The 111,763-nt window shown below is 67.2% G+C and carries 108 protein-coding genes, 2 tRNA genes and 1 pseudogene (2 of these 111 only partly in view); 54 read left to right on the top strand and 57 right to left on the bottom strand.

Features of this window, described 5'->3' with window-relative positions; all coding sequences use genetic code 11:
• The 4 genes from dnaN to WG901_RS17465 form a co-directional block, all read right to left on the bottom strand.
• Nucleotides 1-879 carry the 5' portion of a DNA polymerase III subunit beta gene (gene dnaN / locus WG901_RS17480; RefSeq protein WP_339588367.1) on the bottom strand. The gene continues 240 nt to the left of window position 1, outside the view, so the window shows 879 of its 1,119 coding nt (coding positions 1-879); its start codon is at nt 877-879; its stop codon lies off the left edge, out of view.
• 151 nt (nt 880-1,030) lie between these two features.
• The gene (fabG, locus tag WG901_RS17475) at nt 1,031-1,798 is read right to left on the bottom strand and encodes a 3-oxoacyl-[acyl-carrier-protein] reductase (protein ID WP_339588366.1); all 768 of its coding nucleotides are present in this window, start codon (nt 1,796-1,798) and stop codon (nt 1,031-1,033) included.
• 14 nt (nt 1,799-1,812) lie between these two features.
• Nucleotides 1,813-2,748: an ACP S-malonyltransferase gene (gene fabD, locus WG901_RS17470; protein ID WP_339588365.1), complete on the bottom strand. Its 936-nt coding sequence runs from the start codon at nt 2,746-2,748 to the stop codon at nt 1,813-1,815.
• A gap of 60 nt (nt 2,749-2,808) precedes the next feature.
• Nucleotides 2,809-3,636, bottom strand: coding sequence for an LD-carboxypeptidase (locus WG901_RS17465; RefSeq protein ID WP_339588364.1), 828 nt, complete (start codon nt 3,634-3,636; stop codon nt 2,809-2,811).
• A 257-nt stretch (nt 3,637-3,893) separates the two neighbouring features.
• Between WG901_RS17465 and WG901_RS17460 the strand changes: the two genes are divergently transcribed.
• On the top strand, nt 3,894-5,315 hold the full coding sequence (locus WG901_RS17460) for a glutamate ligase domain-containing protein (RefSeq protein WP_339588363.1): 1,422 nt from the start codon (nt 3,894-3,896) through the stop codon (nt 5,313-5,315).
• On the opposite strand, the gene WG901_RS17455 is transcribed toward WG901_RS17460, so the two are convergent.
• Nucleotides 5,307-5,951 (bottom strand): hypothetical protein, encoded by a 645-nt coding sequence (locus tag WG901_RS17455; protein ID WP_339588362.1) that lies wholly within the window; start codon nt 5,949-5,951, stop codon nt 5,307-5,309. The genes WG901_RS17460 and WG901_RS17455 overlap by 9 nt on opposite strands.
• An 83-nt stretch (nt 5,952-6,034) precedes the next feature.
• Between WG901_RS17455 and WG901_RS17450 the strand changes: the two genes are divergently transcribed.
• Complete coding sequence (locus WG901_RS17450) at nt 6,035-7,123, top strand: alpha/beta hydrolase fold domain-containing protein (protein WP_339588361.1); 1,089 nt, start codon at nt 6,035-6,037, stop codon at nt 7,121-7,123.
• 3 nt (nt 7,124-7,126) lie between these two features.
• Here the strand turns inward: WG901_RS17450 and WG901_RS17445 are convergent, their stop codons facing one another.
• Together WG901_RS17445 and WG901_RS17440 are read right to left on the bottom strand one after the other, a co-directional pair.
• Nucleotides 7,127-7,465, bottom strand: coding sequence for a hypothetical protein (locus WG901_RS17445; protein WP_339588360.1), 339 nt, complete (start codon nt 7,463-7,465; stop codon nt 7,127-7,129).
• Nucleotides 7,466-7,492: 27 nt separating this feature from the next.
• Entirely contained in the window at nt 7,493-8,446 is a 954-nt protein-coding gene (locus WG901_RS17440) for a DUF808 domain-containing protein (protein WP_339588359.1), read from the bottom strand.
• Nucleotides 8,447-8,620: 174 nt separating this feature from the next.
• On the opposite strand from WG901_RS17440, the gene WG901_RS17435 reads away from it, so the two are divergent.
• From WG901_RS17435 to WG901_RS17410, 6 genes are all read left to right on the top strand, one after another.
• A complete protein-coding gene (locus tag WG901_RS17435; protein ID WP_339588358.1) occupies nt 8,621-9,346 on the top strand; it encodes a Crp/Fnr family transcriptional regulator in 726 nt (241 codons plus the stop codon).
• Nucleotides 9,347-9,625: 279 nt separating this feature from the next.
• On the top strand, nt 9,626-9,988 hold the full coding sequence (rpsF, locus tag WG901_RS17430) for a 30S ribosomal protein S6 (RefSeq protein WP_339588357.1): 363 nt from the start codon (nt 9,626-9,628) through the stop codon (nt 9,986-9,988).
• Nucleotides 9,989-9,991: 3 nt separating this feature from the next.
• Nucleotides 9,992-10,216, top strand: a complete 225-nt coding sequence (gene rpsR / locus WG901_RS17425) for a 30S ribosomal protein S18 (RefSeq protein ID WP_264445519.1) — start codon at nt 9,992-9,994, stop codon at nt 10,214-10,216.
• A 13-nt stretch (nt 10,217-10,229) separates the two neighbouring features.
• Nucleotides 10,230-10,823: a 50S ribosomal protein L9 gene (rplI, locus tag WG901_RS17420; protein WP_339588356.1), complete on the top strand. Its 594-nt coding sequence runs from the start codon at nt 10,230-10,232 to the stop codon at nt 10,821-10,823.
• A gap of 110 nt (nt 10,824-10,933) precedes the next feature.
• The gene (locus WG901_RS17415; RefSeq protein WP_339588355.1) at nt 10,934-12,367 is read left to right on the top strand and encodes an AMP nucleosidase; all 1,434 of its coding nucleotides are present in this window, start codon (nt 10,934-10,936) and stop codon (nt 12,365-12,367) included.
• A 77-nt stretch (nt 12,368-12,444) separates the two neighbouring features.
• Entirely contained in the window at nt 12,445-12,921 is a 477-nt protein-coding gene (locus tag WG901_RS17410; protein ID WP_339588354.1) for a nuclear transport factor 2 family protein, read from the top strand.
• Between the two features lie 81 nt (nt 12,922-13,002).
• Here WG901_RS17410 and WG901_RS17405 read toward each other — a convergent pair whose 3' ends face one another.
• The 3 genes from WG901_RS17405 to WG901_RS17395 all read right to left on the bottom strand — a co-directional run bounded on the left by WG901_RS17405 (nt 13,003) and on the right by WG901_RS17395 (nt 17,970).
• A complete protein-coding gene (locus WG901_RS17405; RefSeq protein WP_339588353.1) occupies nt 13,003-13,752 on the bottom strand; it encodes an enoyl-CoA hydratase/isomerase family protein in 750 nt (249 codons plus the stop codon).
• 19 nt (nt 13,753-13,771) lie between these two features.
• On the bottom strand, nt 13,772-17,314 hold the full coding sequence (gene car, locus WG901_RS17400) for a carboxylic acid reductase (protein WP_339588352.1): 3,543 nt from the start codon (nt 17,312-17,314) through the stop codon (nt 13,772-13,774).
• Nucleotides 17,315-17,634: 320 nt separating this feature from the next.
• On the bottom strand, nt 17,635-17,970 hold the full coding sequence (locus WG901_RS17395; RefSeq protein ID WP_339588351.1) for a hypothetical protein: 336 nt from the start codon (nt 17,968-17,970) through the stop codon (nt 17,635-17,637).
• 228 nt (nt 17,971-18,198) lie between these two features.
• On the opposite strand from WG901_RS17395, the gene WG901_RS17390 reads away from it, so the two are divergent.
• Nucleotides 18,199-19,761: an acetolactate synthase large subunit gene (locus WG901_RS17390; protein ID WP_339588350.1), complete on the top strand. Its 1,563-nt coding sequence runs from the start codon at nt 18,199-18,201 to the stop codon at nt 19,759-19,761.
• A 63-nt stretch (nt 19,762-19,824) separates the two neighbouring features.
• Here WG901_RS17390 and WG901_RS17385 read toward each other — a convergent pair whose 3' ends face one another.
• The 3 genes from WG901_RS17385 to WG901_RS17375 are packed head-to-tail and all read right to left on the bottom strand — an operon-like array spanning nt 19,825 to nt 22,919.
• Complete coding sequence (locus tag WG901_RS17385) at nt 19,825-21,657, bottom strand: M2 family metallopeptidase (RefSeq protein ID WP_339588349.1); 1,833 nt, start codon at nt 21,655-21,657, stop codon at nt 19,825-19,827.
• A 51-nt stretch (nt 21,658-21,708) separates the two neighbouring features.
• Nucleotides 21,709-22,476, bottom strand: coding sequence for an alpha/beta fold hydrolase (locus WG901_RS17380; RefSeq protein WP_339588348.1), 768 nt, complete (start codon nt 22,474-22,476; stop codon nt 21,709-21,711).
• Nucleotides 22,473-22,919 (bottom strand): GFA family protein, encoded by a 447-nt coding sequence (locus tag WG901_RS17375; protein WP_339588347.1) that lies wholly within the window; start codon nt 22,917-22,919, stop codon nt 22,473-22,475. The genes WG901_RS17380 and WG901_RS17375 overlap by 4 nt, the downstream gene beginning before the upstream one ends.
• A gap of 189 nt (nt 22,920-23,108) precedes the next feature.
• Between WG901_RS17375 and WG901_RS17370 the strand changes: the two genes are divergently transcribed.
• Nucleotides 23,109-23,759, top strand: a complete 651-nt coding sequence (locus WG901_RS17370) for a hypothetical protein (protein WP_339588346.1) — start codon at nt 23,109-23,111, stop codon at nt 23,757-23,759.
• A gap of 88 nt (nt 23,760-23,847) precedes the next feature.
• On the opposite strand, the gene WG901_RS17365 is transcribed toward WG901_RS17370, so the two are convergent.
• The 8 genes from WG901_RS17365 to WG901_RS17330 all read right to left on the bottom strand — a co-directional run bounded on the left by WG901_RS17365 (nt 23,848) and on the right by WG901_RS17330 (nt 29,568).
• On the bottom strand, nt 23,848-24,873 hold the full coding sequence (locus WG901_RS17365; RefSeq protein WP_339588345.1) for an aspartate-semialdehyde dehydrogenase: 1,026 nt from the start codon (nt 24,871-24,873) through the stop codon (nt 23,848-23,850).
• Nucleotides 24,874-24,966: 93 nt separating this feature from the next.
• Nucleotides 24,967-25,335 (bottom strand): 50S ribosomal protein L19, encoded by a 369-nt coding sequence (rplS, locus tag WG901_RS17360; RefSeq protein ID WP_339588344.1) that lies wholly within the window; start codon nt 25,333-25,335, stop codon nt 24,967-24,969.
• Nucleotides 25,332-26,078, bottom strand: a complete 747-nt coding sequence (trmD, locus tag WG901_RS17355) for a tRNA (guanosine(37)-N1)-methyltransferase TrmD (RefSeq protein WP_339588343.1) — start codon at nt 26,076-26,078, stop codon at nt 25,332-25,334. Before trmD ends, rplS begins: the two co-directional genes overlap by 4 nt.
• A 341-nt stretch (nt 26,079-26,419) precedes the next feature.
• Complete coding sequence (gene rimM, locus WG901_RS17350) at nt 26,420-26,941, bottom strand: ribosome maturation factor RimM (protein ID WP_339588342.1); 522 nt, start codon at nt 26,939-26,941, stop codon at nt 26,420-26,422.
• Nucleotides 26,942-26,946: 5 nt separating this feature from the next.
• On the bottom strand, nt 26,947-27,414 hold the full coding sequence (gene rpsP / locus WG901_RS17345; protein WP_339588341.1) for a 30S ribosomal protein S16: 468 nt from the start codon (nt 27,412-27,414) through the stop codon (nt 26,947-26,949).
• Between the two features lie 30 nt (nt 27,415-27,444).
• Entirely contained in the window at nt 27,445-28,887 is a 1,443-nt protein-coding gene (ffh, locus tag WG901_RS17340; protein ID WP_339588340.1) for a signal recognition particle protein, read from the bottom strand.
• 175 nt (nt 28,888-29,062) lie between these two features.
• A tRNA-Ala gene (locus tag WG901_RS17335) sits at nt 29,063-29,138 on the bottom strand.
• A 109-nt stretch (nt 29,139-29,247) separates the two neighbouring features.
• Nucleotides 29,248-29,568, bottom strand: a complete 321-nt coding sequence (locus WG901_RS17330; protein WP_339588339.1) for a TIGR02300 family protein — start codon at nt 29,566-29,568, stop codon at nt 29,248-29,250.
• 200 nt (nt 29,569-29,768) lie between these two features.
• On the opposite strand from WG901_RS17330, the gene aroA reads away from it, so the two are divergent.
• The 4 genes from aroA to WG901_RS17310 all read left to right on the top strand — a co-directional run bounded on the left by aroA (nt 29,769) and on the right by WG901_RS17310 (nt 33,294).
• On the top strand, nt 29,769-31,088 hold the full coding sequence (gene aroA / locus WG901_RS17325) for a 3-phosphoshikimate 1-carboxyvinyltransferase (protein WP_339588338.1): 1,320 nt from the start codon (nt 29,769-29,771) through the stop codon (nt 31,086-31,088).
• Entirely contained in the window at nt 31,085-31,348 is a 264-nt protein-coding gene (locus tag WG901_RS17320; protein ID WP_417603436.1) for a CBU_0592 family membrane protein, read from the top strand. The genes aroA and WG901_RS17320 overlap by 4 nt, the downstream gene beginning before the upstream one ends.
• Nucleotides 31,345-31,992, top strand: a complete 648-nt coding sequence (locus WG901_RS17315; RefSeq protein WP_339588337.1) for a (d)CMP kinase — start codon at nt 31,345-31,347, stop codon at nt 31,990-31,992. Before WG901_RS17320 ends, WG901_RS17315 begins: the two co-directional genes overlap by 4 nt.
• 84 nt (nt 31,993-32,076) lie before the next feature.
• A complete protein-coding gene (locus WG901_RS17310; protein ID WP_339588336.1) occupies nt 32,077-33,294 on the top strand; it encodes a sensor histidine kinase in 1,218 nt (405 codons plus the stop codon).
• On the opposite strand, the gene WG901_RS17305 is transcribed toward WG901_RS17310, so the two are convergent.
• Nucleotides 33,291-34,568: an adenylate/guanylate cyclase domain-containing protein gene (locus WG901_RS17305; RefSeq protein ID WP_339588335.1), complete on the bottom strand. Its 1,278-nt coding sequence runs from the start codon at nt 34,566-34,568 to the stop codon at nt 33,291-33,293. The two genes, WG901_RS17310 and WG901_RS17305, sit on opposite strands and share 4 nt — an antisense overlap.
• Nucleotides 34,569-34,928: 360 nt before the next feature.
• On the opposite strand from WG901_RS17305, the gene rpsA reads away from it, so the two are divergent.
• The 3 genes from rpsA to WG901_RS17290 all read left to right on the top strand — a co-directional run bounded on the left by rpsA (nt 34,929) and on the right by WG901_RS17290 (nt 38,566).
• Entirely contained in the window at nt 34,929-36,635 is a 1,707-nt protein-coding gene (gene rpsA, locus WG901_RS17300) for a 30S ribosomal protein S1 (protein WP_339588334.1), read from the top strand.
• 101 nt (nt 36,636-36,736) lie between these two features.
• On the top strand, nt 36,737-37,513 hold the full coding sequence (gloB, locus tag WG901_RS17295; RefSeq protein ID WP_339588333.1) for a hydroxyacylglutathione hydrolase: 777 nt from the start codon (nt 36,737-36,739) through the stop codon (nt 37,511-37,513).
• A gap of 90 nt (nt 37,514-37,603) precedes the next feature.
• Complete coding sequence (locus WG901_RS17290) at nt 37,604-38,566, top strand: hypothetical protein (protein WP_339588332.1); 963 nt, start codon at nt 37,604-37,606, stop codon at nt 38,564-38,566.
• Between the two features lie 226 nt (nt 38,567-38,792).
• On the opposite strand, the gene WG901_RS17285 is transcribed toward WG901_RS17290, so the two are convergent.
• The 5 genes from WG901_RS17285 to WG901_RS17265 all read right to left on the bottom strand — a co-directional run bounded on the left by WG901_RS17285 (nt 38,793) and on the right by WG901_RS17265 (nt 41,337).
• On the bottom strand, nt 38,793-39,347 hold the full coding sequence (locus WG901_RS17285; RefSeq protein ID WP_339588331.1) for a F0F1 ATP synthase subunit B family protein: 555 nt from the start codon (nt 39,345-39,347) through the stop codon (nt 38,793-38,795).
• Nucleotides 39,340-39,831, bottom strand: coding sequence for a F0F1 ATP synthase subunit B family protein (locus tag WG901_RS17280; protein WP_339588330.1), 492 nt, complete (start codon nt 39,829-39,831; stop codon nt 39,340-39,342). Before WG901_RS17280 ends, WG901_RS17285 begins: the two co-directional genes overlap by 8 nt.
• A gap of 72 nt (nt 39,832-39,903) precedes the next feature.
• Entirely contained in the window at nt 39,904-40,131 is a 228-nt protein-coding gene (locus tag WG901_RS17275) for a F0F1 ATP synthase subunit C (protein ID WP_054122335.1), read from the bottom strand.
• A 45-nt stretch (nt 40,132-40,176) separates the two neighbouring features.
• Complete coding sequence (locus tag WG901_RS17270) at nt 40,177-40,962, bottom strand: F0F1 ATP synthase subunit A (protein ID WP_339588329.1); 786 nt, start codon at nt 40,960-40,962, stop codon at nt 40,177-40,179.
• Between the two features lie 54 nt (nt 40,963-41,016).
• Entirely contained in the window at nt 41,017-41,337 is a 321-nt protein-coding gene (locus WG901_RS17265) for an AtpZ/AtpI family protein (protein ID WP_339588328.1), read from the bottom strand.
• A gap of 342 nt (nt 41,338-41,679) precedes the next feature.
• Between WG901_RS17265 and WG901_RS17260 the strand changes: the two genes are divergently transcribed.
• A complete protein-coding gene (locus WG901_RS17260; protein ID WP_339588327.1) occupies nt 41,680-42,264 on the top strand; it encodes a PilZ domain-containing protein in 585 nt (194 codons plus the stop codon).
• 47 nt (nt 42,265-42,311) lie between these two features.
• Here the strand turns inward: WG901_RS17260 and WG901_RS17255 are convergent, their stop codons facing one another.
• From WG901_RS17255 to WG901_RS17245, 3 genes are read right to left on the bottom strand one after another with little or no spacing between them, the layout of a single operon-like run.
• Nucleotides 42,312-42,698, bottom strand: coding sequence for a YdbL family probable chaperone protein (locus tag WG901_RS17255; protein ID WP_417603426.1), 387 nt, complete (start codon nt 42,696-42,698; stop codon nt 42,312-42,314).
• The gene (locus WG901_RS17250) at nt 42,698-42,976 is read right to left on the bottom strand and encodes a YnbE family lipoprotein (protein ID WP_339588326.1); all 279 of its coding nucleotides are present in this window, start codon (nt 42,974-42,976) and stop codon (nt 42,698-42,700) included. The genes WG901_RS17255 and WG901_RS17250 overlap by 1 nt, the downstream gene beginning before the upstream one ends.
• Nucleotides 42,973-46,134: an intermembrane phospholipid transport YdbH family protein gene (locus WG901_RS17245; RefSeq protein ID WP_339588325.1), complete on the bottom strand. Its 3,162-nt coding sequence runs from the start codon at nt 46,132-46,134 to the stop codon at nt 42,973-42,975. The genes WG901_RS17250 and WG901_RS17245 overlap by 4 nt, the downstream gene beginning before the upstream one ends.
• Before the next feature lie 50 nt (nt 46,135-46,184).
• On the opposite strand from WG901_RS17245, the gene radC reads away from it, so the two are divergent.
• The 8 genes from radC to WG901_RS17205 all read left to right on the top strand — a co-directional run bounded on the left by radC (nt 46,185) and on the right by WG901_RS17205 (nt 52,976).
• Nucleotides 46,185-46,916, top strand: a complete 732-nt coding sequence (radC, locus tag WG901_RS17240) for a RadC family protein (RefSeq protein ID WP_339588324.1) — start codon at nt 46,185-46,187, stop codon at nt 46,914-46,916.
• Between the two features lies 1 nt (nt 46,917).
• The gene (locus tag WG901_RS17235) at nt 46,918-47,667 is read left to right on the top strand and encodes an NRDE family protein (protein ID WP_339588323.1); all 750 of its coding nucleotides are present in this window, start codon (nt 46,918-46,920) and stop codon (nt 47,665-47,667) included.
• A gap of 33 nt (nt 47,668-47,700) precedes the next feature.
• The gene (locus WG901_RS17230; protein WP_339588322.1) at nt 47,701-48,678 is read left to right on the top strand and encodes an LLM class flavin-dependent oxidoreductase; all 978 of its coding nucleotides are present in this window, start codon (nt 47,701-47,703) and stop codon (nt 48,676-48,678) included.
• Between the two features lie 279 nt (nt 48,679-48,957).
• On the top strand, nt 48,958-50,271 hold the full coding sequence (gene purB / locus WG901_RS17225; protein ID WP_339588321.1) for an adenylosuccinate lyase: 1,314 nt from the start codon (nt 48,958-48,960) through the stop codon (nt 50,269-50,271).
• Nucleotides 50,272-50,385: 114 nt separating this feature from the next.
• Nucleotides 50,386-50,715, top strand: a complete 330-nt coding sequence (locus WG901_RS17220; RefSeq protein WP_339588320.1) for a LapA family protein — start codon at nt 50,386-50,388, stop codon at nt 50,713-50,715.
• Between the two features lies 1 nt (nt 50,716).
• Nucleotides 50,717-51,394 (top strand): orotidine-5'-phosphate decarboxylase, encoded by a 678-nt coding sequence (gene pyrF / locus WG901_RS17215; protein ID WP_339588319.1) that lies wholly within the window; start codon nt 50,717-50,719, stop codon nt 51,392-51,394.
• A 113-nt stretch (nt 51,395-51,507) separates the two neighbouring features.
• On the top strand, nt 51,508-52,269 hold the full coding sequence (locus WG901_RS17210) for an SIMPL domain-containing protein (protein WP_339588318.1): 762 nt from the start codon (nt 51,508-51,510) through the stop codon (nt 52,267-52,269).
• A 65-nt stretch (nt 52,270-52,334) separates the two neighbouring features.
• Nucleotides 52,335-52,976: a phosphoribosylanthranilate isomerase gene (locus WG901_RS17205; protein WP_339588317.1), complete on the top strand. Its 642-nt coding sequence runs from the start codon at nt 52,335-52,337 to the stop codon at nt 52,974-52,976.
• A 125-nt stretch (nt 52,977-53,101) separates the two neighbouring features.
• Here the strand turns inward: WG901_RS17205 and WG901_RS17200 are convergent, their stop codons facing one another.
• The gene (locus WG901_RS17200) at nt 53,102-53,677 is read right to left on the bottom strand and encodes an outer membrane protein (RefSeq protein WP_339588316.1); all 576 of its coding nucleotides are present in this window, start codon (nt 53,675-53,677) and stop codon (nt 53,102-53,104) included.
• 253 nt (nt 53,678-53,930) lie between these two features.
• Between WG901_RS17200 and trpB the strand changes: the two genes are divergently transcribed.
• The 3 genes from trpB to WG901_RS17185 all read left to right on the top strand — a co-directional run bounded on the left by trpB (nt 53,931) and on the right by WG901_RS17185 (nt 57,658).
• The gene (trpB, locus tag WG901_RS17195; protein WP_339588315.1) at nt 53,931-55,175 is read left to right on the top strand and encodes a tryptophan synthase subunit beta; all 1,245 of its coding nucleotides are present in this window, start codon (nt 53,931-53,933) and stop codon (nt 55,173-55,175) included.
• A gap of 235 nt (nt 55,176-55,410) precedes the next feature.
• The gene (gene trpA / locus WG901_RS17190; RefSeq protein ID WP_339588314.1) at nt 55,411-56,205 is read left to right on the top strand and encodes a tryptophan synthase subunit alpha; all 795 of its coding nucleotides are present in this window, start codon (nt 55,411-55,413) and stop codon (nt 56,203-56,205) included.
• A gap of 148 nt (nt 56,206-56,353) precedes the next feature.
• Nucleotides 56,354-57,658 carry a bifunctional folylpolyglutamate synthase/dihydrofolate synthase gene (locus WG901_RS17185; RefSeq protein ID WP_339588313.1) on the top strand — a complete coding sequence of 435 codons (1,305 nt, stop codon included), beginning with the start codon at nt 56,354-56,356 and terminating at the stop codon, nt 57,656-57,658.
• Here the strand turns inward: WG901_RS17185 and WG901_RS17180 are convergent.
• Both WG901_RS17180 and WG901_RS17175 read right to left on the bottom strand, forming a co-directional pair.
• Nucleotides 57,636-58,961 carry an AmpG family muropeptide MFS transporter gene (locus WG901_RS17180; RefSeq protein WP_339588312.1) on the bottom strand — a complete coding sequence of 442 codons (1,326 nt, stop codon included), beginning with the start codon at nt 58,959-58,961 and terminating at the stop codon, nt 57,636-57,638. The two genes, WG901_RS17185 and WG901_RS17180, sit on opposite strands and share 23 nt — an antisense overlap.
• A gap of 77 nt (nt 58,962-59,038) precedes the next feature.
• Nucleotides 59,039-59,962, bottom strand: coding sequence for a cupin-like domain-containing protein (locus tag WG901_RS17175; protein ID WP_339588311.1), 924 nt, complete (start codon nt 59,960-59,962; stop codon nt 59,039-59,041).
• A gap of 118 nt (nt 59,963-60,080) precedes the next feature.
• Here WG901_RS17175 and WG901_RS17170 point away from each other — a divergent pair.
• Nucleotides 60,081-60,845, top strand: a pseudogene (locus tag WG901_RS17170) (pseudouridine synthase); the annotation flags it as partial.
• 329 nt (nt 60,846-61,174) lie between these two features.
• Nucleotides 61,175-61,729: a 16S rRNA (guanine(966)-N(2))-methyltransferase RsmD gene (rsmD, locus tag WG901_RS17165; protein WP_339588309.1), complete on the top strand. Its 555-nt coding sequence runs from the start codon at nt 61,175-61,177 to the stop codon at nt 61,727-61,729.
• Here the strand turns inward: rsmD and WG901_RS17160 are convergent.
• Nucleotides 61,695-62,969 carry an MFS transporter gene (locus WG901_RS17160; protein ID WP_339588308.1) on the bottom strand — a complete coding sequence of 425 codons (1,275 nt, stop codon included), beginning with the start codon at nt 62,967-62,969 and terminating at the stop codon, nt 61,695-61,697. The two genes, rsmD and WG901_RS17160, sit on opposite strands and share 35 nt — an antisense overlap.
• Before the next feature lie 103 nt (nt 62,970-63,072).
• Nucleotides 63,073-63,744, bottom strand: coding sequence for a hypothetical protein (locus tag WG901_RS17155; protein ID WP_339588307.1), 672 nt, complete (start codon nt 63,742-63,744; stop codon nt 63,073-63,075).
• Between the two features lie 113 nt (nt 63,745-63,857).
• Between WG901_RS17155 and WG901_RS17150 the strand changes: the two genes are divergently transcribed.
• Nucleotides 63,858-66,167: an ATP-dependent helicase gene (locus WG901_RS17150; RefSeq protein WP_417603412.1), complete on the top strand. Its 2,310-nt coding sequence runs from the start codon at nt 63,858-63,860 to the stop codon at nt 66,165-66,167.
• A 1-nt stretch (nt 66,168) separates the two neighbouring features.
• Here WG901_RS17150 and WG901_RS17145 read toward each other — a convergent pair whose 3' ends face one another.
• The 3 genes from WG901_RS17145 to WG901_RS17135 form a co-directional block, all read right to left on the bottom strand.
• The gene (locus tag WG901_RS17145) at nt 66,169-67,020 is read right to left on the bottom strand and encodes an MlaA family lipoprotein (protein WP_339588306.1); all 852 of its coding nucleotides are present in this window, start codon (nt 67,018-67,020) and stop codon (nt 66,169-66,171) included.
• Nucleotides 67,021-67,231: 211 nt separating this feature from the next.
• Nucleotides 67,232-68,728 (bottom strand): DEAD/DEAH box helicase, encoded by a 1,497-nt coding sequence (locus WG901_RS17140; protein ID WP_339588305.1) that lies wholly within the window; start codon nt 68,726-68,728, stop codon nt 67,232-67,234.
• A 177-nt stretch (nt 68,729-68,905) separates the two neighbouring features.
• Nucleotides 68,906-69,505, bottom strand: coding sequence for a hypothetical protein (locus WG901_RS17135; RefSeq protein ID WP_339588304.1), 600 nt, complete (start codon nt 69,503-69,505; stop codon nt 68,906-68,908).
• A 161-nt stretch (nt 69,506-69,666) separates the two neighbouring features.
• Here WG901_RS17135 and WG901_RS17130 point away from each other — a divergent pair, with 161 nt between their 5' ends.
• Nucleotides 69,667-71,112 (top strand): FAD-binding oxidoreductase, encoded by a 1,446-nt coding sequence (locus WG901_RS17130; protein WP_339588303.1) that lies wholly within the window; start codon nt 69,667-69,669, stop codon nt 71,110-71,112.
• Between the two features lie 39 nt (nt 71,113-71,151).
• Complete coding sequence (locus WG901_RS17125; protein WP_339588302.1) at nt 71,152-71,943, top strand: SapC family protein; 792 nt, start codon at nt 71,152-71,154, stop codon at nt 71,941-71,943.
• A gap of 285 nt (nt 71,944-72,228) precedes the next feature.
• Here WG901_RS17125 and WG901_RS17120 read toward each other — a convergent pair whose 3' ends face one another.
• Nucleotides 72,229-73,182 carry an N-formylglutamate amidohydrolase gene (locus tag WG901_RS17120; RefSeq protein WP_339588301.1) on the bottom strand — a complete coding sequence of 318 codons (954 nt, stop codon included), beginning with the start codon at nt 73,180-73,182 and terminating at the stop codon, nt 72,229-72,231.
• A 141-nt stretch (nt 73,183-73,323) separates the two neighbouring features.
• Here WG901_RS17120 and cpdR point away from each other — a divergent pair, with 141 nt between their 5' ends.
• Nucleotides 73,324-73,698: a cell cycle two-component system response regulator CpdR gene (gene cpdR, locus WG901_RS17115; protein WP_339588434.1), complete on the top strand. Its 375-nt coding sequence runs from the start codon at nt 73,324-73,326 to the stop codon at nt 73,696-73,698.
• 118 nt (nt 73,699-73,816) lie between these two features.
• A tRNA-Val gene (locus WG901_RS17110) sits at nt 73,817-73,891 on the top strand.
• A gap of 47 nt (nt 73,892-73,938) precedes the next feature.
• Here the strand turns inward: WG901_RS17110 and WG901_RS17105 are convergent.
• Nucleotides 73,939-74,700, bottom strand: coding sequence for a crotonase/enoyl-CoA hydratase family protein (locus WG901_RS17105; RefSeq protein ID WP_339588300.1), 762 nt, complete (start codon nt 74,698-74,700; stop codon nt 73,939-73,941).
• 158 nt (nt 74,701-74,858) lie between these two features.
• Between WG901_RS17105 and WG901_RS17100 the strand changes: the two genes are divergently transcribed.
• A complete protein-coding gene (locus WG901_RS17100) occupies nt 74,859-76,076 on the top strand; it encodes an NADP-dependent isocitrate dehydrogenase (RefSeq protein WP_339588433.1) in 1,218 nt (405 codons plus the stop codon).
• A 160-nt stretch (nt 76,077-76,236) separates the two neighbouring features.
• Here WG901_RS17100 and WG901_RS17095 read toward each other — a convergent pair whose 3' ends face one another.
• Nucleotides 76,237-77,454 (bottom strand): FAD-dependent oxidoreductase, encoded by a 1,218-nt coding sequence (locus WG901_RS17095; RefSeq protein WP_339588299.1) that lies wholly within the window; start codon nt 77,452-77,454, stop codon nt 76,237-76,239.
• Nucleotides 77,455-77,501: 47 nt separating this feature from the next.
• On the opposite strand from WG901_RS17095, the gene WG901_RS17090 reads away from it, so the two are divergent.
• Together WG901_RS17090 and WG901_RS17085 are read left to right on the top strand one after the other, a co-directional pair.
• A complete protein-coding gene (locus tag WG901_RS17090) occupies nt 77,502-79,268 on the top strand; it encodes a cation:proton antiporter domain-containing protein (protein ID WP_339588298.1) in 1,767 nt (588 codons plus the stop codon).
• 66 nt (nt 79,269-79,334) lie between these two features.
• A complete protein-coding gene (locus WG901_RS17085) occupies nt 79,335-79,499 on the top strand; it encodes a hypothetical protein (protein ID WP_339588297.1) in 165 nt (54 codons plus the stop codon).
• A 7-nt stretch (nt 79,500-79,506) separates the two neighbouring features.
• Here WG901_RS17085 and WG901_RS17080 read toward each other — a convergent pair whose 3' ends face one another.
• The 3 genes from WG901_RS17080 to WG901_RS17070 are packed head-to-tail and all read right to left on the bottom strand — an operon-like array spanning nt 79,507 to nt 83,599.
• On the bottom strand, nt 79,507-79,962 hold the full coding sequence (locus WG901_RS17080; RefSeq protein ID WP_339588296.1) for a hypothetical protein: 456 nt from the start codon (nt 79,960-79,962) through the stop codon (nt 79,507-79,509).
• Nucleotides 79,959-82,616 (bottom strand): alanine--tRNA ligase, encoded by a 2,658-nt coding sequence (alaS, locus tag WG901_RS17075; RefSeq protein ID WP_339588295.1) that lies wholly within the window; start codon nt 82,614-82,616, stop codon nt 79,959-79,961. The genes WG901_RS17080 and alaS overlap by 4 nt, the downstream gene beginning before the upstream one ends.
• Nucleotides 82,617-82,666: 50 nt before the next feature.
• On the bottom strand, nt 82,667-83,599 hold the full coding sequence (locus WG901_RS17070) for a diacylglycerol/lipid kinase family protein (protein WP_339588294.1): 933 nt from the start codon (nt 83,597-83,599) through the stop codon (nt 82,667-82,669).
• Between the two features lie 193 nt (nt 83,600-83,792).
• Here WG901_RS17070 and WG901_RS17065 point away from each other — a divergent pair, with 193 nt between their 5' ends.
• Complete coding sequence (locus WG901_RS17065; RefSeq protein WP_339588293.1) at nt 83,793-85,889, top strand: elongation factor G; 2,097 nt, start codon at nt 83,793-83,795, stop codon at nt 85,887-85,889.
• Between the two features lie 66 nt (nt 85,890-85,955).
• Here WG901_RS17065 and WG901_RS17060 read toward each other — a convergent pair whose 3' ends face one another.
• The 3 genes from WG901_RS17060 to recA form a co-directional block, all read right to left on the bottom strand.
• Complete coding sequence (locus tag WG901_RS17060) at nt 85,956-86,270, bottom strand: hypothetical protein (protein WP_339588292.1); 315 nt, start codon at nt 86,268-86,270, stop codon at nt 85,956-85,958.
• Nucleotides 86,271-86,371: 101 nt separating this feature from the next.
• On the bottom strand, nt 86,372-87,367 hold the full coding sequence (locus WG901_RS17055; protein WP_339588432.1) for a sensor domain-containing diguanylate cyclase: 996 nt from the start codon (nt 87,365-87,367) through the stop codon (nt 86,372-86,374).
• 299 nt (nt 87,368-87,666) lie between these two features.
• A complete protein-coding gene (recA, locus tag WG901_RS17050; RefSeq protein ID WP_339588291.1) occupies nt 87,667-88,740 on the bottom strand; it encodes a recombinase RecA in 1,074 nt (357 codons plus the stop codon).
• A gap of 379 nt (nt 88,741-89,119) precedes the next feature.
• On the opposite strand from recA, the gene WG901_RS17045 reads away from it, so the two are divergent.
• Complete coding sequence (locus tag WG901_RS17045; protein WP_339588290.1) at nt 89,120-89,326, top strand: hypothetical protein; 207 nt, start codon at nt 89,120-89,122, stop codon at nt 89,324-89,326.
• Between the two features lie 15 nt (nt 89,327-89,341).
• Here the strand turns inward: WG901_RS17045 and WG901_RS17040 are convergent, their stop codons facing one another.
• The 4 genes from WG901_RS17040 to WG901_RS17025 form a co-directional block, all read right to left on the bottom strand.
• Nucleotides 89,342-91,750, bottom strand: coding sequence for a PAS domain-containing sensor histidine kinase (locus WG901_RS17040; RefSeq protein WP_339588289.1), 2,409 nt, complete (start codon nt 91,748-91,750; stop codon nt 89,342-89,344).
• On the bottom strand, nt 91,747-92,313 hold the full coding sequence (locus WG901_RS17035) for a DUF2062 domain-containing protein (RefSeq protein ID WP_339588288.1): 567 nt from the start codon (nt 92,311-92,313) through the stop codon (nt 91,747-91,749). The genes WG901_RS17040 and WG901_RS17035 overlap by 4 nt, the downstream gene beginning before the upstream one ends.
• A 52-nt stretch (nt 92,314-92,365) precedes the next feature.
• Entirely contained in the window at nt 92,366-92,848 is a 483-nt protein-coding gene (gene smpB / locus WG901_RS17030) for an SsrA-binding protein SmpB (RefSeq protein WP_339588287.1), read from the bottom strand.
• 73 nt (nt 92,849-92,921) lie between these two features.
• The gene (locus WG901_RS17025) at nt 92,922-93,338 is read right to left on the bottom strand and encodes a hypothetical protein (RefSeq protein WP_339588286.1); all 417 of its coding nucleotides are present in this window, start codon (nt 93,336-93,338) and stop codon (nt 92,922-92,924) included.
• A gap of 270 nt (nt 93,339-93,608) precedes the next feature.
• On the opposite strand from WG901_RS17025, the gene WG901_RS17020 reads away from it, so the two are divergent.
• Nucleotides 93,609-95,504 carry an alpha/beta hydrolase family protein gene (locus tag WG901_RS17020; protein WP_339588285.1) on the top strand — a complete coding sequence of 632 codons (1,896 nt, stop codon included), beginning with the start codon at nt 93,609-93,611 and terminating at the stop codon, nt 95,502-95,504.
• A gap of 25 nt (nt 95,505-95,529) precedes the next feature.
• On the opposite strand, the gene dapA is transcribed toward WG901_RS17020, so the two are convergent.
• Nucleotides 95,530-96,411: a 4-hydroxy-tetrahydrodipicolinate synthase gene (gene dapA / locus WG901_RS17015; RefSeq protein ID WP_339588284.1), complete on the bottom strand. Its 882-nt coding sequence runs from the start codon at nt 96,409-96,411 to the stop codon at nt 95,530-95,532.
• 111 nt (nt 96,412-96,522) lie between these two features.
• On the opposite strand from dapA, the gene WG901_RS17010 reads away from it, so the two are divergent.
• From WG901_RS17010 to WG901_RS16960, 11 genes are all read left to right on the top strand, one after another.
• Entirely contained in the window at nt 96,523-98,508 is a 1,986-nt protein-coding gene (locus WG901_RS17010) for a lytic transglycosylase domain-containing protein (protein WP_339588283.1), read from the top strand.
• 4 nt (nt 98,509-98,512) lie between these two features.
• Complete coding sequence (locus WG901_RS17005) at nt 98,513-98,992, top strand: GreA/GreB family elongation factor (protein ID WP_339588282.1); 480 nt, start codon at nt 98,513-98,515, stop codon at nt 98,990-98,992.
• 52 nt (nt 98,993-99,044) lie between these two features.
• Nucleotides 99,045-99,467: a VOC family protein gene (locus WG901_RS17000; protein ID WP_339588281.1), complete on the top strand. Its 423-nt coding sequence runs from the start codon at nt 99,045-99,047 to the stop codon at nt 99,465-99,467.
• Nucleotides 99,468-99,589: 122 nt separating this feature from the next.
• A complete protein-coding gene (locus WG901_RS16995) occupies nt 99,590-100,573 on the top strand; it encodes a TauD/TfdA dioxygenase family protein (protein WP_339588280.1) in 984 nt (327 codons plus the stop codon).
• 261 nt (nt 100,574-100,834) lie between these two features.
• On the top strand, nt 100,835-101,359 hold the full coding sequence (locus WG901_RS16990) for an invasion associated locus B family protein (RefSeq protein WP_339588279.1): 525 nt from the start codon (nt 100,835-100,837) through the stop codon (nt 101,357-101,359).
• 36 nt (nt 101,360-101,395) lie between these two features.
• On the top strand, nt 101,396-102,679 hold the full coding sequence (rlmN, locus tag WG901_RS16985) for a 23S rRNA (adenine(2503)-C(2))-methyltransferase RlmN (protein ID WP_339588278.1): 1,284 nt from the start codon (nt 101,396-101,398) through the stop codon (nt 102,677-102,679).
• A 125-nt stretch (nt 102,680-102,804) separates the two neighbouring features.
• Complete coding sequence (locus tag WG901_RS16980) at nt 102,805-103,173, top strand: glycine zipper 2TM domain-containing protein (protein WP_339588277.1); 369 nt, start codon at nt 102,805-102,807, stop codon at nt 103,171-103,173.
• An 84-nt stretch (nt 103,174-103,257) separates the two neighbouring features.
• Nucleotides 103,258-104,019, top strand: coding sequence for an SDR family oxidoreductase (locus WG901_RS16975; RefSeq protein ID WP_339588276.1), 762 nt, complete (start codon nt 103,258-103,260; stop codon nt 104,017-104,019).
• A gap of 43 nt (nt 104,020-104,062) precedes the next feature.
• A complete protein-coding gene (locus WG901_RS16970; protein WP_339588275.1) occupies nt 104,063-105,352 on the top strand; it encodes a cyclopropane-fatty-acyl-phospholipid synthase family protein in 1,290 nt (429 codons plus the stop codon).
• Between the two features lie 38 nt (nt 105,353-105,390).
• Nucleotides 105,391-106,692, top strand: coding sequence for a cyclopropane-fatty-acyl-phospholipid synthase family protein (locus WG901_RS16965; protein WP_339588274.1), 1,302 nt, complete (start codon nt 105,391-105,393; stop codon nt 106,690-106,692).
• A gap of 62 nt (nt 106,693-106,754) precedes the next feature.
• On the top strand, nt 106,755-107,969 hold the full coding sequence (locus tag WG901_RS16960; protein ID WP_339588273.1) for an argininosuccinate synthase: 1,215 nt from the start codon (nt 106,755-106,757) through the stop codon (nt 107,967-107,969).
• A 902-nt stretch (nt 107,970-108,871) separates the two neighbouring features.
• Here the strand turns inward: WG901_RS16960 and WG901_RS16955 are convergent.
• Genes WG901_RS16955 through WG901_RS16945 form a run of 3 tightly spaced genes read right to left on the bottom strand, consistent with a single transcriptional unit; the run spans nt 108,872 to nt 110,113 of the window.
• Nucleotides 108,872-109,288, bottom strand: a complete 417-nt coding sequence (locus tag WG901_RS16955; protein WP_339588272.1) for a CHRD domain-containing protein — start codon at nt 109,286-109,288, stop codon at nt 108,872-108,874.
• Nucleotides 109,289-109,328: 40 nt separating this feature from the next.
• Nucleotides 109,329-109,712 (bottom strand): limonene-1,2-epoxide hydrolase family protein, encoded by a 384-nt coding sequence (locus WG901_RS16950; protein ID WP_339588271.1) that lies wholly within the window; start codon nt 109,710-109,712, stop codon nt 109,329-109,331.
• A complete protein-coding gene (locus WG901_RS16945) occupies nt 109,712-110,113 on the bottom strand; it encodes a limonene-1,2-epoxide hydrolase family protein (RefSeq protein ID WP_339588270.1) in 402 nt (133 codons plus the stop codon). The genes WG901_RS16950 and WG901_RS16945 overlap by 1 nt, the downstream gene beginning before the upstream one ends.
• 228 nt (nt 110,114-110,341) lie before the next feature.
• Here WG901_RS16945 and WG901_RS16940 point away from each other — a divergent pair, with 228 nt between their 5' ends.
• Complete coding sequence (locus WG901_RS16940; protein ID WP_339588269.1) at nt 110,342-110,761, top strand: nuclear transport factor 2 family protein; 420 nt, start codon at nt 110,342-110,344, stop codon at nt 110,759-110,761.
• A 221-nt stretch (nt 110,762-110,982) separates the two neighbouring features.
• Here WG901_RS16940 and WG901_RS16935 read toward each other — a convergent pair whose 3' ends face one another.
• Both WG901_RS16935 and WG901_RS16930 read right to left on the bottom strand, forming a co-directional pair.
• Complete coding sequence (locus WG901_RS16935) at nt 110,983-111,426, bottom strand: CHRD domain-containing protein (RefSeq protein WP_339588268.1); 444 nt, start codon at nt 111,424-111,426, stop codon at nt 110,983-110,985.
• Between the two features lie 307 nt (nt 111,427-111,733).
• Nucleotides 111,734-111,763 carry the final stretch of a hypothetical protein gene (locus WG901_RS16930; RefSeq protein ID WP_339588267.1) on the bottom strand. 1,380 nt of this gene lie beyond the right edge of the window, so 30 of the gene's 1,410 nt are visible here — the last part of the coding sequence; the start codon falls outside the window, past its right edge; the stop codon is at nt 111,734-111,736.

The raw sequence follows: 111,763 nt of genomic DNA, 5'->3' as shown, positions 1-111,763 counted from the left end.
GTTGTCGAGCGCCATCTTGACCGCGCGGGTCTTCTCGGTGGCGATCGTCGCGACGCGATCGACGCCTTCGTAGAAACTCTTGGGATCGAGCCGCAGCAGCTTGTCGTTCCCGGTCGGGATGACGCGCGTGTAATCGGGGAAGGTGCCGTCGATCAGTTTGCTGGTCAGCACCACACCGTTCTCGCCGCCCAGGGTGAAGCGCACCTTCGAGGCCGACAGGTCGACCTGGACATTGGTGTCGAGCGCTTCCTCGAGCAGCTTGCGCAGTTCGGCCACGCACTTACGCGGCACGATCACGTCGGGCATGCCGTCGGCGCCGTCCGGCTTGGGCAGGGTGAAGCGCGCGAGGCGGTGGCCGTCGGTCGCCGCGGCCTTGAGCTCGTCGTCCGAGACGTGGATGAAGATGCCGTTGAGATAGTAGCGCGTCTCTTCGGTCGAGATCGCGAAGCGCGTGCGGTCGATCAGCTCGGCCAGGGTCTTGGCCGGCATCTCGAAAGTGGTGGGCAGTTCGCCCTCGACGATCACCGGGAAGTCGTCGCGCGGCAGGGTCGGCAGCGAGAAACGGCTGCGCCCGGCCTTGACCGTCATGCGGTTGTCCGCGGTCTCGAGGCTGACCTGGCTGCCGTCGGGCAGCTTGCGCGCGATGTCGAACAGCAGGTGCGCCGACACGGTGATCGCGCCCGGCGCATCGACCGAGACCGCACCCATCGTCTCGACCACCTGGAGGTCGAGGTCGGTCGCCATCAGTCGCAGCGTGCCGCCCGGTGCGGCCTCGATCAGCACGTTCGACAGGATCGGGATCGTGTTGCGGCGTTCGACCACCGACTGCACGTGGGACAGACAGCGCAGCAGTGTCGCGCGTTCGATAGTGGCCTTCATGACGGTCTCATGTCCCCCTTCGACCGGCGGCCGGAGTCGGCAGCCGACGATGAATTCGGACCATATTCCTTAGCGCCAGCCCCGAATGCGGCAAGCGCGAAGGCGACTGGATGGCGTGATTCTGGGGATAATTGCCGATTCTGCCAATCGTTTAGCTGAACATCGCCATGCCGCCGTTCACGTGCAGCGTCTGGCCGGTGATGTAACCGGCCTCGCGGCTCGCGAGATAGGCCACGGCGGCGCCGATCTCGTCGCCCTCGCCCATGCGGCCCATCGGGATGCGGCCGTTGAGCGCATCCTTCTGCGCGTCGGGAAGAACGTCGGTCATCGCCGTGCGGATGAAGCCCGGGGCGACGCAGTTCACGGTCACGCCGCGGCTGGCGATCTCCTGCGCGAGGCTCTTCGACATGGCGGTGAGACCGCCTTTGGCGGCCGCGTAGTTCATCTGGCCGGGATTGCCCGTCGCGCCGACCACCGAAGTGATCGTGATGATGCGGCCGAAGCGCGCCTTCATCATCGGCTTGGTCGCGGCGCGCATCAGGCGGAACGCGGCCTCGAGGTTGATGCGGATCACCGCGTCCCACTCCTCGTCCTTCATCCGCATGGCCAGATTGTCGCGCGTGATGCCCGCGTTGTTGACCAGGATGTCGATCTTGCCGAGCGAATCGAGCGCGGCCGGGATGAGCTTCTCGACATCCTCGGGGTTCGACAGGTCGCACGTGATGGCGACGTGATCGACTTCCTGCAGATGCTGCGGGGTATGCTCGTCGAGTTCGTCGCGGAAGGCGCGCAGCTTGGTCGCGTTCGACCCCGAAACGGCGAGCCGCGCTCCCTGCTTGGCGAGCGCGCGGGCAATCGCGGAACCGATGCCGCCGCTGGCGCCGGTGACGAGGGCGGTCATGCCGTGGAGGTCGAACATGCGGTTTTCCATCCTTAAAGGTCCTTAGCCAGCGCTTCGATGTCGGCCATAGTCACAACGCTCGTCACCGTCACGTCCTGCACCGTGCGCGAGATCATGGGCGAAAGGACCTTGCCGCCGAGTTCGACGAAGCGCTCGACGCCGGCGGCCTGCATGGCGATCGCGCTTTCGCGCCAGCGGACGCGGCCGGTGACCTGTTCGACCAGGAGCCGGCGCACCTCGGCGGGGTCGGTGACGATGGCGGCGGTGACGTTGGCGAAGAGCGGCAGGCGCAGCGTGCCCGGCGGGGTCTTGGCGAGCGCCTCGGCCATGGCGTCGGCGGCGGGCTGCATCAGCGGGCAGTGGAACGGGGCCGAGACGGGCAGCGCCATGCCGCGCTTGATGCCGTGTTCCTTGACCAGCGCGATGGCGCGCTCGATCGCGCCCTTGTGGCCCGAGAGCACGACCTGGCCCGGATCGTTGTCGTTGGCGACGGTGCAGACTTCGCCCTCTGCAGCGGCATCGGCGAGCGCCTGGGCCTTGTCGATGTCGGCGCCGAGCAGGGCCGCCATGGCGCCCACGCCGACGGGCACGGCCGCCTGCATCGCCTGGCCGCGCAGCTTGAGCAGTCGCGCCGTGTCGGCCAGGCTGAAGGCGCCCGCGGCGCAGAGCGCGGTATATTCGCCGAGGCTGTGGCCGGCGACGAAATCGGCCTTGGCGGCGAGGTCGAGGCCGCCCTCCTTTTCCAGCACGCGCAACACCGCGATGGCATTGGCCATGATCGCCGGCTGGGCGTTCTCGGTCAGCGTCAGTTGGTCCTCGGGGCCTTCGCGCATGATCGCGAACAGCTTCTGGCCGAGCGCGTCGTCGACCTCTTCGAAGACCTCGCGCGCGGCGGCGCTGGCTTCGGCGAGTTCGGCGCCCATGCCGACTTTCTGGCTGCCCTGACCGGGAAATACGAAGGCGCGCATGGCAGGCCTCTCCTAGAGTGTGACAGAACCGCGAAACACCGCGATTCGTGGCGCGGCGGACTATTGCCCTTGTTCGCGTCCCGCAAGCCCGAACGGTACAATCTTGTTATCAGCGTCATGGCCGATGTCGGCGTCGCCGAGATAGGCAATCGCATGACGGGCACACCAGTCGCGCGCGATCGCCTCGGCATCGCTGCCGAAAGGGCGGTCGTTCTCCGGCACGTCGCTGACCCGGCCGAGCCGAAGGCCGGCGATGCCGCCGAGGTGCGCGGTCAGGTGGAAGAACAGCCGGTCGATCGCATAGAGATGCTCGCTGACCTCCTCGACCAGAACCACGTGATTGGCGAGCCTGGGCATCAGCCGCGTGCCGCAGAGCATGGCCAGGGTGATCAGGTTGAAGGCCACCGTGGGGTGGCGATCGAGCGAGGGTTCGAGTCCCTCCCGCGCGCCGTTGAGATAGCCGAGCGCGCGACGCACCGCCGCCTCGCCGCCGACGCGGCGAATGTCGTTGGGCATCGGTGCGTGAACCGGCCGACCGATCTTCTCGCGATAGAGCGCGCCGAGCAGATAGCCGGCATCGGAATAGCCGAGGTATTGCTTGTCTTGCGCGGCGTGGTCGAGCTTGGCGACGGCCTCTTCGGCGATGCGGCAGGCGCCATAGCCGCCGCGGGCGAACCAGACCGCGTCGAAGGCCGGGTCGTTCGCGCACTCGAGAAAGGCGGCCAGCCGGACCTCGTCAGAGCCGGCGAAGTGGCCTTCGGATTCGAAGCACTGCGGGTGGAAGTGGAGCTCGACCGCGGGAAACTCGGCCTCGGCCAGCGCGGCAACGATCGCCGCATCGGCGCGGGTCATCGGGGTCGAGGGAGCGCATATGGCGACGCGGGGCATCGGGGGGGTGTAATCGGGTTGTCTCGCGAGGGGTAGGGTTGATTGGATCTACCGCGGAAGAAGGAAAGAGGGTTGGCGCGGAGGCGCGGAGAGAGAACGATAACGAGAAGCCGCCAGACACGCCGCAGGCCCTACGGATCGAAAACGGCTAGCCCGCTGGTTCCCAGGGCCGCTCCCATCTTTCCCACCCTCCGCGCCGCCGCGCCTCCGCGCAAAACCTCTTTTCTTGTCCGCCGCCCCCGCATACCCACGCGGACATGACAGACCTCACCTCGCACCCTTGGTTCTTCTGCGGCATCGGCGGCTCGGGCATGCTGCCGCTTGCGCTGATCCTGCGCGGCCAGGGCGCCGAGGTCGCGGGATCCGACCGCAGCCGCGACCAGGGGCGCACGCCCGAGAAGTTCGCCTGGCTCGAGAGCCTGGGCTTCACGCTGAATCCGCAGGACGGCAGCGGCATCGTCTCGGCCGGGCAAACGCTGGTCGCCTCGGCCGCGGTCGAGGACACCGTGCCCGAAGTCGTGCGCGCCCGAGCGCTCGGCTGCCCACGGATGAGCCGGGCCGAACTGCTCGCGACGCTGTTCAACGCCGCCGACACGGGAATCGCGATCGGTGGCACCAGCGGCAAGTCGACCGTCACCGGCATGGCCGGCTGGATCCTGACCGAGACGGGCCGCGACCCGACGATCATGAACGGCGCGGTGATGAAGAACTTCGTGCGCCCCGACGCGCCTTTCGCGAGCGCACGGGTCGGGCAGGGCCAAGTCTTCGTCTCCGAGGTCGATGAGAGCGACGGCTCGATCGCGCTCTATCGGCCCAAGGTCGCGGTGCTCGGCAATGTCAGCCTCGACCACAAGAGCCTCGAGGAATTGCGCGAACTGTTCGGCGATTTCCTCGCGCGCGCCGATGTCGCCGCGATCAATCTCGACGACGCCGAAACCGCCGCCCTCGCCCACCGCGCCAAGGCGCTCGTCACCTTCGGCATCGATAGCACCGACGCGCAGATCGGCGTCGAGCCGGGCAGCGTGGTCGAAGGCCCGACCAGCCTGACCGCAACCTTGCTCGACCGTCGCGACGGTTCGGCCCACGCGCTGGCGCTCAAGGTGCCCGGCCGCCACAACCTGTTCAACGCGCTCGCCGCGCTGGCCGCCGCCAACGCCGCGGGCGTGCCGGTGGCCCAGGCGGTCGCCGCGCTCGGCTCCTTCGTCGGCCTCGCGCGGCGCTTCGACATCGTCGGCACCTCGCCCGCGGGCGTGACCGTGATCGACGACTTCGGCCACAACCCCGACAAGGTCTCGGCCACCTTGAACACGCTCAAGGCGCATCCGGGCCGGATCATCGCCTTCTTCCAGCCGCACGGCTACGGCCCGCTGCGCCAGATGGGGCACGAACTCGCGGGCGTCTTCGCGCGCAAGCTAGGCCACGAGGACCTGACGATCCTCTGCGACCCGGTCTACTTCGGCGGCACGGTCGATCGCAGCGAGGGCAGCGAGCGCATCGTCCGGCTGATCCGCGAGGCCGGCGGGCCCAATGGTTCTCAGGCCGAATACGTGCCCGAACGCGAGGCCTGCGCGGATCGCATCGTCGCGATCGCCCGGCCCGGCGACCGGATCGTCGTGATGGGCGCGCGCGATGACACTTTGACGGTCTTCGCCAAGGACCTGCTCGCGCGGCTAGCCTAGCGCATTCGCCAGCGCGGGTCCTACCGGCGCCGCGAAGGCTGCCGCAGCCATGGCCAGCGCGTTTTCGATTGCCGCCGCATCGTTCGCCGGAGCGTCGTAAGGCGGGCGTCGGTTGAACACGCTGGTCAGGACCAGGATCGCGATCAGCCGCTGGCGCTCGTGGATCAGCGACATCGGCCAGTCCGGCCACAGCGCCTGGAAGAGCCCGATCACCTCGGAGCCCACGGGCATCGCCTCGACCAGCCCTGCCCCGAACCGTTCGACATGGGACGAACTCAGCATGGCCAGCACGAACCGCGCGAAGCGGCGCTCGCCGTCGGCACTGCGCAGATCGATCAGCGGCCGGTAGAGCACCTCGGTCAGCGCGCGAACGTCGCGCTCGCGGCCTTGCGCGCGCACCTGCGCCAGCATCTCGGCGCGGTGCCGTTCGAGCTCGGGCAGCCGCCTCGCGCGGATCGCCTGGATCAGGCCCGCATAGTCGCCGAAATGGTATTGCACCGCATAGTTGTTCTTCTGCCCGGCCGCGCGGCTGATCTCGCGCGCCGAGGCGCGATCGAGCCCCAGATCTCCGATCAGCCTTTCGGCGGTCTCGACCAGCCGCTCTGCCGCGGCCGCGCTGCGTTCATTCTTTGCCATCGCGGCCATTTTAAGTCATGTGACTTGACTCTGTAAACCACCGATGCGAGCCTCCGCGGCGAAGATAAAAACAGGAGGGGATCATGAAGACACGCCATGCGATTCTGGCGCTGACCTCAGCGCTCGCGCTGACCGGTGCGGCCGCCGCCGATGAGGCAAAGCCGCCGGTGGCGGCACGCCCTACCTTCGACGCGGACGGCACGGTCAATGTCCCTGCCTTCAAGCTGCCCCCCTCGCCTTTCCTCAGCCCCGAGGCCTTGGCGCTGCAGAAGATGCGCGCGCAGATGCCACCGCCGCCGATTGGGCCCGAGCTCGACATCACCAAGGCGCGCGCCGGGGTCGAGGCGATGATGGGCCGCGGGGTGAGCGCGATGCGCCAGCGCTATCCGGTCGACGTGGCCGACCAGACGATCGCCGGCGTGCCGACGCGCGTGGTCACCCCCAAGGACAAGCCGTTCGATCGTGAGCGCGTGCTGATCAACGTCCACGGAGGCGGCTTCACCATGTGTGCCGACGCCTGCGCCATGCTCGAATCGATCCCGATCTCGTCGCTCGGTGCCTGGAAGGTCGTGACGGTCAACTACCGCATGGCGCCCGAGGCCAGGCATCCTGCCGCGGTCGAAGACGTCGAGAAGGTCTATCGCGAACTGCTCAAGACCTACAAGCCACAGCACATCGGGCTCTATGGGTGCTCGGCCGGTGGCGCGCTGACGGCCCAGGCAGCCGCCTGGATGCCGCAGCACGGCCTGCCGCAGTTCGCCGCGGTCGGCATTTTCGGCGCGGGCGCGGTGCGCTTCGGCGCCGGCGATTCGGCCTATGTCACGGGCTATACCGACGGCTCTTTCCCCGCCCCGCCGTTACCGCCGGCGCAGCCGATGGACATCACCCGCGGCTATTTCGGCAGCGCGGACATGCGCGATCCCGTGATCTCGCCGGCGCTGCATCCCGACGTGCTCGCCAAGTTCCCGCCGACCTTGCTGATCACCGGCGGTCGGTCGATGGACATGACCCCGGCAATCTACACCAATAGCCAACTGCTCAAGGCCAAGGTGCGCTCGACCTTGATCGTCGGCGAGGGCATGGGCCACTGCTACATCTACCAGTCGAACCTGCCCGAAGCGCGCGATGCCTACGATGTCATCGTCCGGTTCTTCCAGGAGAACCTCAAGTAGGCGTCAGACGCCGTCCGTATAGCCGAGTTCGGCGAACCGCGCCTTGAAGTACCAGAAGGCCAGGCCGCTCACGCCCGCAGCGATCGCGAACAGAATCCAACCCGCCAGGGTCAGGTTCTGCTTCTCGACGTTGCGGTAGGGCACCGAGTTTCCGAAAAGCACAAAGAACAGACCGAATACCGCGGCGAAGGGCACGAGCACGAAGGCTTTGAGACTGTATTCGACCGTGGGCACGTGCGCTTGTGCCTGTTGCAGCGGCTGCCAGATCAGGAACCAGCCGAAGCCCGAGGCGATCGCGAGGCACAGCAGCCCACCTAGGCGATGAACGATGTTCGCACCCATCTCTCTCCCCTTCGTTGAGGCGCCCCGTCAGGCGCTGACCGACTTGAGCACGCCCAGTTTTTGCAACAGGTGGACGCCGACCGCGACGATCGAGCCGAGCACCAGACCGACCACGGCCGAGAGCCCGGCGTTGACCAGCCAGCCGAACAGACCGCCCAGCGCGCCCGTCGCCTGGGCCACGGCATGTTCGGCGCCGTGGATCACGTCCGAGGGACCGTGGAGACCGAGCACGTGCAGGCCGTGGACGACGATCTGCCCGCCGACCCAGAGCATCGCCACGGTGCCGACCGACGACAGCAGCGACATGACGTGCGGCATCGACCAGAGCAGGAAGCGGCCGACCTGCTGCGACAGGGCATCGCCACGCTTCGACAGGTGAAGGCCGATGTCGTCCATCTTCACGATGAAGGCGACAACGCCATAGACCGCAACGGTGATGACCACGCCGACCAGCGCGAGCACGATGGCGCGCTCGAAAAGCGGCGTCTCGGCGACTTCGCCCAGCGCGATCGCCATGATCTCGGCCGACAGGATCAGGTCGGTGCGGATCGCGCCGGCGGTGCGCTGGCGCTCGAATTCGGCGACGTCCTCGATCGGATCCTCGAGCGTCTCGCCATGCTTGGCGCCGCCGAACTTCTCCATCACCTTCTCGGCGCCTTCGAAGCTGAGGAACAGGCCGCCGAGCATCAGGATCGGGGTAATTGCAGATGGCAGGAATTCGCTGAGCAGCAGCGCCGCGGGCAGGAGGATCACCAGCTTGTTGAACAGCGATCCGCGCGCGATCTTCCAGATGATCGGCAGTTCGCGGTCTGGGGTGAAATTGGTCACGTAGGACGGAGTCACCGCGGCGTCGTCGATCACCACGCCCGCGGCCTTGGTGCCCGCCTTGGTCGCGGCGATGCCGACGTCGTCGAGCGACGCCGCCGCGGCCTTGGCGATAACCGAAACGTCGTCGAGCAGGGCGACAAGGCCAGAGGGCATGCGGATCGGGCTTTCGCTAAGGACGGGAAGCGCGGTGTGCCGGGCCGGGCCGACTTGCGCAAGTCCGAGCGCTAGAACGCCCAATGCGACGGTTGGTGCCCGGCCGTCCGCCTCACCGCTGGACGCCGTCGCCGCGACGACCTAAGCCTTCACGCGATCGCTTTGGGGGGCATGATGGTCAAACCGAACAGCCAATTGCAGGCGCTTTCGAAGCTTCTACCCGAAACGCTCGGCGCCGAGCTCGAGCCGCATGCGCGGCTGGTGACCCTTCGCTCCGGCCAGATCGTCATCGGCCACCAGGATCGCACGACCGACGTCTTCGTCGTGCTCGAGGGCACGCTGCGGGTGGAGCTCTATTCGCTCAACGGCCGCGAGATCAGCCTGGCCGACCTCGGTCCCGGCGAGCTGTTCGGCGAATTCGCCGCGATCGACGAGCAGCCACGCTCGGCCACGGTCACGGCCACCGGCGCCTGCGCGCTGGCCTGTATCTCGGCTGAAACCTTCCGCCGCGTGGCGCTCGGCACCCCGGTCCATGCCGACTGGCTGGCCCGCCGTCTGGTCGGCCGCATCCGCCTGCAGACCGAGCGCATCTTCGAACTCAACGCACTCGCCGTGCGCAGCCGTCTCCACTGCGAACTGCTACGCCTGAGCCTCGACGCCGGTGTCGCGAACAACGAAGCGATCGTGACCTCGGCCCCCACCCACGCCCAGCTAGCCGCGCGCATCGGCACCCACCGCGAGGCGGTGACGCGCGAGCTGCAATACCTGCAGAAGGCCGGCATCGCCGTGCAGCAGGGCCGCGAGTTGCGGATCAACGACGTGAACGAATTGGCCGAAATCGTCCGCGCGGCGGCGGGCGACGTCGGCGTGGCGCACCGCATGGCGCAGCCGAGCGAATAGCGGCATGCACAGTCCCCCTCACCGCTGCGACCAACCTCACTACGTTCGGTAAGTCTCGCGCCTCTCCCGCTGACGGGAGAAGGATAGCCTAGCTTGCTCGCGCGGCGGACTAGCGTAGCTTGGATGAGGGTGGCCGGCGCCAATCCGCTTGCTTTTCCCCCCAGACTCGCTAAGGGCCGCCGCTTCCCCGCGCATGCAGGGAAAACGAAGAAAGCCGGAGGGGCCCCGCAATCCCGCGGATCAGCCAGCGATCGGTTAGACAGATATAAGGAAGCCGCCGTGCCGCTATACGAGCACGTTTTCCTGGCACGCCAGGATCTGAGCCAGGCGCAGGTCGATGCGCTGGCCGCCACCGCTACCGAGATTATCGAGAACAACCAGGGCAAGGTCGTCAAGACCGAGACCTGGGGCCTCAAGAATCTCGCTTACAAGATCAAGCGTAACCGCAAGGCGCATTTCGTGCTCCTGAACATCGAGGCTCCGGCCGGCGTCATCGCCGAGCTCGAGCGCCAGACCCAGATCAACGAAGACGTGATCCGCTACATGTCGGTCCGTGTCGATGCTCTCGAGGAAGGCCCCTCGGTTCAGATGCGCAAGAGCGACCGCGAACGCAGCCGTCGCCGCGACCGCGAGGAGGGATAATCCATGGCACGTGCATTCTTCCGCCGCCGCAAGTCCTGCCCGTTCTCGGGCAAGAACGCACCCGCGATCGACTACAAGGACGTGCGCCTGCTCCAGGGCTTCATGTCCGAGCGTGGCAAGATCGTTCCGAGCCGCATCACCGCGGTGTCCGCCAAGAAGCAGCGCGAGCTGGGCCAGGCTATCAAGCGTGCGCGCCAGATCGGCCTTCTGCCGTATCTCGTGAAGTAAGGGAGGCAAGACCATGCAGATCATCCTCCTCGAACGCATCGAGAAGCTGGGCTCCATCGGCGACGTCGTGACCGTCAAGGACGGCTACGCGCGCAACTACCTGCTGCCGAACAAGAAGGCGCTCCGCTCCAACGCGGCGAACCTCAAGGTGTTCGAAGCCAACCGCGCCAAGATCGAGTCGGACAACGCCGCTCGTCGTGGCGAAGCCCAGAAGGCCGGCGAAAACGTCGAGGGCATGAGCATCGTGCTCATTCGCGCCTCGTCGAACTCGGGCCAGCTCTACGGTTCGGTTTCGGTCCGCGACATCGTCGAGGGCCTCAACGAACAGGGCGCCAACGTCTCCAAGGCGATGGTCATCCTCGAACGCCCGATCAAGACGATCGGCGTGGTCGACGTGCGCGTCCAGCTGCACCCCGAAGTCTCGGTCCAGGTCAAGGTCAACGTCGCGCGTTCGCCCGACGAAGCCGACCTCCAGGCCCAGGGCGTCGACGTCATGGCCGCCATGTTCGAACAGGACGTGGCCGGCTTCACCGAAGCCTTCAACCCGAACGCCGAACCCGGCGAAATCGCGGTCGAGGAATCGGACGAAGACACGACCGAAGCCTAAGCTTCGCGACGTTTCGTCAGCAAAAAAGGCCGTCGTCCTCCGGGACGGCGGCTTTTTTGTTGGCCCAAAACCATCTTTGCTTTGCCACAGTCGCGCGGTACTAGGGGGCGATGACATCACCCGCAGAGATCATCGCCGAACTTACCCAAATCTATGAAACCGCCGTCGAGACGCTGCGCGCCGACGTCGCCGCCTACGCCGGCCAGGGCACCCTGCCCCCGCCCGAGCGCCGCCGCGACAATGCCTGGTGCTATCCCGAGCTGCGCGTCCACTATGCCGGCCGCGAGCATCGCCCCGATGTGACGCGCGCCTTCGGCCGGCTCGGCCACGGCGGCACCTATGCCGCCACGGTCACCCGCCCGGCGCTGTTTGCCGACTATCTTACCGAACAGCTGAGCCTGCTTTCCACCGATTACGACATTCGCGTCGAGGTCGGCCGCTCGAACCAGGAAATCCCCTTCCCTTACGTGATCGACGCCAGTTCGGGCCTTGGCAGCGTCAGCCCCAACGAGCTCGCGCTTCACTTCCCCTCGACCGACCTCGCGCACATCGGCGACGAGCTGGCCGACGGGATCGAGGTCAACATGCCCGGCGCGCCGATCCCGCTGTCGCTGTTCGACGGGCTGCGCACCGATTTCAGCCTCGCCCGCCTCGCGCACTACACGGGCACCCCGGCCGAGCATTTCCAGCGCTACATCCTGTTTACCAACTACCACCGCTACGTCGATGAGTTCGTCGACTGGGCTGGCCAGCAGCTCGGTCAGGACGAGTTCACCGCGCTCTCGGGCGCCGGCGGGCTCTATCTCGACAGCGAAACCGAAAACGCGCGCGAGCGGATGAGCGACACCGCCTGGCGGCGCCACCAGATGCCCGCCTATCACCTGATCGCGCCGGGCCGCGAGGGCATCAGCCTGGTCAACATCGGCGTCGGTCCCTCGAACGCCAAGACGATCTGCGACCACCTGGCCGTGCTGCGCCCCGAGGCCTGGCTGATGATCGGCCACTGCGGCGGCCTACGCGACACCCAGCGCATCGGCGACTATGTGCTGGCCCACGCCTATCTGCGCGACGACCACGTGCTCGATCCGGTGCTGCCACCCGAAATCCCGCTACCTGCGATCGCCGAAGTCCAGGTCGCGCTGCAGAAGGCCGCCGAGATCGTCAGCGGCACCGGCGGCGCCGATCTCAAGAAGCGCATGCGCACGGGCACCGTCGTCACCACCGACGATCGCAACTGGGAGCTGCGCTACACCCATTCGGCCCATCGCTTCAGCCAGTCGCGCGCCGTCGCGATCGACATGGAGAGCGCGACGATAGCCGCCCAGGGCTATCGCTTCCGCGTGCCCTACGGCACGCTGCTCTGCGTCTCGGACAAGCCGCTGCACGGCGAGATCAAGCTGCCCGGCCAGGCCAACCGCTTCTACGAGGAAGCGATCGCCGCGCACCTCAAGATCGGCGTGATCGCCTGCGATCTGCTGCGCCAGGAAGGCGCGCGGCTGCACAGCCGCAAGCTGCGCGCGTTCAACGAGCCGCCGTTCCGCTAAGCCTTGCGCTCTTCCTGCGTCGTCCGTTAGCCTCGCCCAGCGCGACACCATGTCGCAGAAAAAACGGGAGAGAGCGAATGGACGACGTCGAAGAGATCAAGAAGCTGAAGGCGCGCTATTTCCGCTCGCTCGACAGCAAGGACTGGGACACCTACGCGGGCGTCTTTGCCGAGGACTGCTTGGTCGATCTGGGCCGTGCGGGTGGCGAGAAGTACCAGGGCCGCGCCGCGTTCCGCGCCTATGCCAGCGGCCTGACGATCGTCCAGAGCGTCCACCACGGCCACATGCCCGAGATCGATCTGACCGGCCCCGACAGCGCGACGGGCGTATGGGTGCTCGAGGACTACAACATCTGGGAAGACGGCCGACAGAACCACGGCTGGGGCCACTACCTGGAGACCTACGTCAAGCGCGACGGCCGCTGGTTCATCAAGACCATGGCCCTGTCCTACCTGCGCATCGAGACCGATTGCCCGCAACCGGCGCTGATCGCCGGCAAGGACGGCACCGGCCATCTGCGCGGGTTGACGCCGGCGGCGGACGCCTGGCGGTAGGAGGCCGGAAGGCGCGAGGGCCAACGGGTGCCCTCGCGCCTCGCCCGCGCCTCGCAGGGCGGGAACTCTGCGCGGAGAGTTCTAGCCGCCCTTCTGCGGTCGCCGCGCAGCGATCATGGCCTGGAATTCCGGGCCGTGGCCCGGACTGTGATGCAGTTCCCAGGCATTGCCCGCCGCCAGGTTCAGCCCGTCGGTATCGACGAGCAGCTTCTTGATTTCGCGGTTTGACCGCGCACTGTTCCGCGCGATGTCGGCACACAGCGCGTCGACATAACCATCGAGTTCCTCGTCAGGGACGGCGCTGTTGGCCAGCCCCATCGCCGCGGCCTCGACGCCCGAGTAGGTGCGCGAACTGAACATCATCTCTTTTGCCTTGGCCAGGCCGACGCGACGCGGCAGGCGCTGCGAAAGCCCCCAGATCGGCACGAGATCGAACTTAGCATGGGTATCGGCGAACTTGGTCGTTTCGGCAGCGACTATGATGTCGGCGGCGAGCACCAGTTCGAGGCCGCCGGTGTAGCAATGGCCGCGCACTTTCGCGACGACCGGGAACGGCAGGGTCGCCAGCCGCTCGACGAGGCCGTTCTCGAACCGCTCGGCTTCCGCCCCCGACTCTTCGCCGGAGGCAAGATCGTCGAGATCATGCCCGGCGCAGAAGCTCCGCCCGGCGCCCGAGAGGATCAGGCAGTTCACCGCCTCGTGGTCCAGCCCGTCGAGGTGGGCCGCGATCTCCTTAAAGACCGCAAGATTGAGCGCGTTGAGCTTGTCCGGGCGATTGAGCGTCAGCCGGCAGACCCGGTCCTCGACGGTGCAGGTAACGGTTTCGGTCATGATGTCTTGGACCCCAGGATTACTGCAACAGGCCGACATGCTTGAGGTCGGCGACGTACTTGTGGATCAGACCGGCTTCCAGATGCACCACGGGATAGCCGGCCGCCTCGGCATCGCCGGCGAAGCGCTGGCACGGCACGCCCTCGCCCATACCGGGATGCTGCGGATGACGATAGGGTTCGATGATCTGCAGCAGCGAGTGGGCCCGCTGATCCTCGGGCAGGCCGTTCAGCGCGGTCTCGAAGCGGCGGAACCAGTCGTCGTAGTCGGCGATCCGCTCTATCCTGCAGCCGGCCTCGACCATCCAGTCGACGAATTCGTCGAAGGCGACGAAATCGGGTTTCGGACTCGCCAGGTTGTAGCTGCGGAAGCCCTCGGGCAGCGCCGCGCTGATGCCGGTGATCGCATCGGCGAGGAAATCGACCGCAAAGCCTTCGTAGCGCGCCTTCGGCCGACCGTTCGACAGATCCTGGGCATAGAAGGTCGCCGGCGCGATGCCGGTCACCGCGAGGCTGAACAGCATGCGCGTGAACATGTCGGGCACGTTGAGCTGACCGGCATAGCGGCTGTGCGCCAGGATCATGCCCGGACGGAACACCCCGACCGGGATGCCGGCAAGGTCATGGGCTTCGCGCACCAGCACTTCGCTGGCCCACTTCGATACGTTGTAGCCATTGGCGTAACCGTCACCGAGTTCGGCCGACGGCGCGATCTTGCGGATGTCGCCATCCTCGTCGGCGGCACCGAACAGGATCACGCCCATGGTCGAGACATAGTCGAAGCGCTTGAGACGGGTGGTCAGCGCCAGCCGGATCAGCTCGGCCGTGCCCGCGACATTTGACGGGAACAGCTGGTTGTAAGGCAGCCTGTGGTTCACGTGGGCGCCGGGATGGACGATCAGGTCGACCTCGCCCGCCAGACGGTTCCAGGTCGCGTCGTCGAGACCCAGGCTTTCGAGCGCGAGATCTCCCGGCAGGACCTCAAGGTGATCCGAGGCCAGCTTGCGGAAATGCGCGATCAGCGCCGGATCGGTGTCAAGAACGTCTTCCACGCGCTGGCGCGCCTGCTCGGGCGTGGCGCCGCGCGACAGCAGGATCAGCTTGCCACCGGTTTTCGCCAGCCGTTCGAGCCAGGAGAGCGCCTGGAAGCGACCGAGCCAGCCCGTCGCGCCGGTCATCAGCACGGTCTTCACCACATCGGCCGGTTTCGGCAAATCGGGCACCCTGGCCAAGATTTCGGGATCAATGAACTTCGCCAGCTTGAGATCGCTGGCGTGGACGGTGGTGCTGTCCGCGGCATGGACCGTCGAGAAGCTCGGGCGTTTCTTGCCCGAACGCGCCGCGTCGATGTAGTCGGCCACCAGCCGCAGATCGCCGGCCGGATTGATGATCACGCCGACGGGCACCTCGAGGCCGAAGATCTCCTCGAGCAGCATCGAGAACGACAGCGCCGACAGCGAATCGCCGCCGAGATCGGTGAAGCGCGCCTGCGGCGAGATGTCGGTTTCGGCTACGCCCAGTGTTGCCTTCACCGCGCGCGCGACGGTCTCGATCACCGGGCGATCGGCACCGCCCAGCCGCAGCGCGCGCAGTTCGTCGACCTGCTCCTGCGCGATCTCGGCGAACCGCGCTTCGAGCTGCGCACCGAAGCGGTCCTTGAAATTGGGGCGGCTGAACTTGCCGATGCCCGTGAGCAACCCGTTCTCGGGGCTGAAGCCTTCGGGCTCGATCAGGAAATCGCGCGGGATCTCGTAGCTCGCGAGACCATGCTCTTCGGCGACCTGCTGCAGGCCGCGGCGGATCGCCGCCTTGACCCGATCGGTCGCCTCGCCGCCTTTCGCGAAGTCGGCGAGCAAGTCCTCGGCCGGCACGACGACCGCGAGCAGGAAGGCACGCTCGCTGGTGCCGTAGACGTAGATCTGCCGGATCGCGGGGCTCTGCGTGTAGAGCGCCTCGAGCCGCGCGATCGCGACGAATTCGCCCTGCGACAGCTTCTGCACGTTGTTCGTGCGATCGACGTAGGCGAGTTCGTCGGGGCCGATCAGCGCCATGACGTCGCCCGACTTGTAGAAGCCGTCCGCGGTGAACTTTTCGGCGGTAAGGTCCGGGCGCTTGTAGTAGCCCGCCATGAACTTCGGAATCTTCACCAGGAATTCGCCGCGCGGATAGGGCTTGTCGGTGGTGAAGTAGCCGAGCTCGGGCACGTCTTCGAGGCGATAGTCGATCACCGGCGGGCGCTGGATCTTGCCGTCGACGGTGACCGTCGCGGTCGCCATCTCGGTCGAGGAATAGCCGATCGCCATGTGGACGCCGAGCATCGACAGCATGAACTGGTGCACTTCGGGCGAGAGCACGGCCGAACCGCAGCCGACCGACAGCAGCCGGCCGCCGAGCAGATTCTCGCGAATGTCGAGCTTGACCGCCGCCTGCGCGTCCGCCTCGTCCGCACCGGCAGCGATGCGACGATCCACTTCACCAAGATAGTGCTGATAGAGCATCTCGCAGACGCGGGGCACGAGCGACGACATCGTCGGCCGTACCAGCGCCAGGTCATCGAACAGGGTCGATAGGTCGCTTTTCGGCGAACAGTAGCTGCACCCTCCGTTGGCCAGCGCGAGGTAGAGGTAGCCATAGCCGACCGCGTGACTCATCGGCATGAAGCTGAGCGTAACTCCGGGCTTTTCGGCGTGATACAGGAAGGTGTTGCGGACCGTCTCCTCGGTATACATCGCGCCTTTGGGCGTCCCCGTGGTGCCCGAGGTATAGAACAGCCAGACGAGCGGGTCCGGATCGTCGGACTCATGGGCGGGCAGCGGCGGCAGAGCCTGCCCGCGTGCGATGACGTCCTGCAGGATATCCACCACGATGGGGCAATCGGCGGCCGCCAGCCGGGCGCGCGCGGCTTCGTACTTCTCGCGCTGCGCGTCGTCGCGCGGCTCGTAGTCGAACACGATCAGCCGCGGCGGAACCGTGCCCGCGAGGACCGCGTCGACCGCTGCGTCGATCAGCTCGATGCTGGCCGCCAGAACGCGAGGCTCGGTCTCGGCGATGATGGCGACGTGCTGATCGGTCGGGGCATTGGCCTGGAGCGGCACGTTCACCACGCCCAGGTGAATGTTTGCGAGCTGCATGGTCGCATAGCCGGCGCTGGCGAAGCCGAGCACGGCGCCGAAGTCGCCGGCCTTGACCGGGTTCCTTGCGTCGTCGTGCCATTCGGCGGCGGTTGCCATGACGTCGGACCAGAGCTCGCCGAACGAGCGCGTCTCGAACCGGTTGAGCAGACGCTGGGTCATCCGTCCGCTGACGGGATCGGCCGCCAGTTCGCGCGCGCGATGACCAATAGCCGGGCGCCCCGCATAGCCTTCGAAAATCGCCTGTACGACCTGCGCCAGCCGCAATCCGGGCCGCCGCTTCGCCTCGACGACGGCGGGATCGGGCAAAGCGCCGACGAACTGGCGATCTTCGGCCAAGAGTGTTTCGAGCCGCGCCTTCGCCCAGTCCGTCTGCGCGCCGCCGGTGAAGATTGCAGTTTTCTGAGGCGCCTGAGCCGTCGCGGTCGTCATTTCACTCTCCCTGAGCAGCGGTTCTCGAGATCGTGTCCAGGGCTCCCGAATCTCTGGCTGCACGAAACAACCAACCAATTACTTGATTTTGACTAAGCGGCAAGCGGAGCCTGCCGCCGGCTCATTTGACCTGGGCGGAACGGGTTCACACGCCGCGTTCGGTGCCGTCTGCCGATGCGGCGTTTGACGACCTTGAACTTGACGCTTCGATGATCGTCGAAAACGGGTGCTCACCAGGCACTCGCGCGGCAATATTCCACGACGGGATCAACCTGGGCACGGTTCCCATCGGCGCATCGTGCGCCTGATGCCCGCTATGATCAGCGCTGCTTCTTGGCCTGAGGCGCGGTGAAATCGGGGTCCTTGTTGGCCACCCAGTCGACGAATTTGCGCACGGCGGGATTGAGCAGCAGGCCCTCGACGTCCATCCCGTGCCGCTGCAGCTCGGAATTGGTGAAGTTGGCGATCAGCGTCTGCTGGCAGATCGGGTGCATGGGCACGACGTCGCGGCCACCGCGGCTCTTCGGCACAGGATGATGCCAGACGATGGTCCCGCCCGTGGGCCGACCGCAGAGCCAGCAGGGCACGGGCGGCGGCGCCTCCTCTTCCGCTTCGCGGTTGAGGTCACCATAGGGATCACGATTTTTTCGGGCCATGCCGCCCCCTACAGCGGCACGGCCGCGCTTGCCAAGCCGATCGCCGGTGGATTTTCGGACGAGCCGCTTCGGCACTCTATCGGGACTGGCGGTTTGATACCGGATAAGAGAAGATAGCCGCGGGAGAGCTGAACATGGCCACGTCGAATTCAGCACCAAAGGGCGCCTCCGCTCTCGACAATCCGGTCGCGCTTTCGACATGGACCGCGGCCCGGCTGGGTGCTGATCATGAACGGCGCTGAAAGCCTCGTCGAGACCTTGACCGACCAGGGCGTCGAGGTCTGCTTCGCCAACCCCGGCACGTCGGAGATGCACTTCCTAGCTGCACTCGACAACCCGCGGATCAAGCCCGTGCTCTGCCTTTTCGAGGGCGTCTGCACAGGCGCGGCCGATGGCTGGTATCGGATGAAGGACAAGCCGACGGTGACCCTGCTGCACCTCGGCCCCGGCCTCGCCAACGGCCTTGCCAACATCCACAATGCCCGCCGCGCGAGCTCGGGCATGGTCAACGTCGTGGGCGAGCATTCGGCCGCGCATCTGCGCTACGACCCGCCGCTCAAGTCCGACATCGACGGGCTGGCGCGGCCGCTGAGCCACTGGGTCCGCCGCGCCGACAGCGCCGCGACAATCGCCTGGGACGCCGCCGCCGCCGTGGCGGCGGCTTCCGAGCACCCGGGCAAGATCGCCACCCTGATCCTGCCGGGCGACACCTCTTGGCAGGATGCCGGCGACAGACCGATCATCCCGCCCCCGGCCAAGCCGAGCCGCGGCGCGCCCGATGCCGCGCGCATCGCTCACGTCGCCAAGGTGCTGCGCGCGGGTGAGCCGGCGATGATCATCCTCGCCAACAAGGCGACGCGCGGGACCGCGCTGGCCCTGGCCGGCAAGGTCGCCGCGGCGACCGGAGCGAGACTCGGCTCGCAGTTCTTCACCGCACGGATCGAGCGCGGCGCCGGACGAACGCCGCTCGAACGCATTCCCTACTCGGTCGCGCCGGCGCTCGCCTTCCTCAAGGACATCAAGCACCTGATCACGGTCGAGACGAGCGAGCCCGTCGCCTTCTTCTCCTATCCCGATCAGCCGAGCCTGCTGAAGAACCCCGAGGCGCTGGTCCACCCGCTGGTCGAGGCGGATGAGGACAGCGCGCTCGCCTTTGAAATGCTGCTCGACGCGCTCGGCGCGGCAGGCACCGCCCCGCTCGTCCAGCAGCGGATCGAGACCACCGCACCGAGCGGCGCGCTCAACCCGCTGTCGATCGCCCACGCCCTGGCCTGCGCGATCCCCGAAAACGCGATCGTGGTCGACGAGTCCCTTACCACCGGACGCGAGACGATGGGTCACACGCTGGGCGCGCGGCCGCACGACATGATCAACAACATGGGCGGTTCGATCGGCTACAGCCCGCCCGTCGCCACGGGTGCGGCGCTGGCCTGCCCGGATCGACGGACCTTCTGCATGGTCGGCGACGGCAGCGCCATGTACACGATACAGGCACTGTGGACCCAGGCGCGCGAGGGCTTGCCGATCACCACGATCGTGTTCGCCAACAACAGCTATGCGATCCTCAAGGCCGAATATGCGAACATGGGCGCTGGGAAAAGCACCGGTTCGGGGCCCGGCCCACAAGCGCTGTCGATGATCGACATCGACAACCCGAGGATCGATTGGCAGGCGATGGCCAAGTCGATGGGCGTGCCGGCCGTCGCGGTCGAGACCGCCGAGGACTTCACCCAAGCCATGATCAACTCCACGCGCGAGAGCGGGCCGGTGCTGATCGAGGTCAAACTCTGAGCTTTCCGACAGTTACGGAAAGCTCGGCGGGACGAGGACACCGCCCCCGCCCCGCCTATCTCGTCACCAGCCGCAGGTCTTGCCGCGGTTCTGCTGCTGCAGCCACTTGGTCAGCGGCGCGAAGTAGCGGATCATCGGCTTGCCGCTGATCTCGCGGCTGCCGGTGAAGGCCTGCAGCGCATCGGGCCAGGGCTTCGAAGCGCCCATCGTCAGCATCGCATCGAGCCGCTCGCCGACCTGCTTGTTGCCGTAGAACGAGCAGCGGTGCAGCGGACCGCGCCAGCCGGCCTGCTTGCACGCCGCCTCGTAGAACTGGAACTGGAGGATCCGCGCGAGGAAGTAGCGCGTATAGGGCGTGCTCGCCGGGATGTGATACTTGGCGCCGGGATCGAAGGCGTCGGCCGGCCGCTCGGACGGCGGGACGATGCCCTGGTACTGGAGCCGCATGTCGGTCCAGGCCTTCTGGTAGTCGGCCGGCTTGATCTGGCCCGAGAAGGCCTGCCAGCGCCAGCGGTCGATCAGCAGGCCGAAGGGCAGGAAGGCCACCTTGTCCATGCCCTGGCGCAGCAGCAGGCCGATGTCCTTGTCGGCGCTGGGCACCTGGGCACAGTCGAGCAGGCCGATCTGGACAAGGTATTCGGGCGTGATCGACAGCGCGACGGTATCGCCGATCGCTTCGTGGAAGCCGTCGTTGGCGCCGTCGAGATAGAGCGCGGGCTGCTTGTTGTAGGCGCGCTGGTAATAGTTGTGGCCCAGCTCGTGGTGGATCGTGGTAAAATCGTCGCCGTTGACCTTGATGCACATCTTGATGCGCAGGTCGTCGACATTGTCGATGTCCCAGGCCGAGGCGTGGCAGATCACCTCTCGATCGGCGGGCTTGGTGAACTGCGAGCGCTGCCAGAAGGTCTCGGGCAGCGGCGCGAAGCCGAGCGAGGAGAAGAAGCCCTCGCCCGCCTTGACCATCTTGTTGGCGTCATAGCCCTTGGCCTCGAGCAGCTTGGTCGTGTCGTAGCCGATGTCGCCGGCGCCCGGCGGGGCGACGACGTCGTAGATGTTGCCCCATTCCTGCGCCCACATGTTTCCGAGCAGATCGGCGCGGATCGGCCCGGTCTTGGCCTGCACCGTGTCGCCGTAGCGCTCGTTGAGCTTGGTGCGCGTGTAGCAGTGGAGCTGTTCGTAGAGCGGCTTGACCTCGTTCCACAGCTTCTCGGTGAGCGCGGCGAAGGCCTCGGGGGTCATGTCGTAGTTCGAGCGCCAGAGCGCGCCGGTGTCGGCATAGCCGAGTTCCTTGGCACCCTGGTTGGCCAAGTCGACGAGCTTGGCGTAGTCGCCCGCCATCGGCTTGCCGACGTTGTCGTGCCAGCTCGTCCACATCTCCTGAAGCTCGGCCGGGTTGCGGCTCGTGCCCATGGCCGCCTCGATGTCCGAACCGTTGATCGGCTTGCCGTTCAGAGTACCGCGGCCCTTGCCGTAGATGCCCTGGAGCCGCGCGCCCAGTGTCGCCAGCTCCTCGGCTGCGCCCGGACGCGTCGGTGCGGGCAGGACGATCAGGGTGCGCATGCGATCGAGCTTGCGCGTGGTGTCGTAGTCGAGGCCCTTGGCGGTCGCGAACTTCGCGGCCTGGATGGCGTTCGCCACCTGCAGTTCGGTGAGCTTGGCGCCCGCGCGCGCGGTCAGCGCCTCGGTGTCCTGGTTGATGTAGGTCGCATAGACCCAGTCGGCCTGGGCGCCTTCGATCAGGGCCTTGCCATAGGCGGCCTCGGCCTCCTGCACGAAGGCCTGCGGCGTCTGCGGCCCGGTTTGCTGGGGCGCCGGTGCGGCGGGCTTGTCCTGCCCGAATGCGGGAGAGGCCGCGAGCGCCAGGGTCAGCGCCGCGGTCGAAACGAACTTGAGCATGATGGCAGTCTCTTTCCTGCTTTCTGTTATGTCAGCAGGATTAGCGCGAAGTCACGCGGACAGGAAGCGCACTATCGCATCGCCGAGCTCGGGCTTGGTCACCGAGGACATGTGCGTGCCCGGCACTTCGACATAGGTTCCATCGGGCAGCGCCGCGGCCAGGTCCGGCGCGGAGCCGTTGTCGTCGTCCTCGGCACCGCAGACCACCAGCGTGGGCATGGTGATCTCGCGCAATTGCTCGGCGCGGGTATCGTCGACCGACTGGAGCAGCAGCCGCGTCGCCACGCGATCGACCTTCTGCGACTTCATGAACTGCTGCGCGACATATTCGGGATCCCCGCGCTTGATCTCCTCGAAGCGGTCGATCGCACCGATGAAGAAGGAACTGCGCCGCTCCCACTTGTCGAGCCCTTCGAGCCCCATGCCGCCGAGCACGAGCCGGCGCGGGGTCAGGCCGGCCAGCACGGCCCGCACCGAGGTGCGCGAGCCGAGCGAGAAGCCGCAGAGGTCGAACTCGGCCAGGCCGAGCGTCTCGACCACCTTGAGCGCGTCCTGGACCAGCACGTCCGACGGATAGGCCGCGGGATCGTGCGGCGCGTCGCTTTGCCCGTGCGCCCGCAGATCGAGCATGATCGCCTCGAAGCCGGCCGCGGCGAGCTTGGCGGCGTGGCCGAACTTGATCCAGTTGACCAGCGCGCTCGAGAACAGGCCGTGTAGCAGCAGGACAGGCCGTCCGCCACCTTCCTTGGGCCCGATCCGATGAACCGCCAGCTTCGCTCCGCCGACGCTTTCAACAAATTCCACGCGCTGTTCGCTCACTCGGGTACCTCCCTGCCCGCCGCCTTCCAGCGACGGGAAACGCTTTCGATGTCCTTGCTGTAAAGACGCGGCAGGTCCTTGATGTCCAGCCAGGCCTCGTGGAGGCTCTCCGCGCCCGAGTGCAGGATCGGCACAAAACCCGAGGGATCATCGAAGCTGCCGATCGTGAGGTCCATCTTGTCGTCGCCCTCGAGAAAGGCGAAGCCGAGCGGCGTGCCGCAGGCCGAACAGAATGGCCGGCGCGCGATCGGCGAGCTTTGGAACCAGTCGGGCTCACGCTCCCAGTTCAGGCCGGCGAGCGGCACCTGGGTGAAGGCGGCTGCGAAACCGCCCGTCGCACGCTGGCACATACGGCAATGGCAGAGGTAGGCCTCGTCGTTTTCGAGGTCGACGCTGTAGCGGATGCGGCCGCACTGGCAGCCGCCGGTAAGGGTCTTGCTCATCTCTTCTGCCTAGAAGCTGAGCCGGCTAGCGGCAATCGCGAAGCTTTCCCCGCGATGAACCCGGGGCGAACCGAAGCGAGGCCTGCGACGAAGCGTTAAACGCCCCGGAACAGCGCGTGCGGCAAACGGTTGATCGCCCAGGGGATACGCGAGGCCTTGTCGCCCGCGCCTTATTCCGAGGAGAATGCCATGTTTCGCAAGACCTTCATCGCGCCGCTGTTGGCTGCCAGTGCGCTCGCGCTGACCGTATCGCCGGCCTATGCCGGCAAGGCCGACCGCGCTCGCCAGGCGATCGCCGCCGCCGAGGCCAAGATCACCACTGCCGAGCAAATGGGCTCGGCCACCGAACTGCCCGAACGCACGGCCGAGGCGCGCGCCGCGCTGGCGCTGTCGAAGGAAAAGCTCGACGCTGGCCAGAAGTCTACCTCGATCACCGAAGCGATCCGCGCGACCGCGCTCGCCGACGCGACGATCGGTGAACTGCAGCGCCGCAAGGATATCGCCGTTGCCGATGCCAACGCCGCGCGCGAGGCTGACGTCTCGGTCGCCCAGCAGCAGGCTGCAGCCGCGCAGGAGCAGGCCGCCAACGCCAGCGCCCGCGCCGACATGGCGCAGCAGCAGGCGGCCAATTCCGCGGCCGATGCCAATGCCGCACGCTCGGCTTTGATCGCCTCGCAGAACCAGCAGGTCGAGACCACGGTCACTACCCAGCAGCCGGCCCCGCGCCGCGCCGCACGCACCGTGACGCGCAAGACCACGACGACCACGGCGCGTCGTGCCCCGGCACCCGCGCCGGCCACGACGACCACCACGACGACGATCAAGCAGGCGGTGAACTGAGCCTCCAGCCCAGGTCACCAAATGGATCGGGCCCGCCTCCAGGAGGAGCGGGCCCGATTTCGTTTCGGCTCACGGAAGGCGCTGAGTCTCAGCCCTTCTTGAGATGCCGACGTCCCAGCAGCTCGGCGATCTGCACCGCGTTGAGCGCGGCGCCCTTGCGCAGGTTGTCGGCGACGCACCAGAGCACCAGGCCATTGTCGACCGTCGGGTCCTCGCGCACGCGGCTGACATAGGTGGCACCGTCGCCGACGCATTCGATCGGCGTGACGTAGCCGCCGTCCTCGCGCTTATCGATCAGCATGACGCCCGGCGCTTCGCGCAGGATGTCCTGCGCCTGCTCGGCCGAGAGTTCGTTCTCCATCTCGATGTTGATCGCCTCGGAGTGGCCGACGAAGACGGGCACGCGCACGCAGGTGGCGACGACCTTGATCTTGGGGTCGAGGATCTTCTTGGTCTCGACGACCATCTTCCACTCTTCCTTGGTGAAACCGTCGTCGAGGAACACGTCGATGTGCGGGATCACGTTGAAGGCGATCTGCTTGGTGTACTTGCGCGGCTCGACCGGATCGCCGACGAAGATCGCGCGGCTCTGCTCGAACAGTTCGTCCATGCCCGCCTTGCCCGAGCCCGAGGTCGACTGATAGGTCGAGACGACGACGCGCGTGATCTTGGCGGCATCGTGCAGCGGCTTGAGCGCGACGACCATCTGCGCGGTCGAGCAGTTGGGGTTGGCGATGATGTTCTTGGCCTTGTAGCCGTCGATCGCCTCGGGATTCACCTCGGGCACGATCAGCGGCACGTCGGGGTCCATGCGGTAGAGCGACGAGTTGTCGATCACGACGCAGCCGGCCGCAGCGGCGCGCGGAGCGTGGATCTTGGTCGGCTCCGAACCCACGGCGAATAGCGCGATGTCCCAGCCGGTGAAGTCGAAATGATCGACGTTCTTGACCTTGAGCATGCGGCCGGTGTCGCCGTATTCGATCTCGCTGCCCTGCGACCGCGACGAAGCCAGGGCTGCGATCTCGTCGCAGGGGAATTCGCGTTCGGCGAGGATGTTCAGCATTTCGCGCCCGACGTTCCCCGTCGCGCCGACGACCACTACCCGATAACCCATGATGGCATTCCCTGAATAAGGAAAAGGCCGGCTTCCTGTGCGGGAGCCGGCCTTCTCGATCTGTCTTGACTGAAAAGCTCAGTCGGCCGTGGCTCAGCCCTCGACCTTGACGTCGCGGCGCTCGGCGATGCGAGCGCGCTTGCCGGTGCGGCCGCGCAGGTAATAGAGCTTGGCGCGACGCACGACGCCCTTGCGGACGACGGTGATGCTGTCGATGTTCGGCGAATAGAGCGGGAAGACGCGCTCGACGCCCTCGCCGAACGACATCTTGCGAACGGTGAAGTTCGAGCCGATGCCCTTGTTCGCACGCGCGATGCAAACGCCTTCGTAGGCCTGAACGCGGGTGCGCTCGCCTTCGACGACGCGCACGCCCACGCGGACGGTGTCGCCCGGGCGGAAGGTCGGAATATCCTTGGCAGCCTTGGCGATTTCCTCGGCTTCGATCTGCTGAATCAGGTTCATTGACCCTGGTCCTTACTTTTACGCTGCGCGCCAGAGGCAGGCTGGGCCCGAGCGTCGACATGACGCTCCCAAAGGTCCGGCCTGCGTGACCGTGTGTCGATCTCCGCCTGGTGTTTCCGCCAGGCCGCGATCTTCGCATGATCCCCCGATCGCAGCACTTCGGGGATCGTGCGCCCTTCCCATTCAACAGGTCGGGTATAATGCGGATACTCGAGGAGGCCGTTCTCGAACGACTCTTCGGACCCGCTGGAAGGGGCGCCCATTACGCCGGGAAGCAGCCGAATGCAAGCGTCCAGAAGCATCAGTGCCGCCGGCTCTCCGCCCGACAGCACGATGTCGCCGATCGAGACCTCCTCGACCGCCCGGCCCGCGAAGATCCGCTCGTCGAAACCCTCGAAGCGGCCGCAGAGAATCGTGACGCCGGGGCCCTCGGCGAGCGCGCGCACACGCTCCTGCGTCAGCGGCTTGCCGCGCGGGGTCATGGCGATGACGGGGGCTTCGGGATGGCTCGCGAGCGCATGGTCGATCGCGGCCGAAAGCACGTCGACGCGCAGCACCATGCCCGCGCCGCCGCCGGCGGGGGTGTCGTCGACCGTGCGGTGCCTGTCGATCGCGAAATCGCGGATCTGGACGGTGTCGAGCGTCCACTTGCCCTCCTCGCGCGCACGGCCGGCGAGGCTGACGCCCAGAGGGCCGGGAAACATCTCGGGGTAGAGCGTGAGGACGGTGGCAGCGAAGGTCATGCTTGGGCCTCTATCATCGGCGATGGTCTACGCCCAGCTTGTCGATGCCGCCCCAAAAAGCGCGGAACGGGCGCGAGAAACAAAAGTCAGGCTGATGATTTCGGCGGGTCGTTTTGTTGGACCCGGCTTACCCCTGCCCCTACCTGAGTGCGCATCGGGAAAAGACCAAAGGGAACTGACATGACCCAGTCCTATCAGCCTTGCTTGTATGCAAACGAACCGACCGCGAGGGCGGCGACAGACATGTCCTGGCTTCGCACGATCATGCTGCCTTTCGAGGCGCTACACCGCCAGCAGTGGTCCGCGCCATGGAACGCATCACAGCGCGACGACCGCAAGGCCTACTGATCGACGTAGGCAACCTCGATGACGAGGCCACGCTCGGCACTCCATTCGGGCACCGCCTCGACGCGCATCGGCACCATGAAGCGCTTGGGCTTCGCTCCCTCCTCGACGGGCGGCCGCTCGATCTCGAGCACGTCGCCGGCACCGAAGTTCTCGACCTCGACGCAGACGCCCAAGGCTTCGCCGGTCGTAGAGACCGCGGGCAGGCCGATCAGGTCGGCGTAATAGTATTCGCCCTCGGGCAAGGCCGGCAGCGCCGAGCGCGGAACGGTCAGCGCCGTGCCGCGCAGCTTCTCGGCGGCGGTGCGGTCGGAGACTTCGGCGAAGCGGGCGATGGCGCCGCCCTTGCCGTCGTCCTTGAGCTTTTCGACCGAAAGCCCTGAGCCACCGCCAAAATTATTGAAGGCGCGGTAGCGCTTGAGCGCCACCACGCCTTCACCGAACAGCTTGAGACGGACCTCGCCCGTCACGCCGTGCGCGCCGATGATGACGGCGAGCGTGACGGGCTTGTCCGACAAAGGACTCAGCCCTCGGCCTGTTCTTCGCTGGCAGCCTCTTCAGCGGCCGGAGCTTCCTCGGCGGGAGCCTCTTCGGCAGCCGGAGCTTCTTCGACGGCCGGAGCGGCAGCAGCGGCAGCGGCAGCCTCTTCGGCCTCACGCAGCTTTTCGGCACGCTCCTCGGCGCGATCCTTGGCCTTCTGGCCCGGCTCTGCCTTCTTCGGGTTGTTGGTGGCGACACGCTCCTGGATGCCGGCCTTGTCGAGCATGCGCGCGACGCGGTCGGTCGGCTGGCCACCGACGCCGAGCCAATACTTGATGCGGTCCTCGATCAGGCGCACGCGGTTGGCGTCGTCCTTGGCGAGGAGCGGGTTGTAGGTGCCGACCTGCTCGAGGTACTTGCCATCGCGCGGCGCGCGGCTGTTGGCGACGACGATCTTGTAATAGGGGCGCTTCTTGGAACCGCCACGCGACAGACGAATGGAAACCGACATATAACTACCTTTCTATCAGATACTTGAAGCTTACTTTTTCAGAAAATTCGAAAGATCGGGGGCACCACCGCCGCCGCCCAGGCCGGGCAGTCCGCCACCGCCGCCGAGACCCGGCATGGCGGCACCGAGGCCACCCTTGCCGAACAGCGCGCCGAGGCCCTTGATGCCGCCCATCTTCTTGATCTGCTTCATCGCGCGCTCCATTTCCTGGTGCATCTTGAGAAGCTTGTTGACGTCCTGAACCTGGGTGCCCGAACCGTTGGCCACGCGGATCTTGCGCTTGGCGTTGAGCAGATCGGGCCGCTGACGCTCCTTGGGCGTCATCGAGCCGATGATCGCATCCATGCGCAGCAGCACGCGATCGTCCATTCCCGACGACTGCATCGCCGCCTTGGCCTTCTTCATGCCCGGCATCATGCCCGCGAGCGCGCCGAGGCCGCCCATGTTCTGCATCTGCTTGAGCTGCATGCGCAGGTCGTTCATGTCGAACTGACCCTTGGCCATGCGCGCGGCCATGCGCTCGGCCTCGTCCTCCTGGATCGTCGCGGCCGCCTTTTCGACGATGGAGACGATGTCGCCCATGCCGAGGATACGGCCGGCGACGCGCGAGGGATGGAACGGCTCGATCGCGTCGAGCTTCTCGCCCGTGCCCGCGAACTTGATCGGCTTGCCGGTGACCGCGCGCATCGACAGCGCCGCGCCGCCGCGGGCATCGCCGTCCATGCGGGTCAGGATCACGCCGGTGAGGTCGACCTGTCCGGCGAAGCTCTGCGCGACGTTGACCGCGTCCTGGCCCGTCAGCGAATCAACGACGAGCAGCGTTTCCTTCGGGCTCGCGATGGCGGCGACCGCCTTCATCTCGGCCATCAGCTGATCGTCGACGTGGAGACGGCCGGCGGTGTCGAGCAACAGGACGTCGACCGCCTGGAGCCTGGCCGACTGCAGCGCGCGCGTGGCGATGTCGACCGGCTGCTGGCCGGCGATGATCGGCAGGGTGGCGACGCCGACCTGTTCGCCGAGCACCGCGAGCTGCTCCTGCGCGGCCGGGCGGTTGACGTCGAGCGAGGCCATCATCGCCTTCTTGCCCTGCTTCTCCTTGAGGAGCTTGGCGAGCTTGGCGGTGGTCGTGGTCTTGCCCGAACCCTGGAGGCCGACCATGAGGATGACGACGGGCGGAACGTGATCGAGCTCGAGCCCGACCGTCTGTTCGCCGCCGAGCATCTCGACGAGCGCGTCGTTGACGATCTTGACGACCTGCTGGCCGGGCGTGACCGACTTGAGCACCGACTGACCGACGGCCAGCTCGGTGACCTGATCGACGAAGCGGCGAACCACGGGCAGCGCGACGTCGGCCTCGAGCAGCGCAATGCGCACCTCGCGCATGGCATCGCGGACGTCCTGTTCCTTCAGGGCGCCACGACCACGCAGCTTGTCGAATACGCCGCCGAGCCGGTCTGACAGTGTATCGAACATGGGGCGGTTACTCCACAACGCGAAAAACGCCGGTGGGCGAAACCTCGCCGACCAGCGTGTAAATGATCACCGTCCGATCTTCAGGGCCAGACCCTTGCGACCGGATGTAGTGAGATTTGGATCGAACCGGACCGTCGCCCGGCCCGAACCAGATCTCACTAAGAATCCCTGGGAATGGTGGAGCCTAGCGGGATCGAACCGCTGACCTCCTGCATGCCATGCAGGCGCTCTCCCAGCTGAGCTAAGGCCCCATTTCCATTCATCGATGATCACCTGGGAGAGTGTCCATCGCCCCGCCGTGGCTGGGAGGCCGCCCTCTAGTGGCGGCTCCCGAACTTGGCAAGGGGTTATTTCGACAAATTAATGTTCGTCGCCGTCGTCGTCGCTGACACCGACGCCCAGATCGTCGTCACCGCCGAGATCGACGTCGTTGTCGGGCGAATCGCCGTCGTCGTCGATGTCCAGATCCTCATCGTCCGCCAGATCGGTATCCGCCGTCTCGACGACCTTTTCCTTCTGCAGCTGTTCATAGGGAATCGGCTGCTTCGACTTGAGCACCGGTTCCGGATTCCACGCATAGCCGCACTCGATGCAAGTGACGGGATCGTCCTTGCCGAGATCGTAGAAGCGGGTGCCGCATTTCGGGCAGCCGTGCTTGGCGCCCCATTCAGCCTTGACCATGCAAATTCCTCGTATTGGCCCGGCCGGAGCGGCGAGCCGACAAACAGTGACGTTGATGGGAACTATGAGCACCCAAATCAAGCGCCCGAAAACTCATAGGGCGCGCGCCTTGCCATAGCGAATGAGCGCTGTCAAAAGCCGCGCGCTTTTACCTTTCAGACAACCAAGGCTCCATCGTGACCGCTGCCGATCCCTCCGCCATGCGCCCTCGCCGATTCGCGGCCGCCGGACCGCTCAAGGGTCGCATCCGCGTACCGGGCGACAAGTCGATCAGCCACCGTTCGCTGATGCTTTCGGCCCTGGCCGTTGGCGAGAGCCGCGTCACGGGCCTGCTCGAGGGCGAAGACGTGTTGTCGACCGCCGCGGCGATGCGCGCGATGGGCGCCGACATTCAGCGCACCGGTGAGGGCGAATGGCTGATCCACGGCGTCGGCGTCGGCGCGCTGCTCCAGCCCGAGGCCGCGCTCGACATGGGCAACAGCGGCACTTCGACGCGGCTGCTGATGGGCCTCGTCGCCTCGCATCCGATCACCGCCTGCTTCGTCGGCGACGCCAGCCTGTCGAAGCGGCCGATGAAGCGCGTGACCGATCCGCTTTCGCTGATGGGCGCCGAGTTCACCACCAGCCCCGGCGAGCGCCTGCCGCTGATGCTGCGCGGCGCCGCGCCGGCAGTGCCGATCGAATACCGCCTGCCCGTCGCCTCGGCCCAGGTGAAGAGCGCGGTCCTGCTTGCGGGCCTCAACACGCCGGGAATCACCACGGTGATCGAGCCCGTGCCGACGCGCGACCATTCGGAGCGGATGCTCAAGGGCTTCGGCGCCGCGCTGACGGTCGAGACCCATGTCGACGGCACCCGCACGATTCGCATCCGCGGTGAAGCCGAACTGCAACCGCAGTGCATCGAGGTCCCGGGGGATCCTTCGTCGGCCGCCTTCTTCATCGTCGCCGCGCTGATCGTTCCGGGCAGCGAACTGGTAATCGAAAACGTCGGCCTCAACGCCACGCGCGCCGGGCTGATCGATGTCCTGCGCCAGATGGGCGGCGACATCACCGAGCAGAACGCGCGCGAAGTCGGCGGCGAGCCGGTGGCCGACCTGCTGGTCCGGCACTCGGTGCTCAAGGGCATCGACGTCGATCCTGCCATAGTGCCAAGCATGGTCGACGAGTTCCCCGTTTTCTTCGTCGCCGCCGCGCTGGCCGAGGGGCGCACGACCACGACCGGGCTCGATGAGCTCCGCGTCAAGGAATCGGATCGCATCGCGGTCATGGCCACGGCGCTGACCGCCGCCGGCGCGCGGGTGCAGGAGACCGAGGACGGCCTGATCATCGACGGCAGTGGCGGCGAAGCCCTGCGCGGCGGCAACAATGCAGCGATCGCCACCCACCTCGACCATCGCATCGCCATGTCGATGGCCGTGGCGGGGCTCGTCAGCGCAGGCGGCGTCGAAGTCGACGACACCCGACCGATCGCCACTTCCTTCCCCGCCTTCGAGGCGCTGCTGGACGGCCTGGTCGCTTGAGCACGCCGCTGCTCACCCCACTCGTCGCCAACATCTGCGGCTTCGCGGGCATGGCCTGCATCATCTTCGCCTATGCCTACGTCACCGGCAACAAGGCGGCCAATCCCTTCGTCCAGCACGGCGTCAACCTGGCTGGTGCGGCGCTGCTGACCGTATCTCTGCTGGTCAACCTCAACCCGGCCTCGCTGGTGCTCGAGTTCTTCTGGGCCTCGATCGCGATCTGGGGCCTGATCAAGGCCGCGCGGAGCAAGCGGGCATGAGCCCTCCCCCGACCACTTCCCCCCTCATCATCGCAGTCGACGGCCCCACGGCCTCGGGCAAAGGCACGATCGCCAAGGCGCTGGCTGCGCATTACGGCCTGCCGCATCTCGATACGGGCCTGCTCTATCGCGCGGTCGGACGGCAGGTGGAGCTCAACCTCGGCAATCCCGACGACGCGGCCGACGCGCTCGCCGCCTGCGAGTTTCCCACCAGTCTGCTCGACGATCCCGAACTGCGCTCCGAGACTACCGGTGGTCTCGCCAGCCGGGTCTCGATCCACCACGGCGTGCGCCAGGCGCTGTTCGCGCGGCAGCGCGCCTTCGCCACCCAGGGCCGCGGCGCCGTGCTCGATGGCCGCGACATCGGCACGGTGATCGCCCCCGAGGCGCGCGCCAAGCTGTTCATCACCGCGAGCGTCGCCGCGCGCGCCAAGCGCCGCCATCTCGAGATGATCGCCGCGGGCCGCGAGAGCCAGCTCGACGAGATCGCCGCCGATCTCGCCGCGCGCGACGAACGCGACCGCAACCGCAAGGAAGCCCCCCTGCGCGCCGCGGTCGATGCCGCCACACTCGACACGTCGGAGCTGTCGCGCGACGCCGCGATCGCCGCCGCTATCGCGCTGGTCGACTCGCGGATCGGGTAATCGGGCACCGATCGGGCATTTTTCGTCCAAATCGGCGATTTTCAGGCTTGGCGGTTACCCTCGCCTGCCTTCACATAAGCACCGATGGACATCGAACGATTTCGCGGCCTGATCACGATTCAGCAGGCGATCAGCGATGCCCGTGGCGATCTCTCCACGGTGATGCAGGCTATCGTCAACGAACGCTCCGTGATGCCGCAGTCGAACGGCATCGTCGTCGAGCTGCGCGACGGTGACCAACTGACCTATGCCGCTGCCAGCGGCACTTCGGCCAGCCAGCTCGGACTGCGCCTGCCACTCAACGCCAGCCTCTCGGGTCTTTCCATCCTCACCGGCGAGCCGCAGCACTGTCTGGACTCGCATCAGGACGGCCGCGTCAACCGCGCCGCCTGCGACCGCGTGGGCCTGCGCTCGATGATCGTCGTGCCCATCCCCCACAACGGCCAGACCGTCGGCGTGCTCAAGTACCATGCGAGCGAACCCCACGCCTACGACGAGGAGGACATGCTGATCGCGCATCTGCTCGTGGGGCCGATCGCCGTCGGCTTCAGCTCGATCGCCGAGGCCGACGCGATCCGCGCCAAGGTCGATCTGCAGACGGTAATCCGGCTCAAGGCCGAGCTCGTCTCGAACATCAGCCACGAGCTGCGCACGCCGGTGACCGCGATCGCCGGCTCGCTGGCCCTGCTCAAGGGCGGCACGGCGGGCGAGCTGCCCAAGCCGGCCGTGCCGCTGGTCGACATCGCCGCGCGCAATGCCGAACGCCTGACCTCGCTGGTCAACGACCTGCTCGACATGGATCGCATCGAGCAGGGCCGCCTGTCGATCAATCTCGCACCGGTCGATCTTAGCGTGCTGCTGCGGACCGTGATCGAAGAGAACGCCCCCTTCGCCGCGCGCACCGCCGTCGCGCTGGTGCTCGACGTACCGCCGCGACCGGTCTCGGTCGAGACCGACCCCATGCGCCTGGCGCAGGCCGTGACCAACCTGCTGTCGAACGCGGCCAAGTTCTCGCCTGCCGGCTCGGACGTGCAGGTGAGCCTGACGATCGACGGCCGCCGCGCGCTTATCCGGGTCAGCGATTCCGGCCCGGGCATTCCCAAGGATTTCCGCTCGCGGCTGTTTGACCGCTTCTCGCAGGCGACGCGCCCGCGCGACGACGTGCAGGTCGCGGGCACCGGCCTGGGCCTGGCGATCACCAAGGGCATCGTCGAACAGCTCGGCGGCTCGATCCGCCTCGACGAGAGCGTGACGCAAGGCGCGACCTTCGAGATCGCCCTGCCCTTGCCGGCCAGGAACTAGGCCGCAGCGCCCAGCTCGACCGGCGGAGCGGCCGGGCCGGCGTGATAGACGCAGGTCTCGCCCACGCCCTTGAGCATCTCGACATGCGGCGCACCGAAGGCGGCCCGCTCGCGGGCGCGCAGCCAGGTGCTTTCCGAAATGGCGATGCCGTTGACCGGCGCCGTGCTCTCGATCCGCGCGGCGATGTTCATCGTCTCGCCCCAATAGTCGTAGGCCATGCGCGTCGCGCCGATCACACCGCCGACCACGGGGCCGCTGTGGATGCCGACACGCAGCCCGACTTCGACGCCTGCGGCGCGGACGAGATCGTCGACGCCTTCGAGCACGGCCCGTGCAAAAGCGATCGCCGCATCTGCGCTGTTGCCGCTCGGTACGTTGCCGCCGGCGATGGCCAGATAGGCGTCGCCTATCGTCTTGACCTTCTCCACGCCGTGCTCGGCCGCGCAGCGATCAGCGTGGTTGAAGAAGCCGTTGAGCAGTTCGACCAGGTGGCCCGGCGACACCCGCTTGGCGAGCTTGGAGAAGCCGACCATGTCGATGAAGATCACGCTGACGTCGGCATAGGCATCGGCGACCATGCGCCCGTCCCGGATTCGCTCGACCGCCGCGGGCGGCAACATGTTGTGGACCAGGGCCTCGTTGCGGTTGCGCTCGGTCTCGAAAGCGTCGGCCAGGGCATAGGCCCAGCGGCTCGAGGCGGTGATCGCCAGGTTGATCGCGAAGGTCACGGCCCGACCGCCGACGAAGCTCAGCAAGGCGTAGATCAGCTCTGCGGTGAAAGTGCCGTCATAGACGGTCTTGCCCATCCACTCGAGCAAATCGCAGCCCAGCCAGATCAGGAACAGCCGCGGTCGCCCGGCCAGGGCCACGGCGGCGAAGGCCGTCACGGCCAGGCGATTGATCGTCGTCACCGCGTGGAGATTGGCATCGGACCGCGCGAGGAACTCGTAGAGTGTCTGGTTTATCTGCGCGACCAGCAGCAGGAGCAGGATCAGCGCGGCGAAATCGACCACCGGTTGCCGGACGTAGTCCTTCCAGAAGGTCGCACCGACATAGCCGCCGGCGACGAATATCGTGAGGCCGAGCCAGACCGCGACCTTGGCGTTCGCCGCATGATCGAGCAGCAACGGATTGGCCACGGAATAGGCCAGCGCGATGACCATGAAGAGCACGCCGTAGCCGCGGACGAAAGGCACGCGATAGCGCCGTCCCGCTTCCTGGAACCGCGCTTCGACCGCCGGATCGGCGAACTTGCCCTTGTGCATCGGCTGCATGATTTTCCCCGCCTGCCGCAGGGTGCCTAGCAGCAAAGCCTTACCGCGGGGTTTCGCTTGCGTTCAGTCTTGCACGCAAGCCGGCCGAAAGGCCCATTTTCCTTGCCTTGGCGCGCGCATTGGCCTAAGCGCCCGCCCGTTCAACGGCATTCGCCATGCTTTCCGGCGTGAAGAGCTTTCTTCGCGCCCTTTCCGTTTTTCACGGGAAGAAGCACCGGCAGAACGCTCGCGAATGCCCGTCACGGCACTCGGCCTGGCGGGCGGTTCGGCCCTTTTGGCCCGCATCCGGCATGGTGCCAGTGCGGAGAAAGACCGGCGGAAACAACCGCCTGGCCGGAAACAGACGTAAGGAAACACTGAATGGCCTCTACGGCAAATCCCTCGCGCGACGATTTCGCCGCGCTCCTTGACGAATCGCTCGGCGGCGCCGGCGGCGGCGGCTTCGAAGGCCGCGTGGTCAAGGGTACCGTCACCGCAATCGAAAACGACAAGGCCGTCATCGACGTCGGTCTCAAGAGCGAAGGCCGCGTTGCCCTGCGCGAATTCGCGATGGCCGGCCAGCCGCACGGTCTCTCGGTCGGTGACGAAGTCGAAGTTTACGTCGACCGCGTCGAGAACGCCGAAGGCGAAGCGATGCTCAGCCGCGACCGCGCCCGCCGCGAAGCCGCCTGGGACAAGCTCGAGAGCGAGTTCGGCGAAGGCAAGCGCGTCGAAGGCGTGATCTTCGGCCGCGTCAAGGGTGGCTTCACCGTCGACCTCGACGGCGCCGTGGCCTTCCTGCCCGGCTCGCAGGTCGACATCCGCCCGGTTCGCGACGTGCAGCCGCTGATGGACGTGCCGCAGCCCTTCCAGATCCTCAAGATGGATCGCCGCCGCGGCAACATCGTCGTGTCGCGCCGCGCCGTCCTCGAGGAAACCCGCGCCGAGCAGCGTTCGGGCCTCATCCAGAACCTGGTCGAAGGCCAGATCATCGACGGCGTCGTCAAGAACATCACCGACTACGGTGCCTTCGTCGACCTCGGCGGCATCGACGGCCTGCTCCATGTCACCGACATGAGCTACAAGCGCGTCAACCACCCGAGCGAAGTCATCAACATCGGTGACACGGTCAAGGTCCAGATCGTCCGCATCAACCAGGACACGCAGCGCATCAGCCTCGGCATGAAGCAGCTCGAGAGCGATCCGTGGGAAGGCGTTGCCGCCAAGTACCCGGTCGGCGCGAAGCTGCGCGGCGTCGTCACCAACATCACCGAATACGGCGCCTTCGTGGAGCTGGAGCCGGGCATCGAAGGCCTGGTCCACGTTTCGGAAATGTCCTGGACCAAGAAGAACGTCCACCCCGGCAAGATCGTCTCGACCTCGCAGGAAGTCGACGTTCTCGTTCTCGAGGTCGACAGCGACAAGCGCCGCATCAGCCTGGGCCTCAAGCAGGCGCAGCAGAATCCCTGGGAAGGCTTCGCCGAGAAGCACCCGGTCGGTTCGGTCGTCGAAGGCGAAGTCAAGAACGCCACCGAGTTCGGCCTGTTCATCGGCCTCGATGGCGACGTCGACGGCATGGTCCACATGTCGGACATCGCCTGGGGCATCTCGGGTGAAGACGCGCTGGCCCTGCACCGCAAGGGCGAGCAGGTTTCGGCCGTCGTTCTCGACGTCGATGTCGAGAAGGAGCGCATCAGCCTCGGCATGAAGCAGCTCGAGAAGGGCGCGCCCAGCGTTGCTGGCGCCGCTTCGTCGGGTTCGCTGAAGCGCAACGACGTCGTCACCGTGACCGTCCTCGAAGTCCGCGACGGCGGCCTGGAAGTCCAGGCTGGCGAAGATGGTGCCACCGGCTTCATCAAGCGCTCGGACCTCGGCCGCGACCGCGACGAGCAGCGTTCGGACCGTTTCCAGGTCGGCCAGAAGGTCGATGCCATGGTCACCGGTTTCGACCGTTCGAAGAAGCCGAACTTCTCGATCAAGGCGCGTCAGCTCGCCGAAGAGAAGGAAGCAGTGGAACAGTACGGTTCGTCGGACTCGGGTGCCTCGCTCGGCGACATCCTCGGCGAAGCGCTGAAGAACCGCAGCTAAGCCTTACCGGCTCAAGCCAAACGAAAGCCCGTCCGGAGCGATCCGGGCGGGCTTTTGCTTTGCCCCGCTCACGCCTACATCGCATGTCGAGGAGATGATCGATGGCGCTCGAAGTTCACCAGTTCGCCTGCCTGTCCGACAACTACGGCTTCCTGCTTCACGATCCTGAGAGCGAGGAAACCGTATGCATCGATACGCCCGATGCCGACGCCTATCTGCGCGAGGCGGCGCGCAAGGGCTGGCAGATCAGCCAGATCTGGAACACGCACTGGCATCCTGACCACGCCGGCGGCAATGCCGCGATCAAGGCGGCGACCGGTTGCAAGGTGATCGCTCCCGCCGCCGAGGCGGAGAAGATCGCCGACGTCGACCGCACGGTGAAGCAGGGCGACGTGGTCGCGATCGGCGATTGGGAAGCCCATGTCATCGACGTCGGCGGCCACACCAACGGACACGTCGCCTATCACGTCCCCGGCGCCGGCCTGGCCTTCGTCGGCGATTCGCTGTTCGCGCTCGGCTGCGGCCGCATGTTCGAGGGCACGGCACCGCAGTTCTGGTCCAGCCTCTTGCGGCTCAAGGCGCTGCCGCCCGAGACGCTGATCTACTGCGCGCACGAATATACCCAATCGAACGCCCGCTTCGCGCTCCACGCCGACCCCGACAACGAGCGCCTGCAGCGCTATGCCGAGAAGGTCGAGGCCTGCCGCGCCAAAGGCATAGCGACTGTGCCGACCAACCTGGCGCGCGAACTCGCCGCCAATCCGTTCCTGCGCGCCGACGACCCCGGCCTGCAGGCGCGCTGGGCAGACCGAGGTGCCAGGCTCGGCGATCCCGTCGCGACCTTCGCCGCGCTGCGCGCCGCCAAGGACAGCTTCTAGCCCACGCATCGGGGCGATCCGCCGCATTGCCGCTTTCGTTGGGGGCGTAGGACGGCTAGTCCTCGGGACTTCACGCGCGGGAGTCGATTCATGCAAAGCCAGGCCATCAAGCGGAGCGTGCCCTCGTTCGGGCCCGCGCTGGTCGCAGCCCTCGCAGTCGGCGCCGCGGTCACCGCGATCGCGCAGCCGCTGACCTACCGCCCCGCCCCGCTCGCCGCCGCGCCGGTCAAGGTGGCCGCAATCCACGCCGATACCGTGCGCCTGACGATGCCGCAGCCCGCGCTGGCGCTCTCCGCCGCCCGGCACGAGATCGCCGCGCCCAAGCTGGCGCCGCTGCCGCTCGATCCCGATACCGCCGTGACCGCGCCCGCAAGCGCCTCGCCTGCCGCGCCCGCCCCGGCGCCACTGGCCGTGGCGGCGACCAAGGTCTCGGCCGCACCGCTGGGCACGACCGCACGGATCGCGCCTGTCATCCGCATTGCCCCGCCGCAGATCGCGGTCGACCGCCTCGCCGCCGCCAAGGGCCGCGACATGGCCACCTATTCGCCGACCCGCCACGCCGTGACCGACAGCGGCAAGCCGCAGGCGATGTCGATGCTCGGCGACGAGGACTGGAGCTCGCTCACGCGCAGCCAGGCCGCGGCCCAGACCGCTGGTTCCGCCACCGATCGCAGCGCCGCGCTGCAGCCCTCGCGCAAAGGCGCGCGTATCCCGATCGGGACGACCGCAATCGATCCCACCGCCACGGATGACCGTCCCTCGGCTTCGGATGAGGCCGACAAGCGCATCGACAGCGTCTCGCTGACCGTCGCCACCAAGCTCAACGGCGCCGCTGCCGGCCGCGTCTCGCTGCTGATCCGCGACGACGAGAACATCTCCGTCCGCCTGTCCGACCTGCTCGCGGTGATCGAGCCGGCGGTCGAGCCCGATCTCTATGCGCGTCTCAGCGCCTCGCAGGCGGCCCAGGGCTACGTCACGCTCAACACCCTGCGCGCGGCCGGCATCGCAGTCCGCTTCGACGACCGCGACCGGTTGGTGATCGGGACGCGCTGAGCGGCTGCCTCGGCGCTGCTGCCACCCTCGCCGCTGCGGACTAACCTCACTACGTTCGGCAAGTCTCGTCTCTCTCCCGCCAGCGGGGGAGAGGTAGAGGGTAGCGCACCGTCTCCCCCCGATACGAAGCACGCTGGTCGGAGTTGGACGAAGGGGCTCGAACCCCAAAAAGAAAAGCCCCCGCTTTCGCGAGGGCCTTCCTGAATTCAGCGATGCAGCAGCGCGATCAGATTGCGCCGATCGCCTGGTCGACGAGCGCCTTGTCGGCGGCCGCGCCGTGGTTCTTGGCGATCAGACCCTTGGCCGCGACGGCGGCGGCGTCGGCCGCCCTGGCGCGCAGTTCGGCGACCGCACCGCGCTCGGCGGCGGCGATCTTGTCTTCGGCCATCTTCTCGCGACGACCGATCACCGCGGTGGTGTCGGCCTCGGCCTTGGCGACGATCGCCTCGGCCTCGTGCTTGGCATGCTCGAGCATGGCCGCCGCGTCCTTTTCGGCATTGGCGATCTTGTCGGCATATTCCTTGCGCAGGGCTTCGGCTTCGGCGCGCAGCACCTTGGCTTCGTCGAGCTGCTTCTTGATCTCGGCAATGCCCGAATCGAGCCCCGAGGTCAGCATCTTGGGCACGCCGAGGAACAGCGCGATCAGGATCAGCACCGTCATCGCCAGCGCAACCCAGAGGCCCGGGCCGATCAGGCCGAAGGCTGCGGGTTCGGCATGGGCGCCGGCATGCTCGGCACCGTGTTCGGCCGCAACGGCGAGCAGGGTCAGCAGATTAGCCATTGAGCGCCTCCTTGACCGCGACGCGAGCCGCCGCGGCATCGACGGTGACGCCGGCCAGACGCGCGACGATGTCGCCCGCGGCTTCGGTCGCAACCGTCTCGATCTCTTCGAGCGCACCGGCGCGGGCGCCGGCGATACGCTGCTCGGCTTCGGCCAGACGCTGGTCGATCACCGTATTGGCGCTGGCCAGACGGGTCTCGGTGGCCTTGGCCGCCTCACCCTTGGCCTTGGCGATCAGGGCCTGAGCCTCGGCCCGCTGCGTGTTGGCAGCAACGCGCCAGGCCTCTTCCTGCGAGTCGGCGGCCTTGCGCGCGGCTTCAGCGGCGGCGAGGTCGTCGGCGATCTGCTTGTCGCGCACCGCGACGGTCTCCATCACCTTGGGGACCATGCCCTTGCCGATGACGAAGAAGATGAGCCCGAAGAACAGCAGCACCCAGAAGATCTGGCTGGCGTAGGTCTCGGACAGCTGCGCGATTTGAGGCATGGCGGTATCCGTAAGTTCCGGCCGAGCGATCCCGAGGGATCAACCCGGCCGGTCTAGGGTCAGGTCAATCGATCAGGCGACGAAGATCAGGATCATCGCGACGACGAACGACAGCAGGCCCAGAAGCTCGGCGGCGGCGAAGCCGATGAACAGGCGGCCCTGCTGGCCGTCGGCAGCGCCGGGGTTGCGCAGCGCGGACTCGAGGAACGAGCCGAAGACGTTACCCACGCCGATGGCGGCCATGCCGGCGCCGATGGCAGCGAGACCAGCACCGATCAGCTTTGCGCTTGCAGGTTCCATGGTAAAACTCCTTTTCCTTGAATTTCGTTGGTTTGAAAGACGTACTTAGTGAAGGTTCTCGGCGTCGTTCAGATAGAGCGACGTGAGCAGCGCGAAGACGTAGGCCTGGATGCCGGCAACCAGGATCTCCAGCGCGCAGATGGCGATCATCAGCAGGAAGCTGGGCAGACCGACGACAGTGCCCCACAGCGCGCCCGAGTTCATGCTGTCGATGACGAAGCTCGACAGCACTTCGAGCAGGACGTGGCCGGCCATCATCGCGACGAAGAGTCGCAGCGCGAGGCTGAAGGGACGCACGAGGAACGAGACGAGCTCGATCACCGGGATCAACCAGATCAGCCAGAGCGGCGTGCCGTGCGGCACGAACAGCGAGAAGAAGTGGAAGCCATGGCGCCAGAAGCCGACGATCAGGACGATCGCGAAGGACATGATGGCGAGCACGCCGGTGGCGCTGAAATGGCTCGTGAAGGTGAAGGGATGCACGCCGACGAGCATCAGCGGCAGCAGGCCGAGGACGTTGGCGAAGAGGATGAACATGAACAGCGAGAAGATGTAGGGCACATACTTCTTGCCGGCCGGGCCGACGTTGGCGGCGAGCAGGTTGTCCACGAAGCTGGTCATCGATTCGACGGCCATCTGCCAGCGGCCAGGGACCAGCTGACGCTTCATACCACCCCAGACGAACAGGAACAGCGCCACGGTCGTGATCGCCATCCACAGTGCGGAGTTGGTGAACGGAATGGAATAGCCCGCGATTTCCCAGTGATCGGTGCCGAACATCGGCTCGATCGTGAACTGGTGCATCGGATCGACTTTACCCGCTTCGGCCACGCCTTGCCTCATTCTTCATATGCACGACAGCGCCCCTCATGCCCGCTCTTCGGGTCAATCGGGACGCCGGCTGGAAATCCGGATGATGTTTCTGAAGGCGACGATGATTCCGAGGAACATCACCACCAGCAGGCCCCAGGGCGAGGTTCCGGCGGCCCAGTCAATGACCCAGCCGACAAACGCACCGCCGCCGATCCCCCCGATCAGTTCGGCAAGGACGCGATTGCCCATGCGATAGTTCGCATCGGCCTCCGCGCCCGCGACCGGCCGGTTGCGTCCATCTTCGCGCTCGCGTGCGGCCTTGAGCCGTTCGTCGAGCGCATCGATACGCGCATCCTCGCCGATAGGGTCTCGTGCGGGCGGCTCGTCGGTCATGTCAGGCTCCTTTTTCCAAGGGAACGTATGACACGCTCAACGGGTGCCCGCCGAGGGCGCCGTCCCCTTAGGCGGGGGGGTATCACGAGTCAACCGAGTGATGCTGCACCCCTGGGGACTGTGGAATCGCCGGGGCGATGACGCGCAAAATTCGGGCAAGTGACGGTACAACGGTAGAAGGTGCCGGAGCAGCGGCGAAAACAAAAAAGTTTACCAACCGTTAAAAACTTCATTCGACTGTCGTCTAATAGGGTGACGGCACTTTCATGGTGATCGTCGTCCGGGAGCAAACGGGGAAGATCGGTCGGCAATTCCGCGGATCGATGGATTGAGGAACGAGCCATGACCTCGCCGAGGTTCGGGTGCAATGACGGTCTCTCGCTCGCGGCGCGCATGAGCGACCGCCGCGAACAGCGCCGCATCCGCGCACCGCGGGTGGTGCAGGTCGCGCACGACGGCGCCGCCGCCTACGCGCGCTGCCGCGACTTCTCAGACACGGGCATGAAGCTCGATCTTACCGTGCCGCTTCAGCTCAACGACATGGTGACCGTGGCACTCTCGTCCTCGGTCATGCTCTGCGGCTCCGTCGCCTGGGTCCGCGGGCGCGAATGCGGCGTGGTTTTCGACGGGACCGTCGACAGCGACGCGCTGCTCGACGCGGTCGAGCCGCAGGCCGGCGTCGTCGCCTCGCCCGCAACGCTCAACCTGCTGCACGGACGGCGCTGGCCCGGCGACGGCCGCCCCACCCCGCCCGCGGGCGGCAAGCCCGATGCGCGCTTCCAGGCGGGCCTGGCCGTCACGGTGATGATCGGTCCGAACGAAGAGCAGCGCGGCGTCGTGCGCTGGGCGAGCGGCAACATCGCCGCATTCGAACTCGCGCCGGGCGCGGAGCCGAGCCAGCCCCTGCTACCCGCGCCGTCGCATTGACGGATGCGGCAAGGCCATCCGCCCTTGGCTTGCGCTGGTAGACGGGATCAGGGGCAGCGCGGATCGCGCTGCGGGGCGCCGCCACCGCGGGTCTGCCAGGAGCCGTCGGGCGCCTGATACTTCTCCCCCGGCGAGGTCTGGCCGATCAGCAGGCAGCCCGAGGTGAAGGCATATTCCTCGACCGTCGCGCGCTGCGCCTGCGCCTTCTGCGAATAGACCGCGCGGCGCTTGATGTTGAGATCGTCGACCAGGGCGCGCAACGCCGGGCTGCCGCCGCCGATCACGCCGAGATAGCCATCCATCTTCTCGCCCACCTGACCCGCCGCGCGCGCCGCGGAATAGGCCGGATCGCGCGGTTCGGCGACCGCCGCGCCCGCCGTCATGCCGAGCAGCGCCGCACCGAGCAGCAGAGACTTGAGAGAGAAAGCACGCATCAGAAAATCCCCGAATTGCTCTCGATAGTGTCCTTGGCGTCCTGCGACAGCCGGTAGATGACTTCCTGCTTGATGTTGATGTTGAGCTCGATGACGATCGGCTTGTCCGGTGCGGTGACCGAGATACATCCCGAAAGCATCGATGCCGCCATCAGCATCGCCAGAACGCCCGTGTTTCGCCACGCGCGCGGGCTCAACCGTCCTGTTCCCTGGCCGTTCGACTGCATGGCCTGCTGTCTCGCAGCCTGGAACTGGTTGGTCAATCCGGGGCTGATCATGGCTTGGGAGCGCTTTCTGAAGGCTGAACATTCGGCGGTGAAACGGGCAGGACGATCGGCCGGCCGTTGGCGTCCATGAGTCCCAGCGAGCGCGGATCGCGAACATAGGCCGGGTCGTAGAACGAGCGGAAGGTCGAGGCGAGCTGGAAGAACGGCGCGCGCACGTTGACGTTGAAGCGGATCGGCAGCTTGGCGATGCGGTCGGTGAGGAAGTTGCGCTTGGTGCCGCCGCCCTGACGGATGCCGGAGAATTGCACGCGCGTGACGATCTCGCCCTCGAGCGCACCGTTCATGCCGATCTCCATGTCCCGGTAGTCGAGCGACTTGAGCGCATCGAAGGCGAAATTCGCCATGGCCGAGAGGTCCTTGTAGGTCAGCGCGCCGATGTAGGAGACGTTGCCGCCGGGCTCGCGCGACTTGAGCCGGCCGCCATCGATCCGGCCGCCGTTCTCGTCGAAGACCAGCGGGAGGGTACCGTCGAACACGCCGGTGGCGCTCAGGTTGGCGAGTTCCATCCGCTCCACGAAGCGCGCGGCGTTGAGGCCCTCGATCATCAGGGTGTAGCGGCGCACTTCGGCGACGCCCATCCGCATGTTGACCGGCAGCAGGGTCAGCGTGCCGTCGAGGAACGGCCAGGCGCCGCCTTTGACGACAAGGAGCAGATCGGGGCGCAGCTCGTAGGTCAGGACGCCGTCGTTCACCTCGATGCCGGGATTGATCGAAGCGATGCAGATCTGCTGGTCGGGCGCCGTGACCATGCCGAGCAGGTCGGTGAAGCGGATCGTGCCCGAGGCGCCTTTGACCGGGCCGAAAGCCGCGGCGAAGTCGAGCGAATCGGTGGTGAAGGCGCCGGTGCTGGTGATCCGTTCGGCCGTCCAGTCGATCCGGCCATTGCCGCGGACGTCGCCCTGGGCATTGGCGATGACGCCTAGCGCCAGCGCGCTCAGCGTGTCGGGCTGGAGCTGGTTGTCGAAGCGGATCCCCGCGACCGCGAGGTCGGCATGGCCGCGTGCCGAATTGAGATCGTGGCGGATCGTCGCGCGGACGATCGCGCGTGCGCTCGCCGGCTCGCGCAGAGTGGCCGCGGCGTCGATGACGTTGTTCGCCAGGGTCAGTTCGCCGTCCTGCGTCACGAGCGGGCGGAAGCGGTCGTCGAGCTGGCGGTCCTCGAGCCGGAAGCTCGCGCCGGTGAGCGCGAGGCGGCCGCCGGCAAAGCGCCACTGGCCCGTCGCATCGAGCACGTCGAGCGGCACCGAAGCGAGGCGCACGTCTACCCCGGCGAAGCTGCCGGCAACGTCCGAGCCGATCCGCGCGGCGAGGTTGGCAATACGGAAGCGCGAAGCGGTCGCGGCGGGCCCCAGCTCGATGTCGATCGCTTGCGCCGCAAGCACACCCGGATAGGCGAGGCCGATCGGTCCCGAGCGCAACCGGATCGGGCTCGCGCCGAGCTTGCCGGCGAGATCGACCGACGGCGCGCCCGCGGCGATCCGCAGGCCGCGCGGGCCCACGGCGAGGATCGCGCCGCCGCCGGGCGGGCAGAGCGTGAGGCCGCGGCGCTCGAAGGTCAGGTTGGCCAGCGCCAGCCGATCGAATCGCACCGCCGTGCAGCTACGCCAGGCGGCGAGCCCGGTCCCGGCGCGCCAGTTGCCGTCGAGCGGCAGGACGAGATTCTCCGCGCGGCCACCTGGCAGCGCGCCCGAGAGCCGCGCCTCGCCGGCGAAGCCCAGCGCGCCGTTGGCGAGTTGTACCAAGGTCACGCGCGGCAGCGCGATCTTCGCGTCGCCAGCGCGGTATTCGGCCATGGTCATGCGGGTGACCAGCCGGCCGCCCGGCTGGCGCTCGAGCCGCCCGGTGACCTGCGGCAGGCCTGCACCGCCCGTGGCGAAATTGCCCGCCAAGCGCGGTGTCACGCGGCCATCGGCGGTCAACTGGAAGCGTGAGACCGACAGCAAGGTCGCGCCGCTGCCGCCGTGCAGTTCGGCCTGCGGCACGACGACGTTGGTCGCGGGTCCGGCGCGGCGCAGGATGTAGCTCGCGGCGAGGCGGCTGCCCCGCCCTTCGCGCTGCAGCGCGCCGCGCATCTGGCCGAGCAGCGGCGCCGCCAGCGTGCCCGCGGCCGAGCGCTGCGCCGAGGCGAGCGTCGCGTCGAGATCCTGACCGAGCCGCAGGCCCTCACCCGAAAGCTGGCCTTCGAGTTCGATCCGGCTGGCCGACTGGCGCAGCACCCCAGCCGTGCCGACCGCCGCCGCCGCCGCCTGTGGCGTCGCGAGCCCGTGCCCTTTGACGTCGTAGCGCGCGGTCATCGCCTGCTTGCGCCAGGTGAAGCGCAGCGTACCGCCGGCATCGGCCAGGCGCGTAGTGCCGTAGGCCAGAGCCCCGCTACGCAGACCGGCTTGGCCCTCGACGCCGTCGAGCGGCTTGTCGGCGGTCGCGTCGAGCTCGAGGCCAGCATCGGCCAGCGTCAACCCGTCGCGGCAGGTGAGTTTGCCCAGCCGCAGCGGCCCGACGAAGCGCGGCTTCTCGCCTTCGATCCTGACGCTGCCGTAAAGCGAAGCGCGCTCGGCCGCGCAGCCCTGGACCGCAAGCTTGGGCGCGATCGCCGCGAGCGTGCCGGCGAAACCGCCGCGCAGTTTGCCCTTCCCCTCGGCCTTGATCCCGACCGGGCCGTAGTCGCTCTCGACCAGCCCGCGGCCGTCGACCAGCGCCAGCGCCATGTCGGGCAGGCGGAACGGCGCCTCGCTCTTGCCCGCGAACAGCACCTTGTCGAGGCTGCCGAAGCTCAACTTGCCCTGGCTATAGCGTCCATAGAGTCGCGGCCGCACGAGCGTGACGCTGCTGATGATCGGTGCGCCGAAGCGCGCGGTGATCTCGGTCTCGACGCGCTCGATGGTAAGCTCGGGATGCCCCGGATCGCCGACGACGACGTCGCGCAGCACCTGTCGGCGTGGCCCGATCGATTCGATCTTGTAAGTGGCGGGGAGGCCATAGGTCGCGAGCTGGCCGGCGATGACGTTGCCGACGATGCGCTCGCGCGAGAACCACAGCGCCGCGAGCGCCAGGACGATCAGGCCGGCGGCCAAGGCGAGCGCGAGCGGCCAGCGCCGTCGGCGCGCCGGTGCCTCATCCGAGGGCGGCTGATCGTCGTCTGCTTGCGCCATTCGCCCCACACTTGCGCGCACGGCCGGGAAAGGCAATGCATCGCCTACCCATGGCAGAGACGAGCGAACTCTTTCCTGAACGGGAACCCCGGCGCGGGGCCGATTCTCCGGCCCACGGCGCGGACGGCCATCGCGCGCGGCTGCGCAAGCGGCTGCTCGACGGCGGGGCCGAGGCGCTGGCCGATCACGAGGTCGTCGAATACCTGCTGATGACCGCGATCCCCCGCCGCGACGTCAAGCCGCTGGCGCGCGCGCTGATTCAGCGCTTCGGCGGCCTCGCCGGCGTGCTCAACGCCGATGCCACCGCGCTCGCCAAGCACCCGGGCATGGGCGAGACCAGCGCCGCCGCGCTCAAGATCGTCGCGCTGGCATCGCGCCGCCTCGCCCGCACAGCGGTGCGCGAGCAGCCGGTGCTGGGATCATGGCAGGCGCTGATCGACTATCTGACGATCGACATGGCACACCTGACGGTCGAGCGCGTGCGCGTGCTCTATCTCAACCACCAGAACATGCTGATCCAGGACGACCACGTCGGCGACGGCTCGATCGACGAGGCCGCGATCCACCCGCGCGAGGTGATCCGCCGCGCGCTCGACCTCGGCGCGACCGCGCTGATCCTCGTCCACAACCACCCCTCGGGCTCGCCCCAGCCGAGCCGCGCCGACATCCAGATCACCAACCAGATCGCCGAAGCCGGGCGCCTGCTCAACATCGTCGTCCACGACCACGTCATCATCGGCCGCGAGGGGCATGTTTCGCTCAAGGCCAAGGGGCTGATCTGACATGTGCGTAGCCGCCTTCGCCTGGCAGGCGCATCCCCAATGGCTGTTCGTCGCGATCGGCAACCGCGACGAATTCCACGAGCGCCCCGCCGCGCCGCTGGCGGCCTGGCAAAACGGCGTGCTCGCCGGTCGCGACCTGCGCTCGGGCGGCACCTGGCTCGGCGCGACGCCCGCCGGCCGCTTCGCGCTCGTCACCAATCTGCGCGGCTACGGGGCCCCCGAGCCCGACCGCGCCTCGCGCGGCGCGCTCGTCACCGACCTGCTCACGGGCAGCGGAGCCTATGCCGATCCGGCGACCGCGCCTTTGCAGGACTTCAATCCGTTCAACCTGATCCTCGCCGATCGCGACACGGCGCATTTTCTCTCAAACCGCCCCGACGACATCCGCACCCGCCTCGCCCACGGCATATATGGGCTGTCGAACGGCCAGCTCGACGAGCCCTGGCCCAAGACGCTCCAGCTCAAGAGCGCACTGCTCGACTGGCTCAATCGCGCCAGCGATGATTTCGGACCACTGTTCTCAGCGCTGCGCAATGAGGACCTGGCTGATGTAGGCCTGCCGCCACGCGAACCGTCCGACGTGCCGCGCGAGGCGCCCGAGACGCCCGTGTTCATCCGCGACGCCGTCTACGGCACGCGCTGTTCCACGGTCGTCGCGGTAGACCGCGGCGGACGGGGCACGATCATCGAACGGCGTTTCTCGTCCGCGAGCGAGAGCACCGGGGAAACCAAGCTGACCTTCGCCTGGTAGAGCGGGGGACCGGCACCGAGGGAGAGCCTTTCCATGTACCTGTCCATGCGTTTCGACTTCCGCAATCCGGCCTTCGCCGGCACGACCATGGCCGATCGCTATGCCGCCGCGCTCGACATCGCCGAATGGGCCGACGGCCTGGGCATCCCCGCCAGCATCGCGGTGTCGGAGCACCACGGCTCGGAAGACGGCTATATCCCCAGCCCGCAGCTGATCATCGCCGCCATGGCCGCGCGGACCAAGAGCCTGCGCTTCTCGACGGCCGCGACGATCGCGCCGTTCCACGATCCGCTGCGCCTGGCCGAAGACTTCTGCGTGCTCGACAACATCACGAACGGCCGCGTCGACCTGATCGTCGCGGGCGGCTATGCGCCGAGCGAGTTCGCCATGTTCGACGTGCCGATCAAGGAACGTCCGAAGCGCGTGACCGAGGTCGTCAACACGCTCAAGGCCGCCTTCGCCGGCGAACCCTTCGAGTACCGCGGCCGCACGGTCCACGTCACGCCCGCGCCGGTCCGTCCGGGCGGCCCCAAGGTCATCATGGGCGGTGCCAGCGAGCCCGCGGCGCGCCGCGCGGCGCGGATTGCCGACGGCTTCGTGCCGAGCGAACAGAAGTTCTGGGAATTCTACCGCGACGAGATGCAGAAGCTCGGCAAGGGCGACCCCGGCCCCGGCATGGGCGGCGGTTCGGCCCAGGTCACGGCGCTGGCCAAGGACGTCGATGCCGGCTGGGCGGCGATGGGCCAGGCCTTCCTGCACGAGACCAACGCCTATGCCGCCTGGCGCGTCGCCGCCGGAGAGGACACGCCTTACGATCCCTTCCCGAACGTCGAGGCGCTGCGTGGCGCCGACTTCTATCACGTCGTCACGCCCGAGGACTACGTCGCCCAGCTCAAGGCCGCGCCTTTTGCCGCGGCACAGTTCCACCCGCTCTGCGGCGGCATGCCAATCCAGGCCGCCTGGAACAGCCTAAAGCTGTTCGAGACCGAGGTCCTGCCGGCGTTTCGGTGACGGAAGCTCTCCTTCCCCCTCGATGGGGGAAGGATGCGAAGCCTTGGGCGCTTGCGCCCTAGGCGCAGCTGGATGGGGGTGAGCGTGCCGCCAACACGGCGCTCGCCGGAATCCTCACCCCCACCCAACTCCAGCTAACCGGCAGAGCCGGTAAGCTTCCGTATCCCTCCCCCATCAAGGGGGAGGTAGGGGGTGCGACACGGCGCTTCCCCTTGCCATCCGGGCACGCCGCCCTTAGCGCCCGCGGTCAATCAGCCAGTCCCAACATCGGAGTCGAACATGGTCCCCCGTTACGCCCGCCCCGCGATGACCGCGATCTGGGAGCCCGAAGCGCGCTATCGCATCTGGTTCGAGATCGAGGCCCATGCCACGCAGAAGCTGGGCGAGCTGGGCGTGGTGCCGCCGAGCGGCGCCAAGGCGCTGTGGGACTGGTGGGCGACCAATCCGACGATCGACGTCGCCGCGATCGATGCGATCGAGGCCGTGACCAAGCACGACGTCATCGCCTTCCTCGACTGGGTGGCGCAGCAGGTCGGTCCCGAGGCGCGCTTCATGCACCAGGGCATGACCAGCTCGGACGTGCTCGACACGACACTGTCGGTTCAATTGGCCAAGGCTTCGGACATCCTGCTCGAAGACCTCGACGCGCTGCTCGCGGCAATCAAGCGCCGCGCCTACGAGCACAAGCACACGCCGACGATCGGTCGCAGCCATGGCATCCACGCCGAGCCGACCACTTTCGGCAAGAAGCTGGCCGAGGCCTACGCCGAGTTCAGCCGCTGCAAGACGCGCCTGATCAACGCCCGCGCCGAAATCGCCACCTGCGCCATCTCGGGCGCGGTCGGGACCTTCGCCAACATCGATCCCGTGGTCGAGGAATATGTCGCCGAGAAGCTGGGCCTCACGGTCGAGCCGGTCTCGACGCAGGTGATCCCGCGCGATCGCCACGCGATGTTCTTCGCGACGCTGGGCGTGATCGCCAGCTCGATCGAGCGCCTCGCCACCGAGGTCCGCCACCTCCAGCGCACCGAAGTGCTCGAGGCCGAGGAATATTTCTCGCCGGGGCAGAAGGGCTCGTCGGCGATGCCGCACAAGCGCAACCCGGTGCTGACCGAGAATCTGACCGGCCTCGCCCGCGTCGTCCGCTCGGCGGTCACCCCGGCGCTCGAGAACGTGGCGCTCTGGCACGAGCGCGACATCTCGCACTCGTCGGTCGAGCGCTACATCGGCCCCGACGCGACGATCACGCTCGACTTCGCGCTCGGTCGCCTGACCGGGGTGATCGACAAGCTCGTGATCTATCCCGAGCGCATGCAGAAGAACCTCGACCGCATGGGCGGCCTGGTCCACTCGCAGCGCGTGCTGTTGGCGCTCACGCAAGCTGGCCTGACGCGCGACGATTCATACCGCCTCGTCCAGAAGAACGCGATGAAGGTCTGGGAATCGGACGGTCAGCTCTCGCTGCTCGAACTGCTCAAGGCCGATCCCGAAGTGTCCAAGGCGCTGTCGGCGCAGGAACTCGAGGACCGGTTCAACCTCGACTACCACTTCAAGGACGTGGACCACATCTTCGCGCGGGTCTTCGGCGAGTGAGCCTGCAGTCTGCTCCGGGTTCGCCCGGAGCGGAACTATTCCGCGCAAACCCTTCCCTTACCGTGCAATCTTGCTAGCATCCCACGACAGCCCGAGGGAAAGAGGAGACGGGACGTGCAGCTTATCCGCACGCTGATCTGGATCGTCGCCACCGTGGTCCTCGTCGCCTTCATCGCGATGAATTGGGAGCGCGCGCCGGTGAACATCTGGCCGCTCGCCAGCGGCTACGTGTATTTCCAGTGGCCGGTCGGCGTGATCGCGCTGGTCTTCTTCGTGCTCGGCGCCCTGCCGATGTGGCTCTACCACCGCGCCGGCAAGTGGCGCTGGCAGCGCCGCGTCGCCGCGCTCGAAAATTCGGTGCGCGCCACGACCATCCAGCCGCCAGTCGCCACCTCCACCCAGCTTGATGCCGCCCAGCAACCGACGGAAGAACCCACCACCTGACATGTCACGCAATCCCATCTATCTTGCCCTCGACCTGCCCCGCCTCGATGCCGCCGAAGCGCTCGCGCGCAAGGTCGCGGGTCACATCGGCGGGCTGAAGCTCGGCCTCGAATTCTTCTGCGCCCACGGCCACCACGGTGTGCACGAGATCGCCAAGCTGGGCCTGCCGATCTTCCTCGATCTCAAGCTGCACGACATTCCCAACACCGTCGCCGGCGCCATGCAGGCGATCCACGTGCTCGAACCGGCGATCGTCACGGTCCACGCCTCGGGCGGGCGCGCGATGATGGAAGACGCCAAGGCTGCCGCGGGTGAACATTGCAAGGTCGTCGCCGTGACCATGCTCACCAGCCTCGACGAGAACGACCTCGCGCGCACCGGCGTTGCGGGCTCCGCGCACGACCAGGTCCTGCGCCTGGCCGACCTTGCCCATTCGGCGGGGCTCGACGGCATCGTCTGCTCGGGCCAGGAGGTCGCCGCGGTGCACAAGCAGTGGAAGGACGGCTATTTCGTCGTCCCCGGCCTGCGCCCGGCAAATGGCAAGCTCGGCGACCAGAAGCGTGCGGTGACCCCGCGCGAGGCGCGCGACGGCGGCGCATCGGTGCTCGTCATCGGCCGTCCGATCACGCGCGCCGAAGATCCGCTCGCCGCCGCGCGCGCGATCGAGGAAACACTCTGAACGCCTCCGTTCATCTTACCGTCAACTAAACTGAACAATATCCATCTTGTGATTCTGCCGCGCAACCGGACCGACCGTGGTTCGTTGCGCGTCCCACACGAAGGAGATTGTCGATGAAGCGTTTTGCCCTCCCTGCTCTTGCCGGCCTGGCCCTGGCGACGGCGGTGTCCGCGCCGGCCCTCGCGCAGCAGGCCGTGAGCCCGGTTCCGGTTCTGCCACAGGGTTCCACGCTGCTGACCGTGAGCGCCGAGGGCAAGGTCGAGCGCGAACCCGATCTCGCGTTGTTCCAGGCCGGCGTGACCACTCAGGGCAAGACCGCGGGCGAGGCGCTGTCGACCAATTCGGCCGCGATGAACCGCGTGATCGCTTCGCTCAAGCGCGCCGGCATCGCCGATCGCGACATCCAGACCAGCAACCTGTCGATCAACCCGGTCTATGCCGAACCGCGCCGCCTGCCCGACGGCTCGATCGAGAACCGCACGCCCGAGATCGTCGGCTATCAGGTCAGCAACAGCGTCTCGGTCCGCCAGCGCAAGCTCGGCGACTACGGCAAGGTGATCGACACGCTGGTCTCGGCCGGCGCCAACCAGGTCAGCGGGCCCAGCTTCATGCTCGACAAGCCCGAACCCGCGCTCGACGAAGCGCGGACCGAAGCGGTGAAAACCGCACGCGCGCGCGCCGAACTCTATGCCCGCGCTTCCGGCCTCAAGGTCGTGCGCCTGGTCTCGATCAGCGAGAGCGGCGGCTATTCCCCACCCTCGCCGGTGATGTACCGGATGGATTCGGTGCGCGCCCAGGCCGCGCCGGCGCCGATCGCCGCCGGCGAAGTCGCGCTCAACGTCAACGTCACGGTCCAGTTCGAACTCGCGCCCTGATCGCGGCCCCTGTTTTCTCCAGCGCGGCTGTGCCAAAGGCCGGCCGTTGCTGGAGAAAGCCCCCCGTGTCGCGCACTGCCACCAAGATCTGCGGCCTGACCACGCCCGACATGCTCGAGGCGGCGATCCAGGCGCGCGCCGACCATGTCGGCTTCAACTTCTTCCCACCCTCGCCGCGCTATCTCGCGCCACGTGACGCCGCCGCTCTGGCCGAACGCGCCGAAGCGCGGATTTCACGTGTTGGGCTTTTCGTCGATGCCGACGACGCGGCGATCACCGAGGCGGTCGCGGCCGGCCGGCTCGATGCGATCCAACTCCACGGCCAGGAGACGCCCGAACGCGCCGCGCAGGTTCGCGCGCGCTTCGGCGTGCCGGTTTGGAAGGTGATCTCGGTAGCCAGCGCCGCCGACGTCGCGCGCGCCGATGCCTATGCGACGGCCGCCGACCTGATCCTGTTCGACGCCAAGACCCCCAAGGGCACCTTGCCCGGCGGCATGGGCCTGGCTTTCGACTGGACCCTCGTGGCGAACTGGAAAGGCCCGCTCGCCTGGGGCCTCGCCGGCGGGCTCAATCCGACCAACGTCGCCGAAGCGGTCGCGCGTACGGGCGCGCCACTGGTCGACACCGCCTCGGGCGTCGAAAGCGCACCGGGAGTCAAGGACGCGGATCTGATCGCGGCCTTCTGCCGCGCGGCGCGGACGGTCTGACCGCAAGAAAAGCGGGTCTCACACAAAGGCACAAAGCCACAAAGAAGGCCGAAACTTCGGACCAACGAGAAAGGGCGGCCCGTTGCCGGACCGCCCCCTTCCTCGATCGCCTCGGTGGCTTTCGATCAGAAGCCTACGACGAGGCCGACGGTCGCCTGGTTGTTGGCGAGGCCGGTGTTGACCGGATCGACGTCCTTGTCGCGGTAGTAGTTGGTGTGGTTGTACTCGACGCGCACCGCGGTGTTGCCCGCGACGTTCGCTTCGAGGCCGGCGCCCAGGCGCAGGCCGTCACGCGAGCTCTTGAACTCGGTGGCGAGGCCGTCGTTGAACTTCAGGCTGCCACGCTGGTAGCCGACGCGGCCGTAAAGCGCAGCGCCTTCGCTCAGACGGTAGCCGAGGCGGGCCGAGGCGCCATAGGCGTTGCGCGCCTTGATGCTCGAGGTGGCGTCTTCGACCTTGGCCGACGACAGGTCGAAGTTGGCTTCGACGCCGGCGAAAGCCTTTTCGCCCAGCGGGATGTTGTAGCCCGCGAAGACGGTGCCGCCGATGCCGTTGAAGCCGAGGCCTTCGGCATCCTGCGTGCCGCTCACGTTGTCGTGCGTCACACCGACGCCGACATAGGGACCAGGTTCAGCCGCCGCGAAAGCGGGCGATGCTGCAACCGCACCAGCGGCGGCGAGCGAGAGAAGAACCTTGCGCATAATCAACTCCTTAGATCATTCGGTCCCGCACCGCGGGATCATTCATCCCCGTGTCAGGGGAGGCCCGCTAGCTAGGGATCGCAACCTGTCACCGCAATGAACTCCGCATTCATAAGTGTCACAGAAACGTAGTTATGTGACAGTTCTGCAACATAATCTTATGAACTTCGGTTATGATATTTCGCGGACCTCCTGGCGCCGAAATGCCCGAAAGGCTGGACTTCCGCGCCCCCGTCTGCCAACGCGCGGCATCATGAACGCCCCTTCCTCCCCCGCGAATTCGCTAAGAAATCAACCTGACGAGAGTGGTCACTTCGGCCCGTTCGGCGGGCGTTACGTCGCCGAGACGCTGATGCCGCTGATCCTCGACCTCGAACGCGAATATACCGCGGCGAAGAAGGACCCGGCGTTCCGCGCCGAGTTCGACGATCTGCTCGAACATTTCGTCGGCCGCCCGAGCCCGCTCTACTACGCGCCGCGCATCACCGAGCATTACCGAGGCAAGGCGCCCGCCGGTAAGGGCCCGAAGATCTACTTCAAGCGCGAGGAGCTCAACCACACCGGCGCGCACAAGATCAACAACTGCGTCGGCCAGATCCTGCTGGCCATGCGCATGGGCAAGACGCGGATCATCGCCGAGACCGGCGCGGGCCAGCACGGCGTCGCCACGGCCACGGTCGCCGCGCGCTTCGGCCTGCCCTGTACGATCTTCATGGGCGCCAAGGACGTCGAGCGGCAGAAGCCCAACGTCTTCCGCATGAAGCTGCTCGGGGCCGAGGTCCAGCCGGTGACCTCGGGGGCCGAAACGCTCAAGGACGCGATGAACGAGGCGCTGCGCGACTGGGTCGCCAACGTGCACGACACCTTCTACATCATCGGCACGGCCGCCGGCCCGCACCCCTATCCCGAGCTCGTGCGCGACTTCCAGTCGGTCATCGGCACCGAGACGCGCGCGCAGATGCTCAAGGCCGAAGGCCGCCTGCCCGACATGCTGGTGGCCGCGGTCGGCGGCGGATCGAACGCGATCGGCCTGTTCCACCCGTTCCTCGACGATGCCGACGTCGCCATGGTCGGCATCGAGGCGGCGGGCCACGGCATTGAGAGCGGCCAGCACGCGGCCAGCCTCAAGGGCGGCAAGCCCGGCATCCTCCACGGCAACAAGACCTACCTGCTGCAGGACGAGGACGGCCAGATCACCGAGGCGCACTCGATCTCGGCGGGCCTCGACTATCCGGGCATCGGCCCCGAGCACTCGTGGCTGCACGAGAGCGGCCGCGTCGAGTACGTGCCGATCACCGACAAGCAGGCGCTCGAAGCGTTCCAGCTCTGCTGCGAACTCGAAGGCATCATCCCCGCGCTCGAAAGCTCGCACGCGCTCGCCGCGCTGCCCGAACTGACCGCGCGGCTGGACGAGGACAAGCTGCTCGTGGTCAACGTCTCCGGGCGTGGCGACAAGGACATCTTTACCGTCGCCGAGGCGCTGGGGGTCGAGCTTTGAAGCGAGAGCGGTGGATCGCCGCAACTGCATCCGCAGTTAGCGCCGCTGCCGCGTTTGGCATTTTTCGAATCGCCACCGACATCACATCCATAGCCGATATGCCCGGCAAGTTTTCCTTCGCTAACTGCGAAGATTGCGGACCTGATCCTATACGCCAGGTCATCGGGCTTTTTGGCATCGGCTTTCTGGTGTGCTCGATTTTCTTTTTAATTAAACTTATCAAGAAGTAGGCTCAATGACCTCTCGCCTCTCCGCCGCATTCGCCAAGGGCCGCCCGGCCCTCGTCACGTTCGTCACCGCCGGTGACCCGACGCCCGATGCCACGGCCTCGATCCTCGACGCGCTCGTCGAGGGCGGCGCCGACGTGATCGAGCTGGGCATGCCCTTCACCGATCCGATGGCCGACGGCGCCGCGATCCAGCGCGCCAACCTGCGCTCCTTCGCCGCGGGCACCAAGACCGCCGACATCCTGGCCATCGCCACTGCGTTCCGCGCAAGGCATCCCGAAGTGCCGCTGGTGCTGATGGGCTATGCCAACCCGATGACGATCCGCGGCGCCGACTGGTTCGCCGCCGAGGCCGTCAAGGCCGGGGTCGACGGCGTGATCTGCGTCGACATCCCGCCCGAGGAAGACCGCGAGCTCGGCCCGGCGCTGCGCGCCGCCGGCATCTCGCCGATCCGCCTCGCCACGCCGACCACCGATGCCGCGCGACTGCCCGCCGTGCTCGATGGCTCGTCGGGTTTCCTCTACTACGTCTCGGTCGCGGGCATCACCGGCCAGCAGCAGGCCGCGCTCGGCTCGATCGAGGAGGCCGTGCGCCGGCTCAAGGCCGCCACCGACCTGCCCGTCGCGGTGGGCTTCGGCGTGCGCACGCCCGAACAGGCCGCCGCGATCGCCAAAGTGGCCGACGGCGTGGTCGTGGGTTCGGCGCTGGTCGAGCTGGTCGGCGAGCACGGCGCGAACGCCCCCGGCCCGGTACGCGACGCGACGCGTGCACTGGCCGAGGCGGTTCACGGGGCGCGCTCTTGATCCAGGTCCTCCCCCTCTGGGGGAGGTGGCAGCCCGCAGGGCTGACAGAGAGGGTGCGGTCGCCCGCGTATCTCTCGTATGGCCTCGCCCCCTCCACCACCCGCTGCGCGGGCGGTCCCCCTCCCCCAGCGGGGAAGGATCTTCGCGCGTGAAAGACTTCGCCATCTCCGACGATCCCGCGGTCCAGGCGCAGCTCGACCGGCTCGGCGCGCTGACCCTGCCGCAGGGGCGTTTCGGGCTCGAGACGATCCGCGCGATCCTCACGCGGCTCGGCGATCCGCAGACGCGGCTACCGCCGACCTTCCACGTCGCCGGAACCAACGGCAAGGGTTCGACCTGCGCCTATCTGCGCGCGATGCTCGAGGCCGAAGGCCTGACCGTCCATGCCGCGACCAAGCCGCACCTCGTGCGCTACAACGAGCGCATCCGCCTGGCCGGTGCCCTGATCTCCGACCACGAACTCGCGGCGCGGCTGAAACAGGTGCTCGACGCGAGCGAAGACCTCTCCCCCAGCTTCTTCGAAGTCACCGCCGCCGCCACCTTCCTCGCTTTCGCCGAGCACCCGGCCGATGCCTGCGTGATCGAGGTCGGCCTCGGCGGCCGGTTCGATGCGACCAACGTGCTCGAACGCCCGGCCGCCTGCGGGATCGCCACCTTGGGGATCGACCACGAAGCTTTCCTGCTGCGCCCCGAGGCGGGGGTGCCACAGGAGCCGCTCAGTCGCATCGCTTTCGAGAAGGCCAGCATCGCCCGCCCCGGTTCGCCACTGGTGACCCAGGCCTATGCGCCCGAGGTGACCAAGGCCGTGCTCGACGTGGCGATGCAGGCCGGCGCGCGCACCGCCTTGCGCGATCTCGACTGGTCCGCCGCTGTCGGCGAGACGATCGCCTATCGCGACGCGCGCGGCGAACTCTCTCTGCCCCTGCCCGCGCTCGCAGGCAGGCACCAGGCCGACAACGTCGCGCTCGCCGTGGCCATGCTGCGACATCAGCAGGTGGTGACGGTCTCGCCCGAAGCCATGGCACGCGGCATCCGCACGGCGCGCTGGCCGGCGCGGCTGCAACGGCTCGGCGACGGTCCGCTGACCGCGCTGGCGCCGGGGCGCCAAGTCTGGCTAGACGGCGGGCACAACGTCGACGCGGGCCTCGCCATCGCCCGTCATTTCGCTGGCCAGCCGCTCCACCTCGTCACCGGCATGCTGACGACCAAGGATCCCTCGGCGATCGTCTCGCCGCTGGCCGATCAGTTGCTTTCGATCTCGGCGGTCCCCGCGCCCGGCCACGATGCCCATGCGCCTGCGGACTTCGCGCCGTTCACGGCCTTGCCCGTGGGCAGCTTCGCCGACGTCTCCGCGGCGCTGGCAGCGCTGCCGCCCGAGGGCGACGTGCTCATCGCCGGTTCGCTCTACCTCGCCGGCGAGGTGCTGCGGCTCAATCGCCAGATTCCGGACTGACCTCTCCTGCCGTTCCCATGGCCGCGTCGACGAGGCCGGTCCGCGCCATCCACCAGAACAGCACGATGCCCGGCAGCGCCAGCACGGTGGTGAGCAGGTAGAAGTTCACGTAGCCCATGCCCTCGATCAGCCCGCCCGCGGTGGTGCCGGTCAGGAACCGTCCGACCACGCTCGCGCCGGCCGAGATCAGCGCATATTGCGCGGCGGTGAAGCGCAGGTCGCAGAGCGCCGAGAAATAGGCGACGACGACGACGCCGCCATAGCCCGAGGCGGTGTTCTCGAAGCCGATCGCCAGGGCCATGCCGAGGTTCGAATGGCCGGCGGCGGCGAGCGCGGCGAAGCTGAGGTTGGAGACCGCCATCAGCACCAGCGCTACGAGCACCGAGCGCTTGAGACCGAGCTTGGCATAGGCGACGCCGCCGATGAACACGCCGATCAGATAGGCCCAGAAGCCGACGCCGACGTCCCACAGCGCGATCTCGTCATTCGAGAAGCCGAGGTCGTCGAACAGCAGGCGGAAGGTCAGGTTGGCGAGGGTATCGCCGATCTTGTGGACGAGCACGAACAGCAGCACGAGCAGCGCGCCGTTGCGCTGGAAGAATTCGACGAAAGGCCCGACGATCGCCGCCCAGACCTCGGCCACGCCCTTGCGCGCAGTCGGCTCGCGGTGGCGTTCGGGCTCGCCCATCAGCAGCGCGGTCAGCATCGCCGGGATCGCCAGCGCGGCGCAGGCGATATAGGCCGAGGCCCAGCCCGCGCGGGCCGCGACGACCAGCGCCAGGGCGCCAGCGCCGGCCGAGCCGATCCGCCAACCATATTGCGACATGCCCGAGCCCGTGCCGAGCTGGTAGGGCTTGAGCGTCTCGATCCGGTAGGCGTCGATGACGATGTCGAAGGTCGCGCCGGCGGCGCCGAGCAGGACGGCAGCAAGGACGGTCGCGCCGAGATCGGCCGCCGGATCGATCAGCGCAAGGTTGATCACCGCCGCGATCACCAGCAGGCCGCAGACCAGCATCCACGAGACGCGCTGCCCCAGCCGGCCGATCAGCGGCAGATGCACGCCGTCGATCACCCAGGCCCAGAACACCTTGAGGTTGTAGACCAGGAAGGCCAGCGTGAAGGCCGTGACGGTCTTCTTGTCGATCCCGTCCTGCGCCAGTCGCGTCGTCAGCGTCGCGCCGAGCATGGCGAAGGGAAAGCCCGAGGAAATGCCGAGGAAGAACGCGGCGAGCGATTCCTTCTCGAAATAGGGCTGGATCGCCCCCCAGAGCGAACGCCGCTCTTCGGTCGTGGTCGATTGCATGCGCCCTCCTCCGCTCGACGCCAAGGGTTAGCGCGATTCGCGGCCAAGGCTAGGGGCCGGCGCAGACTCGTACACAGCTAGTTGCCCGGAAAGTTCTCGTGCCCGACGTTCGGCCAGAGGAAGTTCGTATAGGTCAGCATCGTCGAGAAGCTCTGCGAGCGGACCTGGTGCCACCAGCCGATCGGAACGAACAGCAGGTCGCCGGGAACGAGCACCAGCTCGTAGCGCAGGATGTCGCGCGCCAGCGGATATTGCGCGAGCCAGTACGGATCGGTGACGTCGTGGACGTCGCTGAACACGTGGTTGCGATGCGCGAGCCGGCGGGTCTGCGAGGGCGGGATCAGCACGATGTGCTTGCTGCCCGTGACCTGGGCGAGGAGGTTGTTGGTCAGATCGAAATGCAAGGGCGTGAACGTGCCCGCCCCGCCGATCCACATCATGCCGTGGTCGCGCGTCAAATACTGTTCGAGGAAGCCGAGGTCGGCCTCCAGCGGGGAGAGCGCCGCGACATTGGCGTCGCTGTTGTAAGCGGTGATATAGGCGTCGTTGCCGCCGTTCTGCGCAAGTTCGATGAATTCGCTGAACGGCCCGGTGCGCTTGTGGCGATCCTTGGCGGTCTCGAAATCGTCCGACACCTCGCGCCCGCCCTGATATTCGACGAGCGTGTCGCCGAGAGTCTCGGCCAGATAGTCGGGGGTCCACTTCTCCAGCGCGGGCCAGCCTGCCATCGCACCCTTGATCAGCACCGGGCGGCTCGGCGCATAGAAGTTGTCGAGGAAATGCTGGCTGCCGAGGTTCTGTGCGGTCAGCAGGGTTGCGGCATGTGGCGACAGGCTGCGCTGGCGCTCCATCACGTCGAGCAGCCACTCGCGCCGCTGCAGCGCCAGGCTGTCGACCGGGGCGGCCGCGGGCGCCGGCGCAGGTTGGGCAGCCGGTTGCGCCGTGACGGTGAAGGTCTGGGTCGACGCCGAAGAGGCCATGGAACTGTCGAAATCGTTCATGCCGCGCTCCATATCGCGCGATTGCGACATAGGCGAGGTGTGACGGCACCGAAACGCACGCATTGGCCAGGTCGATTGTGATTTTGACGCGCTGCCCCCCGGCAGCTAAGCCGCGCCGATGTCCCCCACTCCCACGCCGCCGGAAAGCGCCGGCGCCCGAACCGGCGAACGCATCGCCAAATTGCTCGCCCGCGCCGGCATCGCCAGCCGCCGCGAGGTCGAGCGGATGATCGCCGACGGGCGCGTGAAGATCGGCGAAGACCTGATCACCACCGCCAATACGGTCCTGCCCAACCTCAAGGGCGTCACGGTCGACGGCAAGCCGGTGAAGGCGGCCGAACCCGCGCGGCTGTTCGTGTTCCACAAGCCCTCGGGGCTTATCACCGCCGAGCGCGATCCCGCCGGCCGACCGACGATCTATACGGCTTTGCGCAATGCCCTGCCCGAGAACGCGCCGCGGCTCATGCCGGTCGGCCGGCTCGACTTCAACACCGAAGGCCTGCTGCTGCTGACCAACGACGGCGAGCTCAAGCGCGCGATGGAGCTTCCCGCAACAGGCGTTCCGCGCACCTACCGCGCGCGCACCTTCGGGCCGATCACCCAGGTCCAGCTCGAGGAGCTGATCGAAGGCATCGAGATCGACGGCGTGCGCTACGGCAAGATCGACGCCAACATGGAGCGCAGCACGGGCCGCAACCAGTGGATCGAACTGACCCTGACCGAAGGCAAGAACCGCGAAGTGCGCCGCGTCCTCGAGCATTTCGGGCTCGAAGTCAGCCGCCTGCTGCGCACCTCCTATGGACCGTTCGAACTGCTCGACCTGCCGCGCGGCGCGGTGGTGGAGATCCGCCAGGTCGACGTCGAGCGTTTCCGCAAGTCGCTGGGCACGCCGGCGGCGGCGAGCATGGCGCCGCTGACCGCGCAGGACTATGCGCGGGCGCGGGTGCACAAGACGGCGCCGCACAGTGCTCCGCCCGCCCGCCCGGCACGCGAACCCGAGCGGCGATCCTCGGCTCCGCCCGCGCCCAAGGCCGCGAAGAAGCCGCTGGCGCGCAAGCCCGATCCCGAGAAGCTGGGTCTGGAAACCTCGCGCCCACGCGGACCGGGTGGTCGGTCGGGTCGCCAGGGTCTTGGCAGGTCCGGTCCGGGCAGCGGCCCAGGCAGCGCGGCTCCGCGTCGCGATGGTCCCCGCAAACCGGGAGGTCCGCGGAAATGAGGATCGTCGCCGGCCAGTGGCGCGGCCGCAAGCTCGTGGCGCCGCAGGGAGACACGACGCGCCCCACCGCCGATCGCACGCGCGAGACGCTGTTCTCTATGCTGGTGAGCCGGCTCGGCTCGTTCGAGGATCTCGCCGTCGCCGATCTCTTTGCGGGGTCGGGCGCGCTGGGGCTCGAGGCGCTGTCGCGCGGAGCGGCCAGTGCCGTGTTCGTCGAGCAGGATGCTGCCGCCATCCGCGCGCTGCGCCAGAACATCGCCGCATTCCAGGCACAGTCGCTATGCGACGTGCGCGCGACCTCGGTGCTGGCCTTGGGGCCGGCGAAAGCGCCGCTCGACCTGATCCTGCTCGATCCGCCCTACAACACCGGCGCGGGTGCGGTCGCGCTCGAGAAGCTGATGCGGCTCGGCTGGATCGGCGAGGCGACCTGGATCAGCCTCGAGACCGCGCACGACGAAGAACCGAAGGTGCGCTCGCTCGAAGCTGTTGCCGATCGCAAGGTCGGCAAGGCGCGGCTCACGCTGCTGCGGGCCAAACCTTCGCAAGGCTGACGCCGAGCAGGGTCACCAGTCCCGCGACCGAGAGCAGCAGACCGGCCTGGGCTCCGAGCCCCTCGACCGCGAGCATCTGCGCCAGCACCGGCGTCACCGCGCCGCCGATGATGCCGCCGCCGTTGAACGCCACCGATATGCCACTGTAGCGCACGGGCACGGGGAACAATGTCGGCAGCCAGGCGCCGAGCGGTCCGTAGACGTATCCCATCACCAGCAGCGCCGCGGCGAGCGTGAGGAATACGAGCCAGAGCGAGCCGGCGTTGAGGCCGGGACCGAAGACGAGGCCGAGCACCACGGTCGCGATCGCCCCGATCAGCAGCGCCTGTCGCGGCGAGGCGCGGTCGGCATGGATCGCTGCGAGGACGATGCCGATCGCCAGGAAAAAGTTCGCCGCGAGCTGCACCGCCAGAAAGGTCTCGCGACTGTAGCCGAGCGTGGAGGTGCCCTGGGCCAGGGCATAGGCCGTGGCGAGATAGAAGATCGCGAAGCAGGCGATCACCCCGGCGCTGCCCGCGACGACCGCGCCGAGATGATGCGACAGCAAGCGCGCCAGCGGCACGGCCGGCGGCGCTTCGCGTGCGGTGGCCTCGCGGAACGCGCGCGTCTCGCCGATCCGCAGGCGAATCCACAAGCCGAGGCCCACGAGCACCGCGCTCGCCAGGAAGGGCACGCGCCAGCCCCATTCCTGGAAATCCTGTTCGGACAAGCCGAGCCCCAGCAGCAGGAACAGACCATTGGCCGCGAGGAATCCCACGGGCGCACCGAGTTGCGGCGCCGAACCGAAGCGCGCTTCCCAGCCCTTGGGCGCGTTCTCGACCGCGAGCAGTGCCGCCCCGCCCCATTCGCCGCCGAGCCCGAAGCCCTGGCCGAAGCGCAGCACGCAGAGCAGCGCCGGCGCAATCCAGCCGGCCATGGCGTAAGTGGGCAGGAACGCGATCAGGAGGGTCGAAGCGCCCATCAGCATCAGCGAGGCGACCAGGGTCGACTTGCGGCCGATGCGGTCGCCGAAATGGCCGAAGGCAACGGCGCCGACGGGCCGCGCGATGAAGGCGATGCCGAAACTCATCAGCGCGAACAGCGTCTGCGCGGCGACGGATTCGGCCGGAAAGAACAGCGGACCGAACACCAGCGCCGCCGCAGTCGCGTAGATGTAGAAATCGTAGAACTCGACCGCCGTGCCCACGAGCGCGGCGGCGAGGATGCGGCGGTTGGCCCGAAGGGGATGTTGCGGTTGCATGGCGCGCACCGCTCACCGCTCGTCCTGCCCCCGTCAAGCGAAAAGGCGTCAAACAAAAAGGGCGCCGGAGACCGGCGCCCTTCCTGATCGGGCTAGATCGGTATCAGACGCCGCCGCGGTTGCGGCAGCTATCCTGCACACTCTTGGTGCATACCGGATAGTCCTTGTTCTGGGCATCGGCCGGCGGTGCGGTCAGCGCGCCCTTGTAAGGACCGGCCTGATAGCTCGGGTCGGCGGGCAGCGACGGCGCGACCGAAGAGTTAGCGGTCGCCGGATCCGGCGAAGGATCGGCCGCCTGGGTCGAGCCCGTGGGGTTGGCCTGGACCTGTGCCGGTGCCGAAGCCGGATCGTCGGTTGCAGGCGGCGCGGCCGCCGCCTCCGGGCTCGGCATGGTCGAAGCCGACGGCGGCGCGGCCGAAGCCGAGGGCGGCGTCGCCCCGGCGAGCTGCTGCTCGATCGACACCCAGGCCTGCGCGCGACTGGCAGGCGGCATGTCATAGACCTGCTTGCGCTGCGCGTCGGTCAGCGCGAACCAGCCCGTCTGCTGGCTCGGCGACAGGCTCCAGAAATAGGCCTGATATTCGGCAGGCCACTTGTCATAGGACGCCTTCTTGTCAGCCGGCCAGGTCGCATAGGCCGCCTTCTGCTGCGAGGTCGCGGCTCCGGCAGCAGCGGGTGCCGCCGCGGGCGTGTCGGTCGAAGCCTGGGCGGAAACCATCGTGGCACCGCCGGCAAGAGCGAGCGCAGCGGCGCTCGCAAGGAACAGATTACGCATGTCACTCTCCATTGAAGTTCGGTTGCTCGGAAAACCCGCGTTCCGAACGATGGTTCCGTTTGCCGGGTGCAGCGCCCTTGCGCCGCGCGCCTCTGTTCCCTAGCTGTTCACACGTGTCAGACCTCGTCCCCTCCTCGCTCTCCGCCGCTCCGGAAAATCCAGAAGATCCCTTGCTTTGCGGGCTGAATCCACCGCAGCGCGAGGCCGTTCTGACCACCGAAGGACCGGTGCTGATGCTGGCTGGCGCAGGCACGGGCAAGACCGCGGCGCTTACCGCAAGGCTTGCACATCTCGTCCGATCGCGCCTCGCCTGGCCCTCGGAAATCCTCTGCGTCACCTTCACCAACAAGGCCGCACGCGAGATGCGCGAGCGCGTGGGGCACCTGATCGGGCCCGCGGTCGAGGGCATGCCCTGGCTCGGCACCTTCCACTCGATCGCCGCGCGCATGCTGCGCAAACATGCCGAACTGCTCGGACTGCAGTCGAACTACACGATCATCGATACCGACGACCAGCTACGACTGCTCAAGCAGTTGATCCAGGCCAACGACCTCGACGAGAAGCGCTGGCCCGCGCGCCAGCTCGCCGGGCTTATCGACCGCTGGAAGAACCGCGGGATCAATCCCGATCAGCTCGATGCCGTCGAGAACGAGGCCTATGCCAATGGCCGCGGCCAACAGTTCTACAAGCTCTACCAGGAGCGGCTGAAGGCGCTCAACGCCTGCGACTTCGGCGACCTGCTGCTACACATGGTCAACATTCTGCGCGATCATCGCGACGTGCTCGAACAGTACCAGCAGCGCTTCAAATACGTGATGGTCGACGAGTATCAGGACACCAACCAGGTCCAGTACCTGTGGCTGCGACTGATCGCCCAGGTCCGCCGCAACATCTGCGTGGTGGGTGACGACGACCAGTCGATCTATTCGTGGCGCGGCGCAGAAGTCGCCAACATCCTACGGTTCGAAAAGGATTTTCCGGGATCCAAGGTGATCCGCCTCGAACAGAACTACCGCTCGACGCCCGACATCCTTGCCGCGGCCTCAGGACTGATCTGCGCCAACAGCGAGCGGCTCGGCAAGACGCTGTGGACCGAACAGGACGGCGGCGACCGCGTGCGCGTGATCGGGGTCTGGGACGGCCCCGAGGAAGCGCGCCGCATCGGCGAGGAGATCGAGCGGCTCGAACGCGAAGGCGCCCCGCTCGATCGGATCGCGATCCTCGTGCGCGCACAGTTCCAGACGCGCGAACTCGAAGACCGCTTCATAACGATCGGCCTCAACTACAAGATCATAGGCGGTTTTCGTTTCTACGAACGCGCCGAAATCCGCGACGCCATGGCCTATCTGCGCGTGATCGCCCAGCCTTCGGACGATCTCGCTTTCGAGCGGATCTACAACACGCCGAAGCGCGGCCTCGGTGACAAGACGCTCGAGAAACTGCACCGGCATGCGCGTGCGCGCGGCGTGCCGCTGGCGCTCGCCGCAATCGAGATCGCCGACACCGACGAATTGCCCGCGCGCGCGCGCAACACCCTGCTCTCGCTGATGCGCGACTTCGCGCGCTGGCGCGATCTGGCCAAGAGCCTGAGCCCGGCCGAACTCGCGCGCACCCTGCTCGACGAATCGGGCTATACCGCCGCGCTCCAGGCCGAGAAGACCGCCGAAGCCTCGGGCCGGCTCGAGAACCTGGCCGAACTCGCGCGGGCGATGGAGGAATACGAGACGCTCGGCGATTTCCTCGAACACGTCAGCCTGGTCATGGACAACGACGCGGCCGACGATGTCGAGAAGGTCACGATCATGACGATCCACGCCGCCAAGGGCCTCGAATTCGACAACGTGTTCCTGCCCGGCTGGGAGGAAGGCGTGTTCCCCTCGCAGCGCGCGATGGACGAAGGCGGACTCGCCAGCCTCGAGGAGGAGCGCCGGCTCGCCTATGTCGCGATCACCCGCGCGCGGCGCCGCTGCACGATTCTTCACGCCGCCAACCGCCGCATCTATGGCCAGTGGACCAGCTCGATCCCCTCGCGCTTCATCGCCGAGCTGCCCGAGGCGCATGTCGAGCAGGAAACGACCCTGACCGGTGGCGCCTCGCTCTGGCGCGCGCAATGGTCCGAGCATTCCGACCCCTTCGCCGACGTCGCCCGCGCCCAGCCCTCGCGCACGGTCACGCGCGGCCCCGGCTGGCAACGCGCCGCGGCGCAGATGTACGATCCCACGCCCAAGCGCCTCGCCGAACCTTCGCGCAGCGCCGCGAGCTTCGCGGCCAAGCCGCGCGGCGATGTCGGCATTGGCGTGCGCGTGTTCCACGACAAGTTCGGCTACGGCACGGTCGCGGCGCAGGAGGGCAACAAGCTCGAGATCGATTTCGAGACGGGTGGCCGCAAGCGCGTGATCGACAGCTTCGTCAAGCTGGCCTGAGCTAGTCCCTGCCCTTGCCCGGGCGTGAGGGCAGGCCTTGCTCGACGGACTCGCCGCGCTTCGGGCAGATCGCAGCAATCTCCGACTTGCGCTGACGCAGATAGAGCTCGCGTGTATCGGTGTAGGGATCGGCCGACTCGGCGCGCACCTGCTTGAGCTGGCCATCGATGTCGATGCGGTCGTTGAGCGAATCGATCACATTCGCCGGTATCGCGTAATAGGGCCGATCGAGCGGCTTGCCGACGACGGCGGGCAACGCCGCGCGATCGAGGCCCACGCCGATCAGGTCACGCAGGGTCGTCGGCCCGACCAGCGGCAGGAAGAAATAGGGGCCCGGCCCGATGCCATAGCAGGCAAAGGTGTTGGCAAAGCCGTTGGGCGTATAGGGCAGGTTGAACGGCTTGCGCTTGGCCACGTCGATCAGGCCGGCGACGCCCGCGGTCGAATTGATCGCGAAGCGCCCGACCGATTTCACCGCCCGCCCCGGCTTGAGCTGGAGCAGGTAGTTGAAGGCGATCACCGGCTCTTCGAGATTGCGCAGGAAATTGCGCAGCCCCAGCCGCAGCGGCTTGGGCATACCCGTCTTGTAGCCCAGCGAGATCGGCCCGACCACGGCCTCGTCGACCGCCTGGATCGCCTCGTAGGACTTGGCGTTGATCCGTTCGAGCGGATCGCCGGGCGCTTCCTCGCGTGCGGTGACGACGATGTCGTCGCCGGTCACGCCGGGCGCATCGGGCTGGATCGTGGGCGGCGGGCTGACGGTTGCAGATTCGGCGGCCGGCGGCGCGACGACCGGCGGATCCGCGGTCGGCTCCGCGGCGGCCAGTGCGAGGGCAAGGAGCGTTACGCTCACGCGGCAGGCCTGGAGCGGCCGCGGATCAGGTCAGGAAATAGAGGCAAACGATGGAACCACCCGAACGACGACGAAAAAATTCGCCGCCGGCATCGAAATGCAGGCGGCGCGCGAGCCCCGCTGCGTTCCATAGGGAATATGACAAAGCAGTCCAAGCCCCGTCAGACGGGCGACACGGAAAGCCCGGCGCAAAATGCGCCGAGCGATCGTTTCAGAGCGCGGAAACGCCGAGGAAGCCAGGAATCGGGCCGTTCCACTCGCCCGGAGGGCTCGGCGGCTCGGACCGGTCGCGCGAGGGACGCTCGTTGCGTTCGTTCCGTTCGGGACGTTCGTTCCGCTCGGGACGTTCGCTCCGCTCGGGACGTTCGCTCCGCTCGGGACGTTCGCTACGCTCGGGACGCGCCGCGCGCTCGGGGCGCCGCTCATCACGGCGGCCCTCGCCGCGATCGCTACGCTCCTGGCGCGGTTGCTCTTCGTCGCGCCGGCGCCGCGCGGGCGCCTCAGCCTTGGCCTCGACCGCATCGGCCTTGCCGCGACGCGGAGCCCGTGCCGGGCGCTCTTCCTGGCGCGTTTCCTTGCGATCGTCGGCCTGGCCCTCGATCGTGAACAGCGGGATCTCGCCGCCGGTCAGCTTCTCGACATTGCCGATCGCCTCGGCGTCTTCGGGCGAGACGAAAGTGAAGGCCCGGCCCGACGCCCCCGCGCGGCCGGTGCGGCCGATGCGGTGGACGTAGTCGTCCGGATGCCAGGGCGTGTCGAAGTTGAAGACGTGACTCACGCCCTTCACGTCGAGACCGCGCGCAGCGACGTCCGAAGCGACGAGAATGTTGATCGTGCCGGCCTTGAACCGGTCGAGCTCGGCGATGCGCGACGACTGGTCCATGTCGCCATGGATCTCGCCGGCGGAGAAGCCGTGCTGCTTGAGGCTCTTGGCGAGCTCGCGCACCGTGGTCTTGCGGTTGGCGAAGATGATCGCGGTGTTGACGTTGTCGGTGCGGAGCAGGTGGCGCAGCACTTCGCGCTTCTGCTTGGTCGCCACCTTGACCTTGTGCTGCGCGATGTTGGTGTTGTTGCTCGCCGGCCGCGCGACCTCGATATACTTCGGGTTCGTCAGGAACTTGTCGGCCAGCTTCTTGATCGGCGGCGGCATCGTCGCCGAGAAGAGCAGGGTCTGACGGTTCGCCGGCAGCTTGGTGCAGATGTTCTCGATGTCGGGGATGAAGCCCATGTCGAGCATGCGGTCCGCCTCGTCGATGACGAGCAGGTCGCAGCCGGTGAGCAGGATCTTGCCGCGTTCGAACAGGTCCATCAGGCGGCCCGGCGTGGCGATCAGCACGTCGACGCCTTCGTTGAGCGCCTTGACCTGATCGCCCATCTGCACGCCACCGATCAGCAGCGCCATCTTGAGATCGTGGTTCTTGCCGTACTTCTCGAAGTTCTCGGCGACCTGCGCGGCGAGTTCGCGCGTCGGTTCGAGGATCAGCGAGCGCGGCATCATCGCGCGGCGGCGGCCATGCGCGAGGATGTCGATCATCGGCAGCACGAAGCTGGCGGTCTTGCCCGTACCCGTCTGGGCGATGCCGATGATGTCCTTCATCATCAGCACGGGCGGGATGGCCTGTGCCTGGATCGCCGTCGGGGTATCGTAACCGGCCGAGAGGACCGATTGCAGCAATTCGTCTGACAGGCCGAGATCGGCGAATTTCATAGGCTTGGCTGATGTCCGGAAAAAGCACTGGTCCGGCAATGCGATGCCAGCCCCGCCCCGCCCGGTTGCCCGAAGCGGAAACTCGCGCGGCCTATGCGCAATCGCCTCGCAAAGTCAAGGAAATCGCGCGCGAAGCGCATTCCAATTTATCGAAACAGCGCCGCGTGAAAGTCTCGCTCAATCGTCCGACTGCACGAGTTGGCGAATGCGGGTGAGCTTGCAATTGGCGCCGCTGCGCGAAAGCAGCGTATCGCGATCGGCGCAGATCTGGCCGTCGGTCGTGCGCTGGAGATAGAAGCCCGAATAGAAATCGCGCGCGCGGCAGGCCCGGTCGAGCGTGGCGCTGATCATCCGTCGATCGCGCAGATAGAGAATCAGCCGGCTACCCGAATCCGCTTGCACGCCCGAGATCGAGGCGACGGGCAGGCAGCGCCCGATATTGCGCTCGACCATGCGCGGCGCCAACTCGCGGCGCGGGAAATCGAGCATGAGCTGCGGCGGCGGCTGGGTCATTGGTCGCGAGAGCGGCGCGATGCGGACCGACATGTTCTGTTCGATGCGCACCTGGTTCTGCGAATCCACGCGAAAACTCTCGGTGAACTCGCGGAAGACCCAGTCGCGCGCCTCGTCACCGGGGCGCCGCGGGGGCTCCGGCCATCCGGGCGGGTTCTCGCCGAGCGCGACGGACGGCACCTCGTGCCACTCGGACACCACGATCGTGCCCGCGGCCGGGAACAGCAGCACGAAGGGAGTGAGCAGAACGGTGGCGAAGCTCATCGGTCAAAGTTCATTCGAGTGACGCAAGGGCGCGGATTTCCTATGCCCCCCATACGGCGCTTATTTGAACCATCGCTTAACTGCGATGGCCGGACAAGCGTCGCCATGACGTCACGGCAAGAAGGATGCAAGCGTCGAGGCTCTATGCCATAGCCCCTGAAATGAGCACGTCCGACACGTTTTTCGCCGAGGTCGCCACTCTTCTGGGACCACGCGGCTTCACGCGCGACGCCGATCTCATGGCCCCCTGGCTGACCGATTGGCGCGGGCGCTTCACCGGACAGGCGCTGGGCCTGGCCTCGCCCGCGGACACGGCCGAGGTCTCGGCACTGGTCCGCCTCTGCGCCGCCCACGGCGTGCCGATCGTCCCGCAGGGTGGCAACAGCGGCATGTCGGGTGGCGCCACCCCCGACGAGAGCGGCGACTCGCTGCTGCTGTCGCTGCGGCGCATGAACGCGATCCACGCGATCGATGTCGAAGGCCGCAAGGCCACCTGCGGCGGCGGGGTCGTGCTCCAGACCCTGCACGAGGCCACCGAGGCGCAAGGCCTGCGCTTCCCGCTCACGCTCGGCGGCAAGGGCTCGGCCACGGTCGGCGGACTGATCTCGACCAATGCCGGCGGCAGCCAGGTCCTGCGCCACGGCTCGATGCGCGCGCTGGTACTCGGGCTCGAGGCCGTGCTCGCCGACGGCTCGGTGTTCTCGCAGCTCACCCCGCTCAAGAAGGACAACCGCGGCTTCGACCTCAAGCAGCTGCTGATCGGTTCGGAGGGCACGCTTGGAATCGTAACCGGCGCAACCTTGCGACTGGTGCCGGCGATCGCCGATCGCATCGTGATATGGGCCGGCCTCGCCTCGCTCCAGGCCGCGCGCGCGCTCCTGCTCCATTGCGAGGACGGCGCGGGCGAAGCGATCGAAGGCTTCGAGGTCCTGCCGCAGGGCTGCCTCGAGGCCGTGCTCGCCTACCTGCCCGATTCGCGCGCGCCGCTGGGCCAGGCCCACGCCTGGCACGCGCTGATCGAAGTCGTCGCCGATCGCGCCGCGGCGGAGGGCCTGCGCGAGCGCTGCGAGGCCATGATGGCAGGCGCCTTCGAGCGCGGACTGATCGAGGACGCCGCGCTGTCCGCCAGCGAAGCCCAGGCCGAGGCGTTCTGGCTGCTGCGCGAATCGGTCGCGCCAGCCGAACGCGCCAAGGGTTCCGCCGTGCAGCACGACATTTCCGTGCCGGTCGAACGCATGCCCGATTTCGTCGATGCGGTCGTCCCGACGATCGAGGCCGCCTGGCCCGGCACCGAGGCGATCGCCTTCGGCCATCTCGGCGACGGCAACGTGCACTTCCACGTGATCGCGCCTGCGGGCTCCGACGCGGGTTGGTCCGCTGCGGACGGCAAACGGATCAGCCGCGAAGTCCACGATCTCGTCACGCGCTGGGGCGGTTCGATCTCGGCCGAGCACGGGATCGGCCAGCTCAAGCGCGACGAACTCGCGCGGCTCGGCGATCCCGTCGCGCTCGACATGATGCGCCGGGTGAAGGCGGCGCTCGATCCCGCGGGCCTGCTCAATCCGGGCAAACTGGTCACGCTTGCACCGCCAGCGGCCACGGCTTAAAGCGACCGCTTTCTCAGCCCCAGTTCCGGGAGACCTTGGATGGCCAGCGCGCCGCAGAATTCGACTTTGCCCCTGTTCTATAACGACCTGGCTCCACTCAACCGCCAGGATCACGCTGGATGGCAGAGCCGCGGCACCGATCGTGCGCCCTGGCTGGTCGGCCAGCACGCGATCCCGCTGACCGTCGAGGAATTCCCGATGGCGCAGCGCCATTTCCCGATCATCTTCTCGGGCGGTGACGATCCCGTGCCGCTGGCGCTGCTCGGCATGAACGAAGGCGTGAACGTCTTCGTCGACGACGAAGGCGTGATGACCGACCCGGTCTACCTGCCCGCCTACGCGCGCCGCTATCCGTTCATGCTGGCCAAGCTGCGTCCGGATTCGGAAGAGCTCTCGCTGTGCTTCGATCCGACGAGCGGCCTCGTCGGCGAATTCGACGATGGCGCACCGCTGTTCGACGGTGAGGAAGCCTCCGAGACGACCAAGGGCATGCTGCAGTTTTGCGAGCAGTTCGAGATCGCCGGCCAGAAGACCGCGCAGTTCGTCGCCGAGCTGAAGAAGCACGACCTGCTGATGGACGGCGAACTTGCGCTACAGATCGATGGCCAGGAACAGCCCTTCACCTATCGCGGCTTCCGCATGGTGGACGAAGCCAAGCTGCGCGAAGTGCGTGGCGACGTGCTGCGCGGCTGGAACCAGAGCGGCCTGCTGCCGCTCGTCTATGCGCACCTGTTCTCGCTCGATCTCGTGCGCGAGATCTTCGGTCGCCAGGTCCAGATGGGCAAGGGTCCGATCGAGGCGCCTCAGGCCGGCGCGCCGCTGCCCGCCTGAGCGCGCAGCGCCGTATGACTATTGAAAGGGCGCGGCCGGCATCGGTCACGCCCTTTTTCGTATCCGGATTCGACCAATGGCTATGGGTCGGCGCGTGTCAGGGCTTGCAACGCAACGCACCTGTGCCTATTTTGCAGTTGTTCCGGCAGCGCTACCCTCATGGCCTGTCGGGATTGGTGCACATCGTGCACCTCCTCCCTGAACCTTGGCCACCTCGTGCATTGCACGAGGTGGTTTTTTCTTGTCTGCGCCAGATTTCCGGGGGCCGGATCCCCCGCGGAGAGCTTACTCGGCGGCCTCGGCCCAGCCCGGCGGCTCTTGCAGCCGGCCCAACGCCGAAACCTCGCCGGCGAGTCGGCGCACCAGCCCGATCAGCAGATGCGTCATGGCCGCGAAGCCCTTGCCGGGCTCGGTCAGCCGCGAATCGAGATAGGAAGACCGGTCGATCTCGAGCTGCAGTGCGTGCAGTCCCTCGCCCGGCGCGGCATGGCGCTCGAGCACGTAACCCCCGGCATAGGGCCGGTTGTGCGCGGCGCCGCGCCGCATCTCGGCGAAATAGCTGAAGGCCGAGCCCACGAGCCCACCCTGGCAACTCGCGCCGAAGCGGTCGCCAAGCACGAATTCGGGAGGAGCCTGGTGGCCGCGCAGGGCCAGCGGCGGCATCGAATGCAAGTCGAGCAGCAGCGCCGCACCCCAACGGTCGCGCAGCGCCGCCAGCGCTTCCGCCAGACTCGAATGATAGGGTTGGTGGATCCCGGCGATTCGCGCCGACAGATCCTGCTCGTCGTGACGACGCTTCCACAGTTCGCCGATCCCCGGAAGACGCCGGGGAATCAGACCCAGGCCGCTGCGCGCGCGGCGTCCCGGGGTATAGGATCCGACGTCGGGCGGCGCGCTGCAGCCGAACATGTCCCAGTCGATGTCGTCGGCAGCGCGGTTGAGATCGAGCATCGCGCGCGGCGCATTGGCGATCAGCAAGGTCGCGCCCGTCGCCGCGGCGACGCTTTCGGCGAGCAGGTCGACATAGCGATCTTCGAGCCGCAGCGCCGCAAAGCCGGGATTGCGCATGCGCTCGAGCAACGATCCGGGATAGGCGCGGCCCGCGTGGGGGACCGCGATAAGCACCGGAATGGCAGACGGTTCAGGCCCCGACAGCGTGAACGCATGCACGCCGGCCGAACCCGGAATTTGCCCACCAGTCGACCAGTGCGAATCGCTCGCGCTCGATTCGTTGCCCATGGGCCGAAGCTGGACTGTCGTTGCTCTTGTGTCAAAGTCGGCCGGTCGCGAAAGCAGGCGAGAATTTTAACTCGAAGCGCTATATAGCCCTTCACCCCGCGGGCCGCCGTGCGCCCGCCCCAAGTGACGGACTTGAAGACCATGATTCGCATCCTGCTGGCCGAAGATGAGGAAGCCATGCGCGTATATCTCGCGCGAGCGCTGGAAAACGCAGGATACGAGGTCGTCGCCGTCGGCCGAGGTACCGAGGCCCTGCCATATCTGGAGCAGGAGCACTTCGATCTGCTGCTTTCGGACATCGTCATGCCCGAAATGGATGGGATCGAGCTGGCGCAGCGCTGCGCCGAGCTTTCGCCCGAGACCAAGGTGATGTTCATCACCGGCTTCGCCGCGGTGACGCTCAAGGCGAGCCGCGAGGCGCCGCAGGCCAAAGTCCTGTCGAAGCCGTTCCACCTGCGCGATCTCGTGCTCGAGGTGCAGCGCGTGTTCGGTCACTCGGCGCAAGCCAGCATCTGATCGAGAAGTTTTTCGCAGAGCCAAGAAACCGGCTTGCATCGATCAAAAGGCCTCGCTAGAGGCCTGCCCCTGCCCGGCGGTTCCGCCACCGGAACCTGGGCGGAAAACTGGATAGTGCGGGCGTATAGCTCAGTGGTAGAGCACTATGTTGACATCGTAGGGGTCGCAAGTTCAATCCTTGCTACGCCCACCACTGTCCAGGCTTGAAAAGGCGCCGCGTGAGCGGCGCCTTTTTCGTTTCTACTTGCCCTTCCATTCGGGCTTGCGCTTCTGCGCGAAAGCCGTGGCACCCTCGCGCGCGTCTTCGGACATGAAGACCGCGGCGATATAGGGTCCCTGCTTGGCGTTGAGTTCGGCAACGTCCCACAGCCAAGAATCGCGGATGATCGCCTTAGAGGCGGCGACCGCCAGCGGGCCGTTCTCGGCGATCGTGCGCGCCAGCGCGCGCGCGGCCTCGATCGCCGGGCCGTCGGTCACGCGGTTGACGAGGCCGAGCTCGTACGCGCGCTGGGCTGTGATCGGGTCGCCGGTCAGCGCCAGTTCCATCGCCAGTTGCCGCGGCAGCAGGCGCGGCAGATGGACGACCCCGCCGCCGCCCGCGACGAGGCCGCGCTTCGCTTCGGGAATGCCGAACTTGGCGTCGGTGTGGGCGACGATCATGTCGCAGGCGAGCGCCAGTTCCATGCCGCCTGCCAGCGCAAAGCCGTCGACCGCGGCGATGACGGGCTTCTTCGGCGTCCAGTCGGTCAGCCCGCCGAAGCCGCGACCGGGCACGATCGGCATCTCGCCGGCGAGAAAGCCCTTGAGGTCCATGCCCGAACAGAAGGTGCCACCGGCACCGGTCAGGATCGCGCAGCGCAGGTCGTTTTCGGCCTCGAGCCGATCCATCGCCGCGGAAATGCCTTCGGCCACGGCTTTCGACATGGCGTTGCGCGCCTCGGGACGGTTGATCGTGACTTCCAGGACGCCGTCAGCGACGCTGACCAGGACTTCCTCACTCATCTGCTGTTCCTCTCCGTTTTGCTGCTCCGGGAAGTGACTCGTGGCTGCCGCGCTGTCCAGCCTCCATTCGATCTGCGACTCGTTCGCGGCGGCCTTGCCAGCGGGTTTCGGACGTGCCAGAGGCTGCCCGTTTTCCATCCCCGGGAGTGATGAGCGATATGGCTAAGATCAAGGTGAAGAACCCCATCGTCGAAATGGACGGCGATGAGATGACGCGGATCATCTGGCAGTGGATCCGTGAACGCCTCATCCTCCCCTACCTCGATATCGATCTCAAGTATTACGACCTCTCGGTCGAGAAGCGTGACGAGACGAACGACCAGATCACTATCGATTCCGCCAATGCCACGAAGGAATTCGGCGTCGCGGTGAAGTGCGCGACGATCACGCCCGACGAGCAGCGCGTCGAGGAATTCAAGCTCAAGAAGATGTGGAAGTCGCCCAACGGCACGATCCGCAACATCCTGGGCGGCGTCGTGTTCCGCGAGCCTATCGTGATCTCGAACGTGCCCCGTCTGGTGCCCGGCTGGACCGATCCGATCGTGATCGGCCGTCACGCCTTCGGCGACCAGTATCGCGCGACCGATACCCTGATCCCCGGCCCCGGCAAGCTGCGCCTGGTGTTCGACGGCGCCGACGGCAAGTCGCTCGACCTCGACGTCTTCGACTTCCCCGGCTCGGGCGTCGCGATGGCGATGTACAACCTCGACGATTCGATCCGCGACTTCGCGCGCGCCTCGATGAACTACTCGCTCAACCTCGGCTGGCCGCTGTACCTGTCGACCAAGAACACGATCATGAAGGCCTATGACGGCCGCTTCAAGGATCTGTTCGAAGAGGTGTTCAACGCCGAGTTCAAGGCCAAGTTCGACGCCGCCGGCATCACCTACGAGCACCGCCTGATCGACGACATGGTCGCCTCGGCGCTCAAGTGGTCGGGCAAGTTCGTCTGGGCCTGCAAGAACTACGACGGCGACGTCCAGTCGGACACGGTTGCCCAGGGCTTCGGCTCGCTCGGCCTGATGACCTCGGTCCTGCTTTCGCCCGACGGCAAGACGGTCGAGGCGGAAGCCGCACATGGCACGGTCACGCGTCACTACCGCCAGCACCAGCAGGGCAAGTCGACCTCGACCAACCCGATCGCCTCGATCTTCGCCTGGACCCAGGGCCTGACCTACCGCGGCAAGTTCGACGACACTCCGGACGTGGTTAAGTTCGCCGAGACGCTCGAGCGCGTCTGCATCGAGACCGTCGAGAGCGGCAAGATGACCAAGGACCTCGCGCTGCTGATCGGTCCCGATCAGAACTGGCTGACCACCGAGGGCTTCTTCGAGGAAATCGTGAAGAACCTCGAAGCCGAGATGGCCAAGGGCTGAGGAAAACGCGCTGTTTCATCCTCCCCGGCACGGGGGGGGTGGCAGGCGCGAAGCGACTGACGGAGGGGGTTCTCGGCTGGCACGGCGCCGGATCGAGAGCCCCCTCCACCGCCTTCGGCGGTCCCCCTCCCCGTTCCGGGGAGGATTTTTTATGCCTCGCTCACACTCGCGGCGCGGTCAGGTGCTCGCGCCGAAAACCGAAGCCGATCGCGCGCGCCGGCAGGCGCTGGAGCACGGCGAAGCGGTTCAGCAGCTTGAGAAAGCCCGGCGGCTCGCTGTGCTGCTCGCCGGATCCCGAGATCAGCGGATGCAGGACGCTCTCGTGCGCCGCCTTCTGCCCCGCCTGGATCAGCCGTACGGGCAGCAGCCGCCGATCCTGCACGCGATGCAGCGCGCCATCGGCATTCCCCGGCGTCGCCAGCGGCTCGGCGAGGAGGTTCGCCGTCGCCACCGCGTCCTGGATCGCCAGATTGATGCCCACCCCGCCGACCGGGCTCATCGCATGGGCCGCGTCGCCGATCGCCAGCAGGCCGGGCCGATGCCACCGGGTCAGACGATCGAGCGACACCGACAGCAACTTCACCGCCGCAAAATCGGGCAAGGCGCTGTCGAGGTCGGGAAGCTCGGGCGAGGTTTCGCGAACGTCGCGGCGGAATGCCTCGATCCCGCGAGCACGGACCGCCTCGGCCGACCCCTTGGCCACGAGATAGGCGCATTGCCAATAGTCGCCGCGGTCGATCTGGACGACCATGTGGTTGCCGCGGATCGAGCCGCGGACGGCCTTCCCGCGCTCGGGCTTGGGCACGGCGAACCAGAACACGTCGATCGGCGCGCCGAGGTCTTCGAGCGGCAGGACCTGTTGCTGGCGGACCAGCGAATCGCGCCCGTCGCAGGCCACGACGAGCTTGCCCGCGCGCAGCACCTCGCCCGAGGCCAGCGTGACTCCAGCGATGCGCCCATCGTCCTCGAGCAAACCCGCGACCGGCGCATCCATGCGCAGCGCGAAACCGGGAAATGCGGCGGCTTCGTCGCGCAGGAAATCGAGGAAGTCCCACTGCGGCATCATCGCGATGAACGGCGCCGGGGTCGGCAGGTGCGAGAGATCGGCGATCTTGAACGTCTGCCCTTCCCAGGAGAGTTCGGCGTAGTCGATGCGATAGTGCGGCCGCGCGAGGAAGCGGTCGAGCATGCCGAGCTCGGACAGCAGTTCCATCGTCGAGGGGTGGACCGTATCCCCGCGGAAATCGCGGAAGAAATCGGCGTGCTTCTCGAGCACCAAGGTCGAGATGCCCGAGCGTGCGAGCAAAAGGCCCGTCATCATCCCGGCAGGACCGCCGCCGACGACGATCACATCGGCAACTACCTCGGTTTCCGCCATGCTTGGCTCCGTGACAAATCAGACCCCGCCGTGCCATAGTGCACGCAATGTCCGTTGAACTCTATTCCCCCGCCTTATCCGACGCACTCGTCATTCTGGGAGCCGCGGGAATTGTCATCCCGCTCTTCGCGCGCTTTCGCATCACCCCCATCATCGGTTTCATCGTCGTCGGCCTGCTGGTCGGCCCCTATGGCCTCGGCGCGCACGTGCCCGAATTTCCCTGGCTGATCCATTTCACGATAACCGATCCGCAAAGTCTGGGGCCCTTCGCCGAGTTCGGCATCATCCTGCTGCTGTTCACGATCGGACTGGAACTGTCGTTCAACCGCCTCTGGCAGATGCGGAAACAGGTGTTCGGACTCGGCGCGATGGAGCTGCTCGTCTGCGGCGCGATCCTCGCCGGCGTGGTCTACATGATGGGTGGCCGTCCCACCGGCGCACTCGCGCTCGGCCTCGCGCTGGCCATGTCCTCCACCGCGCTGGTGCTGCGCATCGTCGATACCGGCACGCCGGTGGGCAAGGCCGCGCTCGCCATGCTGCTGTTCGAGGACATCGCGCTGGTGCCGATCATCTTCCTGCTCGGCGCGCTTGCGCCCGCGGCCGGCAGCGATCTCGGCGACCTGCTGCAGACCCTGTGGCTCGGCCTGCTGGTGATCCTCGGCCTGCTCGCCTTCGGCCGCTTCCTGCTGCCCCAGCTGTTCGCCCAGGCCGCGCGCACCAAGAGCCCCGAGGTGTTCCTCGCCGCGAGCCTGCTCGTAGTCATCGTTGCCGCGCTGGCCACCGCAGGCGTCGGCCTCTCGCCGATCGTCGGCGCACTGATCGCGGGCCTGCTGATCGCCGAGACCGAGTATCACGGCGAGGTCGAGGCGATCACCGCGCCGTTCCAGGGCCTGGCTCTGGGTATCTTCCTGATCACCATCGGCATGAGCATCGATGTCACCGCGGTCTGGCGCGACCTCGGCACGATCCTGCTCGCGACCGCGGGCGTGCTGATCATCAAGGCCCTGGTCACCGGCTTGATCCTGCGCTTCACCGGCGCCGGCTCGGGCACGGCGACCGAAACCGGCATCCTGATGTCGAGCCCGTCGGAAACCACGTTGATCGTGCTTACCGCGGCGCTCTCGGCGCAGTTGATCGCGCCCGAAACCGCGCGCTTCTGGCAGACGGTCACCGCGCTCGGCATGATCCTGACGCCGCTGCTGGCGCTCGCCGGCCGCCGTCTGGCACGCAGCGTCGATGTCGATGCCGCGGCCCAGCAGGAACCCGACGTGGCCGAGCGCCACGCGATCATCGTCGGCTTCGGTCGCGTCGGCCGCCTCGTGGCGGACATGCTCGCCAATCATGGCCAGGCCTATGTCGCGGTCGATTCGGATGCGGACCTGATCCGCGAGGGCCAGCGCAAGGGCTATAGCGTGATCTTCGGCGATGCCGGCCGCGCCGATGCGCTCGAACGCCTGGGAGCCGAGAACGCCACCGCCGTGATCCTGACCATGGACGAGCCGATCGCCGCGCAGCGCATCGTCAAGCGGCTACGCGGCCACTATCCCGACATGCCGATCATCTGCCGCGCGCGCGACGCGAGCCACGCCGCGCAGCTCTATCGCGCCGGGGCCAGCCACGCCGTGCCCGAGACGCTCGAAGCCTCGCTGCAGCTGTCCGAGGCCGTGCTCGTCGATCTCGGCGTCGCCATGGGCCCGGTGATCGCCTCGATCCACGAGAAGCGCGACGAGCTTCGTGCGCAGATCATGGAAGAGGGCGAGCTCGAGGAGAAGCCCAAGCTGAAGTCCACCACGCTCAGCGAACGGCTGGCCTGAGCCCCGGTTGCTCGCGGCAACCCTAGCCCGCTCCCGCGCGTATCTCCCTCACAAAGGAGATATCCGATGGCCAACAATCCGGCAGAAACGGTCGACCGCACCAACAAGAACCCCGCGCATCAGACCGGCGAGGACAAGGGCGTGATCAAGGCACCCCAGCAGACCGACGCGACCATGGCGGGCAAGGACCTGCCGCGCGGCTCCGAAAAGGAAACCCACGCGCGCAAGTGACGCGCGGTCAGTCCTTTCCACTCTTGGCGACGGCGAGGCCGAAAGGCTTCGTCGCCCGCCTGAGACGCTGCGGCTTGCCGTTGTAGTCGATATTCTCGCCGCCCTGATAGGTCGAATAGGCGAGCCCGTTACCGGCGCGCCAGGCCACGAAGCGTATCGGAACCGGAACGTCGCCCTCTGCGCCGGTGAAGGTTTCGGTAAAACCGAAGACGAAGCCCTTGTCGCCACGGGTGACCTCGGCGACGTGCACGTCGTTGCACCAGCCCTCGCAGAGCGCCAATTCGGCCATGTGCCTGCCAGCTTCTTCGTAGAAGCGCACTTCCAGCCCACCGAGATCGCCGGTCCGCTCTGACGAGGTGACATTGCTGTAGAGCCCGGTCGGCCAGGCGGGCACGGCCTCGCCGAAAGCCGGTGCTGCGAGAAACAGCGCCAGCACCGCGAGCGACCGCACCGTGCGGATCATCCCGCCAGGACCGCTTTGACCGTCGCGATCGCATCGGCCGCCCTGGCACCCTCGGGACCGCCGCCCTGGGCCATGTCGGGACGGCCGCCGCCGCCCTTGCCGCCAAGCGCCTCGACCCCGGCCTTGACCAGGTCGACCGCGCTGACCTTGCCCACCAGATCCTCGGTCACGGCCGCCGCGATCGAAGCCTTGCCCTCGTTGACCGCGATGATCACGGCGACGCCCGAGCCCATGCGCTGCTTCGCCTGGTCGAGCAGGCCGCGCAGCTCCTTGGCGTCGAGCCCGTCGATCACCTGGCCCGAGAATGTCACGCCGCCGACCTCTTCGTCGGCCGCCTCGGCCTTGGCACCGCCGCCACCGAGCGCCAGCGCCTTCTTGGCGTCGGCCAGTTCGCGTTCGAGCTTGCGGCGCTCGTCGAGCAGCGCGGCGACGCGCGTCTCGACGTCCTCGGGCGTCGTGCGCAGCAGGCTCGCGGCGCCCTTGAGCGCGTCCTCGCGGGCCACGAGCCACTGGCGCGCACCCTCGCCGGTCAGCGCCTCGATGCGGCGCACGCCCGAGCTGACCGCGCTTTCGCTGACGATGCGGAACACGCCGATGTCGCCCGTGGCGGTAACGTGGGTGCCGCCGCAGAGCTCGACCGAATAGGTCTTGCCGCTGTCGCCGAAGTTCGCACGGCCCATCGACAGCACGCGGACCTCGTCGCCGTACTTCTCGCCGAACAGCGCCATGGCGCCGGCCTCGATCGCGTCGTCGGGGGTCATCAGGCGCGTGGTGACGGCCTCGTTGTGGCGGATCTCGCCGTTCACTTCGGCTTCGACCGCGGCGATGTCCTCGTCGGTGAGCGCCTTGGGATGCGAGAAGTCGAAGCGCAGGCGATCGGCCGCGACGAGCGAGCCCTTCTGCGTAACGTGGCCGCCCAGGCGGTTGCGCAGCGCCGCGTGCAACAGGTGCGTGGCCGAGTGGTTGGCGCGGATCGCGTCGCGACGCTCGACGTCGACGATGAGCTGGACCGCGTCGCCCTTGCGGATCGTGCCGCTCTCGACCTTGGCCTGGTGCGCGTGCAGCCGGCCCAGCGGCTTCGACGTATCGCCGACCGTAAGGCGCAGGCCTTCGTTGGTCGAAATCGTGCCGCTGTCGCCGCTTTGACCGCCGCTCTCACCGTAGAACGGCGTCTGGTTGGTCAGGACGACGACGTCGTCACCCGCGACAGCGCTGTCGACTTCCTTGCCGTCCTTGATCAGCGCGACGACCTGGCCCTCGCCGCTGGTCGAGGTGTAGCCGGTGAACTCGGTCGCGCCTTCGCGCTCGGCGATGTCGAACCAGACCTCGCCGTCGGCCGCCTGGCCCGAGCCCTTCCAGGCCGCGCGCGCCGCCGCCTTCTGCTGCGCCATGGCAGCGTCGAAGCCATCCTTGTCGACCGCGATGCCGCGGGCGCGCAGCGCGTCCTCGGTCAGGTCATAAGGGAAGCCATAGGTGTCGTAGAGCTTGAAAGCGGTCTCGCCGGGCAGGCTGTCGCCCTCGCCCAGGCCGCCGGTCGCCTCGTCGAGCAGCTTGAGCCCGTTGGTCAGGGTGCGGCGGAACTGGATTTCCTCGCGCTCGAGCGTTTCCTCGATCAGCGGCTGCGCGCGGCCGAGTTCGGGATAGGCCTGGCCCATCTCGGCGACGAGCGCGGGCACCAGGCGGTGCATCAAGGGATCCTTCGCGCCGAGCAGGTGCGCGTGGCGCATGGCGCGGCGCATGATCCGGCGCAGCACATAACCGCGGCCCTCGTTCGAGGGCAGCACGCCGTCGGCGAGCAGGAACGAGGTCGAGCGCAGGTGATCGGCGATCACGCGATGGCTGGCCTGGGTCTCGCCCTCGGCCTTCACGCCGGTCAGGCTTTCCGAAGCGGCGATCAGCGCGCGGAAGGTGTCGATGTCGTAGTTGTCGTGCTCGCCCTGGAGCACGGCGGCGACGCGTTCGAGGCCCATGCCGGTATCGATCGACGGACGCGGCAGATCGGTGCGCGTGCCGTCGGCATGCTGCTCGAACTGCATGAACACGAGGTTCCAGATCTCGATGAAGCGGTCACCGTCCTCTTCCGGCGATCCCGGAGGGCCGCCCCAGATGTGATCGCCGTGGTCGAAGAAGATTTCCGAGCAGGGGCCGCAGGGGCCGGTATCGCCCATCGACCAGAAATTGTCCGAGGTCGGAATGCGGATGATCCGCTCCTCGGGCAGGCCGGCGATCTTGCGCCAGAGGTCGAAGGCCTCGTCGTCGGTGTGGTAGACCGTCGCGGTCAGCTTGTCCGCGGGCAGGCCCCATTCCTTCGTCAGCAGGGTCCAGGCGTGGGTGATCGCCTGTTCCTTGAAGTAATCGCCGAAGGAGAAATTCCCGAGCATCTCGAAGAAGGTGTGGTGCCGCGCGGTATAGCCGACATTGTCGAGATCGTTGTGCTTGCCACCCGCGCGCACGCACTTCTGCGACGAGGCCGCGCGCGGCACGGCGCGCGTCTCCAGCCCCGTGAAGACGTTCTTGAACGGGACCATGCCCGCATTGACGAACATCAAGGTCGGGTCGTTGTACGGAACGAGCGGTGCCGACTGGACGGCCTCGTGGCCATTGGCCGCGAAATAGTCGAGGAAGGACCGGCGGATTTCGTTGGTCGAAGTCATGAATTCGCCGATAAGCGAGCCGCGCGGGGCCGACAAGCCGGAAGCCGCGATCAGTGTGTCCGGGAATCGTGAATCTTGAACAGATTCTGGTCCGACGATGCACTTTCCCGGGGCGTGACCACGCCGAGCGCCCGCGGCAGGCTGCGCAGGGTCAGCGGCAGCGGCAGCCATTCGAGCTCGCCGTCGAAGGCGCCCTCGATCCAGCCCTGCCCGTCGATCACCACTTCGGTGGCGTTCGCGCATTCGGCGAAATCCCGCTCGGGGTGCGCCAGGCCGACGACGGCGCGCGCGGCGAAACCGATCAGGTTGTGCGGCGCCTGCGCGGCCACGGCGAGGACCGAGAGCTGCCCGTCCTCGAGCGTCTCGCGCTCACCGAACTGGCCGGGCTCGATCGAATACTGGTTGTTGCCAACGAACAGCAGCGGCGTCGTGATCGCGCGCGCACCGCCATCGATCTCGAGCATGAAATGCTGCGCGCGCATGTTGCGCAGCACGTGCCAGGTCGCCGGGATCGAGGCGAGCCACTTGGGCCCCGAAACCTGTTCGCGTTGACGCACGAAGCGCGTGTAGATGCCGAAAGAGGCGTTGTTGACGAAGACACGGTCGCCGGCGCTGCCCAGATCGATGCGGCGACGCTGCCCGTCCACCGCCACCGCGGCTGCCTGCTCCAGATCGAGCGGAATGCCGAGCTGGCGGGCGAGATGGTTGCGCGTGCCGAGCGGGAGGATCGCCAGCGCCGTCGGGGAATTGGCAAGGATCGCAGCGGCACCACCCAAGGTGCCGTCACCGCCGCCGACGACCACGCGCGGCTTGCCGCGATGGCTGCGCACCGCCTCTGCCATATCGGCACCGTCAAGGAGTTCGAGCTCGATCGTGCGGCCGGTTGCGACGAAGGCCTCTTCCACCTTCGCGCGGAGCGAATCGCCGAGCGCCGCCGCAGTTCCGCCGGTACGGTTGATCAGCACTGGAAGCGTGCTTGCCATGACATTCGCCACAATGCGCCGCGAGCCGATTCTGTTCCTCGCGCCGGAGCCTGACAAGGTACGAAGCCTGGCCGCCGCATTCAATAGATTTCGCTTGCGACTCACCGCAGACAGGCAGAGCATCGTCGTTCCGTCTTTGCGCGATCGAGCGCAAGATATGCGCCGACGCGCCTTCACACGAGAGGAGGCGACGATGGGCAGCATGACATCCAAAGGTATCCTGCACGGCAACAGTTCGGCCCGTGCCCCCCAGGCCAGATCCCAGGCCCGCGCGATCGCGCTGGTGGGTCCGGCGGGCACGGGAAAGACAAGTCTCGCCGAGGCGCTTTTGTTCGCGAGTGGCGCGATCACGCGGCAGGGCAGTGTCGAGGCGGGCACGACCGTCGGCGACGCCAGCCCCGAGGCGCGCGCACGCCGCGGCTCGACCGAGATCAACCTCATGCATTTCGACTATCTCGGCGATCGCTTCGCGTTGATCGATATGCCGGGCGGCGCGGGCTTCGCGGCCGACGGCCTCTCCGCGCTGCAATCGTCCGACATGGCACTGGTCGTGGTAGATCCCGCGCCCGAACGCGCCGCGCTCGCCGAGCCGATTCTGCGCCGGCTCGACGAATTGGGCGTGCCGCACGCGGTCTTCGTCAACAAGATCGAGAACGCCCGCGCCGGCGCGGTGCGCGATCTGATCGCCGAACTCCAGCCGATGAGCCGCGAGCCGCTGGCCTTGCGCCAGATCCCCATCCAGGAAGGCGATCGCGTCACCGGCTATGTCGATCTCGCGCTCGAGCGCGCCTATCGCTACCGGCCCGGCCAGGAATCCGAACGCGTCGACATTCCCCAGGACATGATCGCGCGCGAGCACGAAGAGCGCACGCACCTGCTCGAAACCCTCGCCGATTTCGATGACGCGCTGCTCGAAGCGCTGCTCATGGACGAAACGCCCGACACCGCGCAGGTCATGGCCGACCTCGCCTCAGACACCGCCCACAACAAGGTCGTTCCCGTGGTGCTCGGGTCGGCGCTGACCGGCGGCGGCGTCCATCGGCTGCTCAAGCTGCTGCGGCACGAGACCCCTGGCCCCGAAGCCGTCGCCGCGCGCCTCGGGATCGAGGGCGGCACCGCGCTCCACGTGTTCAAGATCGCCAATGGCGGCGCCATGGGTCGGCTCGCGCTCGGCCGCGTGATCGGCCCGCAGAGCGGCGGCATCAACGAAGGCGACGAACTGGCCGTCGGCGGCGAGCCGGCGCGCACGGGCTCGCTGTTCTTCCTTCAGGGCGACAAGACCGCGAAGCAGAACGCCGCCTCGGCCGGCGACGTCGTCGCCGTCGCCAAGGTCGACGCAGCGCGCAGCGGCATGCTGCTGCCGGGCAAGGGTGCGAGCTGCACTTCGGCGCTGCTCGTCGAATATCCGGCGCGCAACGCGGCGATCGCCATCACCACGCGCGACCGCAAGGACGACGTCAAGCTCTCGACGGCACTGCACCGGCTCTGCGAGGAAGATCCGGCGCTGCAGTGGTCGCAGGACGATGCGACGCACGAAACCCTGCTGCGCGGGGTCAACGACGATCATCTCCAGGTCGTGCTCGGGCGGCTGCAGCGGCGTTACGGCGTCGCGGTCGACACCCGCGCGCCGCGGATCGCCTACCGCGAATCGATCCGCAAGCCGGCCAGCCAGCGCGGCCGGCACAAGAAGCAGTCGGGCGGACACGGCCAGTATGGCGACTGCGTGATCGAGATTCGCCCGCTCGCCGCCGGCGAAGGCTTCCGCTTCGACGACAAGATCACCGGCGGGGCAATCCCCAAGCAGTACATTCCCGCGGTCGAAATGGGTGTGCGCGATGCGATGATGAAAGGACCTTTGGGCTTTCCCGTGGTCGATGTCGCGGTGACCCTGATAGACGGCTCGTTCCACTCGGTCGATTCGTCCGAACTCGCCTTCCGTGTGGCCGGGCGCATGGCGATGGGCGAGGCGCTGGCGGCGGCGGCGCCCTATCTGCTCGAGCCGATCTGCAAGGTGACGGTCGATGCACCGGCGGGGACAGGTTCGAAGGTGGGCTCGGTGCTGTCGAGCCGACGCGGCCAGATTCTCGGCCTCGCGCCGCATCCCGACTGGGCGCGGTGGGATCGGGTCGAAGCCCTGCTGCCCGAGGCCGCACTGCACGGGCTCGATGCCGAGCTGCGCTCGCTGAGCCAGGGCTTGGCGAGCTTCAGCGCCACGTTCGACCATCTGCAGGAACTGGCGGGCAAGCACGCCGACGACGTGGTCAAGGCAAGGGTCGCCGAGATGGCCTGAGAGAAACGGACCTGGCAGGGCGTGGGGATCGCGCTCCCCGTGCCCTGCGCCTTGCGGCTGTGACCGTCAGAACTTCAGCTTCATCCTCATCATCACACGGTTGCTGATGACGCCGCCGACGCCTCCGCGCTCGACCTCGACCTTGGCACTGGCGTTTTCGCCGAGCTTGAGTTCGGGCGGTCCCTCCTTCTGCTCGTAACGATCGGGCAATGGCCGCAGGCGGAACTGCTCGTTGTTCTGCGCGCAGACCACGATCTCACCGTTCGGCGACGGCGGACAGCGCGGCTTGACCGGCGGGCCGAGCACGTTGAACCGGCCGGTAATGCTTGGCCCGACCGGGGCCGGTGCTTCTATCGGAACGGGGACAGCATCTGCGGGCATGGAACCTCCACGCGGCGTGGAGACCATCGGATTGCGGCGAATTGGCGGCACGCGCCGCGGGGGATGCCTCGGGTTCGGAGCGATCGTTTCAGCGGAACGCGTCAGGCCGCGCGCGTCTCGACCAGCGGCGCCACGGCGACGCGGTTGCGGCCATTGCGCTTGGCCTCGTAAAGAGCGGAATCGGCGGCAGCGAGCCAGAGATCGGCGGTCATGCGATCCGCACCGATCGCGGCGACGCCGAAGCTTGCGGTAACCCGCAGCGGCGGATCGTTGTCGATGACGAGGTTGCGCAGGCCATAGCAGAAGCGCTGCGCAGCCTGGATGGCGGCAGCCTCGGTCGTCTCGGCCAGCAGCAGGCAGAATTCCTCGCCACCGAGCCGGCCCAGCGTATCGGCGGGGCGACGCGTGCCCTGGCAGGCCTGGACCACGGCGCGGATGACCTTGTCGCCCACGGCGTGGCCATGGGTGTCGTTGACCCGCTTGAAATGATCGATGTCGAGCATCACCAGTGCGGCCGGGCGCTGGCCGCGGTCGAACAGGGTGATCTTCCTGTCGACCTCTGCGACGAAGGCACGGCGGGTCAGCGCGCCGGTCAGCGAATCGCGGTCGGCCATGTTGCGCAGTTCGAGCTGATCGACGACGAGCGCCGCCAGGCTCTTGAGGATCGCGATCTGCCCCGGATCGAAATCGCGCGGCCGCGTATCGATCGCGCAGAGCGTGCCGATGTTATAGCCGTCGGGGGTTTCCAGCGGCACGCCGGCATAGCTGGCGATGCCGAGTTCGCCGGTGACGAGCGGATTTTCCCGAAAGCGCGAATCCTGCGTGGCATCGCAAACGATCATCGCATCGCGGCCGCGGATCGTGTGATCGCAGAAGGCGATCTCGCGCGCCGTTTCCGACGCGTCGACGCCGGGATGCGACTTGAACCACTGGCGATCGGTATCGACCAGCGACACCGCGCAGATCGGCACCCCCAGCACGGCCCGCACAAGTTCGGTGATCCGATCGAAGGCGCCGTCGGCCGGGCTGTCGAGAATGTCGTAACGCGCGAGCGCCGCGAGGCGGCCCGCTTCGTCGTTCAGCTTGTCATCCGGCATTGGCATCACCGTTCCATCCACGGCATCTCGGTCCGTCGCATCGCAGTCCAGCGATCGTCTGCAACCATATTCCGTTAGCGACCCGGACTAACAAAACGTACTTACCGGCTGCTTACCTCATGCCCTGCAAAAGACCGCATTCGACCAAAGTCTAAGGATCGGCATGACGATCGCGCACCCGAGTTCCGGTCCTCGAGCGCGGTCCCCAAACGGAAAGGACCGGTGCGGCCACTCGCGGCCCGCACCGGTCCCGTTTCCTCGAACGCCTCCGGGGTTGCCGGGCGACGTTCCTTGAAGGGTCAGATGTCGTCGTCCGCGTCCGGGCCTGCCATCATCTCCTCCGCAAGACCGTCGGTGCGACCGCGAATGGCGGCTTCCAGACGGTCGGCAACTTCGGGATTTTCACGCAAATAGGTCTTCGAATTCTCACGGCCCTGCCCGATGCGGATCGAATCGTAGCTGAACCAGGCGCCCGACTTCTCGACGATGCCGGCCTTGACGCCGAGGTCGAGAATCTCGCCGATCTTCGAAATGCCCTCGCCGTACATGATGTCGAACTCGACCTGCTTGAACGGCGGCGCCACCTTGTTCTTGACCACCTTCACGCGCGTGGCGTTGCCGGTGATCTCGTCGCGGTCCTTGATCTGGCCGGTGCGGCGGATGTCGAGACGGACCGAGGCGTAGAACTTGAGCGCATTGCCGCCCGTCGTCGTCTCGGGATTGCCGTACATCACGCCGATCTTCATGCGCAGCTGGTTGATGAAGATCACCATGCAGCGCGAACGGCTGATTGAGCCGGTGAGCTTGCGCAGCGACTGCGACATCAGACGTGCCTGCAAGCCGACGTGGCTGTCGCCCATCTCGCCCTCGATCTCGGCGCGGGGGACGAGCGCGGCGACCGAGTCGACCACGAGCACGTCGATCGCGTTCGAGCGCACCAGCGTGTCGACGATCTCGAGCGCCTGTTCGCCCGTGTCGGGCTGCGAGACGATCAGTTCGTCGATGTCGACACCGAGCTTCTTGGCATAGGCGGGATCGAGCGCGTGCTCGGCGTCGACGAAAGCGGCGGTGCCGCCGGTCTTCTGCGCCTCGGCGATGACGTGGAGCGCCAGCGTGGTCTTGCCCGAGCTTTCTGGGCCGTAGACCTCGATCACGCGACCGCGCGGCAGGCCGCCGACACCGAGCGCGATGTCGAGTCCGAGCGACCCGGTGGAGATCGCCTCCACCTGCATCGTCTCCTTCGAGCCCAACTTCATCGCGGAGCCTTTGCCGAAAGCGCGATCGATCTGAGCCAGCGCTGCTTCGAGCGCCTTTTGACGGTCCATGGAGTCCTTTTCCTTGCCTTCCTGGATCAGCTTGAGCTGAGCAGCCATTTTCACGTCCTCCTGCCTAGAGCACCGACCGGGAAGGTCAACCGAGGCATTATGTATCGCGTTTGTTCTCACCGAACAAGAGGAGAACAAAAAATTTTGCGGATGTCGGCGAATCGGTGATCGAGCGACGGTCTAGGGCATGCGGCAATCGGCGCCGTCGCTTGCGCGGCACCTGAGAAAGATAAATCGCGCCAAGCCCTTAGACCTTGGTCGCAACATGCGGCCGGTCGCATGGACTCGCGCCGGCATCGTCCATAGGGGCCGTCTCGCTGCTGCAGCGGACCGTGCGGACAGGGGCATCCCAGGGGTGTCCGTCGGGAATCCGCGCAGCAGCACGCTTTTTCCGCGAGCCCTCGCGTCGTCCATCTGGAGATCGCCCGTGAAGTCGCTTTCCCTTTTCGAACTGATGCGCGCCTGGGCCGCCGCGACGGGACTGCTGATCGCGGTGCTCTATTTCGGCGGGCTCGCACTCGATCTCGCCCCGTCGCCGATCCTGCCGCTGATGCTTGCCGCGATCGGCGGTTTCGAGCTGTTCCTCTTCGTCCAGGACATCGTGCTCAAGCGCAGCGGCAACGCTCGCCGCTGACCGTATGGCGCGGGTCTAGCGCCCCGCGGCCAGGACCGCGGCGACCTTGTCGGAAATCTGCTGGACCGAGAACGGCTTCGGAATGAAGTGCACGTTCTCGATGTCGATCTGCCGGCGCAATTGCTCCTCGGCATAGCCCGACATGAACAGCACGGGGAGATCGGGCACGAGCTTGCGGATCTCGCGCGCCATCGCCGGCCCATCCATGCTCGGCATCACCACGTCGCTGACGACGAGGTCGAACTGCCCGCCGCTCTGGACCGCTTCGAGGCCCTCCTCGCCATCGCAGGCCGTGGTGATCTTGTAACCGTGCCGCGCCAGGGCGCGCTCGGCGACCATGCGCACGGTGTCCTCGTCCTCGACCAGCAGGATCGTCCCGCCCCCGGCCCAGGCGCTCGGCGGCGGCGCCACGACCACGGCCGCGCTCGCCGGCGGGCCGTGATGGACGGGCAGGTAGATCGTGAAGCGCGTGCCGCGGCCCACCTCGCTGTCGGCGAAGATGAACCCGCCCGATTGCTTGACGATGCCGTAGACCGTCGAAAGACCGAGGCCCGTGCCCTTGCCCTGCTCCTTGGTGGTGAAGAACGGCTCCCAGATCTTGCCGAGGTTCTCGGCCGGAATGCCCGAGCCCGTGTCCTCGACGATCAGCGCCGTGTAGTCACCCACGGGCACGATCTCGCTGCGCATGCCGCGCACGTCGGCGGCGGTGACGCTCTTGGTCAAGAGACTCAGACTGCCGCCACGCGGCAACATGGCATCGCGCGCGTTGACGATCAGGTTCATGATCACCTGGCCAAGCTGCGACGGATCGGCGCGGACCGAGCCGAGATCGCGATCGTGGGTGACGGTGAACTGGATCTTCTCGCCGATCAGCCGCTTGAGCATCTGCGATATCTCGGCGACGACGTCGGGCAGCTGCAGCACTTCGGGGCGCAGGGTCTGCTGGCGCGAGAAGGCGAGCAGCTGGCGAGTCAGCGAGGCGGCGCGGTTCGAATTCGCGCGGATCTGCTGGATGTCGTCATAGTCCGAATCGCCGGGCGTATGGCGCAGCAGCATCAGGTCGCAGGTGCCGAGGATCGCGGTCAGCACGTTGTTGAAATCGTGCGCGACGCCGCCGGCGAGCTGGCCCACGGCCTGCATCTTGGTCGCCTGCGCGACCTGGCGCTTGAGCCGGGTTTCCTCCGAGCTGTCGGTCAGACCCAGCAGCACCGCCGCCTCGCCCAGCCCGCGCACGCCGGCAAGGCTCAGCGAGACCGGATCGTCGGGCTGGCTGGCCAGCCGCACGGCGATGTCGCCCGCGGTCGCCGGGCCCTGACCATAGCGGCGGATCGAATCGGACAAGGCGCCCTTGTCCTCGCGCACGACGAGGTCGGTCGGATAGGTCGGCGGTGCCTCGCCCTCGCGACCGGCGGCACGCAGGAAGGCGGCATTGGCGAACAGCAGGCGACCGTCGCGATCGGCCATCGCGAGGCCCAGCGGCAATTGACCGAGCAGCGCCTCGAGATGCGGCGCCGCGGCGCTCACTTCGGTGGTTCCACCGCCGAGACCGACCCCCGAATCGACGACGAGCATCAGCGAAGGCGTCGTATCGGGATCGGGCTCGCCGGGCAGGTCGGGATCGGCGACGGGCACGTAGTAGAGCGTCAGCGGATTGCCGCGACGGCCTTCGCGCGCCCAGGATATCCGGTCGCTTTCCTCCTGCTGGAGCAGCGAGACGAAATCCTGCCCCACGGGCGAGGCGAGGATGTCGCCGAGCGCCCGCGCGGCGAAGCCGGTGCTGGCGGCGCGGATCACGCCGTCGGGATCGACGATCGCCGCGGCGAAGCCCGCGCGGTCGAGCGCGCGGCCGAGCTTGCCGTCGAGATGCTGGACGAGATCGGCGACGGGATCGGTGGCGAGAATCGGGACGAAGCGCCAGACCAGGAAATCGTCACCGCGACCGACACGCTCGGCCTGGGCCTTCCAGCGATGGACTCCCGAATCGGCCAGCGCGCTCTCGACCAGATCGGTGACGCCGCGGCCGTCGCGCCAGGCCGAACGGGCGGCGCGGGCGAGGCGTTCGAGCGAGGCTTCGTCGACCGGCAGACGCGGCGGTGCATGACCGGCACCGAACCAATTTTCATAGCGCGCATTGGCGCAGACCAGCCGGCCGGCGCGGTCGATGATGGCAATCGCTATGTCGGGATTCTCGATCGCGGCGACGGTCACCGACCAGTCGGGCAGCGCGAATTCGGTCTGGGTCTCGGTCGGACGCGGGCGCGTGAGGACATAGCCGATTCCGCCGAGCACGCCGATTCCGCCGGCAAAGGCGGCGGCGACCAGCGGTTCGCGGGTGATCGCCCAGATGAGCAGCAGGCTGAGAGCGAGCGCTCCCGCGACCATGGCCCAATCGGCCGGTCTGCGCGCGGGAGCTTCGCCGTTCATTCGAGCAATTCGGCCGGTTGCGGGACGACGAGGGCTTCGTGGCGCGTGCGACGCTTGTGGCCGATCCACCAGCGCCAGAAGAACGACGAGACCAGATAGCCGACGGCGGCCGAGACCACCGATATCACGAACAAGCCGATCAGCAGCGCGGGCGCCGCATCGGACAGCAGCCAGCGCGTCCACTCGCGCAGGCCGGCGCTGTGCTCGACCATCGACATCAGGGTCGAGATGTCGGCGTGGAAACCCAGCTTGTTGCCGATATAGGCCGAGGCGATCAGGATCAGCGGCGTCGTCAGCGGGTTCGACAGGAAGGTCATCGCCGCGGCGATCGGGATATTGCCGCGGCAGGGCACGCACATCAGTGCAGCGCCGACGATCTGGACCCCGGGAATCAGCGCGAAAATGCCGATCAGCAGGCCCACCGCCACGCCGCGCGGAACCGAGCGGCGGGTGAAGCGCCACAGCTCCTGCCGACGCGCCAAGGGCGCGACGAAGCGGTTGGCTTCGAGCTCTTCGCGCTTGGGCATCGTGCGATGCAGCCAGGAGACAAATTTGTTCTGCATGATTCCGTCTGTGGCCATGGCCCCGCTATCGCAGAGACAACTGACGTTAACCTTAACCGTGATCCCGCATAATCCGCGACTGTTCGCGTTTCCAGTCGCGGTCCTTGACCGTCTGGCGCTTGTCGGCCGTGTTCTTGCCCTTGGCCAGGGCCAGTTCCACTTTCGCGCGGCCGCGCGTGTTGAAATAGATCGAAAGCGGCACCAGCGTCATGCCCTTGCGCTCGACCGCCCCGTGCAGGCGATCGATCTGGCGCGCGTTGAGCAGCAGCTTGCGCGGGCGCTTGGGCTCGTGGTTGAAGCGGTTGCCGTGGCTGAACTCGGGCACGTTCGAATTGACCAGCCAGGCCTCGCCGCCGCGGATCTCGGCATAGGCCTCGGCGATCGAGCCCTCGCCGAAGCGCAGGCTCTTCACTTCGGTGCCGGTGAGCATGATGCCCGCCTCGAACTTGTCTTCGATGAAATAGTCGAACCGCGCGCGCCGGTTCTCGGCGACGGTCTTCTGCTTGTCGAATTCTGCGTGATGCGGACGGGCCATGGTCGGGCGGATGTAGAGATCGCGAGGGCTTTGTAAAAGGCGCGATTTCGCAAATATCCGCCCGCGACCTCCGTCACTGCGGCTGGTGGAAGCCCATGATCACGTCGACCGCGACGATACGGTCGGCCTCGTCGAACTCGTAGACCGAAACCGAGCGCAGCGAACTGACCGAGCCGTCGGCCGCGGTCGCGCGCTCGTCGAGGTCGAGATAGACGAGATTGCCCACCTCGCTCGCGCGGTGCAGGTCCTTCTCGTATTTCTGACTGTGCGCGCCCCACTGTTCGAGCATCGCGCGATAGCTCGGCCAGTCCATCTCGGTGCGCTCGTTGCCGCGACGCACGAAGCGGTCCGCGTCGATCAGCGGCAGCAGCGCATCCCAGCCATCATCGGACTTGCGGTTGACGATCGCGGCCATCTTGTCGCCATAGGCCATGGCCCGCTGCGCGCGCGGGCTGCTGATCTCGGCTTGCGTGGTCCAGTTTCCCGACATGCACTCTCTCCTGCGTTTCTTGTGATTCGCAGGAGAGTGTCGGGCCAGCGGCGCCATGCCGCAAGTCCTTGCGAAAGCGTCTACGCGCGCGGGACAATCGACACCCATTCGGAGGCAACCCTGCTTGTTCGCCGCTGGCAAACTTGCCAGATCCCGCGCCGGAGCACGCGGAAGGAACTCATGCCGGTTCAGATGAATGCGCGGCGTAAAACGCCGTCGATTGCCAGCGCTTGTAGAGCGTCGATAGCAGTCCTGGCCGCATCCTGGGCCATGGCCGCGCAGTCGGCCGAGCCGGCCCCTCCGCTCGAAGCCTATGGCGACCTGCCCGAGATCGAACACATGGCGCTGTCGCCCAACGGCAAGGGCCTGGCGATCATCGGCCGCGTCCATGGCGAGCGCAAGCTGACCGTCATCGAGGATCAGGCGGTCCGCGCCGCGACCGGGCTCGGCGAAGCCAAGCTGCGCGCGCTCGACTGGGCCGGCGAGAACATGGTCACCGCCGTGACCAGCGCGACCCAGCGCCTCGGCCCCGAGTTCACCACCGACAAGGCCGAGATGTTCGGCGTCTACCTGATCCCGCTCGACGGCGGGAAATCCGAGCTGGTCTTCGCGCGCTCGCAATCGCTGGCGAAGGCCACTTTCGGCAACTACGGAACCCGGCTGGTCGACGGTAAGTGGACCGGCTTCTACGGCGGTGTCGAGCTCAAGCGCAGCGATCGCGGCCGGGTCGGCTGGGAGTTCGATCACGGCCGCCCCGCGCTCTTCGCGGTCGACCTGGCGACGAACAATCCGCGCAAGATCGGCTATGCGCCCGGCGAAAGCCACTGGCGCAAGTGGCTGGTCGACAGTGCCGGCAAACCCGCTGCCGTGCTCGACATCGACACGTCCTCGGGCCGCTGGCAGATCGACAACGGCCAGGGCGCCGCGATTGCCTCGGGCGTCGATCGCCAAGGCGACGTCAGCCTGATCGCGCTCGGTACCGCCGGCACGAGCCTGATCTACGCCACCGACGACAGGGACACGCAGGAACGGCGCTGGTTCGAAACGCCACTGGCGGGCGGCGCGGCCAGCGAATTCCTTCCCGGCGTCACGCTCGAGCGGATTTACGTCGATCAGACCAACGGGCGAATCATCGGCTATCTCCCCCGCAGCGGCGGCAACGCCGTGCTGTTCGACCCGGCCGCCCAGGCGACCTTCCGCAAGGTCTATCGCGCCTTTCCCAAGCTCCACGTCGAGATCGAGGACTGGACACCCGATTTCGGCCACTTCCTCGTGCGGACGAGCGGAAACGGCGACAGCGGTAGCTGGCATCTCGTCGATCTCAAACGCATGGCGGCCGATTCGGCGGGGACCGAACGCCCCGCGATCGCGCCTGCACAGGTCGGGCCGATCTCGACCGTGAGCTACAAGGCCGCCGACGGCACGGCACTCGACGGCGTGCTCACCCTGCCGCCCGGCCGCGCGGCCAGGAACCTGCCGGTGATCGTCTTCCCGCACGGCGGGCCGCACGCGCACGACACCGCCTCGTTCGACTGGTGGGCCCAGGCCTTCGCCTCGCGCGGCTATGCCGTGTTCCAGCCCAATTTCCGCGGATCGACCAATCGCGACGCCGCCTTCATGCGTTCGGGCTACGGCCAGTGGGGGCGCAAGATGCAGACCGACCTTTCCGACGGCCTCGCGGAACTGGTGCGCCAGGGCGTGGCCGATCCCAAGCGCGCCTGCATCATGGGCGCCAGCTATGGCGGCTATGCCGCTCTGGCCGGCGTCACCTTGCAGAACGGCCTCTATCGCTGCGCCGTCGCGGTGGCGCCGGTCAGCGACCTTGCGGACCTCTATTCCAAGCAGAACAGCGCGAGCGGAGACAACCTGATGGTCCGCGCGCAGTTGATCGAGAGCCTGGGCAGTCCGGCCGGCTTCAATGCCGTCTCACCGCGACGTGCGGCGGACAAGGCCGACGCGCCGATCCTGCTGATCCACGGCAAGGACGATACGGTGGTCGGGTTCGACCAGAGCACGGCCATGGCCGGCGCGCTGAAGCGCGCGGACAAGCCGCACGAGCTGGTCGTGCTGCGCCAGGAGGACCATTGGCTCTCGCGCCCCGAAACGCGCAAGCAGATGCTCGAAGCGGCGATGCGCTTCGTGACGCAGCACAACCCGGCCGACTGATCGTCCGCCGGATAGCTTGTTCGAATCAGGCGAGGCCGGCGTGCTTGAGCGCGGCGTCGACCGCTTGGCGCGCCGCAGCGTTCGGACCGACCAGCGGCAGGCGCAGTTCGTCGCCGATCCAGTCGTGGACCTGCGCCAGCGCGTACTTGCACGGCCCCGGCGAGGCGTCTTCGAACATCGCGTAGTGCAGCGGATAGAGCTTGTCGTTGAGCTCGCGCGCCTTCTTGAGGTCGCCCTCGGCGCAGGCGGCCTGGAAATCGGCGCAGAGCCGCGGCGCGACGTTGGCGGTCACCGAAATGCAGCCGACGCCGCCCGCGGCGTTGAACGGCAGGGCCAGTTCGTCGTCGCCCGAGAGCTGGGCGAAATCGCCCGCGATGCCCATGCGGTGGTCGGTGACGCGGCTGAGGTCGCCGCTGGCGTCCTTGATCGCGACGAAGCGGCCCGGATGGCGGCGGGTCAACTCGCAGACGGTCTCGGGCTTGAGGTCGGTCACCGTGCGGCCCGGCACGTTGTAGAGCACGATCGGCAGGTCGCTGTGCTCGGCCAGATAGCCGAAGTGCGCGAGCAGGCCTTCCTGGCTCGGACGGTTGTAATAGGGCGCGACGAGCAGCGCGGCCTGGGCGCCGCACTTCTTCGAGAAGTTCATGTGCAGCAGCGCGTTCATCGTGTCGTTGCTGCCGCAGCCGGCGATCACCGGCACGCGGCCCGCAGCCTGCTCGACGCAGACCTCGATCACGCGATGATGCTCGGCATTCGACAGCGTCGAGTTCTCGCCCGTGGTGCCGCAAGGAACCAGGCCCGACGAACCATTCTCGATCTGCCAGTCGACCAGCTTGCGGAAGGCGGCCTCGTCGAACGCTCCGTCGCGAAACGGTGTAACCAGGGCGGGAATGGAACCGGAAAACATGGACTTTGCACCTGCACTTGCCCCATGACGGCGCCCGAACTCGAAAAGATCTGGCCGGCCGGCGGGGTCGGTTTATTTCATTCAGCGCCTGATAAGGAGCCTTGGCCCTCTATGTCCAGCATGCGTGCGACTCCTCTTGTGCTGCTCTTCGGCCTGGCTTCGATTTCGACGCCCGCCGCTTGCCAGGATACCAATCGCGACGCCAATCGCGACGGGGGCGAATGGGACCGTGCGCGCCAGCAGCTCGCTGCGGGTCCGAGCACGGGCATGGCGGCCGCGATCGCCCAGTGGCGCCAGCTCACCGGATCGCCCGGCGTGCTCGGCTTCGAGACCTATGCGAGCTACCTGCTGGCCTATCCGGGCCTGCCCGACGAAGACAAGCTGCGCACCTATGCCGAGAAGGCGCTCGACCGCGAATCGCCCGACCTGCGCCGGCTCGTCGCCTATTTCGACCGTTTCCCGCCGCTGACCAACGGTGCCCGCGCGCGCTACGCCCTGGCGCTGGCTGCGCTGCAGCGGCCCGAAGCGCGCAGCACCGCGCTCGTCGCCTGGCGCGGCGGCCCGATGAACGACGCTTCCGAAGCGGCGATCTTTTCGCTGCTCGGCCAGAGCCTGACCCAGGCCGACCACGACGCGCGGATGAACGCGCTCCTCTGGGCCGGCGACGCCAATGCCGCCGCGCGCCAGATGGCCTATGTCTCACCCAATGCGCGCGCGGGCTTCAATGCGCGGCTGGCGCTGAACCAGGGCTCCTCGCCGGGTCAGCTCGGCCTGCCCGTGCCCGGCGACGCGCTGCGCGACGCGGGCTACGTCTATGCCAGCGTCCGCCAGGCGCGGCGTTCGGGCAATGCCTATTCGGCCGTGCAGATGCTGGCGACGCGCCCGCCCGCGCAGACGCCGCCGCTCGATCCCGAGAAGTGGATCGCCGAACTGCTGGCGACCGCGCGCAGCGCCGACTCGTCGAGCGCGGTGCGCATCGCCGCTTCGATCGACGACACCTTCGCGCCGGGCACCGACGTCAGCCGCATGGCCTACAAGATCCGCGACGACTACACCTCGCTGATGTGGCTCGGCGGGACCAGGGCCATGGCGATGAACAGCCCCGGCTCGGCCGCGCCGCTGTTCTACCGCTACGGCGCCGCCGCACAGACGCCGCAGACGCGCGCCAAGGGCTTCTATTGGGCCGGAATCGCGGCCTCGCGCAGCGGCGACGCCGCCGGCGCCAACCGCTATCTCGAACAGGCCGGCCGGCATCCGACCGCATTCTACGGCATGCTCGCGCTCGAACGGCTCGGCCGGCCGGTGCCGCCGCTGTCGCACGCACCGACGGTCAACCCCGCCCCGGCCGAGCGCCAGGCCTTCCTCGCCCGCCCGATCACCCAGGCCGTGCGCGAAGTCGCCCGCGGCGCCGACTGGAAGACCACGGTTCGCTTCTTCCGCGAGATCAGCGACCAGGCGGTCAGCGAGAGCGACCACGTCCTCGTCGCCGAACTGGCCAGCAGCCTCGGCCGCCGCGACCTCGGCGTCATCCTCGGCCAGGCCGCCCATTCGGAAGGCATGGACAAGTTCAACCAGATCTCGTTCCCGCTGATCCCGACGCCGCCGGGCTCGGACTGGACGATGGTCCACGCGATCAGCCGCCAGGAGAGCCAGTTCTCGATGAACGCGGTCAGCCACGCCGGCGCAAGCGGGCTCATGCAGCTGATGCCAGGTACCGCGCGCGAGCAGGCCGGCAAGATCGGCCTCGCCTACAGCCCCGCGGCCATCACCACCGATGCGACCTACAACCTGCGCCTGGGCGACGCCTATTTCGGCCGGATGATGGACTATTTCGGCGGGTCCTATCCGCTCGCCGTCGCTGCCTACAACGCGGGCCCGGGCAACGTGAACAAGTTCCTGCGCAGCAACGGTGATCCGCGCCAGGGCGGCATCGACTGGATCGACTGGATCGAGAAGATCCCGCTCAGCGAGACGCGCAACTACGTTCAGCGCGTCCTCGAGAATGCCGTCGTCTACGAGGCGATGAACCCCAACCGCGCGCGCTATTCTGGCGCGGCGCCGCTGAGCCACTTCATCGGCAAGCGCACGCCGGGCTGATCCGATGAAGCCCGACGGACCACCGATCAGCCCTGCGGGGATGGCAAGCCTGCGCGCGCGCTACGATCACCTGCTCGGCACCGAACGGCCGGCGATCGTCGAGATCGTCAGCTGGGCCGCGGGCAATGGCGACCGCTCGGAGAACGGCGACTACCTCTACGGCCGCAAGCGCATGCGCGAGATCGACCGCGAGCTCGCGCACCTCGCGCGGCGCATGGCCAAGCTGCGCGTGATCGATCCGTCGGCGCAGGCGGACAAGGGCCGCGCCTGGTTCGGCGCGACGGTGACGATCGCCGACGAGGACGACAACGAGCGCGTGCTCACCCTGGTCGGCGACGACGAGCAGGACGCCAGCCTCGGCCGCATCGGCTGGAGCGCGCCGCTGTCGCGTGCCTTGCGCGGCGCAGCTATCGGCGACCTGCGCCGCGTCCACCTGCCCGGCGGCGAGAAGGAATGGGAAGTCGTCGGAATCGCCTATCCCTGAAGCGCCTGCTCCTGAGGGGAACCGCGCCGCCGGCTCGCGCATTGGGGCAATCATGCAGCAGCAGATTTCGGTCATCACGCTCGGCATCGCCGATCTTGCGCGCTCGAAGCGCTTCTACGCCGAGGGCTTCGGCTGGAAGCCCGTCTTCGAGAACGAGGAAGTCGCGTTCTACCAGATGAACGGGCTCATGCTCGGCACCTGGCTGCGACCGCAACTCGAGGACGACATGCGCCGGACCGGCGGTGACGGCGCCGGCGCCTTCAGCCTCGCGCACAACGCGCCAGACGAGGCCACCGTCGACAGTCTGATCGACCAGCTCGTCGCCGCCGGCGGCAGCCTGCTGCGCCCCGCCGATGCGCCACCGCACGGCGGCTACCGCGGCTATGTCGCCGACCCCGACGGCCACTCCTGGGAAATCGCCTTCAATCCCGCCTGGGCGATCGACGCCGAGGGTCACGTCACCTTCGGCGTCTGAGATATTGTCCCGCCTGCACGGACGCGTTACCTTTTGCTCGTCACCTTGTGCAAAAGCATGAGATCGGTGCGGATGCAGCCGGATGCGGGAAAACCGTGACGGCGCGAATTGGGAGATAGGACATGGCCGAGATCAAGGTCAGCGAACTCAGCAGCGAACACGCCTTCGGCGCGCGGATAGCGGGTCTGAACTGGGACAACATCAACGATCCGGCAGTGCGCGAGCGGATCAACGCAACCTTCGTCGAGCGCGGCCTGATCGTGTTCGAGGACATGGAACCGAGCGCGAAGATGCAGGTCGCGGTCAGCAAGATCTTCGGCCCGCTCAAGGATCACCCGACCAAGTCGACTCCGCGCGACGGCGAGACCGGCGACGAGGCCGAGGGCGTGATCGACATGCACTACGATCCCAAGAAGGGGAACAACGACGCCGGCGGACTGGTCGAGATCGACGGCCAGGTGCTCGCGCGCTTCTCGCCCTGGCACTTCGACCACTGCTACAACGACGAGCTCAACTACGCCGGCGTGCTACGCTCCCCGATCGTCGCGCCCGAGGGCGGCCGTACCGGCTTCATGGACGGGATCGAGCTCTACAAGAACTTCCCCAAGGACCTGCTTGCGCAGATCGAGGGGCTCAACGTGATCTACACGCTCGACACGCGGCTGACCAAGCAGCGCTTCGGCGTCAACTTCAAGGCTTTCGAGGACAATTCGCCGCCGATGCTGGCACTGCTCAAGGAAGTCGCGATCTTTCCGCGGGCGATGCATCCCGCGGTCTGGACGCGCGAGACCGGCGAAAAGGTGCTGCATATCGGCCCGTGGATGTCGGTTGGCGTCGAGCACAACGAGACCGCAGAGTTCGAGGCGGTCTATGATGCGGTCTGTCACGAAATCAACCGCCAGGGCACGGGCAACGCGGCCTACTGGCACGAGTGGAAGCCGACCGACCTGGTGATCTGGGACAATCACCGCATGGTCCACGCGGTCGAGGGCTGCGACGCCAAGCACGAACGCCAGACGCTGCGCACGACGATCAAGGGCGACTACGGCCACGGCTATTTCGAGGACGGCAAGAAGATCGGCGAGGTGTTCCGCGAGGTGGCTTGACGCTGCCTTCGCGTCCACCCTCACCGCTGCGACTGGGTTCGCCCAGGGCTTACCAAGTCTCGCGCTTCTCCCGCCGGCGGGAGAAGGATAGCACAGCTTGCCCGTGCAGCGAGCTCGCGAAGCTTGGATGAGGGTGGCCGCGGCCGAGCGCCAAGCTTTCCTACGCGCGCGGATTCTGCGAAGACCCCGGAAATGGCCGGCAAACTCCCCTCCCTTCGCGAAGCGCACGCGGCATCCGACCGCGGTTTCCCGGCTCCCGGTTTGCGTTCGCTGAACCGTGTCACCTTTGTCACCTTTGTCACCTTTGTCACCTTGTGCACTCTGGCCCTGCTTCTCCCCGCCCCGGCAGCGGCGCGCGACAGCCTCGGCATGTTCTCGACCTGGGGTGCCTTCCGCGATCCGGCCGTGCCGCGCTGCTATGCCCTGGCCATGGCCGAGCCGAGCACCAAGCAGCGCGACTATCAGCCCTATGCCGCGATCGGCACCTGGCCGCGACGCGAGGTTCGCGGTCAGGTGCATCTGCGCCTTTCGCGCAAGCTGGCGCCGGCCTCGCGCATCGTGCTGACCGTCGGACGCGAGCGCTTCGAGCTGACCGGCGGCGGCGGCGACGCCTGGGCGGTCGATCGGCGCATGGACGCGGCGATCGTTGCCGCGATGCGCTCGGCCAGTGCGATGACGGTCTCGGCGCGTGACGCCAAGGGCGGCGGCTTCTCCAACACCTGGCCGCTGACCGGCGCCGCCACGGCCATGGACGCCGCCTCGATCGGCTGCGTCCAGCAGAGGTAGAATTTTCCCCACAACGCGACTATATGCGCCGTTCCCATGGCAGATACGAACCTGATGCAGATCCCCGGGCATATCGACCCGCTTCCCGTCGCGCGCGACATCACCCCGCGTGAGGATGGCCGCGTCGACCTGCTCGGCCTGCCCAAGAAGGACATCGCCGCGCTGTTCGAACAGGCCGGGCTCGACGCCAAGGCGGCCAAGCTGCGCGCCAAGCAGGTCTACCACTGGCTCTATCACCGCGGCGTCACCGACTTCGAAGCGATGACCGACATCGCCAAGACCATGCGCCCCTGGCTGACCGAACGCTTCATCGTCGGCCGGCCGGAGATCGTCGAAGCCCAGGTCTCGACCGACGGCACGCGCAAGTGGCTGCTGCGCACCGCCGACAACCACGACTTCGAGATGGTGTTCATCCCCGACGCCGACCGCGGCACGCTCTGCGTCTCGAGCCAGGTCGGCTGCACGCTCAACTGCCGCTTCTGCCACACCGGCACGATGCGGCTGGTGCGCAACCTGACCCCGGGCGAGATCGTCGGCCAGGTCATGCTGGCACGCGACGCGCTCGGCGAATGGCCCAAGGGCCGCATGGACTTCGCCTTCGCCGCCGATGATGGCGCTGAAGAGGACGAGGACGGCGGCGACTATCGCGCCGACGGGCGCCTGCTGACCAACATCGTCATGATGGGCATGGGCGAACCGCTCTACAATTTCGACAACGTCCGCGACGCGCTGCGGCTCGTCATGGACGGCGAAGGCCTGGCGCTGTCGAAGCGCCGGATCACGCTGTCGACCAGCGGCGTCGTGCCGCTGATGGCACGCGCCGGCGAAGAGATCGGCGTCAATCTCGCGGTCTCGCTCCACGCGGTGACCAAGGAAGTCCGCGACGAGATCGTGCCGATCAACAAGAAGTACGGCATCGAGGAACTGCTCCAGGCCTGTGCCGACTATCCGGGCGCCTCGAACGCGCGCCGCATCACCTTCGAATACGTGATGCTCAAGGACAAGAACGACAGCGACGCCGACGCGCGCGAGCTGATCCGGCTGATCAAGCAGTACAAGCTGCCCGCCAAGGTCAACCTGATCCCGTTCAATCCCTGGCCCGGCGCCGCCTACGAGTGCTCGACCCCCGAACGGATCCGACGCTTCTCCGAACTCGTCTTCGAGGCCGGGATCAGCGCGCCCGTGCGCACCCCGCGCGGCCGCGACATCGATGCCGCCTGCGGCCAGCTCAAGACCGCGGCCGAGAAGAAGAGCCGCGCGACCCGCGACCGCGAGGAGCTCGAGAAGCTCTATGCCGAAAAGGAAGCCGCGCTGGGCTGAGCATTCGTCGCGTCACCACGTCGGCTCACCGTACAAATCTGCACATAACGATCCGTTCATCGACGGTTGAGGTGCCCTGTCCGAACGCATTTCGGCAGAAGCACAACAACATGAGGACAACGATCATGCGCAAGACCCTTCTCGCTCTGACGCTCGCCGCGGTCGCCATGCCGACCGTGCCGGTCTTCGCCGACCCGCCGCATTGGGCGCCTGCCCACGGCCGCCGCGCCCAGGGCCTCTACGACGGCAATGGTCGCTATCGCGAACCGCACCGGCTGGGCCGCAACGACCGCGTCTGGCGCGGCAATGACGGCCGCTACTACTGCAAGCGCGGCAACGGCACGACCGGCCTGATCGTCGGTGCGGCCGCCGGGGCCCTGCTCGGCCGTGCGATCGATACCCGCGGTGACCGCGTGCTCGGCACGCTGCTCGGCGGCGCCGGCGGCGCCCTCCTCGGCCGCGAGATCGACCGCGGCGAAGTACGCTGCCGCTGACGAGCGCACCGCCCCGGCGTGCTTTCGCCGGGGCGGACGTTTTCCCGGTTTCCTAACGCCTTGGCCTGTGCTTGGCTGAGGCCCATGCTTTCCCCAAGGCCACCCGCAGTCCTCGTCACCGGCGGCGCCCGACGCATCGGCGCGATCATCGCCAGGAGCTTCGCCCAGGCCGGCTGGCACGTGGTGATCCACCACAAGGATTCGCACGACGAGGCCGAAGCCCTGGCCGCCACGCTTCCGTCCGCGGAAATCGTCCAATGCGATCTTGCCGATATATCGGCATCGGCCGCGATGATCGCAGCGCTCGCCGCGCGGCTCGACGACTGGCGGGTTCTGGTCAACTGCGCCGCGGTGTTTCACGAGGACACGGCGCAGTGCCTCGATCCGGACGTCTTCCTCGAAGCCGTCACCGTCAACGCCGGCGCGCCCGCGCGCATGGCGCAGGTCTTTCTCGCTCAGGCGCGCGCGCAGAGCGGACGCCGCGTGATCGACCTCACCGACATGAAGATCGCCAATCCGAACCCGGATTTCTTCTCCTACACGATGGCCAAGCACGCCTTCGCCGCGACCGTGCAGATGATGGCCATGGCCCAGGCCGATCCCGCCGACCGCGTCTACGGCCTCGCCCCGGGCGCCATGCTCCCAAGCTTCGACCAGGCGCCCGAGGAACACCTGACCAGCGGCCGCATGAACCTGCTCGAACGCCTGACCGATCCGCAGGAACTGGCCCAGGCCGCGCTGTTCCTCGCAGAAGGCTGGCTGGCCAGCGGCGAGACGCTGTTCGTCGATTCGGGCCAGCACCTGCTCGCCCAGCCACGCGACGTGCTTTTCCTCGCGCGCGAATAATCCGCGCTTGCGTCGCAATTCGGCGGCGATAGTCTCGCGCTTCATGTGGTTGTTGGACAAGTTCCTGAGCCGGCTGGTCACCAAGGGCCGGCTTGTCGTCACCGATCATGACGGGCGTGAATACGTCTACGGGCCGGAGGGCGAAGTTCCGATCCATCTCCGCTTCACCGACAAGGGTGCCGCGCTCCACGTCGCGCGCTATCCGCAGATGGGCGCGGGCGAGGCCTATATGGACGGGCGGATGCTGGTCGAGGCGCCACACGACATCCGCGACCTCGTGCTGTTCATCGCGCGCAACGCCGAGGAAGACCACGAGACGCATTACCGGCCCAAGGGCCCGCTGCGTCAGCTCGCCTTCCGCGTCGCTTCGAAGATCGACAGCTACAACAACCAGCGCGCCGCGCGGCGCAATGCCGAGCATACCTACAACCTCACCCGCCGGCTCTACGAGCTGTTCCTCGACGAGGACCGGCAATATACGATGGGCTATCACCGCACGCCCGACGTCAGCCTCGAGCAGGCGCAGCTCGACAAGAAGGCGCACATCGCCGCCAAGCTCTACCTCGACAGGGCGACGAGCTCGGGCAAGACCGTGCTCGACATCGGCTGCGGCTGGGGCGGGCTCGCGCTCTATCTGCACAAGCATTACGACGTCGACGTGCTCGGCGTCGCGCTCGCGCCCGACCAGATCGAGTTCTGCCGGCAGCGTGCGGCCAAGGCCGGCGTGTCGGACCGCGTCAAGTTCGAGCTGATGGACTACCGCGACGTCGAGGGCCAGTTCGACCGGATCACCTCGGTCGGCCTGCTCGAACACGTCGGCACGCCGCAGTATCCGGCGTTCTACGAACACGCGTTCAAGCTGCTCAAGCCCGAGGGCGTGATGTTCTCGCACTGCTGCGGCCGCGCCCACGGCCCCGGCGTAACCGACGCCTGGACGCGCAAGTACATCTTCCCCGGCGGCTATATCCCGGCGCTGTCCGAGATGGTGGTCGAGAGCGAGAAGGCCGGCTGGCAGATCATGGACGTCGAGGCCATGCGCTTCCACTATTCGCACACGCTCGAGGAATGGCTGCGCCGCACGCAGATGCACCGCGAGGAGATCGTCGCGCTCTACGACGAGCGCTTCTTCCGCATGTGGGAGTTCTACCTCGCCGGCGCCGAGCAGGCCTTCCGCTATGGCGGCATGGTCAACTGGCAGCTCCAGTACGTGAAGCGCCGCGACGCGATCCCGATGACGCGAGACTATATTCACGAGGAAAGCGCCCGCCTCCGCGCCAGCGACACGCCGCCGGCCTGGCATTTGGCGCCAGAAGCGCAGCAGGCCGCCGAATGACTTGCAACCGCGACGCGGCTGGCTAGGCTCCGCGCGTTATGTGGCTGCTCGACAAGATGCTTCGCCAGCTGATCCGCGAGGGTCGGCTCGTTCTTACCGACCATGACGGCAAGGTCTACGAATACGGCCCCGGTGGCGGCGACACGATCGCCGTCCGCCTGACCGACAAGGGCGCGGCGATGCACATCGCCAAGAATCCGCGCATGGGCGCGGGCGAGGCCTATACCGATGGCCGCCTGGTGATCGAAGCGCCGCACGACGTGCGCGATTTCGTGCTCTTCGTCATGGGCCAGGCCAACCGCGGCAATACCGGCAAGCTCAAGCCCAAGGGCGCGCTGCGCAAGGCGTTCGGCAAGCTCGCCTACAAATGGGAGCAGAACCGGCGCGACCGCGCGAGCGCCAACGTCGTCCACCATTATGGCCTGACGCGCGAGTTCTACGAGCTGTTCCTCGACGAGGACCGCCAGTATTCGATGGGCTTCTTCCGCGATCCGTCGGATTCGCTCGAACGCGCGCAAATCGACAAGAAGGCGCTGATCGCCGCCAAGCTGCGCCTCCAGCCCAAGCCCGACGGCACGCCGCAGCGCGTGCTGGACATCGGCTGCGGCTGGGGCGGCATGGGGCTGTTCTACAACAAGCACTACGGCTGCGAAGTGCTCGGGGTCAGCCTGGCGCCCGATCAGGTCAAGTTCGCCAACGAGCGCGCCGAAGCGCTGGGCGCCGCCGACAAGGTCAAGTTCCAGCTGATCGACTACCGCGACGTGCAAGGTCCGTTCGACCGGATCAGCTCGGTCGGCATGTTCGAGCACGTCGGCGCGCGCCACTACGACGAGTATTTCGCCAAGACGAGCGACCTGCTCGCCGACGATGGTGTGATGCTGACCCACACGATCGGCCGCAAGGGTGCGCCGGGCGGCGACGACCCCTGGTCGCGCAAGTACATCTTCCCCGGCCACCACATCCCCGCGATGAGCGAGATGGTGGGCGCGATGGAGCGCACGCGCTGGGAGGTCGCCGACGTCGAAGTGCTGCGTTACCACTACGCGCATACGCTCGCCGAGTGGTATCGCCGCGTGAAGCTGCACGAGAAGGAAATCGTCGCGCTTTACGACGAGCGCTTCTTCCGCATGTGGCAGTTCTACCTCGTCGGCGGCGAACAGAGCTTCCGCGGCGCGGGCATGGTCAATTTCCAAGTCCAGTCGGTAAAGCGCCGCGACGCCGTACCGATGACGCGCGACTACATCATCCACGAGGCCGCGCGGCTTTCGGCTTTGGAGGAGGCGCCCGAGTGGCATCTCGATCCGAAGCTGCGCGCTGATAGCATGGAGGCGGCCGAGTAGCGGTTGCGACTCCCCCCCCACCCTGTTAGGCGCCCCGCAAATTCATTCGGAGCCTGCACATCATGTCGGACATCAAGAAGGTCGTTCTCGCCTATTCGGGCGGCCTCGACACCTCGGTCATCCTGAAGTGGCTGCAGGTCACCTACGGCTGTGAGGTGGTGACCTTCACCGCCGATCTCGGTCAGGGCGAGGAGCTCGAACCCGCGCGCGCGAAGGCCAAGCTGATGGGCCTGCCCGACGCGAACATCTACATCGACGACCTGCGCGAGGAATTCGTGCGCGACTTCGTCTTCCCGATGATGCGCGCCAATGCCCGCTACGAGGGCGACTATCTGCTCGGCACCTCGATCGCGCGGCCGCTGATCTCGAAGCGGCTGATCGAGATCGCCAAGGAAACCGGCGCCGACGCCGTCGCGCACGGTGCCACGGGCAAGGGCAACGACCAGGTCCGTTTCGAGCTGTCGGCCTATGCGCTCGAACCGAGCATCAAGGTCATCGCCCCGTGGCGCGAGTGGGACCTGACCAGCCGCACCGCGCTGATCGCCTGGGCCGAAGAGCACCAGATCCCCGTCCCCAAGGACAAGCGCGGCGAGAGCCCCTTCTCGACCGACGCGAACCTGCTGCACACCTCGTCTGAGGGCAAGGTGCTGGAAAATCCGTGGGATGAGACCCCGGACTATGTCTACTCGCGCACCGTCAATCCCGAGGACGCGCCCGACCAGCCCGAATACATCACGATCGACTTCGAGAAGGGTGACGGCGTCGCGCTCAACGGCGAGGCGATGAGCCCCGCCACGCTGCTGACCGCGCTCAACGAACTCGGCCGCAAGCACGGCATCGGCCGCCTCGATCTGGTCGAGAACCGCTTCGTCGGCATGAAGAGCCGCGGCATGTACGAGACGCCCGGTGGCGAGATCTATGCCCGCGCCCACCGCGGCATCGAGCAGATCACGCTCGACCGCGGCGCCGCGCACCTCAAGGACGAGCTCATGCCCAAGTACGCAGAGCTCATCTACAACGGCTTCTGGTTCGCCCCCGAGCGCGAGATGCTCCAGGCGGCGATCGACCACAGCCAGGAGAAGGTCGCCGGCACGGTCCGCCTCAAGCTCTACAAGGGCAATGCCTCGGTGGTCGGCCGCAAGAGTCCCAACAGCCTCTATTCCGAGCGCCACGTGACCTTCGAGGACGATGCGGGCGCCTACGACCAGAAGGACGCGGCGGGCTTCATCAAGCTCAACGCGCTCCGTCTGCGCCTGCTGGCCCAACGCGACCGGTAGTTTTTCTCGGCGAGTCAGGGACATGGCTTCCTGGCTCGCCGCACCGGCCGAACACCCCCGAAAAGTTATCCAGCGCTGTCCACTGCCTTTGCGGCGGGCTGTGGATAAGTGTCATTAAAATGTCTTGCACGACTCGGGCATGAAGCGCAGCCTCAGGTCATCGGAAGGGAAAAACCTCCATCACTTTCGGGAATAAACTCCTGAAAGAGATAGAGACTTTTAAACCGGAAGAGACGGCAGCGATGCCCGCAGCAGCGTCGGAAAACACGCCTGGTTCTTTCTCTCGAAGGGCCTGGCAAACCGCAGATGCCGCGAGAGGCGCGCTACCGTTAGCCGGATCGCCGCGGCCCGAAAGGAACGCCCGAAAGCCTGCTTCGGCAGGATTGAGAGCTGACCGAACGGCACGGCAGGGAAGCCAACCGACGGGAGCAATCCCGAAGGGGAAGCCGAGCTGACGGAACGCAGCGATCGGGTTGGAACCGCCAGGCGGACGGAACGGTGCTTCGGTACCCGACCACCGCCTGACGGGGCCCATCGCCGGCTGGCACCGCCGGTAGGAGCTTTGCCGGTCCGGAACGCCGAAAGGCGCTGAACGACCGACCAGGGCGACAGGCGCAAACGATCCGAACGGGTGGCTCCAACAGGCCGCGCGCCAGGATCGGGCCCGATGCGACGAGCATCACGATGCAGCAGTACCTCATGGGTGCGGAACGCACTCGTCGGTGCTCGGTCACGCATCACCGCGGCCAGCCACCTGATCGTCCGGGATCGCCCGCAAGGGGGAAGCAGGGCCGTGCGGACGGTGGAAGCAGGCGACAGCGGGGCCGGCAGCAATGCCGGCCCCTTCCTGTTTGGGGCGCTTCCCCCCCCGAGCATGGCTCGAGGAGGAACGGCGCCAACCCTCACTTCGTCGCGAGCTGACCGCGGACCGCGCCGCCGGGGAAGTCGGCCGTATGGACGTTGACATAGTAGCCCGCGGGGTTGGCGACGATCGCCTTGAGCACGTCGGGCTCGACCGCGACGCATTCGTCGCTCGCGCCGGTGACGGCGACCGTGATCACCGGCGGGCCATTGGTCCCGGCGGCACCGGTGTGGACGTGCGCCATCGTCGGCTTGGCGATCTTGGCGACGGTCAGGGTGTAGCAGAAATCGCCGGCCTCGGCGTCGACGTCGGCGGCGAAAGCCCCGGTGCCGTCGGTATCGGCGCCCGCGCCGGTGAGCGCAGCGGTCAGCTTGACCGTCGCGGCCTGGGCGGCGGCGAGCGGGGTGGCGGCGGCCGCCACGATCAGCATGGGGGCAAGCAGCAAGCGCGTCTTCATCGGATGTCTCCCTCGTGGAAAGGTGGTCGGGCGCCGCCGATCAGGCCGGCGGCGCGCCCTTGATCGTATCGAAATAGTCGCGCCAGGCGGTGATCTTGCCGTCGGCGATCTCGAAGATGCCCATCACCGGCACGGTCATCACCGTCTCGCCCGCGGCGTTCAGGATATAGTCGATCCGTTCGGTCAGCACCTTGTCGCCCGTCTCGGCGATCGCGAGCAGATCGATCTTCATTGCCGCCATCCCCGTCGCCGCGGTGAACTGCTCGAAGAAGGCCACCGCCTCGGCCTTGCCTTTGGTGGTGATGACGCCGTGGTTGTCCCAGACGGTGTCGTCGGTGAAATAGGCGTCGACCATGGCCGGGAAGCTGTCGGGCTGCTCCCAGCTCGTGACGAACCGGGTGACGAGATCGGCCAGCACGGACATCAGCCCTGCCCGGCCTGCGCCATCAGCGCTGCGGCGCCGGCGGAATCGAAATAGTCGCGCCAGGCGGCGATACGGCCGCCTTCGATCTCGAAGATGCCCATGACCGGCGCCGAGAACAGCACCGTGCCGTCGGCGGCGACCATGTGGTCGATCCGCTCGGTCAGCACCTTGCTGCCCGTCGTCGCCACGGCGAGATTGTCGACCTTGATCGTCGTCAGTCCGAACGAGTCCATCAGCTGGTGGTTGAGCGCGATCGCCTCGTCGATGCCGGTGGTTCGCGCGAGGCCGACATTCTCCCATACGGTGGTCGCGGTGAAATGGTCGCGCACCGACTGGTCGAGCCCGCCGGGCCTCTCCCATAACGCGAGGAACTGGGTAACCGTCTCGGCCGGTGTCGTCATCGCGCGCTCTCCCCCGCGGCTCGCAACGGAGAATGCGGCCGCGGCGCGGGCTTGTAAAGCCGGCGATAAGGTGACGAAGGTGACGAAAGTGACAGGGTCCAGGGGAGAGACCGTCACCTTGTGCGCGAGGACGAGGCTTTGGCAACACGGATCGGCCGCGACCAAATTTTCGCAAGCCGGGGTCTGACAAATTTGCGATGAGTAGGAAACGCCGCGAAGGGGAGGCCGATGCCCGAAGACGACTACCAGGTGCAGCGTGCGATCACCGCCTATTCGCTGCTGACCGGCCGCGGCGACTGGGCCCCCGTGCTCGCGCTGTTCACCGCCGACGGCGTCTGGGAGATCCCGCATCTCGGCCTGCGCTTCGCGGGCCAAGAGGCGATCCGCGCGGCGCTCGCCCAGCTCTCGGCCGATCTCGAATGGGTGTTCCAGCACAATGCCCCCGCGCTGATCGAGGTCAGGGGCGACACGGCCACGGCCCGCTCGGGTATCCGCGAAGTCGGCAAGCGCAAGGGGCGCGACGAAAGCGTCGAATATTGCGGGATCTACGCAGACACGCTGGTTCGGACGAGCGAGGGCTGGAAGTTCACGCGGCGGGTGTTCGAGGGGGTGGGGACGATCAGCGCGAGGCTGGTTTCAACGCTCTGACTTTGCCGACGTTGCGGTCGTTCGGCGCACCGCCATGTCGCCAATAGCAGCCATCGCCCGACGCGCACGCGCGCCACATTGGCACTTTGTAATGTGCGCGAGTGACCACAACCGACTAGGGTGTCCGTGCCGGTGCGGGAACACCGGCCAACAATCTCTAAAGGGACCCCTGACTTCCCCGCTCGTCGCGGGGTATTTTTTGTCTGCCAGGCCCCCTGCTTTTAACGCCCCAGTTGCCCACGCACGGCGCCATTGGGATGGGCCGCATTGTGCACGTTCACATAGTAGCGCTCGGGATGCTGGCTCAGCTTGATCGCGAGTTCGGCGGTCAAGGTGGCGCAGGCCTGGGCCGTGCCGTTCGCCGGGGCGAGCAGAGTCACCACCGGCGGACCGTTCTCGCCCAGAACGCCCGCGTGGATATGCGCGGCGGTGGGCTGGTCGATACGATCGACCTTGAGGACGTAGCAGAGCTGGTCGAGCGTTTCGTTGAACCGCGCCTCCAAGCTGCCCGCGCCGTCGGCGTCGGCCGGCGGAATCTCGTCGCCGCCGCTGAGCCGCGCGTGGATCGGCGCGGCGACCGGCGGATCGCTCGCGGCGGCCTGAAGCGGCGACAGGGCGGCAAGCAGCGCGCCGGCAGCGGCGAGCAGGACGAAGGGAGAGGACATCGGAATCTTTCGCGCATGAGGTGGCCGGCGCTGCGGGGGTGGGGGTGGGGTCCAGGGGAACGCGCCGGCCTATCGATCTAACGTCGCGGTGGGGCTGGGGTTCCGGGGTTTGGACGCGCGGTTGTGGATAAGCCCGCACTTGAACGACCTCGCTCGTTCGATCCTCCCCTGCAAGGGGAGGTGGCAGCGCGTAGCGCTGACGGAGGGGTGTAACCGTCAGCTGGGACACCCCTCCACCACGTCGCTACGCGACGCAGTCCCCCTCCCCCTATGGGGGAGGATCTTCCTTTTCCGCTCCGCCCCGCGCTTACCGCACGCGTGTCTCGTAGTCGGGCTT

It is taken from the genome of Novosphingobium anseongense (genome assembly GCF_037482895.1).
Taxonomy (GTDB): domain Bacteria; phylum Pseudomonadota; class Alphaproteobacteria; order Sphingomonadales; family Sphingomonadaceae; genus Novosphingobium; species Novosphingobium anseongense.
Note: the sequence above shows the minus strand (reverse complement) of the source record. Positions and strands in the feature narration are given on the sequence as shown.

Excerpts from the sequence above, each read along its gene's own strand:
- fabG (WP_339588366.1), bottom strand. The coding sequence starts at position 1,798 with ATGTTCGACCTCCACGGCATGACCGCCCTCGTCACCGGCGCCAGCGGC.
- fabD (WP_339588365.1), bottom strand. The coding sequence starts at position 2,748 with ATGCGCGCCTTCGTATTTCCCGGTCAGGGCAGCCAGAAAGTCGGCATG.
- WG901_RS17465 (WP_339588364.1), bottom strand. The coding sequence starts at position 3,636 with ATGCCCCGCGTCGCCATATGCGCTCCCTCGACCCCGATGACCCGCGCC.
- WG901_RS17460 (WP_339588363.1), top strand. The coding sequence starts at position 3,894 with ATGACAGACCTCACCTCGCACCCTTGGTTCTTCTGCGGCATCGGCGGC.
- WG901_RS17455 (WP_339588362.1), bottom strand. The coding sequence starts at position 5,951 with ATGGCAAAGAATGAACGCAGCGCGGCCGCGGCAGAGCGGCTGGTCGAG.
- WG901_RS17450 (WP_339588361.1), top strand. The coding sequence starts at position 6,035 with ATGAAGACACGCCATGCGATTCTGGCGCTGACCTCAGCGCTCGCGCTG.
- WG901_RS17445 (WP_339588360.1), bottom strand. The coding sequence starts at position 7,465 with ATGGGTGCGAACATCGTTCATCGCCTAGGTGGGCTGCTGTGCCTCGCG.
- WG901_RS17440 (WP_339588359.1), bottom strand. The coding sequence starts at position 8,446 with ATGCCCTCTGGCCTTGTCGCCCTGCTCGACGACGTTTCGGTTATCGCC.
- WG901_RS17435 (WP_339588358.1), top strand. The coding sequence starts at position 8,621 with ATGGTCAAACCGAACAGCCAATTGCAGGCGCTTTCGAAGCTTCTACCC.
- rpsR (WP_264445519.1), top strand. The coding sequence starts at position 9,992 with ATGGCACGTGCATTCTTCCGCCGCCGCAAGTCCTGCCCGTTCTCGGGC.
- rplI (WP_339588356.1), top strand. The coding sequence starts at position 10,230 with ATGCAGATCATCCTCCTCGAACGCATCGAGAAGCTGGGCTCCATCGGC.
- WG901_RS17415 (WP_339588355.1), top strand. The coding sequence starts at position 10,934 with ATGACATCACCCGCAGAGATCATCGCCGAACTTACCCAAATCTATGAA.
- WG901_RS17410 (WP_339588354.1), top strand. The coding sequence starts at position 12,445 with ATGGACGACGTCGAAGAGATCAAGAAGCTGAAGGCGCGCTATTTCCGC.
- WG901_RS17405 (WP_339588353.1), bottom strand. The coding sequence starts at position 13,752 with ATGACCGAAACCGTTACCTGCACCGTCGAGGACCGGGTCTGCCGGCTG.
- car (WP_339588352.1), bottom strand. The coding sequence starts at position 17,314 with ATGACGACCGCGACGGCTCAGGCGCCTCAGAAAACTGCAATCTTCACC.
- WG901_RS17395 (WP_339588351.1), bottom strand. The coding sequence starts at position 17,970 with ATGGCCCGAAAAAATCGTGATCCCTATGGTGACCTCAACCGCGAAGCG.
- WG901_RS17390 (WP_339588350.1), top strand. The coding sequence starts at position 18,199 with ATGAACGGCGCTGAAAGCCTCGTCGAGACCTTGACCGACCAGGGCGTC.
- WG901_RS17385 (WP_339588349.1), bottom strand. The coding sequence starts at position 21,657 with ATGCTCAAGTTCGTTTCGACCGCGGCGCTGACCCTGGCGCTCGCGGCC.
- WG901_RS17375 (WP_339588347.1), bottom strand. The coding sequence starts at position 22,919 with ATGAGCAAGACCCTTACCGGCGGCTGCCAGTGCGGCCGCATCCGCTAC.
- WG901_RS17370 (WP_339588346.1), top strand. The coding sequence starts at position 23,109 with ATGTTTCGCAAGACCTTCATCGCGCCGCTGTTGGCTGCCAGTGCGCTC.
- WG901_RS17365 (WP_339588345.1), bottom strand. The coding sequence starts at position 24,873 with ATGGGTTATCGGGTAGTGGTCGTCGGCGCGACGGGGAACGTCGGGCGC.
- rplS (WP_339588344.1), bottom strand. The coding sequence starts at position 25,335 with ATGAACCTGATTCAGCAGATCGAAGCCGAGGAAATCGCCAAGGCTGCC.
- trmD (WP_339588343.1), bottom strand. The coding sequence starts at position 26,078 with ATGACCTTCGCTGCCACCGTCCTCACGCTCTACCCCGAGATGTTTCCC.
- rpsP (WP_339588341.1), bottom strand. The coding sequence starts at position 27,414 with ATGTCGGTTTCCATTCGTCTGTCGCGTGGCGGTTCCAAGAAGCGCCCC.
- ffh (WP_339588340.1), bottom strand. The coding sequence starts at position 28,887 with ATGTTCGATACACTGTCAGACCGGCTCGGCGGCGTATTCGACAAGCTG.
- WG901_RS17330 (WP_339588339.1), bottom strand. The coding sequence starts at position 29,568 with ATGGTCAAGGCTGAATGGGGCGCCAAGCACGGCTGCCCGAAATGCGGC.
- aroA (WP_339588338.1), top strand. The coding sequence starts at position 29,769 with ATGCGCCCTCGCCGATTCGCGGCCGCCGGACCGCTCAAGGGTCGCATC.
- WG901_RS17315 (WP_339588337.1), top strand. The coding sequence starts at position 31,345 with ATGAGCCCTCCCCCGACCACTTCCCCCCTCATCATCGCAGTCGACGGC.
- WG901_RS17310 (WP_339588336.1), top strand. The coding sequence starts at position 32,077 with ATGGACATCGAACGATTTCGCGGCCTGATCACGATTCAGCAGGCGATC.
- WG901_RS17305 (WP_339588335.1), bottom strand. The coding sequence starts at position 34,568 with ATGCAGCCGATGCACAAGGGCAAGTTCGCCGATCCGGCGGTCGAAGCG.
- rpsA (WP_339588334.1), top strand. The coding sequence starts at position 34,929 with ATGGCCTCTACGGCAAATCCCTCGCGCGACGATTTCGCCGCGCTCCTT.
- gloB (WP_339588333.1), top strand. The coding sequence starts at position 36,737 with ATGGCGCTCGAAGTTCACCAGTTCGCCTGCCTGTCCGACAACTACGGC.
- WG901_RS17290 (WP_339588332.1), top strand. The coding sequence starts at position 37,604 with ATGCAAAGCCAGGCCATCAAGCGGAGCGTGCCCTCGTTCGGGCCCGCG.
- WG901_RS17285 (WP_339588331.1), bottom strand. The coding sequence starts at position 39,347 with ATGGCTAATCTGCTGACCCTGCTCGCCGTTGCGGCCGAACACGGTGCC.
- WG901_RS17280 (WP_339588330.1), bottom strand. The coding sequence starts at position 39,831 with ATGCCTCAAATCGCGCAGCTGTCCGAGACCTACGCCAGCCAGATCTTC.
- WG901_RS17275 (WP_054122335.1), bottom strand. The coding sequence starts at position 40,131 with ATGGAACCTGCAAGCGCAAAGCTGATCGGTGCTGGTCTCGCTGCCATC.
- WG901_RS17265 (WP_339588328.1), bottom strand. The coding sequence starts at position 41,337 with ATGACCGACGAGCCGCCCGCACGAGACCCTATCGGCGAGGATGCGCGT.
- WG901_RS17260 (WP_339588327.1), top strand. The coding sequence starts at position 41,680 with ATGACCTCGCCGAGGTTCGGGTGCAATGACGGTCTCTCGCTCGCGGCG.
- WG901_RS17255 (WP_417603426.1), bottom strand. The coding sequence starts at position 42,698 with ATGCGTGCTTTCTCTCTCAAGTCTCTGCTGCTCGGTGCGGCGCTGCTC.
- WG901_RS17250 (WP_339588326.1), bottom strand. The coding sequence starts at position 42,976 with ATGATCAGCCCCGGATTGACCAACCAGTTCCAGGCTGCGAGACAGCAG.
- WG901_RS17245 (WP_339588325.1), bottom strand. The coding sequence starts at position 46,134 with ATGGCGCAAGCAGACGACGATCAGCCGCCCTCGGATGAGGCACCGGCG.
- radC (WP_339588324.1), top strand. The coding sequence starts at position 46,185 with ATGGCAGAGACGAGCGAACTCTTTCCTGAACGGGAACCCCGGCGCGGG.
- WG901_RS17235 (WP_339588323.1), top strand. The coding sequence starts at position 46,918 with ATGTGCGTAGCCGCCTTCGCCTGGCAGGCGCATCCCCAATGGCTGTTC.
- WG901_RS17230 (WP_339588322.1), top strand. The coding sequence starts at position 47,701 with ATGTACCTGTCCATGCGTTTCGACTTCCGCAATCCGGCCTTCGCCGGC.
- purB (WP_339588321.1), top strand. The coding sequence starts at position 48,958 with ATGGTCCCCCGTTACGCCCGCCCCGCGATGACCGCGATCTGGGAGCCC.
- pyrF (WP_339588319.1), top strand. The coding sequence starts at position 50,717 with ATGTCACGCAATCCCATCTATCTTGCCCTCGACCTGCCCCGCCTCGAT.
- WG901_RS17210 (WP_339588318.1), top strand. The coding sequence starts at position 51,508 with ATGAAGCGTTTTGCCCTCCCTGCTCTTGCCGGCCTGGCCCTGGCGACG.
- WG901_RS17200 (WP_339588316.1), bottom strand. The coding sequence starts at position 53,677 with ATGCGCAAGGTTCTTCTCTCGCTCGCCGCCGCTGGTGCGGTTGCAGCA.
- trpB (WP_339588315.1), top strand. The coding sequence starts at position 53,931 with ATGAACGCCCCTTCCTCCCCCGCGAATTCGCTAAGAAATCAACCTGAC.
- trpA (WP_339588314.1), top strand. The coding sequence starts at position 55,411 with ATGACCTCTCGCCTCTCCGCCGCATTCGCCAAGGGCCGCCCGGCCCTC.
- WG901_RS17180 (WP_339588312.1), bottom strand. The coding sequence starts at position 58,961 with ATGCAATCGACCACGACCGAAGAGCGGCGTTCGCTCTGGGGGGCGATC.
- WG901_RS17175 (WP_339588311.1), bottom strand. The coding sequence starts at position 59,962 with ATGAACGATTTCGACAGTTCCATGGCCTCTTCGGCGTCGACCCAGACC.
- rsmD (WP_339588309.1), top strand. The coding sequence starts at position 61,175 with ATGAGGATCGTCGCCGGCCAGTGGCGCGGCCGCAAGCTCGTGGCGCCG.
- WG901_RS17160 (WP_339588308.1), bottom strand. The coding sequence starts at position 62,969 with ATGCAACCGCAACATCCCCTTCGGGCCAACCGCCGCATCCTCGCCGCC.
- WG901_RS17155 (WP_339588307.1), bottom strand. The coding sequence starts at position 63,744 with ATGCGTAATCTGTTCCTTGCGAGCGCCGCTGCGCTCGCTCTTGCCGGC.
- WG901_RS17140 (WP_339588305.1), bottom strand. The coding sequence starts at position 68,728 with ATGAAATTCGCCGATCTCGGCCTGTCAGACGAATTGCTGCAATCGGTC.
- WG901_RS17135 (WP_339588304.1), bottom strand. The coding sequence starts at position 69,505 with ATGAGCTTCGCCACCGTTCTGCTCACTCCCTTCGTGCTGCTGTTCCCG.
- WG901_RS17130 (WP_339588303.1), top strand. The coding sequence starts at position 69,667 with ATGAGCACGTCCGACACGTTTTTCGCCGAGGTCGCCACTCTTCTGGGA.
- WG901_RS17125 (WP_339588302.1), top strand. The coding sequence starts at position 71,152 with ATGGCCAGCGCGCCGCAGAATTCGACTTTGCCCCTGTTCTATAACGAC.
- WG901_RS17120 (WP_339588301.1), bottom strand. The coding sequence starts at position 73,182 with ATGGGCAACGAATCGAGCGCGAGCGATTCGCACTGGTCGACTGGTGGG.
- cpdR (WP_339588434.1), top strand. The coding sequence starts at position 73,324 with ATGATTCGCATCCTGCTGGCCGAAGATGAGGAAGCCATGCGCGTATAT.
- WG901_RS17105 (WP_339588300.1), bottom strand. The coding sequence starts at position 74,700 with ATGAGTGAGGAAGTCCTGGTCAGCGTCGCTGACGGCGTCCTGGAAGTC.
- WG901_RS17100 (WP_339588433.1), top strand. The coding sequence starts at position 74,859 with ATGGCTAAGATCAAGGTGAAGAACCCCATCGTCGAAATGGACGGCGAT.
- WG901_RS17095 (WP_339588299.1), bottom strand. The coding sequence starts at position 77,454 with ATGGCGGAAACCGAGGTAGTTGCCGATGTGATCGTCGTCGGCGGCGGT.
- WG901_RS17090 (WP_339588298.1), top strand. The coding sequence starts at position 77,502 with ATGTCCGTTGAACTCTATTCCCCCGCCTTATCCGACGCACTCGTCATT.
- WG901_RS17085 (WP_339588297.1), top strand. The coding sequence starts at position 79,335 with ATGGCCAACAATCCGGCAGAAACGGTCGACCGCACCAACAAGAACCCC.
- WG901_RS17080 (WP_339588296.1), bottom strand. The coding sequence starts at position 79,962 with ATGATCCGCACGGTGCGGTCGCTCGCGGTGCTGGCGCTGTTTCTCGCA.
- alaS (WP_339588295.1), bottom strand. The coding sequence starts at position 82,616 with ATGACTTCGACCAACGAAATCCGCCGGTCCTTCCTCGACTATTTCGCG.
- WG901_RS17070 (WP_339588294.1), bottom strand. The coding sequence starts at position 83,599 with ATGGCAAGCACGCTTCCAGTGCTGATCAACCGTACCGGCGGAACTGCG.
- WG901_RS17065 (WP_339588293.1), top strand. The coding sequence starts at position 83,793 with ATGGGCAGCATGACATCCAAAGGTATCCTGCACGGCAACAGTTCGGCC.
- WG901_RS17060 (WP_339588292.1), bottom strand. The coding sequence starts at position 86,270 with ATGCCCGCAGATGCTGTCCCCGTTCCGATAGAAGCACCGGCCCCGGTC.
- WG901_RS17055 (WP_339588432.1), bottom strand. The coding sequence starts at position 87,367 with ATGCCGGATGACAAGCTGAACGACGAAGCGGGCCGCCTCGCGGCGCTC.
- recA (WP_339588291.1), bottom strand. The coding sequence starts at position 88,740 with ATGGCTGCTCAGCTCAAGCTGATCCAGGAAGGCAAGGAAAAGGACTCC.
- WG901_RS17040 (WP_339588289.1), bottom strand. The coding sequence starts at position 91,750 with ATGAACGGCGAAGCTCCCGCGCGCAGACCGGCCGATTGGGCCATGGTC.
- WG901_RS17035 (WP_339588288.1), bottom strand. The coding sequence starts at position 92,313 with ATGCAGAACAAATTTGTCTCCTGGCTGCATCGCACGATGCCCAAGCGC.
- smpB (WP_339588287.1), bottom strand. The coding sequence starts at position 92,848 with ATGGCCCGTCCGCATCACGCAGAATTCGACAAGCAGAAGACCGTCGCC.
- WG901_RS17025 (WP_339588286.1), bottom strand. The coding sequence starts at position 93,338 with ATGTCGGGAAACTGGACCACGCAAGCCGAGATCAGCAGCCCGCGCGCG.
- WG901_RS17020 (WP_339588285.1), top strand. The coding sequence starts at position 93,609 with ATGGCCGCGCAGTCGGCCGAGCCGGCCCCTCCGCTCGAAGCCTATGGC.
- dapA (WP_339588284.1), bottom strand. The coding sequence starts at position 96,411 with ATGTTTTCCGGTTCCATTCCCGCCCTGGTTACACCGTTTCGCGACGGA.
- WG901_RS17010 (WP_339588283.1), top strand. The coding sequence starts at position 96,523 with ATGTCCAGCATGCGTGCGACTCCTCTTGTGCTGCTCTTCGGCCTGGCT.
- WG901_RS17005 (WP_339588282.1), top strand. The coding sequence starts at position 98,513 with ATGAAGCCCGACGGACCACCGATCAGCCCTGCGGGGATGGCAAGCCTG.
- WG901_RS17000 (WP_339588281.1), top strand. The coding sequence starts at position 99,045 with ATGCAGCAGCAGATTTCGGTCATCACGCTCGGCATCGCCGATCTTGCG.
- WG901_RS16995 (WP_339588280.1), top strand. The coding sequence starts at position 99,590 with ATGGCCGAGATCAAGGTCAGCGAACTCAGCAGCGAACACGCCTTCGGC.
- rlmN (WP_339588278.1), top strand. The coding sequence starts at position 101,396 with ATGGCAGATACGAACCTGATGCAGATCCCCGGGCATATCGACCCGCTT.
- WG901_RS16980 (WP_339588277.1), top strand. The coding sequence starts at position 102,805 with ATGCGCAAGACCCTTCTCGCTCTGACGCTCGCCGCGGTCGCCATGCCG.
- WG901_RS16975 (WP_339588276.1), top strand. The coding sequence starts at position 103,258 with ATGCTTTCCCCAAGGCCACCCGCAGTCCTCGTCACCGGCGGCGCCCGA.
- WG901_RS16970 (WP_339588275.1), top strand. The coding sequence starts at position 104,063 with ATGTGGTTGTTGGACAAGTTCCTGAGCCGGCTGGTCACCAAGGGCCGG.
- WG901_RS16965 (WP_339588274.1), top strand. The coding sequence starts at position 105,391 with ATGTGGCTGCTCGACAAGATGCTTCGCCAGCTGATCCGCGAGGGTCGG.
- WG901_RS16960 (WP_339588273.1), top strand. The coding sequence starts at position 106,755 with ATGTCGGACATCAAGAAGGTCGTTCTCGCCTATTCGGGCGGCCTCGAC.
- WG901_RS16955 (WP_339588272.1), bottom strand. The coding sequence starts at position 109,288 with ATGAAGACGCGCTTGCTGCTTGCCCCCATGCTGATCGTGGCGGCCGCC.
- WG901_RS16950 (WP_339588271.1), bottom strand. The coding sequence starts at position 109,712 with ATGTCCGTGCTGGCCGATCTCGTCACCCGGTTCGTCACGAGCTGGGAG.
- WG901_RS16945 (WP_339588270.1), bottom strand. The coding sequence starts at position 110,113 with ATGACGACACCGGCCGAGACGGTTACCCAGTTCCTCGCGTTATGGGAG.
- WG901_RS16940 (WP_339588269.1), top strand. The coding sequence starts at position 110,342 with ATGCCCGAAGACGACTACCAGGTGCAGCGTGCGATCACCGCCTATTCG.
- WG901_RS16935 (WP_339588268.1), bottom strand. The coding sequence starts at position 111,426 with ATGTCCTCTCCCTTCGTCCTGCTCGCCGCTGCCGGCGCGCTGCTTGCC.